Raw genomic sequence first — 112,250 nt, 5'->3', positions numbered from 1 at the left:
AACGTGGGCAGCCGCGAGACCGCCACCGAGAACTGCGACGAGATGCTGGCCAACGGCAACTACGTCGAGGGCGTCGGCTACGCGCTCGCCACCCTCGGTGACATCGAGAACGTCTACAACTACATCGACATCGGCCACCACGGCTGGATCGGCTGGGACGACAACTTCTCCGCCACCGCCGAGCTGCTGTACGAGGCCTCCAACACCGCGGGCGCCACGGTGGACGACGTCGCCGGCTTCGCCGCCAACACCGCCAACTACGGTGCCACCGTCGAGCCGTACTTCTCCATCGACGACACCGTGAACGGCACCCCGATCCGCGAGGAGTCCTCGTGGGTCGACTGGAACCGCTACGTGGACGAGCAGTCCTTCGCCCAGGCCTTCCGCGAGGAGGCCATCAGCGTCGGCTTCAACTCGGACGTCGGCGTGATCATCGACACCTCCCGCAACGGCTGGGGCGGCCCGGACCGGCCCACCGGCCCGGCCTCGAAGAACGGCACGGCCGACGAGTACGTCGACGGCAGCCGCATCGACCGCCGCATCCACCTGGGCAACTGGTGCAACCAGGCCGGTGCCGGCCTCGGTGAGCGGCCGACCGCCTCGCCCGCCACGGGGATCGACGCCTACGCGTGGATCAAGCCCCCGGGGGAGTCGGACGGTACCGGTGAGGACATCGCGAACGACGAGGGCAAGAAGCCCGACGGGATGTGCGACCCGGACTACCAGGGCAACCCGCGCAACCAGAACAACCCGTCCGGCGCCCTGCCGAACGCTCCCGTCTCGGGTCACTGGTTCCAGGCCCAGTTCGAGGAGCTGCTGGAGAACGCCTACCCGCCGGTCAACTGATCACCCGCTGAGGTGAGACAGGAAGAACGGTAGACGGAGCACACCGGGGGCCGGTCGGTACGCCGACCGGCCCCTTCGCCGTATGCTCGGCATATCGCGCGTCTCGTCCCCGCATCCCCCGGAGGGGGTCCGCCGTGAAGCGAACGCATCGAACACCGCGCACCCCGCGGACGGGACGGACCGACCGCACCGGCGAAGGTCCCGGCCGCACGGGGGCGCCGGGAGATTCCGTACCGGGGAATTCCACGCCGCGGGGGTCCGCACCGGGGGAGCCGGCACCCGAGGAGCCGGCGGAACCGGTGGAGAACACCCCGGCCCCCCGGCTACGAGGAGGTCCGGCGGACCAGCTCGGTCGGCAGCACCCGGCTCCGGCTCCCGCCCTGTCCCTCCTTGCGCCCCGCGAGCTGCTCCAGCAGCACCCGGACCATCGCCCGGCCCATCTCCTCGATCGGCTGCCGCACGCTCGTCAGCGGCGGATCCATGTGGCGGGCCACGGCCGAGTCGTCGAAGCCGACCAGCGCCACGTCCTCGGGCACCCGGCGGCCCGACTCGCGCAGCACGGCCCGGGCGCCGGCGGCCATCACGTCGGAGGCGCAGAAGACGGCGTCCAGGTCGGGACGCCTGGCCAGCAGCTCCCGGGCGGCGCGGCGGCCGCCCTCCTCGGTGAAGTCGCCTCCGCCGACCAGCCGCTCGTCCTCCTCCAGGCCGGCGGCCCGCAACGCGTCGCGGTATCCCTGCAGACGGCACTGGGCCACGTACATGTCCGGCGGACCGGTGATGGTGGCCACCGCCCGGCGGCCGCGGCCGATCAGGTGCTCCACGGCGGCCTGCGCACCACCGGTGTTGTCGCAGTCCACATAGGGCACCGGCTCCTCACCGCTGCGGCGGCCGCTGAGCACCGCGGGCATCTCGATCTGCTGCAGCAGATCGGGCAGGGGATCGTCGGCGTGCACGGACAGCAGCAGGACGCCGTCCACCCGGTGGGCACCCACGTAGTGGGCGAAACGGTCGCGCTCCTTGGGGGTGCGGAGGAGGGTGAGCAGGAGCTGCATGTCGGTGTCGGCGAGCTCCGTGCTGACCCCGCGGATGATACCCGAGAAGTACGGTTCGGCGAAAAGCCTGGTCTCCGCCTCGGGAATCACCAGTGCGATCGCGTCGGTACTGCCCGCCGCGAGCGCCCGTGCTGCCCGATTGGGCACATATCCCAGTTCGGCGATCGCCCGCTGGACGGCGGTGCGAGTCTGGTCGCTGACGTTGGCGGCGCCGTTGATGACCCGGGAGACGGTGCCGCGGCCGACCCCCGCGTAGGCGGCGACCTGTTCCAAAGTGGGCCGCTGCCCCCGCCGTCCGCTCACTGTCATGACCGCCTCCCCGGGTCGTACCAGCTCAAGTGCACAGGACCCGTCCGTCCCGCGCATAAGTATCGATCAGCCATTGAAGCTAACAGCCGGATAACTGCATCGGGTCAGTCTGTCCATTCCCTTGACACCCCCGCCAGAGAGCCGCAACCCTTCAACTCATCACACCTGGGAGCGCTCCCAAGGGACTTGACCCATACAGAACCCACACGTTCGCACCCCCCGAGCCGCAGCAACGAACACCGCGGTCCCCCCACTTTCCCGGCCGGGAGTGAGACGTCAGGGCGCTAGGAGGACGCAGTGCGCAACCCCCGCACAACCCGCCGAGCCGTGGCCGCCGTGGCCGCCGCGGTGCTCGGTACCAGCCTGCTCGCCGGGTGCGCGAGCGATGACGACTCGGGCAACGGGTCGAGCAGCGGTGACACCGACGGCAAGACCGTCATCACGGTCGGTCTCTTCGGCACCTTCGGCTTCCAGGAGGCCGGTCTTTACAAGGAGTACGAGAAGCTCAACCCGAAGGTCAAGATCCAGCAGACCGTCATCGAGCGCAACGAGAACTACTACCCGCAGCTCCTGACGCGGCTCGGCAGCAACAGCGGTCTGGCCGACATCCAGGCCGTCGAGGTGGCGAACATCGCCGAGGTGGTCCAGACCCAGTCCGAGAAGTTCGTGGACCTGGGCAAGGCGGAGGGCGTCTCCAAGGACGACTACTTCGACTGGAAGTGGCAGCAGGCCACCACCAAGGACGGCAAGACCATCGGTCTGGGCACCGACGTCGGCCCGATGGCCCTGTGCTACCGCAAGGACCACTTCGAGGCCGCCGGTCTGCCCACCGAGCGCGAAGAGGTCGCCAAGCTGTGGGAGGGCGACTGGGGCAAGTACATCGAGGCCGGCAAGAAGTTCAAGGCCGACGGGCCCGAGGGCGTGGCCTGGGTCGACTCCGCCGGCGGTGTCTACAACGCGGTCATCTCCTCCAGCGCCGAGCGGTACTACGACGAGCAGGGCGAGCTGATCTACAAGGACAACGACGCCGTCAAGGAGGCCTGGGACACCGCCGCCGAGGCCGCCACCGAAGGGCTGACCGACAAGAAGCAGCAGTTCACCCAGCCGTGGGACAAGGCGATGAACAACGGCACCTTCGCCACCATCTCCTGCCCGCCGTGGATGCTCGGCTACATCCAGGACAAGGGCGGTGACAAGGCCAAGGACAAGTGGGACGTCGCCCAGGCTCCCCGGCCCGGCAACTGGGGCGGCGCCTTCCTCGGCGTCCCCGAGGCCAGCAAGAACAAGGAAGAGGCGATCAAGTTCGCCGCCTGGCTGACCGCTCCCACCCAGCAGGCCAAGCTCTTCGCCGAGCGCGGCAGCTTCCCGAGCACCCCGGCGGCGTACGAGACCCCCGAGGTCGCCGACGCCAAGCACGAGTTCTTCTCCAATGCCCCGATCGGCCAGATCTTCTCCACCGCCGCCCAGGGCGTGCCCACCCAGGTCATCGGTCCGAAGGACCAGGTGATCCAGGAGAACATCGTCAACACCGGTCTGCTCCAGGTCGACCAGAAGGGTGTCTCCCCGGACAAGGCGTGGGAGTCGGCCGTCAAGACAGTCGACAACGCACTGGACGAGTGATCGACAAGTGACCACCACCGGTTCGCCGGTGTCCGCGCCCCCCACCGACAAGGGGGGCGCGGGCCCGCGCCACAAGAGCGCTCCGTCCTCCCGCGAGGAACGGCGGCGGGAACGCCGCAGCCGCTGGTACCAGCGGGACGTGAAATGGAGCCCCTACGCCTTCGTCGCCCCGTTCTTCATCTTCTTCGGGGCGTTCAGCCTGTTCCCGCTCCTCTACACGGGCTGGGCCTCCCTTCACAAGGTGTCGCTGACGGCCCCCACCGAGATGGAGTGGATCGGCCTGCGCAACTTCAGCAGGCTGCTCGACGACGACTTCTTCTGGAACGCCCTCCAGAACACCTTCACCATCGGGATCATCTCCACCGTCCCGCAGCTGCTGATGGCGCTCGGTCTGGCCCATCTGCTGAACTACAAGCTGCGCGGTGCCACCTTCTACCGCGTCGCGATGCTGGCCCCGTACGCCACCTCGGTGGCCGCGGCGACCCTGGTCTTCGTCATGATCTTCGGCCGTGACTACGGCATGATCAACTGGGCGCTGGGCACCGTCGGCATCGACCCGGTCGACTGGCAGAACGACAAGTGGTACTCGCAGCTCGCGATCTCCTCGATCGTGATCTGGCGCTGGACCGGCTACAACACCCTCATCTACCTGGCCGCCATGCAGGCGGTGCCCAAGGACCTGTACGAGTCGGCCGCGCTGGACGGTGCCACCCGCTGGCAGCAGTTCCTGCACGTCACCATCCCCTCGCTGCGCCCGACGATCCTGTTCACGATCGTCGTCTCGACCATCGGCGCGATGCAGCTGTTCGGTGAGCCCCTGCTGTTCAACCCCGGCGGCGGCGCGAACGGCGGCGCACAGCACCAGTACCAGACCCTGGGCCTGTACCTGTACGAGCAGGGCTGGACCAACCTGCACCTCGGGCGGGCCTCGGCCATCGCCTGGATGATGTTCCTGATCCTGGTGGTGATCGGCCTGCTCAACTGGGCGGTCTCGCGCTGGATGCAGAAGAACGAGCTGGGCCGCAAGTCCGCGAGGAGGCGCTCATGAGCGTGCTGAAGTCCGACCCCGCGCCCTCCGGCCGGACCGCGTCCGACCAGAAGGTCCCCCACCAGCCCGGCACGGGCCGCCGGGACGGCGGCAGGGGCGGCAGGCCGGGGCTGCTGCGCGGCCGCGCGGCCAGCGCCGGCGGCCAGCTGCACGGCGGGAAGCTGACGTACGGGGTGCTGATCCTCGTCACGGTGATCGCGCTCTTCCCGCTGTTCTGGACGGCCGTGGCCGCCTCCCGCAACAACACCCGGCTGGCCGAGTCGCCGCCGCCCTTCTGGTTCGGCGGCAACCTGTTCAAGAACCTCGAGATCGCCTGGACAGACGCCAACATGGGGCTGGCCCTGTTCAACACCACCCTCGTCGCCGGCTCCATCGCGGCGGGCACCGTGCTGTTCGGGACGATCGCCGGGTTCGCCTTCGCCAAGCTGCGCTTCAGGTTCAGCAGCCTACTGCTGCTCCTGACGGTCGGCACCATGATGGTGCCGCCGCAGCTCAGCGTGGTGCCGCTGTTCATGGCGATCGCCGAGCTGGAGTGGACCAACCAGCTCCAGGCCGTCATCCTGCCGACCTTCGTCAGCGCCTTCGGCGTGTTCTTCATGCGGCAGTACCTGCTGGAGGCCCTGCCCACGGAGCTGATCGAGGCCGCGCGGGTGGACGGCGCGAGCAGCATGCGCGTCCTGTGGCACGTGGTCTTCCCCGCCGCCCGGCCCGCCATGGCCGTGCTCGGCATGCTGACCTTCGTGATGGCCTGGAACGACTTCTTCTGGCCGATCATCGCCCTGACCCAGCAGAATCCGACCGTCCAGGTCGCTCTGACCGGTCTGGGCCGTGGCTACATCCCCGACCAGTCGGTCATCATGGCGGGTGCCCTGCTCGGCACCCTTCCGCTGCTGCTGATCCTCACCGTCTTCGGTAAGCAGATCGTCGGCGGCATCATGCAGGGGGCCGTCAAGGGCTGAGGCCCTGCCGGGCGGCCCCCCGCCTTCCCGTCCCCTCCCGCTCCGCGCAACCCCCTGTCAGTCCCTTCCGTACGACCTTCGATGGGAGCGCTCCCATATGAGTCAATCCTCATTCCCCGCCAATTTCCTCTTCGGTTCGGCCACCTCCGCGTACCAGATCGAGGGCGCCGCCGACGAGGACGGCCGCACACCGTCCATCTGGGACACCTTCTGCCGGACTCCGGGGAAGGTGCTCGGCGGCGACACCGGCGACGTGGCCGTGGACCACTACCACCGCTGGCGCGACGACGTCCAGCTCATGGCCGACCTCAACCTGAACGCCTACCGCTTCTCCATCTCCTGGTCCCGGGTGCAGCCGACCGGCCGCGGTCCCGCCGTCCAGCGCGGTCTGGACTTCTACCGCTCGCTCGTCGACGCGCTGCTGGAGAAGGGCATCACCCCCTGGATCACCCTCTACCACTGGGACCTCCCCCAGGAGCTGGAGGACACCGGCGGCTGGCCGGAGCGCGCCACCGCCGAGCGGTTCGCGGAGTACGCCTCGCTCGTCGCCGACGCCCTCGGCGACCGGGTGGAGCGCTGGACCACCCTCAACGAGCCCTGGTGCGCCGCCTACCTCGGCTACGGATCGGGCGTCCACGCCCCCGGCCGCACCGACCACACCGCCGTACTGCGCGCCGCACACCACCTCAACCTGGCCCACGGGCTGGGCACCCAGGCGCTGCGCGCCGCCCTGCCGGGCCGCGCCCAGATCGGCATCAGCCTCAACCCGGCCGCCGTGCGCTCCCTCACCGACAACCCCGAGGACCTCGACGCGGCACGCCGCATCGACGCGCTCGCCAACCGCATCTTCGACAGCCCCATGCTGCGCGGCGAGTACGACGAGGACCTGTTCCGGGACACCGCGCGGCTGACCGACTGGAGCTTCGTCAAGGACGGCGACCTGGCCGACATCCACCAGCCGCTGGACGCGCTGGGCATCAACTACTACACGCCCGCCCTGGTCTCGGCCTCCGCCGACCAGAAGCTGCCGCGCCGGGACGGCCACGGCGGCGGCGAGCAGTCCCCCTGGCCCGCCGCGGACGACATCGCCTTCCACCAGACCCCGGGCGAGACGACCGACATGGGCTGGACGATCGACCCGACCGGTCTGCACGACCTGCTGATGCGCTACCACCGGGAGACCGGCGGCCTGCCGCTCTACATCACCGAGAACGGCATGGCCTGCGACGACAAGCCGTCCCCCGACGGCACCGTCCACGACCCCGACCGCGTCGCCTACCTGCACAGCCACCTGGGCACCGTGCAGCGGGCCGTCGCCGACGGGGCCGACGTCCGCGGCTACTTCCTGTGGTCGCTGCTGGACAACTTCGAGTGGGCCTACGGCTACAGCAAGCGCTTCGGCGCGGTGTACGTGGACTTCGAGTCCCTGGCCCGCACCCCCAAGTCCAGTGCCCTGTGGTACGCCGAAGTCGCCAGGACGGGTGTGCTCCAGGAGCCCGACGCGGTACGGGAGCCGGTGACCGACTGAGGTCACCGGTGGGAACCGGGGGCCCGGGCCGGGGAGTCCCGGGAGGGGCCTGACCAGCCCTGGGCGGGGCGCAGCGGGTGTGGGGGTGGAAACGCTGCGCCCCGCCGTCGTGGGGGGTGGCCGACTTCCCCGGGACCTCTGGGGGAAGGTCCCGGGAAGCCCGCTGAGGAGCTAGCCGGCGGCCCGGGCGGCTGATCCCTCGGGGCCGCCCGGCCCACCGTCGTGGAGGTGTCCCGGGTGGGGGGTCGCGCCGACCGCGGTGTCGGGTGTGGGGCCCGGATCCGCCGTCGCCGCGCCGGCCAGGACGAGACCGCCGACCGCGATGAGCGCCGCCGCGACCGCGTCGGCGACGGCCCGCCGCCGCGCGTCCGGCCCGCACCACTGCCCGGCGATGTGCCTCATCTGCTCCTGCCTCGATCCGTGGGGAACGTGGACAGGGAGCACGCTAGCGAGCCCGGTTCCGGCGAAAACCCCATTGCGGACAGCCGTCCCGGAACTTATGGCTCCCTTAAGGCTGGGCTACGGAACGGCTGAGGAACCGCCACTATCGGCGTGCGCGCCGTCGCACCCGGTGGCCGCGGCGGCCGGCCGTGCGGCCGGCGGACCCGCCGGCCGCCCCGCCGTCCAGGGCCAGCCAGAGGCGGACCTCCGTGCCGCCGAGCACCGAGCGGCCGATCCGCAGGTCGCCGCCGGTGGCCTCCGCCACCCGCCGCACGATGTCCAGGCCCAGACCGGTGGAGCCGGGCCCGCCGTCGCCGTGGCCGCGGCGCAGTGCCGCGTCGGGGTCGTCGATGCCCGGCCCGGCGTCGGAGACCAGCACGATCACCGAGTCGCCGGCGGCCTCCCCGTGGTGCACGTCCACCGCGAAGGCGGTGCCCTCGGGGGTGTGCCGGAAGACGTTGCCGAGCAGCGCGTCGAGGGCCGCGACGAGGTCGGCGCGGGCGACGGGGACGTGGACGGGCCGGTCGACGCCGGCCAGCCGCACCTCGCGGCCCTCGTCCTCGGCCAGCGCGGACCAGAAGCCCATCCGCTCCCGGATCACCTCCGAGGCGTCGCAGACGGCGCCGCCGCCCGGCCCGCCCGGCGGCTGGGTGCGGTGCTCCCGGGCGGTGCGGATGATGTGGTCCACCTCGCGCTCCAGCTTGTCGACGGCCTCCCGGGTCTGCTCGGCGGCGTCGCCGTCACCGAGCGAGGCGGTGTTGAGCCGCAGCACGGTCAGCGGGGTGCGCAGCCGGTGGGAGAGGTCGGCGGCCAGTTCGCGCTCGTTGGCCAGCAGCTGGGCGACCTGGTCGGCCATGGAGTTGAACGCGGCCGCGGCCAGCCGCAGTTCGGCGGGTCCCTCCACCGGCACCCGCACCGCCAGCCGGCCCGCGCCCAGTTCCCGGGCGGCCCGGGCCAGCCGCTCGGCGGCGCCCACCATACGGGTGCCGAGCCGGTCGGCGATGACCACGGAGGCGACGATGAGCGCCGCCCCGGTCCCGGCGAGGACCAGCCAGGCGGTGGCGACGCCGTTGGTGACCTCCTGCTCGGGCACGAACACCTCGACGACGGCGGTGCCGGCGGTGGTGACGACCGGCTGGAGCAGCACGTGGCCGCCCTCGGCCGCCAGGACGGTGGCCCCCTCCAGGGGGGCGGCGGTCCGCAGTTCCTCCTCGGACACCCGCCGGGTGCCGACCTCGGCCACGTCCCCGGCCGCGTCGTCCGTCCGGTCCCCGGACTCCCCGCCGGCCCCGTCGCCGGGCTCCTCCCCCGCGCCGCCGTCCCGGCCGGGGGCCGCGTACACCGCGATCCGCCCGTCGAGCCCGGTCGGTGTGGTGGCCAGCGCGCGCTCGAGCTCGTCGCGGTCGCCGGTGATGGCCAGCGCCGGCATGACGGTGGCGGCCAGCCGCTCGGCGTTGGAGAAGGCCCGGTCCCGGGCCATCTCCTTGACCACCAGCGCGAGCGGCACGGCGAAGGCCACCACCACCATCGCGGTCACGGCGATGCACACCTTGACCAGCGCCCACCTCATCCGCCCAGCCCCCTCACGGCCTCACTCCCCCGGCGCGGCGCCCGCGGCGCGGCGCTCACGGCTCCGGGGCCCACCGGCGCGACGGCTCGGCCGCCGCGTCCCGCGGGGGCTCCAGTTTGACGCCCACGCCGCGCAGCGTGTGCAGATAGCGGGGACGGGCCGCCGTCTCCCCCAGCTTCCGCCGCAGCCAGGACAGATGGACGTCGATGGTCTGGTCGTCGCCGTAGCTCTGCTGCCAGACCTCGGAGAGCAGTTCGCGGCGCGGTACGACGACGCCCGGACGCCCGGCGAGGAAGGCCAGCAGGTCGAACTCACGGCGGGTCAGGTCCAGGGTCCGCCCGTCGAGCCGGGCCTGACGGCGCAGCGGGTCGACGGTCAGCCCGCCGACCCGGATCTCCCCGTCCCCGGGCCCGGCCGCGGCGGCGCGCGCGCCGCCGCGGGCGCGGCGGAGCACGGCGGCCATGCGGGCGGACAGGTGCTCCACGGAGAACGGTTTCACCAGGTAGTCGTCGGCGCCGTCGTTGAGCAGCCGGACGATCTCCGTCTCGTCGTCCCGCGCCGTGGCGACTATCACCGGCACCTGGGTTATCCCGCGCAGCATCTTCAGCGCCTCGGCCCCGTCCAGGTCGGGCAGACCGAGATCGAGGATCACCACGTCGAACCCGACCTGCGCCACCTCCCGCAGCGCCTCCAGGGCGGTCCCGACACTGCGTACGGTATGGGAGGCGTCCGTGAGGTGCCGGATCAGGGCGGAGCGTACGAACTGGTCGTCCTCGACGACGAGCACACGTGCCATGGGCGGCACGTTACGGCATGCGGCCGACCCGCGGGACAGCCGGGAAAGCACTCGGGGAACGCTCGGAGAACACTGCCGCGGGCAACAAAAAGACGAGCGGGCGGAAGGAAGCGGCTAGGGTGCGCGGGATGCGACGAGGACTGGTTCACGCGGGGGCGTGGGCGCTCGCCACCGGGGCGGCCGTGACGCTGTCCTGGTACGGGGTGCACACCGTGGTGTCGGGCACCTCGTACGACCGGCCGCACCCGCTGCGGGTGGCCGGGGCGCCGGAGGTCGAGCCGAGCACCGACTCCACCCGGCGGCCCAGGCCGTCCGCGTCCGGCGGGCCCGCCCGGTCCCCGGAACCCTCCCGGCGCCCCGTGTCCGCCTCCACCCCGGACCCGTCCTCCTCGCCCTCCCCGTCCTCCGGCGAGGAAGCCGGGGAGCGCGGGGACGCCGGGAAGCGCGCCGAGCGGCCCGCCACCCCGTCCGCCGAGGTCGAGAGCCACCGCGTCCGCGGCGGCCGGGTCGCCTTCGACCTGGGCCCGGACTCGGCGACGCTGGTGTCCGCCACGCCCAACGCGGGCTGGGAGATAGGAGTCTGGCAAGGGGACCGGTGGATACGGGTGACCTTCACCCGGGGTGACGAGGCGTCATCCGTCTTCTGCGTCTGGAACGGCACCCCGCCCCAGGTCACGGTCGACGAGCACGGGGGCTGAGGCGGCCTCCCCGGCCGCCGCCGTGTCCGCCGAGGTGGACGTGGCTCCGGAAGCGGGGCCCGGCCGGGGCTCAGCGGCGCCGGAAGACCGAGGCCGGCGGGGCGGGCGAGGGCAGGGCGGTGGCGTCCGTGACGGGGGCGGCGCCGCCGGTGAGGTCGGCGAGCGCCCGGCCGTGCTCGACCCGGCCGGGATGCGGGTCTCCGGCGGCGCGCCGGGTGAGTTCGGCGACCGGCAGCTCCCGGTCGCCCGCGGCCAGGACCGCGTTGCCGAACCGCCGCCCGCGCAGCACGGCGGGGTCGGCCACCAGGCACAGTTCGGGGAAGACGGCGGCGGCGGTGGCCACCTGGGCGCGGAGGTGGGCCAGCGGCGGGCCGTCGGCGATGTTGGCGGCGTAGCACCCGCCGGGACGCAGCGCCCGGCGGGCCTCGGCGAGGAACTCCGTGCTGGTCAGGTGGGCGGGGGTGCGGGCACCGCCGAAGACGTCCGCGATCACCAGGTCCGCCCAGCCCTCGGGGATCCGGGCCAGCCCGGCGCGGGCGTCCGCGGTGCGCACCCGTATCCGCCAGTTGCTCTCCAGCGGCAGCTCCCGGCGCACGAGGGCCGTCAGCGCGGCGTCGACCTCGACGACCTGCTGGGTGGAGCGCGGCCGGGTGACGGCCGTGTAGCGGGCGAGGGTGAGCGCGCCGCCGCCCAGGTGCACCACCCGCAGCGGCCGGCCGGGCGGGGCGGCCAGGTCGATGAGGTGGCCGAGCCTGCGCTGGTATCCGAAGTCCAGGTGGGCGGGGTCGTCGAGGTCCACATGGGACTGCGGGGCGTCGTCGAGCAGCAGGGTCCAGGCACGCGGCCGGTCCGGATCCGGCAGCAGCCGCGCCAGTCCGCCGCCGACCTCCTCGCTCACCGGTTCCGCGGCCCGCCTGCCGCCGCTCCCGTGCCGCCGTCCGTTCCTCGCCACGTCACCATTATCGGCGGCCGGGCGCACGGGCCGCGGGGCGGGCCCGGGAGCGGAGTCAGGAACCCGGCCGGTCACCGCCCTCGGCGGCGGCGATCGTACGGGCCGCCTCGCACAGCGCGGCACGCAGCCGCGCCGGCTCGGTGGTCCCGGCGTACGCGCTCTCCGGCGGCACCAGCCAGTCGGCACCCGCGACCGGCGGGTCGGCGGGCCGGCCCTCCCGGTGACGGGTGCGGACGCAGCCGCTGCCCGGCAGGTCCCAGCCGTCCGCGGTGCCGGGCGGCACCAGGAAGCCGAGGGTGTCGTCGGTGCGGTCGTGCAGCACCGGGCCGACGCTGCGGCGCAGCCGTAGGATGTCGACGGTCTCCAGACCCTGCCGCGCGGGCACGGTCACCAGGTCGCAGGGCGCTGCCGCCGGACCGGCGGCACCGTCCGGGGCGGGACGGCGCCGCGCGGCCGACGGACGGTTTCCGGTCTCGTAACCGGTGTCCAGCAAGGGGACCCCTCCTCCGCGGTCGTTGCACAAGGCTCAACGAGTGGCTGTGTCAACCGCTACGGCGCAATGCCGCCGCAAAGGATGGCAGTTCATGGCGGATCGCGGGTGGGATATCCCGTTTGTCAGGAAAAAACGATGTATCGGACAGCGGCGAGCCGATACCGTCCGGCCATGGCGTCGTCACCGTCACCCCCAGCGCCGAGAGGTCCGGAACGCCGGCCCAACCTCGCCTTCCGGGGACTGCGCGGCCGGCTCTCGCCGGGTGAGTTCGCGGCGGCCGTCCGCCGGGCGGCCCGGGAGATCGGCGAGAACGTCTCCTGTGACGCCCGGTACATCGGGCGGGTGGAGGCCGGTGAGATCCGGTGCCCCAACTATGCCTACGAGCGGGTGTTCCTGCACATGTTCCCGGGGCACTCGCTCACGGATCTGGGCTTCGAGCCCCGCCGGGTGGTCCGCGGGCGTACCGCGCGCGGACAGGGGGCGTACGGCGGCGAGGGCACCTCCCCCAGGGCGCGTACCCGCCCCTTCTTCCTCCGCGCGGAACCGCCTGCCCCGGGTGGCGGGCCCGCCGGCGGCTCCGTCGACAGCCCTGCCGACAGCCCCACCGACAGCCCTATCGACGAGGAGAGCGACGTGCTGCGTCGCGCGTTCATGACCGGCGGGCCCGCCGCCGTGGCGGCGGTGTCCCTCATCCCGTCCGCCCTGCTCCAGCCCGGCACCGCCCCGGCGGACCGGCCCGTCACCCGGCGGGCCGGGGCCGCCGAGGCGGCCGCCGTCGAGGCGACCGTGCGCCGCATCCGGCTGCTCGACGACCGGCACGGCGCCGACAGCCTCTACCGGTGGGCCGGAGAGGCGCTGCGGTCCGCCTACGACCTGCTGGACGCCGGCGCGCACCGGCAGCCCGTCGCCGACCGGCTGCACGCCGGAGCCGGGGAACTGGCCATCTCGGTGGGCTGGCTGGCCCACGACTCGGGCCGCTGCGCCGAGGCCCGCCCGTACTACGCCGAGGCCCTGGCCACCGCCCGGATCGCCGGGAGTCCCGCGCTGGAGGCACACGCCTTCTGCAACACCTCCTTCCTGGCACGGGACGCCGGACGGCCCCGGGAGGCGGTACGGGCCGCGCAGGCCGGCCGGCAGGCCGCCGCGCACCTGGGCTCGGCACGGCTGCTGTCACTGCTGGCGATGCGCGAGGCGGGCGGCTGGGCCCACCTCGCGGACCGCGCGGCCTGCGAGGAGTCCCTGGGCCGGGCGCGCACGCTGTTCGAGCGCGGCCCCCACGACGCCGACCCCGAGTGGATGACCTTCTACGGCGAGGCCGAACTGGAGGGCCTGGAGGCGCAGTGCCGGGCGGCACTGGGCGACCGGCGGCGCGCGGCGCGGCACGCCCGGCGCGCGGTGGAGCTGCTGGACCCCCACTTCGTGCGGAACATCGCGCTGTTCACGGCCGAGCTGGCGGACGACCTCGCCGCCCAGGGCGAGGCCGAGGAGGCCGCCGAGACCGCGGGCCGGACGCTGGAACTGCTCGGACAGGTGCGCTCCACCCGTATCCGCACGATGCTGGACGGCGCCGCCCGGCGGCTGTGGCCCCAGCGCCGCACACCGGCCGTGGCGGACTTCCTGGACCGGTACGCCGCGGCCCGCCCCGTCTGACCGCCGGCCCGGCGACCGGCCCGGGACCGCGGTCCCGGCACCGTCAGTCCAGATGGCCCTGGTCGTTCCAGCGCTCGAGCACGGGCTCCCCGTACGCCCACCCCAGCACCGCCAGGGCACCCGCCGACAGCCGCAGCCGCGCCGCGAAGGACGGCTCCAGCCCCAGCCAGCGCGCGCCCACCACCCGGAGCAGATGGCCGTGCGCGAACAGCAGCACGTCCCGGTCCGCCGACCGCACCCGGGCGACCACCTCGTCGGCGCGGGCGGTGACCTGCGCCAGGCTCTCGCCGCCCACCGTGCCGTCCCGCCAGACGGTCCACTCCGCTCCCGCCCGTTCCCGGATCTCGGCGGCGGTCAGCCCCTCGTACGCGCCGTAGTCCCACTCCAGCAGTGCGTCCCAGTCACGGGCCCGGTCGCCGAAGCCCGCCAGTTCGCAGGTCAGCCGGGCCCGGCCGAGCGGACTGGTGAACACCTCGGCGTCCGCCGGCCCGGGCCAGGGGGCACGGCGCAGCCGCTCGCCGAGGAGCCGCGCCGCCCGGCGCCCCTCCCCGAGCAGCGGGACGTCGGTGCGGCCGGTGTGCCGTCCCGCCCGCGACCACTCCGTCTGCCCGTGCCGGACCAGCAGTACGCGCGCTGCCATGCGTATCCCTCACACCTCTCCCGACGGATTCCCCACGGATTCCCGACGAACCGGAACCCCGTGTCCCGGGCATCGTCGCCCACCGCCCCCGGTGCCGTCACGCAACCCGGCTCCGTTCCCCCGCGTCTCTCTGCTCGCACCCGCACCGTACGGTTGTCCGACGGTGGAGTGGCCGACCGCGAGAGTTTGGAGAAAGTTCGGATGTCCCGGAACCGGCCTCTGTGGTGGACCGAACTGCCCCTGCTCGCCGCGGTGTACGCCGCCTACTCCGCCGGCCGGCTGCTCGCGCGCGGCGACGTGTCGACGGCCGTCGGGAACGGGCTGGCCATCCTGCGTTTCGAGGAGTGGCTGTGGCTGGACGTCGAGCGGCCCCTCAACCGGCTGTTCACCGACAACGCCTGGCTCGGCATACCCGCCGACTTCTTCTACGCCACCCTGCACTACCTGGTGACCCCGGCCCTGCTGGTGTGGATCTTCCGCCGCCGCTCCGCGCACTACCGGAGGATGCGGACCTGGCTGCTGGTCTCCACCCTCGTCGGCCTGGTCGGCTTCACGCTCCTGCCCACCTGCCCGCCGCGGCTGCTGGCCGCCGGGTACGGCTTCGTCGACACCATGGCGCAGTACGGCCACTACGGCTGGTGGGGCGGCGAGGCCAGCGCCCCGCGCGGCCTGGGCGGGCTGACCAACCAGTACGCCGCGATGCCGAGCCTGCACGTGGGCTGGTCGCTGTGGTGCGGGGTGGTGCTGTGGCAGCTGGCCGGACGGCGCGGGTGGGTGCGCGCGGCGGCCGTCGCGTACCCGCTGCTGACCACGGTGGTGGTGATGGGCACCGCCAACCACTACCTGCTGGACGCGGTGGCGGGCGCGGCGGTGATGGGTCTCGGCCTGCTGCTGACCCGTCCGGCGACGCGGTTCGCGGAGCGGCTGGCCGGGCGGCTGCGCCGGTACGCGCCGGCGGGGCCGGCGGGTGGTGCGGTGGCCGCGCCGGAGGGCCCGGCGAGCGCGCCGGTCCCCGCGGGCGCCGCCGGGGCGCGGTCCGTGTCCCGGCCGTCCGGCGGACCGTCCCGCCGCACCGCCGGCGCGGTACCCGTCTTCGGCGACCTCAACTCCCCGGCTGTCACAACCGGATGCCACACTTCCCCGGGTGAGCGACATCCCCGACAGCCAACCGACGACAGCCCTGCGCCGGCGGCTCGCTGAGCTGCGCGGCGCCGATGTGGCGCCCCGGCCGCTCGACGCGCGGGCGCTCGCCGCGCTGGCCGCCAATCCCGGCTGCCGCCGCCGCGCGCTGCTGGACGGCGCGGGGGTGGACAAGGGCGCGCTGGCGAAGGCGCTGGGCGCCCCCGCCCCCTTCGGCCAGTCGCAGTTCGCGTTCACCCGCGGCCACGCCTTCGAGGCGCGGGTGAAGGGCGACGGCGGGGCCGAGCTGATGCGGCTGGTCCACGCGCGCACCGGCGCGCCGGGCACGCCCCCGCCCGAAGCGGGCGAGGTGGCCGTCCCCGAGCTGTCGGCGCCCGGCCCGGCCGGGCGCGCCGAGCGCACCCGGCTCGCCCTGGAGCGGGCCGCGGCCGACGGCGGCTGGACGCTGCTGGACCATCCGATGGTGGAGCTGCCGGTGGCCGGGTCCTCCGTCTATCTGGAGCCCGACGCGGTGGCGGTCCACCCGGACGGGCGGCTGACGGTGGTGGAGATCAAGTCCTTCCCGATCCTGGACGGCTCCGCCGACCCCGCCAAGGTCGGCGCGGCGGCCCGGCAGGCGGCGGTCTACGTGCTGGCCCTGGCGGCGCTCTGTGCCGACCGGGCCGACCGGGTGGCGGAACAGGCGCTGCTGGTCTGCCCGAAGGACTTCTCCAACCTCCCCACCGCGGAGGCCGTCGACCTGCGCAGGCAGCTGGCCACCACCCGCCGGCAGCTCGCCCGGCTGACCCGGCTGGAGGAGATCGCCGCCATGCTGCCGGACGGGGCCTGCCTCGACCCCGCCCGGCCGCCCGCCGAGCTGGCCGAGACGGTCCACAGGCTGCCGGCCGCCTACGCGCCGCAGTGCCTGTCCACCTGCGAGCTGGCCTTCCACTGCCGGGCGCGGGCCCGGGCGGCGGGCGCCGTGGAGGTCCTGGGCCGCGAGGTGCGCGGGGAGCTGGGCGGGCTGACGACGGTGGCGGCGGTCCTGGCCGCGGCCCGCGGCGGGGACGGCGGCCCGGGCGACGGCCCGGGAGCGGACGCCGGAGGCGGGGGCGGTACGGACGCCGGCGCCGATCCGGCCGCCGCCGCCCTGCGCCGTGCGGCCCGGCTGCGGGCCGAGGTCCTGGCGGCCGTCCCGGCCGCGGGCCGGCCGGCGGGGAGGCCCTGATGTCGCTGCTCGCCACACTGGCCCGGGTGGAGGCCGCCGCCACCGGGCGCGCCCGCCCCCTGACGACGGTGTGCCACCGGCGGCTGGCCGAGCGGCCGATGGTGCTGGTGCCGCTGACCACCGCCGGTGAGGCCGGTGCGCCGCTGGGCGCGCTGGTGGGCACCGACCGGGACGCCCCGCGGCTGCTGGTCGTGCCGCAGCCGCGCGACCGGACCCTGCGGTTCGCCTTCCTCGCCGAGCTGGCCGACGCCGTACTGCCCCATCTGGAGTCCGCGCAGGACGAGGTGGAGCTCACCGAGCGCACCGAGGTCGATCCGGAGACGGGTAAGCGGGTGAAGGTCGAGGCCGAACTGTGCGCGGACGCCCCGCAGCTGATCGTGCCGAACACCGCGGGGATCGCCTACGTACGACTGCTGGGCCGCTCCATGCGCTTCCGCCGCACCGCCGAGGAGGACCCGGAGGCCGCCCATCCCGCCCCCGCCCGGCTGCCGCTGCTGGGCCGGTGGCTGACGCACTACGGGGAGCGGGCCCGGGTGCCCGGCTCCGCGCTGCTGCTCGCCATGACCGAGCTGCTGGGCCGCCACTGGGCCACCGGCCAGAGCCGGCTGGAGGACCAGCACCTGGGCGCGCTGCTGGCCTGGATCACCGCCGGGGACGGCGAGTCGGGCGCCGAGGCCGCGCTCCGCGCCGAGCTGGCGCGCGACGGCGACGGGCTGCTGCTCACCCCGCCCGCGGGCCCGGCCACCGACCCGGCCTTCGACAATCGGCGGCTGGCCCCGGCCATCGCCCGCCACGACGCGGGCGCGGCCGGCGCCGAGGAGGAGATCCGCGAGCTGGTCGCCTCCCAGCTGCGGCCGACCTGGGAGGCGGTGTGGCGGGGCCTGGACCTGCTGCGCGCCCTGCCGCCGGGCGCCCGGGTCTCGGACCGCTGGAAGCGCGACCGCTGGTCCTACACCGCGCACCGCGACCGGCTGCGGGCCGGCGAGCCGCCCCAGCCCAGACGGGACGACGCGGTGACGGCGGCGCGCAAGCTCGCCGCCCGGGAGACGGCACTGGCCGAACTGACCGCCCAGGAGGCGCTGGACGACCCGCTGGTGATGGCGGAGCGGCGGCTGGCCGGGGAGGCGTTCACGGGTGAGGTGACCGGGGTGGAGATGGCGTACTCGGAGGGGAGGCGTCCGATGCCGCGTCCGCTGGTCACGGTCCGCACCGGCGATCTGCCGCAGCTGGAGGAGGGCGGCCGGGTGTACCGGGCGCTGCCGAACGGGAAGTCGCAGTCCGGCGAGTACGTCGACTCCCCCGCCCCGGGGCTGCTGACCGTACGGCTGACGGGCGGCATGGGCCGGGGGAAGGTCCCGGAGGCCGGGTCGGTGCCCGGGGAGGGCGAGACGGTGTGCTGGACGCTGTTCGAGCACGCCCCGCGCGGCGGGCCGGAGCTGCCGGATCCGGAGGAGACACCGTGGACGCACGGCGGTCCGCCCGATCCGGACGCCCTGGACGCCCCCGATCCCGTGACCGCGGAGGATCTGCTGTGACCGGTACCACCGTGACCGACGCCTCGGCCGGCACCGCCGCCGGGCCCGCGCCCGGCCCCGCCGCGGCGGCGAGGGCGGCCACCGAGGCCATCCTGCGCGACACCCTCTCCGGCGCCCACCGGGGCGTGGTGGTGGACTCCCCGCCCGGCGCCGGGAAGACCACGCTGGTGGTGGACGCGGCCCGGCGGCTGGCCGCGACGGGACGGCCGCTGATGATCGTCGCCCAGACCAACGCGCAGGTGGACGACCTGGTGGACCGGCTGGCCACCGCCGACCCCGAGCTGCCGGTGGGGCGGCTGCACAGCAGCGAGGCGCAGCCGTACGACCCCGTCCTGGACCGGCACCCCTCGGTGGTGAAGTCGGCGAAGGCCGCGGAGCTGGCCGGGCTGGACGTGGTGGTCTCCACGGCCGCGAAGTGGGCGCATGTGAAGGGCGCCGGGCCGTGGGAGCAGGCCATCGTGGACGAGGCGTACCAGATGCGGTCCGACGCGCTGCTGGCCGTCGCCGGGCTGTTCGAGCGGGCGCTGTTCGTCGGGGATCCGGGCCAGCTCGACCCGTTCAGCCAGGTGGTCGCCGAGCAGTGGGCGGGGCTGGCGTACGACCCGTCGGCGAGCGCGGTGACGACGCTGCTGGCGCACAATCCGGAGCTGCCCGTGCACCGGCTGCCGGTGTCCTGGCGGCTGCCCGCCTCCGCCGCGCCGCTGGTGTCGCGGGCGTTCTACCCGTACACCCCCTTCCGCAGCGGCACCGGGCCGGGCGAGCGGCGGCTGGAGTTCACGGCGGCCCCGGACGGCTCGGCCGTGGACCGGGTGCTGGACGAGGCGGCCGCCGCCGGCTGGGGCCTGCTGGAACTGCCCGCCCGCCACACCCCGCGCACCGACCCGGAGGCGGTCGCGGCGGTGGCGGAGGTGGTGCGGCGGCTGCTGGAGCGCGGTGGGCGGGCCGTCAGCGAGCGCTCGCCCGACCCGGTCCCGGTGACCGCCGACCGGGTCGCGGTGGGCACCGCGCACCGCGACCAGGCGGCGGCCGTCCGCGCGGCGCTGGCCGGCCGGGGGGTGAGCGGGGTGACGGTGGACACCGCCAACCGGCTCCAGGGCCGGGAGTTCGACGTGACGGTGGTGCTCCATCCGCTGTCGGGCCGCCCGGACGCCACGGCCTTCCATCTGGAGACGGGCCGGCTGTGCGTCCTGGCCTCGCGCCACCGGCACGCCTGTGTGGTGGTCTGCCGGGCGGGCGTCGCCGAGCTGCTGGACGAGTACCCCTCGGCGGAACCGGTCCAGCTCGGGGTCGGGGTGAAGTTCCCGGACGGCTGGGAGGCCAACCACGCGGTGCTGGCACGGCTGGCGGAGCACACGGTCCCCTGGTGACCGCGTGCGGCGCACGGTGCCGGGGACGGGGTGCGGAACGGCGCCGCGCCCCTGGCGCGGCACCCGGTTCCCGGTGACCATGGGGACGGCCTCCCGGACGCTCCGGGGCCCGCTCGGCCGGGCACCGGGCGGGTACCCGGAGGAGACAGACACCCGCGGGGCGGCGCACGAGGACGTACGGAGGCGTACGGAGACGTACGGGGGGCGTACGAGGGACAATGAACGCTGCCCACGACCGACGGAGGTACCTCCATGCCAGAGCCGAAACCGGCTCCGGATCCGCGCGGCGGCGCGCCGCGCCGTCGGCGGCCCGCTCCGCTGCTCTTCGAGCCGCCGGAGGCCGTGTCCGACCCCGAGCACTTCTTCGACCTGGAGTCCATAGAGGATCCGCGCGAGCTGCTGGGCCGTGCCACCGAGCTGGCGCTGGCCTTCCGGGCGGCGGCGGACCGGGCCACGGAGTTCCAGGCCGTCGCGGCGGCGCAGCTCGCCGACCCCAGCCGTTTCGACCGCCTGCCGGCCGAGGTGATCGCGGAGCGGGCGGAGTGGACGGCCGACTACGCCCGCAAGATGATCGAGTTCGGCCGTGAGCTGATGGCGGACCGCACCCCGGAGTGACGGCCGTACCGATGGCGGTGCCGGGAACGACCGCGCGACACCGGACGGCACCGGGTCGCACCGGGTCGCGCCGAGCGAAGGCGCCACGGCCCCCGGCATATGCGGATGGCGGAAGATACCGGACACCGCAGTGCGCTGTCCCGGGTTCGGCGAAGTTCCAGGGCCGGTACACAGGCTGCGGTAGATGTAGACGGCATGAGCGATCCAGCCGCGTATGTCACCCCCGCCGGAGCCGACTGGCTCGCGTCCTCCAGCGTCTTCCCGCGCAGCGTCCACGCGCTGTGGGCGCTGCGTCCCGGGCTGCCCGGCGTCCTGCCCTGCGGCACCGCCTTCGACGTGGTCAGCGCGGGCCCGCTGTTCGGGCGCCGGATACTGGACCGGCTGTGGACCGCCGGTCCGGGCACCGGCCCGGTGGCCCTCCACGGGGGCCGGATGCTCCTGTTCGCCGTCCCCGGCACGGCCCAGCGGCTTCCCGCCCTGCTGAGCTGGCGGGAGTGGGGGCACACTGCCGGCCGGGACGGGGAAACGATCCCTCCGCTGCTGTGCTACGGCCTCGGCGACGCCGTGACCGTGCCCCCTCCGGTGCCCGGCGGGAACTGCCCGCCCACCACCCGCTGGCTGGTCGCCCCGGATGTCCGGCACCCCTGGCTGCCGGGGGCGGAGGCCCTGCTGTGGGCCTGCGTACGGGCGGTGCGCACGGGCCGCGCGGGCGGCGGGGCGGGGCACGACCAACCGATTTCCGCTCCCTCGGAGCAAGGTGCTAGGGTCTACCACGTCAACAGGCGCCGCTAGCTCAGTTGGTTAGAGCAGCTGACTCTTAATCAGCGGGTCCGGGGTTCGAGTCCCTGGCGGCGTACAGGCGGTCGAAGGCCCTCGCGGGAGCGGGGGCCTTCCGGCTGTCCGGCCCCGTCCGCACCCCGTCCCGGCGGCTCACAGCGCGCTCACCGGTGTGCCCGGTGCTCCGACCGCGCCCCGCACCGTGACCTCCACCTGCCAGCCGGCCGCCGTACGCGCCACGACCGACACCCGCACCGTGCCCGCGTCCGTCGGCACCTCGATGTCCTCACCCGGCCCCAGCGGCGCGTCGGCCAGCGGCGGGTAGACCGAGATCCGCGGGCAGGCGGCGCTGTCCGGGTGCGCGTCCACCACCCGGACGGGACCCTCGGCCGAGGCGACGTCGCCGCGCACCCGGTACAGCAGCACTCCTTCGGTGCAGACGGTGGTGTCGTTGCCACCGCGCTCCCGGGCCTCGATCGCCAGTACCTCGCCGTGCCCGGTGCGGACCGCGACCAGCCGGGTGCCGGAGGTCCCCGGCAGCGCCCCGTCCCGGCGGGGCTCGCCGACCGCGTGCAGGGTGTGCCGGGTGGTGCCGGGCTCGGCACGGCAGTCGACGTCGCCGCCGTCCAGCCAGCCCAGCTTCCACTTGTGCCAGCCGAAGGGGTCCGGGGCCAGGCCGAACTGGCTGCCCATCAGGTCCCAGTCGCCGACGTGGGTGTCCCAGTCCCCGTCGTCGTCCTCGGGCTGGTGGTAGAGGTCTGGCAGGTCGAACAGGTGCAGGGTCTCGTGGGCCAGGACGTTGCGGTCCGGCGGGCTCTCCTCGAAGACCGTCACCACCCGGTGCAGCTCGGCGCCGTCCACCGTGATCGGCCGGTCGAGGTTGACGACCTTGGTGGCGTCGGAGTTCACCCCGGGCGCCTCGGGGTCGGCGACGAGGTAGACGATGTCGTACTCGCCGAAGTCCACGTACGGGTCCACCGCGGCGACGGCGTCGGTCAGGTAGGCGGTGCGCAGGTCCGGCGCCCAGTCGCGCTGTATCCCGTACGCCCGCGAGTCCGCCGCCATCTCGAACCAGCGGTCCACCGGGTGCGGGCGCAGCGCGAAGGCCCCGTAGGAGGCGCGCTCGAAGAAGGCGGAGGTGTCGGGGAAGTAGTCGGCCACCAGCCGGTCGGGGCCGGTGACGGGCGGGGCCTCGGGGAAGGACAGGAAGACCATCAGCGCGTCGAGCGTCCCCTCGGGCCGGGGGTAGTCGGGGTGCCAGGTGTCCAGTCCCTCGGAGTGGTGGACGGCGGTGCGTTCCAGGGCACAGGAGTCGGCACCGGTCGCGACGGCGACCGGCCCGGTCACCAGGCTCGTACCGATCAGGGCGGAGAGCGCGGTGAACACCGCACCGGTCCGCCGGGACCGCGGGCCGAAAACGGGCCCGCCGAAGCCGCCGTCGTCCGGCGGGAGCGCGGGTATGCCACGCGTCCCGTCGGCCCGATCGGCTCGGCGCGTCCTGCGCACATCGTCCTCCCGCGGTGTCTCGGGGCACGGCACCCACTGTGGAGCCTCCGTTCCCCGGGTGCCCCGTTCCGCTAGGCCGTACGAGTGAGACCCCACAGGATCACCGTCAGTAACAATCGGTCATCATCGGTCGGTGGCGCGAAATTGCCGCGCAGGAACGATCAGCCTGTCGAAAGCGCGTCCACAGAGTCCGTCACACGGGTGCGGAACACCGTGCGCGACACTGGCTCGCCCACCCGACAAGCCTCTATGATCGCCACATTTCCAGGGCGGATTCCCCCCAATACGGCCGCCGGCCCACCGCCCGAAGCCACCCCCATGAGACGAGTCCCCCCGGGAGCGATCGGTGAATGGATCCTTCGACGGACCGGGCAGAAAACCGGTCGGCAGTCCCGGCACGACAGCGTCGGACATCACCCACAGTAGCCACTCCGGGGAGCCGCGGCCTTCCGCTTCCCCCGGCACACCTCCCGACACTCCTCCCGGCGCGCCCCCCGATCCGGCGGCCTTCCGCACCGCCTTCGAGGCCGCCCGGCTCGCCATGGCCCTGATCGACGGCGCCGGCCGGGTGGTGGTGGCCAACCAGGCGCTCGGCCGTCTGCTGGGCGCCCCCGCGGCGGAGCTCACCGGCACCCCCGTCACCGCCCTGGCCGGCATCGGCCTGGACGACCGGGCCCGCGCGGACTGCCAGGCCGTCCTGGAGGGGCGCAGCACCGGCATGAGCCTCACGCACCGCCTCAAGCACGAGGACGGCCGCTCCCTGTGGACCGAGGTCACCGTGGTGCCGGCCGACCGGACCGCCCCACGCCCCGGGGCCGGGGCCGGGGACCGGCCCGCACCGCGCCCCGGCACCGCGCTGCTGTCCGTCGCGGACGTCAGCGAGCGGCACGACCTGCGGCGGCGGCTGCGCAGGCTGCAGACGCACGACCCCGTCACCCGGCTGCCCAACCGGATCCTGTTCTTCGAGCGGCTGTCCGCCGCGCTCACCGGGTCCGCCACCGGCCGGGTCGGGCTGTGCTACCTGGACCTGGACGGTTTCAAGGCCGTCAACGACACCCTCGGCCACCGGATCGGCGACCGGCTCCTGGCCGCGGTCGCCCGGCGGCTGCGCCGGTGCGCCGAGCCGGGCGGGCATCTGGTTGCCCGGCTCGGCGGCGACGAGTTCGCCCTGCTAGCCGAGGCCTCGACCGGCACCCAGCCGCTGACCGAGCTGGCCCAGCGGATGCTGGCCGCGCTCCAGCAGCCGTTCGACCTGGCCGGACACCGGCTGGCCGTCTCCGCGAGCATCGGGGTGGTGGAGCGGCCCGTCGCCGGCACCACCGCCACGGAGCTGATGCAGGCCGCGGACACCACGCTCTACTGGGCCAAGGCGGACGGCAAGGCCCGCTGGACCCTCTTCGACCCCGAGCGCAACGCCCACCGGGTGGCCCGCCAGACCCTGTCCAGCACCCTGCGCCCGGCGCTGGAGAGCGGCGAGTTCGCGCTGGAGTACCAGCCGATCGTCTGTCTGCACGACGAGACGGTCGCCGGGGTGGAGGCGCTGGTGCGCTGGCGGCATCCGCAGTTCGGCACGCTCGGCCCGAACCAGTTCATCGGGCTGGCCGAGGAGAACGGCGCCATCGTGCCGCTCGGCCGCTGGATCCTCGCCGAATCGTGCCGCCAGGCCCGCCGCTGGCAGCTGGAGCGCCCCGATCTGCCGCTGTACGTCAGCGTGAACGTGGCCGTACGGCAGGTGTGGGACTCCGACCTGGTGGCCGATGTCGCCGCGATCCTGGAGGAGACGGGACTGCCCGCGGGGCTGCTGCAGCTGGAGCTGACCGAGTCGGCCGTGATGGGCTCGGCCGGCCGGCCGCTGAAGGCCCTCCAGGCCCTCTCGGACATGGGGGTGCGCATCGCGATCGACGACTTCGGCACCGGCTACTCCAACCTCGCCTATCTCAGCAGGCTCCCGGTGCGCGGTCTGAAGCTGGACGGAACGTTCGTGCGCGGGTTCCGCACCGCCCAGACCGTCAATCCCGCCGACGAGACGATCGTCACCTCACTGGTCCAGCTCGCCCACAACCTCGGTCTGACGGTCACCGCCGAGTGCGTCGAGGGCTCCGCACAGGCCGACCGGCTGCGGCGGATCGGCTGCGACACCGGCCAGGGCTGGCACTACTCCAAGCCCGTGCCGCCCGACCGCATCAGCCGGCTGCTGGTGGCCGGCGGACGGCCGTAGCCCGGCCGGGCCGGAGCCCGTCAGAGGCCGTAGGCGTCGGCGATCAGCTCGAAGCCGCGCACCCGGGCGGCGAGGCCGTGCACCGGCGAGGAGATCATCAGCTCGTCCGCGCCGGTGCGCCCGACCAGCTCGTCCAGACCCGCGCGGACCCGTTCCGCCGTGCCGTACACCAGGTCGGACAGCCAGCCGGCGACGAAGTCGCGCTCCGCCCCGCCCATGCCCCGCTCGTACTCCGCGGCCTCCTCCGGGCCGGGGACCAGTCCCGGACGGCCCCTGCGCAGCCACAGCACCGTCAGCGCGGCGGTCATCACCTCGCGGTACGCCTCCTCCTCCGTGTCCGCCGCCAGCGCCCCGACGCTGATCAGCGCGTACGGCTCGGCCAGCACCGCCGACGGCCGGAACGACGTGCGGTACAGCTCCAGGGCGGGCAGGGTGGCGGCGGCCGAGAAGTGATGGGCGAAGGCGAACGGCAGTCCGAGGCTCCCGGCGAGCTGTGCGCTGAAGCCGGAGGAGCCCAGCAGCCACACCGGCGGCCGGCTCACCGGCCGCACACCGCCGGGCACGCTTCCCTGGACCGGGCCGGGCACGGCGTGGATACGGGCGTGGGGGTGGCCGTCGGGGAAGTCGTCGTCGAGGAAGTGGACCAGCTCGTCGAGGAGCCGCGGGAACTCGTCGGCGAGCCGGTGCGGGTCGTCGGTGCGGCGCAGCGCGGCGGCCGTCGCCCCGTCGGTGCCGGGGGCGCGGCCCAGGCCGAGGTCGATCCGGCCGGGGGCGAGCGCCTCCAGGGTGCCGAACTGCTCGGCGATCACCAGCGGCGCGTGGTTGGGCAGCATCACTCCGCCCGAGCCGAGGCGGAGGGTGGTGGTGTGGGCGGCCAGATGGGCCAGGATGACGGCGGGCGCGGAGCTGGCCACCCCGGGCATGGAGTGGTGCTCGGCCACCCACAGGCGGTGGTAGCCGCGGCGCTCGGCCAGCCGCGCGATCTCCACGGAGGTGCGCAGGGCGTCGGAGGCGGTGTGCCCGGTCCCGACCATGGCCAGGTCGAGGACGGACAGCGGGACGGGCGCGGCGCCGCGGGCCGTGCCGCGGATGGCGGCACCGGCGGCACCACCGCCCGTGGCGTCGCCGTCCGCCGCACGGCCCTCCGTCCCACCGTTCCTGGTGCCGCCGTCGGTCGCGGGATCCATCGCGGGCTGCCTCCTCGTGGTACGTGCGCGCCGCGGTCGCGTACCGCGTGCGGTAAGGAGACAGCTCCCCCGGCCGGACCGTTATTCCCGCAGGTCCGCACGGTCCGAATGGCCCGAATGGTCCGGCCGCCCGCCGGGCGCCCGCCCGGCGAAGAGCGCGCCCAGGGCCGGGCAGTACGCCGTGCGGCCCAGCAGCCGCAGGCCCTCCCAGACGGTGACCTGGTTGGCGGTGAGCACCGGCTTGCCGAGCTCGGCCTCCAGCTCGGGCAGCCAGGCGGCGGTGTGCAGCGCGGTGTCGGGCAGCAGGACGGCCGCCGCGTCCGGATGGTCGCCCGCCCGGGCCAGGGCGAGCACCTCCGCCCGCCCCCAGGTGCCGACCTCGGCGGCGGTGATGATCCCGGCGCCGCGCACCGAGACGACCTCGGCGCCCGCCGCCTTCAGGAAGACCCGGAAGTGCTCGGCCACGTCCTCCGGATAGGTCGCGGCGATCGCGACCCGGTCGGCGCCCAGCGTCCGTACCGCGTGGGCGAAGGCGAAGGAGGTGCTGGACGCGGGCAGGCCGGCGACCTCGGACAGCTCGCGCGCCTGCCGGCGCGCGCCCTCCCAGCCGAAGACGAAGCTGGCGCTGGTGCAGGCCCACACCACAGCCCGCGCACCGCGCTCGCGCAGCTCCGCGACCCCGGCCGCCAGCCGGGCCGCCGACCCCATCTCCAGCAGCGCGTCCACCCGGTGCGCGTCCTCACCGATGTCGGTGTGCACCAGCGGCAGCCGCACCGCCGTGCCGGCCTCGCCGAGGATCGCCTCCAGCCGCGGGTAGTCGTCCTCGGCCGAGTGGCCGGGGTAGAGAAAACCGACCGTGTCTGCCATCCAGTCCTCCCGATCCGTATCCGTGGTGCATGCCGGTCTTGTCCTTCACGTGCGGACCCGTGTGCGGACCGGTCGCCGGGCCCGCCGGCTCAACCGGGCGGCAGGAGCCCCGGATCGTCCGGAAAGGGGGGCGGCTCCGGGCCGTCCGCCGCGTCCACCGCGTCCGGCGCCGGGCCGGCCGCCGGCCCGGCCAGGGCCGCCTCCGGCTCCGGGGGGCCGGGGACCGCGGGCCCCGGCACCCCCGGCAGCTCGGACAGCCCGGACAGCCGGGGGAGTTCGGGGAGTTCGGGGAGTTCGGGGAGTTCGGGGAGTTCGGGCATGCCGGACATCGAGGCCGGACCGCGCCGCGCCACCGGATCCAGCAGCGCCTGGTAGGGGCCGACCGCCCGCTTGCCGATGCGGCGCAGCGCCGACCAGAGGGTGACCTGGTTGGCCGACAGCACCGGCATCCGCAGCTCGGCCTCCAACTGGGGGATGGCGTCGTACGTGGGCAGGTTGGTGCAGCTGATGAAGAGGGCGTCGGGAGCGCCCACCGCGGCCTCGTGCGCCATGCCCACCACATCGCGGTACGGCACCCGCCAGATCTCCCGGGTCAGCCCCAGGTAGCTGCGGCCGGTGACCTCGATCCCGGCCTCGCCCAGGAACGCCTCCAGGGAGTCGGTCACCGACCCGGTGTAGGGGGTGACCACGGCGACGCGCCGCGCGCCGAGCTCCGTCAGCGCCTCCAGCAGGGCCCCCGAGGTGGTCAGCGCGGGGATCTCCCCCGCCTGCGCCATGGCGGCGCACATGGCGCGCTCCCCGCCGGTGCCCGCCACGAAGGAGCCGGAGGTGCAGGCGTACGCCACCACCTCCGGTGCCACGGCGCTCAGCGCCCGTACGGCCTCCCTGAGCGTCTCGTGCTCGCTGACGAGCCGGGCCAGGTCGAGGCTGACCTCGACGGGGACGAAGGGGGTACGGGTCAGGTGCAGCGAGACGTCGTCCGGGACCCAGCGCCACAGCTCCCGGTCGAGTGCGAAGTCGAAGGGCGCGACGACACCGATGCCGCGCTGCGGATGCGGACCGCCGGGACCGCCGAGAAACGAGACATCCATGAGCAACCCCTAAGAGGGTGTGGGGTGGCCAGGGGCCGATGACGGGGAAAAGCCGGCCGGAAGGGGCCGGGACGCCGGGGCAGATGCCTTCGTTGACGAAGGTAGTTACTTGTCCCTACCGTGGTCAATCCTCGCGTCTGTTTCCCCGTGACGCGTCCCCACTTCCAACGGACCGACTCGTATACTCACCCGCCCTCGTTGCGAAACGGTTTCCTCCTCATGTCCGTCTCCACTGTTCTCGTTCTCGGTGACGAGCCGCCGCCGAAACTCGACCGGCTGGCCGGTCGCGCCCGGGTGCGGTACGCCGACGAGAAGTCGCTGGCGGAGCTGCTGCCCGCCGCGGACGCGCTGCTGGTCTGGGACTTCACCTCCGACGCCGTACGCCGCTCCTGGCCCGGACCGGGCCGGCGGCCGGGCTGGGTGCACACCGCGAGCGCCGGGGTGGACCGGCTGCTGGGCTGCCCGGAACTGGTCGGCTCCCAAACGGTGATCACCAATGCGCGGGGGATCTTCGACCGGCCCATCGCCGAATACACGGCCGGTCTGGTACTGGCCATGGCCAAGGATTTTCCCGGAAGTTGGAAATTGCAGAACGAACGGCGCTGGCGGCACCGGGAGACAATTCGACTGGCCGGGACTCACGCGATCGTCGTAGGTTCCGGTCCCATCGGCCGGGAAATCGGCCGAACTCTTCTGGCACTGGGTGTCGAAGTGGAGCTGGTCGGCCGCCGGGGCCGCGACGGCGACCCGGATTTCGGGCGGGTTCACCCCTCCGCCGCGCTCGGCGGACTGCTTCCGTCCGCCGACTGGGTGGTGTGCGCGGCCCCGCTCACCACGGAGACCACCGGCATGTTCGACGCCGCCGCCTTCTCCCGCATGAAACCGGGGGCCCGCTTCGTCAACGTCGGACGCGGCGCCCATGTGGTGCAGGAGGATCTGGTGGCGGCGCTGGCCTCCGGCCGGCTCGCGGGCGCGGCGCTGGACGTCTTCGCCGAGGAGCCGCTGCCGCCCGACAGCCCGCTGTGGGACACCCCGGGTCTGCTGGTCTCCCCGCACATGAGCGGTGACACCCTCGGCTGGCGCGACGCCCTGGCCGAGCAGTTCTGCGACAACTTCGACCGCTGGGCGGCCGGCGAGCCGCTCTTCAACGTCGTGGACAAACAGCTGGGCTACGTACCGGACAGGAGCGCCCGATGAGCAACTCCACCACTGACGCACCCGGTGTCCCCGGCGCTCCCGGAGCCGCCGGCGACCTCACCCGGCTGACCGCCGCCCGGCTGGTCGAGGGCTACGCCGCGCGTGAGTTCAGCCCGGTGGAGGTGGTCCGCGCGGTGCTGGAGCGGTCCGAGAAGATCCAGCCGGCGGTGAACGCGTTCGTGCGGATCGACGCCGAGTCCGCGCTGCGGCAGGCCGGGGAGTCGGCCGAGCGGTGGCGGCGCGGCGAGCCGGCCGGGCTGCTGGACGGGGTGCCGGTGACGGTGAAGGACATCCTGCTGCTGCGCGGCGGCCCGACGCTGCGCGGCTCGTGGACCGTCTCCGCCGACGGCCCCTGGGACGAGGACGCCCCCTCGGTCGCCCGGCTGCGCGAGCACGGCGCGGTGTTCACCGCCAAGACGACGACCCCCGAGTTCGGCTGGAAGGGCGTCACCGACAGCCCCCGGCACGGCGCGACGGGCAACCCGTACGACCCGGCGCGCACCGCGGGCGGCTCCAGCGGCGGCAGCGCGGCGGCGGTGGCGCTGGGCGCCGGGCCGCTGAGCCTGGGCACCGACGGCGGCGGCTCGGTGCGCATCCCGGCGTCCTTCTGCGGGATCTTCGCCCTGAAGCCGACCTACGGACGGGTGCCGCTGTACCCGGCCAGCGCCTACGGGACGCTGGCGCACGTCGGCCCGATGACCCGGGACGCGCGGGACGCGGCGCTGCTGATGGACGTGATCACCGGGCCCGACCCCCGGGACTGGTCGCAGCTCGGGCCGGTGCCGGGCAGCTTCCGGGACGGGCTCGGCGGCGGGGTCGCCGGGCTGCGCATGGCGTACTCCCCCGACCTCGGCGGCCGGCCGGAGGACGCACCGGAGCCGTCGCCCGAGGTCGCCGGGGCGGTGCGGCGCGCGGTGGAGGTGCTGGCGGAGCTGGGGGCCGAGGTGGAGGAGGCCGATCCGGGCCTGCCCGACGCGGTGGAGTCCTTCCACACCCTGTGGTTCAGCGGCGCCGCCCGGGTGACGCAGCACCTGGACGCCGAGCGGCGCGCGCTGCTGGACCCGGGGCTGCGCGAGGCCTGCGAGCAGGGCGCGTCCCGCAGCGCGCTGGACTACCTGGCCGCGGTGGACGTGCGGATGGCGATGGGCAGGCTGATGGGCGTCTTCCACACCCGGTACGACCTGCTGGTCACCCCGACCCTGCCCATCACGGCCTTCGAGCTGGGGCACGAGGTCCCGCCGGGCGCCCCGTACCGCCGCTGGACGGGCTGGACGCCGTACACCCACCCCTTCAACATGACCCAGCAGCCCGCCGCCTCCGTGCCCTGCGGCACGGACGGCGCCGGGTTGCCTGTCGGGGTGCAGCTGGTGGGCGCGCGGCACGCGGACGCGCTGGTGCTGCGCGCGGCGCACGCGCTGTACGAGGCGGGGGTCGCCGACATCCCGCCGCCGCCGGTGCCGGCGGCGGCGGGTGCCGGTGCCGGCGGCGTCAGGCCCGCCGGAAGCTGAGGGTCTCGCCCAGCGCGCCGGACCGCCACAGGTCCTGGCAGGCGTCCGCCATCCGGTCCAGCCCGTCCACCACGCTCCCCCAGACGATTCCCGGCACCCAGCCGGCGTCACCGTTGATCAGCAGGTTGTTGCGCTCGTAGAACAGCGCCAGGTCCACCACCGTCCGCCGCCCCCGGTGCGCGGCACCGTTCTCGTAGCCGTACGAGGCGGTGCCGAGCTGGACGTCGGTGAAGGTGAAGTAGCACAGGTCCCCGGGGATGGGGGTGACGGTGGGGTTCTCCAGCGGCGGCTCGGCCGGGGCGAACACCGGCAGGAGTGTGTAGATCTCGTTGCGCGCGTACTTGGCGTGGTAGACGTCCCCGCCCAGCGGGAGGGCGTTCCACACCGCCTCGCAGGTGAGGGGCGCGCGGTCGTCGAGCAGTTTCGCGGTGCAGGTCACGCCCCGCTTTTCGAGCGACACTTCGATGAAACGGTCTGCCATTTCACTTCCTGTCCGTCGATTTCACTGCCAATACTGACGCAGCGCCCCACCCGGACAGTCAAGCCCGCAACGCCCGTATCAAGGGCTGGAAACGACAGGCATATCTTCCGCCCATCCGGGGTAGTGGCGCGCGCATGGCTCCACCACAGGGGAACGAGACAGGAAAAACGGACAACGACAGAGCACCTGACGGCCGGACGGGAGCCGGCCGGCGGATAAGCCGCCGCTCCCTGCTCGCGGGACTGACCGCGCTGGGAGCGGCGGGCGCGATGGGCACGGCGGCCGGCTGCAGCCGGGTGCCCGAGGCCGGCAAGGCCGGCGAGGGGAACCTGCTGGAGCGCCTGCGCGCGCAGGGCACCGTACGGCTGGGCATCGCGGGCGAGGTGCCCTACGGATACATCAACAAGCAGGGGGAACTGACCGGCGAGGCGCCGGAGATCGCGAAGGTCGTCTTCAAGCGGCTGGGGGTGGAGAACGTCGTTCCGGTGCCGACCGAGTTCGGGTCGCTCATTCCGGGACTGCGCTCGCAGCAGTTCGATGTGGTCTCCGCGGGCATGTACATCAACCCCGACCGGTGCGAGCAGGTCATCTTCTCCGATCCCGAGTACGTCATGCTCGACGCCTTCATCGTCCGCAAGGGCAACCCGAAGGACCTGCACAGCTACGAGGACATCGTGGAGAAGGGCGCCAAGATGGCGACCGGCACCGCGTACGCCGAGATCGACTACGCGGTGGCCGCCGGGGTCGACCGCGGCGACATCCTCATCCTGCCCGACCAGGTCGCCGGGCTGGCGGCCGTGGAGCAGGGCCGGGCGGACGTGTTCGCCGGAACCTCGCTGACCGTCCGGCAGGTGGTCGAGGGCAGCGACCGGGCCGAGGCCACCGAGCCCTTCCAGCCCATGGTGGACGGCGAGCCCGCGATCGGCGCGGGCGGCTTCGCGTTCCGGCCCACCGCCACCGTCCTGCGCGACGAGTTCAACAGGGAACTGCACAGGCTCAAGGAGAGCGGTGAGCTGCTGGAGATCATGCGGCCCTTCGGTTTCACCGAGGACGAGATGACCGACCTGACCGCGAAGGAGCTGTGCGCCTCATGACCTGGGCCCTGTGGGAGTCCTACATGCTCCCAGGCATCTGGATCACCATCCAGGTGACGGTGTACAGCGCGGCGCTGGCCGCGGTGGTCTCCTTCGCGATCGGCATGGCGCGCACCTCCCAGCTGTGGATCGTGCGCTTCCTGGCCGGCGCCTACTTCGAGATCTTCCGCGGCGCCTCGGCGCTGGTGTTCATGTTCTGGCTGTTCTTCGCCCTGCCGATCGCCTTCGGCTGGCAGCTCGTCCCCATGTGGGCGGGTGTGCTGGCGCTGGGCCTGACCTACGGGGCGTACGGCTCGGAGGTCGTGCGCGGCGCGCTGGCCGCGGTCGCCCCCGCCCAGCGCGAGGCGGGCATCGCGCTGAGCTTCACCCGCTTGCAGCGGCTGCGGCGCATCGAGCTGCCACAGGCGTGGCCGGAGATGGTCCCGCCGTTCAACAACCTCTCCATCGAGCTGCTGAAGGGCACCTCCCTGGTCTCGGTGATCAGCGTCGCCGACATGACCTTCGCGGCCAACCTCATCCGGTTCACCACCAACGAGAGCGCCCCGATCTACACGATCCTGCTGCTGATGTACTTCGTGCTCGCCTTCCTCATCACCCGGCTGATGCGCCTGGCCGAACGGAAGGCGAAGGCCGGGATCGGGCAGGAGCCGCCACCGCGGGAGAGCCTGCTGGGCGGTATGCGCCGCCGGTCGAGGACCGCCGACCCCGTCACCGGGGCCGTCATCACGGGGGGCAGGCAGTGAACTGGAACTGGGACGTCGTCGGCGACTTCATGCCGCGCTTCTGGGACGGGCTGCTCGTCACCCTCCAGGCGCTGGTGTTCGGCTCGCTGCTGGCCTTCACCCTCGGTCTGGTGTGGGCGATCGCGCAGCGCTCGAGACAGGCGTGGATCCGGATGCCGGTGACCGCCGTCACCGAGTTCATCCGCAACACCCCGCTGCTGGTGCAGCTGTTCTTCCTCTTCTACGTGGTGCCCGAGTGGGGTCCGGCCATGTCCCCGCTGGTGACGGGCGTGATCGGACTGGGCCTGCACTACTCGACGTACACCGCCGAGGTCTACCGGGCCGGCATCGACGGGGTGCCCGCCGGGCAGTGGGAGGCGGCCACGGCGCTCAGCCTGCCGCCGGTGCGGACCTGGACGGCCGTGATCCTGCCGCAGGCGATCCGCCGGGTGGTGCCCGCGCTGGGCAACTACGTCATCGCCATGCTGAAGGACTCGCCGCTCATCGCGATCATCGGCGCGCTGGAGATGCTCGGCGAGGCCCGTGCCTACGGCTCCGAGACCTTCCGCTTCCTGGAGCCGATCACCCTCGTCGGCATCGCCTTCATCGTCATCGCCTACCCGGCTTCCCTCCTCATCCGAGCTCTGGAGCGTCGTCTTGCCCGCTGAGACCACCCACACCAATCCCGCCTCGGACGGCCGCGAGCTGATCCTCTTCGACAAGGTGACCAAGCGGTTCGGCGACCATGTCGTCCTGGACCAGCTGGAGTTCAGCGTCTCCGCGGGGAAGCACGTCACCCTCATCGGCCCCTCCGGCTCGGGCAAGACCACGATCCTGCGGCTGCTGATGACCCTGCTGAGGCCCGACGAGGGCACCATCCTCGTCGACGGCGACCACCTCTTCCACGAGGAGAAGGGCGGCAGGCTCGTCCCGGCGGGCGAGAAGCACATACGCGAGGTGCGCAAGAAGATCGGCATGGTCTTCCAGCAGTTCAACCTCTTCCCCAACATGAAGGTGCTGCGGAACATCACCGAGGCGCCCGTCCACGTCCTGGGGCTGGGCAAGGACGAGGCCGAGCAGCGGGCCCGCGAACTGCTGGAGATGGTCGGGCTGACCGAGCACATCGACAAGTACCCCTCGCAGCTCTCCGGCGGACAGCAGCAGCGGGTGGCCATCGCCCGCGCGCTGGCCATGCGGCCGCAGGTGCTGCTGCTGGACGAGGTGACCTCGGCACTCGACCCCGAGCTGGTCGCCGGTGTGCTGGACGTGCTGCGGGACATCGCGCACAGCACCGACATCACCATGCTCGTCGTCACCCACGAGATGAACTTCGCCCGCGACATCTCGGACGAGGTGCTGATGTTCAACGAGGGGAAGGTCATCGAGTCCGGACCGCCGGAGAAGATCTTCAACGACCCGGACCACGAGCGCACCCGGGAGTTTCTCAGCGCGATCCTCTGATCCCGGCGCCCGACCGGAGTACGGTGGTCCGCGTTTCGGAAGCGGGCCGCCGGCCAATGCTTCTGGGCACGGGGCGGTGGCGGCCGCCCGCCGCCGCCCCGCGGGCGGCGGACGATCCGCGGACCCGACCGGCGCCGGCTCCCCGCCGGGGCGGTCCCGCCCCTGAGAGGGACACCGTGACACTGCTGGACTTCCCCGGGGACCTCCCCCCGGAGCACTCCCCGGACCGGACGCCGGGCCACGCGCCGGACCGGGTGCCGGAGCACGACACGGGGCCGGTGCCCCTGGGGTCGGTGCGGCACGCGCTGCGCGTCCTGGAGGCGGTCGCCGCGCACGGGGAGGGCATGACCGGGGAGCTGCTGGCCCGGGAGACCGGGCTGGCGCCCGCGCACCTCGCCGGCCTGCTGCGGATCCTGCACCGCGAGCGGTACCTGGAGCGCCTCGCCGACGGCACGTACGCCGTCGGCGAGGCGGCGGCGCTGCTCCGCGGCGGCGGGGACCGGGAACAGACGCTGCACGGACGGCTGTGGCGGACGCTCGCCCGGCTGCGGGACACCCTCGGCGCGGCGGTCTGCCTGGGCCGCTACCGGGACGGCGAGCTGGAGATCGTCCTGTCCGCCGAGAGCCCGGGCGCCCCGGCGCCCGACGGCTGGCCGGACATCCGGGCCACCGGGCACGCCACCGCGGTGGGCAAGTGCCTGCTCGGCCAGCTGGACCACGAGGCCCGCCGGGACCATCTCGCCCGGTACCGGCCGATCCGGCTGACCCCGTACACCGTCGCCGACGAGCGGGCGCTGCTGGGCGCCCTGGACCGGCAGCCGCCGACCGTACCGGTCCTCGACCTGCGGGAGTGCTCGCTCGGCACGGTCTGCGCGGCCGTGCCGGTCACGGCCGGGGCGACGGTCGGCTCCCTGGGGCTGGCGCTGCCCGTCGAGGACGCCCACCGGCTGCGGCGGACCGCCGAGGAGCTCAACACGCACGCCGCCCGGATGCTGCTGCCGCTCGCCCTGTGAGCGGGCACCGCCGGCGGGCGGGTATCATCGGTGCCGACGGCGCGCTCGGGCGCGCCGCGGGCGCCGCTAGCTCAGTTGGTTAGAGCAGCTGACTCTTAATCAGCGGGTCCGGGGTTCGAGTCCCTGGCGGCGCACCGGAGGCCGAGGGCCCCGCACACGGTGCGGGGCCCTCGCCGTGTCCGTGAGTCCGTGAAAGGCTCCGGCGGCGGTGCGCCGGTCAGGACCGGGTGTCGCGCGAGCCGTCCACCGCGGGGGTGTGCCCGAACTTGTCGACGGCCTGGTAGTAGATCCAGGCGGTGCTGTCGCAGGAGGTCCTCGTCGCTCCGCTGTAGCGGGCGCACACCCGCTTGAGGTCGGCGTGGAAGGCGTTGTCCAGCCGGGCCTTGTTGGCGTCGAAGGAGCCGGCCGCCTTGTAGTTGCGGTAGCCGAAGTCATGGCGGGCGCAGGCGGTCTGGAAGGGGAAGCCGAAGGGGTTGTCGGGAGAGCTGCTGCAGTAGTCGGTGGACCAGTCGAAACCGTAGGCGCTCCAGGCCCCCCGGTCGTTCCGGGCGGACAGCCAGGCGTCGTGGCTGCTCGCGCTCGTCTGGGTCCAGCCGCTGAGCACCCGGGGCTTGTCGGCGGGGGCCGCGGTGGCGGGCCCCGCCAGGCCGAGCAGGGCCGCCGTGGCGACGGTGGACAGGGACACGGTCAGGGACACGGCGGATCTGCGGCGCATCGGGGACCTCCGGAAGCGGGAGCGGTGGGGCGCCTCGGCGGAGTCCGGCGAGGCGGGGAGCCTTCGGAAGGGGTATCACCCGCACCCCGGCACTGTCATGTACAGATTCAGCCAGGAGTCCGATATCCGACCACCATTGACCGGATAACTGCCCCGGGCACGGCGGGCGTGCCTGCCCCGGAACGCCGCGGTGGGGACGGGCCCGGGGCCCGCCCCCACCCGGAACCGGCTTCCGGCGCGATCAGAACTCGACGTCGGAGCAGGAGTAGAACGCGTTGGCCGTGTCATGGACGGTCCAGACGGCCAGGATGAGGTGCCGGCCGGACTTCTGGGTCGGAAGGCTGCCCTGGTGCCGCTCGGTGGCGGCGGGCTGGCGGCCGCCCATGTGCACCGTCATGAACGGCTGCGGCTCCAGGTCGGCCCGGGTGAGCGGCTTGTTCGGGTCCCAGCCGTTCTTGGTGATGTAGTACTTGAAGTCGGTCGTGCTGTGCCGCGCGGTCATCTTCCAGGTGAAGGTGAAGCCCTGGCCGGGGGTGAGCTTCGTGGCGGGCCAGTTGCCGCCGCGCGGGTCGTCCAGCTGGGCGAAGCGGGAGTTGCCGCCCGCGCAGATCCGGCCGTCGGCGGGACCGGCGGCCGGGAAGCCCTTGGGGCCCTCGACGCTCTGGGGCTCCCACTGGATGCCGCCGCAGTCGCCCACTGTGCCGTTGGCGCAGTGCGCCTGCCGGCTCAGCGGCGAGTCGACGTAGCCGTGTGCCTGGGCGGTGCCGCCGGTGGCGAGCACCGTCGTCGCGGCCACACCGAAACCGATCAGGGCTGTGGTGATCCTCTTACGCATTGTCGCGCTCCTGAACGTGGGGGGGCTTCCGGTCCGCCGGGGCAGGCCGGAAGGGGAGTCAGGTCTAGACCAAGACTGACCGTAATCCTTCCTACTGGTCATGTCCAGACCAAACGAAGGAGAGAGCCACCCACGGAGCGTCCCGCGACGCCTCGACGATGCCGGCGTTGGGCATGTCGTTGGTCCGCACCCAGTCCCGGGCCGCCCGGTCCGTACGGCCGCCCGCGAGCTGGCGCTCGACCAGCCGCCGGCGGCGCTCCTCCGGGTCGGCGTCGACGTACCACAGCTCGTCCAGGCACTCGCGCGCCCCGGACCAGCCGGGGAGCTCACAGGCCAGGTAGTTGCCCTCGGTCACCACCAGCCGGGTCCCGGGACGGACCACGTGCCGGGCCGCGACCGGTTCGTCCAGCGCCCGGTCGAAGTCGGGCACGTAGACGTCGTGCTCCGGTTCGTCCACCAGCCGCCGCAGCAGGGCCGCGTAGCCGTGCACGTCGAAGGTCGGCGGCGAGCCCTTGCGGGCGGCCAGCCCCAGCCGGTCCAGCTGGGCGTTGGACAGATGGAAACCGTCGAGCGGCACGTACGCCGCCGCCCGCGGCCCGTACCGCTCCCGCAGCCGCGCCACCAGCGCCACGGCGAGCGTGGACTTGCCCGCGCCGGGCGGTCCGGCGAGCCCGAGCACGGCCCGTCCTCCGCTTCCGCGGGCCGCCAGCCCCCGGGCCATCGCCGCCAGCTCACCGGTACGCATCACTCGGGACATCATCACGAGGAGTATGCACGCGTGCCGCCGGGTGTCCCGGAGCCGGGGCCGGGAACGGACCGTGCCGGCTGCGGGAGCCGGCACACCGCGAGGTCGGGTATGCTGGTTCCCGCAGGTCGGCACGGTCCGGCGCCACACGGCGCGGGTCCGGTCCCTGCGGGCGCCGCTAGCTCAGTTGGTTAGAGCAGCTGACTCTTAATCAGCGGGTCCGGGGTTCGAGTCCCTGGCGGCGCACCCGTTCGCTCCGGGCCCCCACCGCCTCCGCGGTGGGGGCCCGGAGCGTTTCCCGTGCCGCGGGCCCGGCAGGCCCGGCGGTCCCGTCCGCGGCGTCGGCCCGCGCGTCAGTCGATGCCCCGGCAGATGTGCTGCTCGCCCTCGTCCTCGTCGCCGTCCCCGGCCAGCCGCAGAGGCGGCGGCGGAAGGCCCGGCTCGTCGAGCGCCCGCACCGGCGCGGGCAGTCCGTCGGCTTCCGGTTGCACTGTGTCATACATGGCGGAACGACAGCCTCCTGATCCGGGGATTCCGGCTCCGGGTACCTCGCGCCCGGCTCTTCAATCCCGGCCCGGTCCGACTCGCTCGGATGGCGGAAGGTTCCGCTCCCGCTCCGACACTTTCGATCACGCTCTGTTGCGGGCATGCGACTGCCTGCCATCATGAGTCCCGCCGTCCGGGGCGGGGCAGGGGTGGCCGGCCGGCCACCGCCTTCCGGCCGGCGGCCGAAGGACATCGCCTCCGGCGGGGAGACCGGGGGCGGGAGGTCCCGGGCCGCGGCGCGGAAGCCCCGCGGTCACGGGAACACGTACCGAAGTGCACCGCGCCACGGCAGGGGAGCCGGAGCGCGGGGCATCAGTCGAGGGCGCGCGGTCCGCCGCGCGCGGGGGGTTCGAAGTCATGACGCCGACGCCTGCTGGCGCCGGGCAGCCGCAACGGCCTGCCCCGGATCCGTCCCGGACGGTCACACTGCGAGTACCCCGCCGGCTCCGCCGCGGCCGGGAGACCGGCGACCGCGGCGGAGGGGCGCGGTGGCACGAGGCACCACCGCGCTACGACTACGAGCACTACAGCCGGCTCGCCGGCCCGCTCACCCGGCCGGATCCGGACCGGCCGTACCGGGTGCGCTACCGCGGCCTGCTCGCCCGGGAACCGCACCGGATCGGTGCCGCCCTGCTGCTGGGTGCCGCGCCGCTGGTCTCCCTCGGGCTGCTGGTCTGGCTGCTGCAGCCCGGCCACTGGACCAGGCGCGACGACGGCGCGGTCTCCGACCTGGTCCTCAAGCTCGACGTCGTGATGCTGGTCTCGATCGGGCTGATCGAACTGTTCCGCACCCTCAACGTCCTCTCCAACGCGCACGCCACCCTGGTGGCCCGCGACCCGGTGCCGGTGGTGCCCGAGTCCGGCACCCGGGTCGCCTTCCTGACCTCCTTCGTGCCCGGCAAGGAACCACTGGGGATGGTCACCAGGACCCTGGCGGCGGCCGTACGGGTCCGCCACCGGGGGACGGTGCACGTCTGGCTGCTCGACGAGGGCGACGACCCCGAGGTGAAGAAGGTCTGCGCGCGCCTGGGCGTGCGCCACTTCTCCCGCAAGGGCGTACCCGAGTGGAACCGGGCCAGGGGCCCGCACCGCGCGAAGACGAAGCACGGCAACTACAACGCCTGGCTGGCGGCGCACGGCGACGACTACGACTTCTTCGCCTCGGTGGACACCGACCACGTGCCGCTGCCCAACTACCTGGAGCGGATGCTCGGCTACTTCCGCGACCCGGACGTCGGCTTCGTCGTCGGCCCGCAGGTGTACGGCAACTACGACACCTTCGTCACCAAGGCCGCCGAGAGCCAGCAGTTCCTCTTCCACGCCCTGATCCAGCGGGCCGGCAACCGCTACGGCGCGCCGATGTTCGTGGGGACCAGCAACGCGGTGCGGATCAGCGCGCTGAAGCAGATCGGCGGCCTGTACGACTCCATCACCGAGGACATGGCCACCGGCTTCGAGATGCACCGGGCGCGCAACCCGCGCACCGGCCGCACCTGGCGCTCGGTCTACACCCCGGACGTACTGGCCGTCGGAGAGGGCCCGAACTCCTGGACGGACTTCTTCACCCAGCAGCTCCGCTGGAGCCGCGGCACCTACGAGGCGATCCTCGGGCAGTTCTGGAAGGCGCCCTTCACCCTGCCGCCCGGCAAACTGCTCAACTACACGCTGCTGGTCGTCTTCTACCCGATGTCCGCACTCAACTGGATCCTGGCCGCGCTGAGCTGCGCGCTCTTCCTGGGACTGGGCGCCTCCGGGGTGCGGATCGACCCGGTGGTCTGGATGATGCTCTACGGCAACGCCTCCGCTCTCCAGATCGGCCTGTACGTCTGGAACCGGCGGCACAACGTCTCCCCCCACGAGCCGGAGGGCTCCGGCGGTGTCGCGGGCATGGTGATGTCGGCGCTCTCCGCACCGGTCTACGCACGCTCGCTGCTGGACGCGGCGCTGCGCCGCAGGAGCGGTTTCGTGGTGACACCCAAGGGCGACTCGGCCAGCCCGGACACCCTGTTCGGCACCTTCCGAATACACCTGTTCTTCGCCGCCGTGTTCGGCGGTTCGCTGGCCGGCTCCTTCTGGCTGGGCCACGACCATCCGGCGATGATCACCTGGGCCGCGCTCGCCCTGCTGATCACCGCGGCGCCGATCGCCGTCTGGCGCTGGACCCTGTGGCGGGAACGCGGCAGCCGGAGAAGGCGGCCCGGTCCGGACGCCCCGGCGGGTGCGGCGGCCGTACCCGCCGGGGCGCCCGCCGTCTCCACCGCGCACACCGCGTCCGGCACACCCGGCGTGCCCGCCGCGGCGGACGAGGCCCTGCAGACCGTCCCCGGGGGAGAGCACCGATGACGTACCGCCCGAGCCGCCGCTTCCGCCGGATCGCCATCGCCTCGGCGGTCGTCGCCGCCCTCGCCGGAGCCAACGGCCCGGCCCTCTACCGCTTCGGCGGCGAGGCCTGGCACGACCACCGGATCAACCAGCCCGGGTACAAGGCGGCCAACGGCCACTGGAGGACCGTGGACGTCCCGGAGAGGTACCGCGTCAACACCATCCACGCGGCGCTGCTGCACACCGGCAAGGTGCTGCTGATCGCGGGGTCCGGCAACGACGCCGAGCAGTTCCGGGCCAAGACCTTCCGCACGGTGCTGTGGGACCCGGAGAGGAACACCTTCGCGAACATCCCCACGCCCAAGGACCTGTTCTGCGCCGGACACACCCAGTTGCCCGACGGGAGGCTGCTGGTGGCCGGCGGCACCCAGCGCTACGAGACCCTCGAGGGCGACGTGGAGAAGGCCGGCGGCCTGATGGTCGTCCACAACGAGGACCCGGACAAGCCGGTGACCCTCCCGGCCGGCACCCGCTTCACCGGCCGCGCCAACGGGAGGACCTTCGCCTCCCAGGCCCCGGTCGTGGTGCCGCGCGCCAGGAAGACCACCGCCCCCGGGACGGGGAAGGTGACGGTCACCGTCAGCACCGCCCGGATCTACGTGGAGGCCCTGAGGAAGGGCCGGAGGCACCAGACCGGCACCCAGGACCAGTACCGCGTCCACGGGCTGAGGGGTGCCGACCGGCGGAACGTCTACGGGATCGCCCAGAAGCTCTCCTTCGACAAGAAGGACTTCCAGGGCATCAGGGACTCCTACGAGTTCGACCCGGTGGCCGAGCGGTACGTCAGGGTCGACCCGATGAACGAGGCCCGCTGGTACCCGACCCTGACCACCCTGGCGGACGGCAGCGTCCTGTCGGTCTCCGGGCTGGACGAGATCGGCCAGGTCGTCCCCGGCAAGAACGAGATCTACGACCCGGAGACGAAGAAGTGGTCCTACCTGCCGGAGGAGCGCTTCTTCCCCACCTATCCCGCCCTCTTCCTCGCCACCGGCGGCAGGATCCTCTACACCGGCTCCAACGCCGGGTACGGCCCCGCCGACGAGGGCCGCACCCCCGGCCTGTGGGACCTGCGGACCAACGAGTTCCGGGAGGTGCCCGGCATCGGGGACCCGGACGTCCTGGAGACCTCCATGTCGGTGCTGCTGCCCCCCGCACAGGAACAGCGGTACATGGTGCTCGGCGGCGGCGGGGTCGGCGAGAGCCGCAGGGCCACGGCCCGGACCGGCATCGTGGACCTCACCGGGCCCGAGCCGCGGTTCACCCCCGGCCCGGACCTGTACGCGCCGGTCCGCTACCCCAGCAGCGTGATCCTGCCCGACGACACCGTGCTGACCACCAACGGCTCCGGCGGCTACCGCGGCCGCGGCGGCTCCGACGTGCTGCGGGCCGAGCTGTACGACGCGAAGGCGAACACCGTCCGCGCGGTCGCCGACCCGCTGGTGGGCCGCAACTACCACTCCGGCGCCCTGCTGCTGCCCGACGGCCGGGTGATGACCTTCGGCTCGGACTCGCTCTTCGCCGACAGGTCCGACACCCGGCCGGGCGAGTTCCAGCAGCAGATCGACCTCTACTCGCCGCCGTACCTCTTCCGGGGGAGACGGCCCGAGCTGCGCGGCACCGGTGAGCCGCGGACGGTGGAGCTCGGCGGGCGGGTGACGTTCGCCTCGGAGGACGCGGCGAGAGTGCGGACCGCCCGGCTGGTCCGGCCCGGCTCCTTCACCCATGTCACCAACGTCGAGCAGCGCTCCGTCGCCCTGGAGTTCGAGCGGGCGGCGGACGGGCTGACGTTCACCCTCCCGGACGACCCGTCGCTGGTGCCGCCGGGCTACTACATGCTGAACGTGCTGGACGGCGAGGGCGTCCCGTCCGAGTCGGTGTGGGTCCGGGTCCCGGTCTCGCCGGACGCGGAGCCGGTCACCGTCGCCCCCGACTGAGCCACCGGGCCGGGGGCCGGGGAGCCGGACGCGCGCCGGGCGCGCGTCCGGCACGGTGCCCTACCCCCCCCCGCGTTGCGGGCCAGTTCGAGCGCGTACTCCTCCCACCACGCGCCCGCCTTCGGACCGCCCTTGCAGGTGCCGTCCGACTCCCCGGGGCGCTTGATCCACAGATAGGCGTCCACCAGTTCCTCACCGGTGTCCGTCGTCGGCGCCTCGCCCAGCGCCCGGCCCGGCGGGTTGCACCAGCTCTCGGCGTCCCCCGCGCCGCCGGCCCCGTCGGCCGGCCCGTTGCCGTTGCGGCTGGTGTCGATCACGAAGTGCTTGCCGCCGAGCAGCGCCGACAGCCGCCTGCCGTAGGCGACGTTCTCCTCCGTGGTCCGGTAGTTGGAGACGTTGAGCGCGAAGCCGTCCGCGCGGTCGGCACCCGCCCGCCGCAGCGCCCCGGCCATCGCGCCGGGGTCCCGGATCCAGCGCGGATTGCCCGCGTCCAGGTAGACCGTCGTCCCCGGAAGGTCCTTGAGCCGCCGCACGGTCTCGCCCAGCAGCGCGTACCGCTCCTCGTGGAACTCCCGGGGAGTGCAGCCGTCCAGGACGTGCGGCAGCGCGTCGGGCTCGACGATCACCGTGGCGGACCGGTCCCCGATGCCCTCGGCCACGCCGTCGAGCCAGGCCCGGTAGGCGTCGCCGTCCGCCGCGCCCCCCTGCGAGTACTGACCGCAGTCGCGGTGCGGGATGTTGTAGAGGACCAGCAGGGCGGTGCGGTCCGCCCGCTCCGCGGCCTCGGTGAGCTCTCTGGTCTGCCCCTCGGGATCGTCGGTGCCGATCCACTCGGCGACGGGCTGGGCGGCGATCCGCTCGATCAGCCCGGCCTCCTCCTCCCGCCCGGCACGGCGCAGCTCGGCCAGCCGCCGGACGGCCGTCCCCTCGGGGTTGACCCAGTACGGGACCTGTCCGGCGGGCCGCTGCCCCACCGGGGCCGTCCCCTCGCCGGACCCGTCCGGCCGCTCGGAGGAACTCCCCCCGAAGAGCCCGGAACAGCCCGTAACCAGCACCAGGACCCCCACCACGGCCCCCCGGGCCGCTCGCCGGAACCGCGCGGCGCCGGGCCGCCGGCCGGTATGGCAGCCGTACATCCACTCCCCCTTGGATCGGCACAAACCGGTCGGACCATCCTGGCACATTGACAGCCTCCGGATGGGCTGGGAACCTCCGACCGAGCACATCTTCATATCGAGGCGACGGTGCGCAGGAACCCGGTGCGAGTCCGGGACGGTCCCGCCACTGTGACCCGCGGCCCCACGGGCCCGGGGAGTCAGGAACTGGCCCGTCGCTTCTCCCGTCAATGGGGCGTGGAAACCCCAGGAGGAGGAATCGCGGATGTCCCCGCACACCGCCGGCACCACGGCAGGCATCCCGGCCGACGGCACCGCCGTCGCCGACGCCACGGGCCGGGCCCGGGACTGGACGATCGCCGCGGCCGCGGTCGTCGTCGCGCTCATCGCGCTCTACGCCGTCTTCGTGGACAACGGCCAGCTCGTCTCCGCCACCGGCTCGTACCTGCACGAGTTCGCACACGACGGGCGGCACCTGTTCGGTGCCCCCTGCCACTGAGCGGAACCGCACCATGACCGCGGTGACCTCTCAGGATCCCGTCCGGAGCCCCGCGGCCCGCACCGCCGACCGTCCCGTGCTGCCCCTGCTCAGGCGGGGGCTGGCCGCGGGCGGTCCGGCCGGGCTGGCCGCCGGGCTGTTCTCCCTGCTGCTGGCCGAACCGCTGATGGACCGGGCCATCGCGCAGGAGGCGGAACGGCACACCCACGGCGCCACGGGCGTGACGGCCCACCACGAGGAACTGTTCTCGCGCGGCACCCAGCACTTCGGGCTGGTGGTGACCGCGGTGGTCGTCGGGCTGGCGCTGGGTGTGTTCTTCGCCGTCGCCTACGCCCTGCTCCACCGCTCCGACGCCCTGACCGAGCGGCCCTGGAGCAGGTCCCTGCTGCTGGCGGGAGCGGGCTTCACGGCCCTGTCCCTGCTGCCCGGACTGCGCTATCCGGCCAACCCGCCGGGGGTCGGCGACGGCGGCACCGTCCAGGAGCGCCAGGTGCTGTGGCTGGCCGCGCTGGCGGTCGGCGTACTGGGCATGCTGCTCGCCCGGCAGCTCCACCGGCGGCTGGCCGACCGGGAGGCGCCGGTGCGCCAGCTCGCCGTGGCCGGCGCGGTGGTGGCCACGGGCGCGGCGCTGTTCCTGCTGCCGGGCAACCCCGATCCGGTGGCGGTGGACGCCCGGCTGCTGTGGGACTTCCGGATGCTCTCGCTGGCCTCCCACGCCGTGCTGTGGGCGGCCCTGGGGATCGCCTTCGGCCTGCTCGGCCTGCGTGCCGCACGGGCGGCGGGGGCCGGCGGCACGGCGGGGACGGGCGGCGGCACGGCCGCCTGAGCCGCCCCCGTCAGTCCCGTCATCAGCCCTGCCACTCCAGCGCACCGGTGTCCGGCTCCCGCGCGGGCCGGACACCGGTGAGGTAGGCGGAGACCACCAGGTTGGCGGTGTAGGAGCGGCTGTCCCGGTCGAAGTCCCCGGTGCAGGTGATCAGCCGCAGCTCGGCACGGCCGGCGCGGCGGGCGCCGTAGACCCTCGCCGGGTCGAAGTCGGCGCGTTCGGCGACCGAGACGTCCTCGGCCGTGAACTCGGCGACCGTGCCGTCCGCGCGGGTCACCCGCACCCGGTCGCCCGGCCGCACCGACGCCAGCCGGTGGAAGACCGCCGGGCCGCGGTCGGTGTCCACATGGCCCACGAGCAGCGCCGCGCCCTCGGTCCCCGGCTCCGGGCCGTCCCGGTACCAGCCGACCACCCCGGGGGTGTCCATCGGCGGCGGCCGGACCGCGCCCTCGCTGTCCAGGCCCCGTTCGACGATCCGGGCGTGGACGCCGGCGGCCTCGATGTCGACGCGCCACGGTTCGGCCGCCGGCAGCGGGGCGTGGGCGGCGGGCAGCGTACGGCCGGAGGCGCCGTCCGTACCGCCGGCCGGGTCGTGCCGGGCGCCGCTGCCCGGGCGCGGGTCCGGCGGCGCCACCGCGGCGGGATCGGACAGTTCCCGTCCCCACAGCCACACGGCGGTCAGCAGCACGGCCCACACCACCGCCGCCGCCAGCCGGCCGGCGGAGGAGGCGCGCGGCTCGCCGTCCGCGGGCCGGCCGTATCCTCCGTACACGGCCGGCCCGGTCAGCCGTCGGTGCCGTGGGAGCGGGCCCGGCGCCGCGACAGGACCGCCCGCCAGGCCACCACCAGACCGACCGCGCCCGCCAGGGCGGCGCCCAGGGCGGTGTGGAGGGCGCCGGGCCCACTGTCCCCGGCGGTGCCGCCGCCACCGGCCGGCACGGGGGCGACCGGACTCCCGGCGGTGTCCCCGGCGGGGCTCTCGGCGGTGTTCTCGGCAGGGCTCTCGGCGGGGCCCTCCGGCAGATCCGCGGAGGGATCGGCGGAGGGCGCCGCCGACGGGCGGGCGGAGGGCTCGCCCGCGGTCCCGTCCCCGTCACCGCCGCCACCGCTGGGGTCCACCGTCACCAGACCGGTCAGTGCGGCCCCGGCGCCCTTCCCGGCGCCCTCGCACTCGACCGTGACCCGGTGCTTCCCCGGCTCGGTGTCCGAACGGACGGCCGCCTCCCCGCGCAGTCCGCCGCCGGGCGCGGGAGCCAGCAGCGCGTCGGTGACGAACGCCGCGGAGCGGGCGGTCCCCGCCGTGCCCTCGCAGGCGGCGGCCAGCAGTTCCACCTCGGTGCCGGGACGGACGTTCCGGGGCACGACCCGTACCTCCGCCCCGTCCGCGGAGGCCCGGGGGCTCCCGGTGCCCGGACTCTCGGCGGCCGGGCTCCCGGCGGCCGCGGCGGCGGGAGCGCCCAGCGCCACCGCGGCGCAGACGGTGAGCGCCACGGCCAGGGCGCGCGGCGCGGAGCGTACGGTGCCGGACCGTGCGGTGCGGACGGTGACCGTGCAGGTGCCCATGTCGAACCTCCGGATCGGTACTCCGAAGATCCGTCGCGCGGTCCCCGGCCGCATCCCGGCACCGGCGAAAGCTGCTCCGTTCGGGTCTGACCGGGGCCCGGCCCGTCCGGCCCCGGTCAGACCCGCTCAGACCCGCTCGACGAGGTCCGCGATCGAGTCCACGACCGTGGAGGGCCGGAAGGGGTAGCGGTCGATGTCGGCCGTCCCGGTCAGCCCGGTGAGGACGAGGAAGGTCTCCATTCCGGCCTCCAGCCCGGCCAGCACGTCGGTGTCCATCCGGTCGCCGATCATCGCGCTGGACTCGGAGTGCGCGCCTATCACGTTCAGCCCGGCCCGCATCATCAGCGGGTTGGGCTTGCCGACGAAGTACGGCTCGCGCCCGGTCGCCTTGGTGATCAGTGCCGCGACCGATCCGGTGGCCGGCAGCGCGCCCTCGGCGGACGGCCCGGTCTCGTCGGGGTTGGTGGCGATGAACCGCGCCCCGTCGTTGATCAGCCGGATCGCCTTGGTGAGCGCCTCGAAGCTGTAGGTGCGGGTCTCGCCCAGGACGACGTAGTCGGGCTCGGTGTCGGTGAGGATGTACCCGATGTCGTGCAGGGCGGTGGTCAGCCCGGCCTCGCCGATGACGTACGCGGTGCCGCCCGGCCGCTGGTCCTCCAGGAACTTGGCGGTGGCCAGGGCGGAGGTCCAGATGTTCTCCACCGGCACCTCCAGACCACCGCGCTTGAGCCGGGCGTGCAGGTCGCGGGGCGTGTAGATCGAGTTGTTGGTCAGCACCAGGAACGGCCTGCCGGTCTCCCGCAGCCGTTTGATGAAGGCGTCGGCCCCGGGGATCGGCACCCCCTCGTGGACGAGGACGCCGTCCATGTCGGTGAGCCACGACTCGATCGGTTTGCGCTCCGCCATCAGTCACTCCTGCCTGTCGTACGCCTCGGTGGGTGCGGCTGCCGCACACCGCTTCGTGCTGCGCCGACCGCCCCAGGGTAGCCACCGCGTACCCGGCCCGGACCGGCCGCCCACCCGTGCCGGGGGCGGTGTGCCGCCGTCCGCGCCGGATGCGAGGGTGACCCCATGGACACCACTTCCCGCCCCCTGCGCGTCGGTCTGATCGGCTACGGCCTGGCCGGCGCCGTCTTCCACGCACCGCTGATCGCCGCCACCGACGGACTCGTCCTGGACACCGTCGTCACCTCCGACCCCGAACGGCAGCGGCAGGCCCGCGCCGAGCACGGCGAGAACCTGCGCACCGCCGCGGACTCCCGCGAGCTGTTCGACCGGGCCGGCGAGCTGGACCTCGTCGTCGTCGCCTCCCCCAACCGCACCCACGTCGAACTGGCCACCCGGGCACTGGAGGCGGACCTGGCGGTCGTCGTCGACAAGCCGCTGGCGGCCACCGCCGCCGAGGCCGAGGCACTGGCCGGGCTGGCCGAGCGCCGCGGACTGCTGCTGTCGGTCTTCCAGAACCGCCGCTGGGACGCCGACTTCCGCACCCTGCGCCGGCTGCTGGAACAGGGCGAACTGGGCGAGGTGTGGCGCTTCGAGTCCCGCTTCGAGCGGTGGCGGCCCGCCCTGAAGGGCGGCTGGCGCGAGTCCGGCGACCCGGCCGAGGCCGGCGGTCTGCTGTACGACCTGGGCAGCCACCTGGTGGACCAGGCGATCGTCCTGTTCGGCCCGGTGGAGTCCGTCTACGCCGAGTCCGACGCCCGCCGCCCCGGCTCCGAGACCGACGACGACACCTTCCTCGCCCTGCGCCACGCCGGCGGGGTCCGCTCCCACCTGTGGGTGAGCGCCACCGCCGCCCGGCTCGGCCCCCGCCTGCGGGTGCTGGGCAGCCGGGCCGCCTACGTCAAGCACGGCCTCGACCCGCAGGAGGACGCGCTGCGCGCGGGCGCCCGGCCGGTGGCCGGGGCCCGGTGGGGCGTGGAGCCGGAGGCGGCGTGGGGTGTGCTGGGCGCGGGGGACGAGACGCGTCCGGTGCCGTCCCTCGACGGCGACTACCCCGCGTACTACGCGGCCGTCGCCGCGGCTCTCCGGGACGGCACCGCGCCCCCGGTCACGGCCCGCGAGGCGGCCGACGCCCTGCGGGTGCTGGAGGCGGCCCGTGTGTCGGCCGCCGAGGGCCGGACCGTCCGGCTCACGGCCGCGGACCGGGACCCGGCCTCCGGCCGGTCCTGAGCACCGCCCGGAGCCCTGACCGGAACCACCGCGCGGGAACCGGCCCCCGGCCGCCGCGAGAGCGGCCGGGGGCCGGTTCCGGTCGCCACCGGGTGGGACGTCCCCGGGAGCGGGCCGGTGCGCGGCGGCGGGTCCATGGACCGCGGCCGCGTCCCGGCCGTACGCCGCCGGCCGTGTGGGCGACCCCGGCGTACACCCTGGAGGACGGGGACGGCGGCCGGCGGGTTCACCGGCGGCCCGGGGGTTTCTCCGGCCGGAAACCGGCCAGCCAGGTCAGGTCCGCTCCCCGGAGCGGTTCACGCCGCGGGAGCCGGTCCGTCCGCGCCGAGCAGTTCGGCCTCGTCGAGGCTCTCGCCCCGGGAGGGGACCCCCTCCGGCACCGGCCGGCCGTAGTCGCGCAGTTCGTACGTCTCGGTGCCGCCGCCGCCCTCCCGCGTCAGCCGCACCGGGCGGGGCTCGCCGTCGAGCGCGACGAACAGCGTGGTCGCGCCGCCCTCGGAGGTGCCCGTCACCGGCACGGCCCGTACGCCGCCGACCTCGGTGGGCGACCCCTTGGCGAGCGTGTCGGACTCCAGGACGGCGGCGATGAGCTCACCGGTGATCAGGATCAGGTCGCACAGCAGCGCGACCTGGCCGTACACCGCCTTCTCCGGGTCCGCCGGACCCCTGATGTAGCGGCCGTCCAGCAGTTCCCGCTTGGCCCGGGCACTGTCACCGGCCTCGCCGAGGAACTCCCAGTAGGCGTCGTTCGGCCGCACCCAGACCGTGCCGCCGCGCCGTACCAGCCGTGCCGCGCCGTCCCCGCCGTCCCCGCCGCCGAACATCGTCCCGGCGCAGTTGCCCCGGTCGTCCGCGGCGAGGTCGGCCGTCCCGACGTCCGGGGTCCGTACGACCGCCCGCAGCGACGGGGCGTCCGCCAGCACCGCCCCGGCCCGCTCGGCGATACGGCGCGGGCCGAGCTCCGCCACTCCGTTCGTCCCGGCCGCCTTCGACGCCCGGGGCGCGCCGCCGCCCTCCTGGCCACCGCACCCGGTGGCACCCGCCAGGAGAAGGCAGGCCGTCACGGCGATCGGCAGGTGTCCGCGCATCCAGTGCTCTCTTTTGCGGGGGCGGGCCGCCGGTCAGCCGGAGGGCACCGCCGGTACGGACAGGGCGGCGCCCGGCCCCGGTGCGGGGCCGGCCGGAGCGCAGCGTTGTCCATGCCCTGGCCACCGTGCTCCGGCCGGCGTGCGCGCCTCGGGCCGTGTGGGCGGCCACCGGCGTGCAACCGGGATGACGCGGGCGTCCCCCGGCGGGTTCACCGCGCGCCGCGGGGCTGCCCGCCCGTACCGCGGGGGCTGCCCTCCCGGGCACCGCGAGCCGCGGTACGGGCGCGGTACGGCCGCGTCAGCCGCCCAGCACATGGGTCGCGGTGTGGATCGCCAGACCCGCCAGGGCGCCCACCACCGTGCCGTTGATCCGGATGAACTGCAGGTCCCGGCCGATGTTCGCCTCGATCTTGCGGGAGGTGTGCTCGGCGTCCCAGCTCTCCACCGTCTCGGTGATCAGCGAGGTGATCTCGTGGCGGTAGGTGGTGACGACGTACGCCGCCGCCCCCTCGATCCAGCCGTCGACCTTGCCCCGCAGCCCGCCGTCCGCCGACAGCCGCTTGCCCAGCGACAGCACCGAGGCGCGCACCCGCAGCCGCAGCGCGCTGCGCTCGTCCTCGGCCGCCGCGACGACCATGGCCCGTACCGAGGCCCAGGCGGAGCCGATCAGCTCCTGCACCTCGTCCCGGGAGATCAGCTCCGACTTGAGCCGCTCCACCCGGGCCCGGGTCTCGGGGTCGTTCTGCAGGTCGCCGGCGAAGTCCCGCAGGAAGCGGTCCAGCGCCCCGCGCGCCGGATGGTCGGGCATGTCCCGCATCTCGCCGGCGAAGCGCAGCAGCTCCCGGTAGACGCGCTCACCGACCTTGCGGTCCACGAAGCGCGGCGTCCAGCCCGGGGCGCCGCCGGCGACCGCCTCCATCACCGAGTCCTGGTGCCGGACCAGCCAGTCGTAGGCCCGCGCGCACACCAGGTCCACGATCCGGCGGTGGCCGCCGTCGGTGACGATCCGCTCCAGCATCCGGCCCAGACCGGGCGCGATCTCCCGGGCGTGGGCGCGGCGGGTGATCGCCTCGCCCACCACGGCCTGCACGTCGTTGTCCCGCAGCACGGTCAGCGCCCCGCGCAGCGCGGTCGCCAGCTCGGCCGTGACCCGGTCGGCGTGGTCGGGCCGGCCGAGCCAGGCGCCCAGCCTGCCGCCGATGCCCACCGAGCGCAGCCGCCGCCGTACGATCTCCTCGGCCAGGAAGTTGTCGCCGACGAAGTCCCCGAGGCTGCGGCCGAGCTGGTCCTTCTTCGTCGGGATGATCGCGGTGTGCGGGATCGGCAGCCCCAGCGGGCGTTTGAACAGCGCGGTCACCGCGAACCAGTCCGCCAGCGCGCCCACCATGCCCGCCTCGGCGGCGGCCGCCACATAGCCCGCCCAGGCGCCCGCCCCGCGGTTCTCCGCCCAGGTGGCCAGCGCGAACACCAGGGCCGCCACCAGCAGCGCGCCGGTGGCGATGGCCTTCATCCGGCGCACCCCGCGCTGCTTCTCCTCGTCGGCCGCCGTGAAGGCGGCCGGATCGAACACCGGCCGGCCGGGCGGGCCACCCGGGGGCCTTCCCGGTGTGCCGCCCGCCGTGCCGTCCGCCGTCCGTGCCTCCAGCGCGGTGTGCGCGGGGCCGCCGTCCGTCCTCGTCCGTTCCATGCTCCACCCGTTCCCCGTCCCCGGCGCAATTGTCACAGGGAACCGCTCCCGGGGCGCGAAGGCAACGTTCGGGGCGCCCCGGGCGTCTGTGGAGGCAGGCGGGGTTCCACGGCGCGACGGGCACACGGCGCACGGGCGGGCGCCGCCACCGGCTCATGGCTCGACGGGCCCGGCAGGGGCCCGGAGGGGGGACCGCACCGTGTACGACCGAGGGCACCCGGGGACACCGCCGGGGGCCGGGCGCGCCATGGCCCGGCGTACGGGCTACCCGCTGCTGGCCGGGCTCGCGGCCGTCGCGGTCCTGGTCTCCGCGGCGATCTTCGTCGGGGCCGGCGGCGGTACGCCGCGCGCCGGCACCACGGTGGCGCCGGTGGCCTCCGGCACCTGGGTCGGCGCCTGGTCCGCCGCCCCGGTGTCCGCCGAGCCGGGCGCTCCCGAGGGCCACCCGGACGCCTCCCTGCGGAACGTGGTGCACCTCTCGGCCGGCGGAAGCGCCGCCCGGGTGCGCCTCTCCAACCTGTTCGGCACCCGTCCGCTGGTCGTCGCCCACGCCACCGTCGCCCTGGCCGCGACGCCCGGCGGACCGGCCGCCGTACCCGGCACCATGCGCCGCCTGACCTTCGGCACCCACCCGGAGGTGACCGTACCGGCCGGGGCGGAGCTCACCAGCGACGCGGTACGGCTGGACGTACCCGCCGACTCCGGCCTGCTCGTCACCCTCCACACCCCCGCCGCCTCCGGTCCCGTCACCCACCACCGCTTCGCCCGGCAAACCGGCTACCTGGCCCGCGGCGACCGGGCCGCCGACGTCTCCGGCGCCGCCTACACCGGGCGGACCACCCACTGGCGCTACGTGACCGCCGTGGACGTGTGGACGGACCGGGCCGAGGGCGCCGTGGTGGTGCTCGGCGACTCCATCACTGACGGCATCACCGCGACCTTCGGCGCCGACCACCGCTGGACCGACTTCCTCGCCGACCGGCTGCGCACCGAGCCCGGCGCGCCCCGCTACACCGTCCTCAACCAGGGCGTCAGCGGCAACCGGATCCTGCGCGACGCCCCGCGCCGCTCCCCCGCCAACGGACCCGCCGCCCTGACCCGCCTGGAGCGGGACGTGCTCTCCCACACCGGCGCCGAGGTCCTGGTCGTCCAGCTCGGCATCAACGACATTCTCAAGGCACCGCACCAGACCGATCCGGCCCGGATCACCGCCGGCCTGGCGGAGCTGGCCCGGCGCGCCCAGCGGCACGGACTGCGGGTGGTCGGGACGACACTGCTGCCGTTCGGCGGGCACCCGAAGCACTCCGCGCGGCTGGAGGCCGTACGGCGGGAGGTCAACGAGCGCGTGCTCCGCGGCGACACCGGCTTCGACGCGGTCGTCGACCTCGACGCCGCCCTGCGCGACCCCGGCCGTCCGGAGCGGCTGCGCCCCGCATACGACTCGGGCGACCACGTCCACCCCAACGACGCCGGCTTCCGCGCGATGGCCGAGGCGGTGGACCCGGCACTGCTCGGCGCGGCCCCGCCGCGCGGCGGGGCACGGGCCGGGGTGCGGGCGGCCGCGGAGCAGGCGGGGCACTGAGGGCGGGACCCGGGCCCGGGACGGCGGCCCGGCGGGGCGCCCCGGCGGGGGCGCCCCGGCGGGAGCCGTCAGCGCAGCGGGTCGAAGGGGGCCAGCTCGGCGGGCTCCCGGCCGGTGGCCACCCGCTCCGCGAGCAGCCGGCCCGTCACCGGCCCCAGGGTGACGCCCCACATGCCGTGCCCGCCCGCGGCGAAGACCCGCGGCGAGCGGGTGACGCCGATCAGCGGCAGACCGTCGGCGGTGCACGGCCGGGAGCCGACCCACTCGTCCCGGCGCGCGTCCAGGTCGACGCCCCGCAGCAGCGGCCGCGCGGCCTCGGTGACGGCCTTGATCCGGCGGCCGTCCAGCGGTGCGCCGGGGCGGCGGAACTCCATCATCCCCGCGACCCGCAGCCGGTCGCCCAGCGGTGTGCAGGCGACCCGCTGGGCGGGGAAGTAGACCGGCCCGGCCGGCTCCCGCTCCACCGGGACGCTGAAGCTGTAGCCGCGCCCGGCCTGCACGACGCGGCGGATGCCGAACCGCGCGCCCAGCTCGCCCAGCCACACTCCGCCGGCCAGGACGACCGCGTCGAAGCGCGCGGAGGTCCCGTCGGACAGCTCGACCGCCACCCCGCCGGACCGGTGGTGCACCCCGGTCACCGCCGCGCCCGCCCGGATCCCGCCGCCGCGGGCGCGGACGGAAGCGGCCAGCGCGTGGGCGAACGCGCCCGGGTCGATGTAACGCTGCCCGTGCAGCCGGACCGCCGCGCCGATCTCCGGCGACAGGGCCGGCTCCGCCTCGCGGGCCGCCTCGCCGTCGAGGACGTCGTGGTCGACGTCCTGGCCCGCGGCGCGCAGCTGCGCGAGTTCCTCCAGCAGGGCGGCGCGCTCGCGCGCGGTGCGGTACGCCGCGACGAAGGACTTGGCCTCGACCGTCGGCGCCGCCACCCCGCCCGCGGCCAGCAGGTCGAAGCTCTCCAGTGCCATGCGGTTGACGGGGACGAGCGCGGCCATCGCCCGCCGCCACCGGGCGGCGGTGCTGTGCAGGGCGAAACCGGCCAGGAACCTCAGCAACCGGGGGCTGGCGCTGGGCGGGACGTAGACCGGCGAGGCCGGGCTGAGCACCGCGCGCAGCCCGTACCGCAGGACGGCGGGCTCGGGCAGCGGGGCGACCAGCCCCGGGGTGAGCCACCCGGCGTTGCCCCACGAGGCCCCGGCGGCCACCCCCTCCCGGTCGTAGACCGTGACCTCCACCCCGTGCTCCCGCAGGAACCAGGCGGTGGACAGTCCGACCATGCCGGCGCCGACGACGGCGACCCGGCCCGGGCGCGCACCGGAAGCAGCGGACGTCATGACGGATGCCTCTCTCTCGGTCCCCTCGGCCCCTCGGGCCCGCTCGGCCCTCCCGGCCGGAGTCCCTCCGATGGTGCGGGCGGCGCTGCCGGACGTCTTTGTGCCGTGAGCACTGCCCGGGCGGACGATCTGGTTCCCGGCGCACAGAACGGCGGGGCAGGATGGGGGCATGCGCGTCCTCTCCGCGGCCCCGCCGGCGGGCCGCCGTACCGCCACCGCCACCGTCACCGCCACCGTCTTCGCCGCCGACCGGAGCCGGCCGTGATCACCGCCGCCGACCTGGCGGAGTCCCTGGGCCCCGGGCTGCTCCGGGTGGTCGTCCCGGGCCGGGGGACGGAGGTCCACGACATCGTCCTGGCCGAACCGGACGACAGCGCGGGCCGGCCCGGCGAACTCGTCCTCGGCACCGGCCTGACCGGTCCCGAGGCGGCCGTCGGCCTGCTGCGGCGGGTGGCGGCGGCCGGAGCGGCGGGCGTGGTGCTGCGCGACCCCCCGGCCGGTGACCCCCGCGTCGTCCGCACCGCCCGCGACCTGGACACGGCCCTGATCGAGCTCGGCCGGCACGCCTCCTGGACCCATCTGGTGTGGCTGCTGCGGGGCGTGGTCGACCGCGCACCGGCCCCGGACACGGCGGTCCCGGAGGTGAGGGGAACGCACCACGACCTGTTCGCGCTGGCCGACACCGCGGCGAAGATCGCCGACGCCCCGGTGACGATCGAGGACGCCCGCTCCCGGGTCCTGGCCCACTCCGCCCACCAGGACACCGCCGACGCGGCACGGATGTCGACCATCGTGGGACGGCGGGTGCCCCCGCACCTCCTCGCCCACTACCGCGCGGCCGGGGTCTTCCGCAGACTGGCCCGCTCCGACGACCCCGTCATGGCCCCCGCCGGGCCGGACGGCACCCTGCCCCGGCTGGTCGTCCCGGTACGGGCCGGCGACGAGTGGCTCGGCTCCGTCTGGGTGGTGGCCCGGCGGCCCGTACCGGCCGACCGGGTGCGCGAGCTCACCGGCCTCGCCTCCGTCCTCGCCCTCCAGCTGCTCCGGCTGCGCGCGGAGGCCGACATCGCGCGGCGGCTGACGGCCGGCGCCCTGCGCACGGCGCTGCGCGGCGGCACCCCGGAGACCGGCGGCCCGCCCGGGGGCGTGCCCGCGCTTCCCGCCGGGCCGTGGCGGGTGGTGCGGCTGACCGACCCCGGCGAGGCACCGGACCCGCGGCTGCGGCTGGAGGTGTGGGAGTCGGTCGTGCGCCGGTTCGGCTGGCACCAGCCGCTGCTCACCGACCTCGGCGGCCTCCTGTTCGCCGTGGTCACCGACTCCCCGCGGGGCGGGCCGCCGGGCGGTGAGCCCGGCTCGCTGGACTGGCTGCGGCAGCTGCTCGCCCGGACCCGCCCGCCCGGCTCCGGCCCGCACGCGGCGGCGGGCGGACTCGCGCACTCACCGGCCGAGCTGCCGCGCTCCCGGGCCGAGGCGGCCGAACTCGGCCGGCTGCTCACCGCGGGACGGCCGGCCCGCGACCGCGGGGACCACGAGGACCGCGAGACCCCGGCGGACGCACTGGTCACCCTGGAGGACGCCTGGGACGCCGTCGTACTCGAACGGGCCCGCGCCGCGGTCGCGGCCGGTCCCGGCCTGCCCGGCAACCCGCTCACGGCCCTGCGGGACCACGACCGGGAGCACGGCACCTCCCATCTGCCCACCCTGGCGGCCTGGCTGGACCACTACGGCGATCCGCGGCAGGCCGCCCGTGTCCTGCGGATCCACCCCAACACCCTGCGCTACCGGCTGCGCGGAATCGGCGAGGTGATGCCCGTGGACCTCTCCTCGCCCCGGCTGCGCCTCGCGCTGCGGCTGCAGCTCGCCGCCTGGGACTGACGGGCCCCGGGCCGGGGCGGGGGCCGGTCCGCCTCCCTCAGCCCGCCGGGACCTCCCCGGCCGCCTCTCCCGCACGTTCCTCCGCAGGTCCCTCCGCCGCCCCCCGGACCGCCGTACCCCGCTCGTACATCCGCGCGATGACGTCCTCGATGTCCGGCTCCCGCACCGACAGGTCCACCAGCGAGTACTCCGCCGCGATCCGCGCCACCAGCAGCGCCGCGCTCGCGTCCGCCGGGAAGGCCAGCCACTGGCGCGGCCCCGCGACCCGCACCGTCCGCGCCCCCTCGATCCGGATCGGCGGCGCCTCCCGCGCCAGGTCCACCACCAGCGTGCGCTCGCCGCCGCCCACCCGGTGCAGACCCGCCAGGGAGCCGTCGTACACCAGACGGCCGTGGTCGATGACCATCACCCGGTCGCACAGCTGCTCGATGTCGGTCAGGTCATGGGTGGTCAGCAGCACCGTCACCCCGCGCTCGGCGTTGACCTGCCGCAGGAAGGACCGCACCCGCGCCTTGCTGACCACGTCCAGCCCGATCGTCGGCTCGTCCAGGTAGAGCACCTCCGGGTCGTGCAGCAGGGCCGCGGCGATGTCACCGCGCATCCGCTGCCCCAGCGACAGCTGCCGCACCGGGACGTCCAGCAGACCGTCCAGCTCCAGCAGCTCCACACACCGCGCCAGGTTCTCCCGCCAGCGCGCCCCGGGCACCCGGTACAGCCGCCGCGCCAGGGCGTACGAGTCACGCAGCGGCAGATCCCACCACAGGGTGGTGCGCTGCCCGAACACCACTCCCATGCGCCGCGCCAGCCGGGTGCGCTCCCGGGACGGATCGACGCCCGCCACCCGGATCCGGCCGCCGCTGGGCGTCAGCACCCCCGTCAGCATCTTGATCGTGGTGGACTTCCCCGCCCCGTTCGGCCCGATGTAACCCACCATCGCGCCGCGCGGCACCCGGAAGGAGATCCCGTCCACGGCCCGCACCTCACGTACCTCACGGCGCCGGCCGCGGCCGGTGCGCCGCCGCACCCGGAAGACCTTCTCCACACCCGCCAGCTCGATGAAGCCGTCCCCGGCACCGCCCGCCCCGTCCATCCTGTCCACCCCTCGTCAGCTCCCCGTGCTCCGATAACCGCGCAACGCCGCCCGCCACACCAGCCCGACCGGCACCCAGCACAGCAGCGCCACCGCCGGCGAGGCGAAGTCCACCCACCCCGGCAGCCCCAGCGGATCGTCCCGGCCCAGCATCCGCAGCGCCGGCAGCCAGTTCACGAAGGCCAGCGGCACCACGAACGTCACCCCGCGCACCAGCTCCTGGGCGAAGACCGTCGGCGGGTACTGCAGCAGGACGTTGCCGCCGTAGGTGAAGGCGTTCTGCACCTCCGAGGCGTCCTGCGCCCAGAACTGGAACGCCGCCCCCGCCACCATCACCGCCCCGAAGATCGCCGCACCGCTCACCACCGTCACCACCAGCAGCGCCGCCCGGCCGGGCGTCCAGTCCGCCTCCACCCGCGTCAGCGACCAGCCCAGCACCCCCAGCCCCTGGGAGACCCGCCCCAGCCGGCGCAGCGCGAAACGGTCCGCCGCCAGCTGGGCCAGCACCGGCGCCGGACGGACCAGCAGCGTGTCCACCGTCCCGTCCCGCACCCGGGAACCGATCCGCTGCAGCGAGCCCAGCAGCAGATCGGCGATCCCGAACGCGACTCCGGCCGTCCCGTACAGGAACGCCACCTCCGCGAAGGAGAACCCGGCGAGCACGTCGACGTGCGAGAACATGATCATCACGCTGACGAACTCCAGGCCGGTCACCAGCAGGTTCCCGACCGCCATCAGCGCGAAGGACGCCCGGTAGGCCATCGTCGAGCGCACCCACATCGCCACGATCAGGCCGTACGCCCGCACCCCCGGCCACAGCGGGGCCGGCCGCCCCCACCGGCCGGACCGCACGCCCTCAGCCACCCTGCACCACCACCTTGCGGGTGGCGGCCGACTGCACCACCCGGCCCAGCGCCAGCAGCACCGCAGCCCAGCAGCCCTGGAACACCAGCGCCGCCACCAGGGACGCCCCCCGGTGCTCCCCCAGCAGGACGTCGGCCGGCACCTGGAGCATCGCCGCCCACGGCAGCACCCGCACCACCTCGCCGAATCCGCCCGGGAACACCGTCAGCGGCAGCAACTGCCCCGACAGGAACACACACAGCAGCGCACTGATCAGATTCACCCCCGAACCGTCCAGCAGCCAGAACGCGGCCAGCGCCACCAGATAGCGCACCGCGAAGCCCACCAGCGAGCCCAGCAGCACCGACAGCCCGAACGCCGCCCACACCAGCGGATCGGCCGGCAGCGCCAGCGGGAAGACCAGCGCCCCGCAGGTCATCGGCACCACCCCCCGCCCCAGCAGCTGGAACGCCGCCCGCCCCAGATCCGTCGCCAGCCACCACAGCTGGAGATCCACCGGGCGGTACAGGTCCACCACCACATCCCCCGAACGGATGCGCTCCTGGAGCTCCTCCTGGAACCCCCCGCCCATCAGCGCCAGCGCCGCCAGCAGCGCCTGCCCCGTCCACACGAACGTCAGCGCCTGCGCCTGGTCGTAACCGCCCAGCGCGGGCCGCTCGTTCCACAGCGCGACGAAGGTGGCGGAGAGGATGAAACCGAAGACGGTGTTGGTGAACACCCCGGCGGCGGTCGCCACCCGGTAGGTGGCATGACGGCGGAAACCACCGCTCGCGACCGCGAGACAGAGACGTGCGGCACGCACTGAACGGCTCCCCGGGTGTCGGCGGCGGTCCCCGGGCCTCTTCGCCCTCCCGGGTGGTGGCGGAGCGTGAGAGCTTAGCCACCCGCAGGCACGGCGGCCAGTCATTTAGAGGCGCCACCGGGCACCGGCCGCACCCCCTCCGCCCCGTTCCGCACCGCCACAGGTGTGACCTGCCCTCGCTGACCGCGACATATGGTGCAAAAGTGTCCTACGGCTACTTAACCGACAAACTCACCCGAATCACCACGGTGACAGGAACCGACAAGGAGCCCGCGGCCATGAGTGAGAGCGAGGAGCCACCCGGCGAGGAGCCGACCGGCGACGAGCAACCGCAGCGCGGCGGCCTGGAACGGCTGCTGCCCACCGGAAGGAAGGGACGGATCGCCTTCGGCGCCGCCGCACTGACCGCCCTGCTGGCATCCGGCGGACTGCTCACGGGCTACCTGCTCGTGGACATCCCCGACCCCAACGCCGTGGCGGCCGCCCAGAACAACGTCTACCTCTACTCCGACGGCACCCAGTTCGCCCGCGACGGCGAGGTCAACCGGCAGAAGGTCGAACTCGACGACATCCCCGAGAGCACCCGCCAGGCCGTACTCGCCGCCGAGGACCGCAACTTCTACCACCAGTCGGCCATCGACATCACCGCCATGATCCGGGCCGGCTGGAACATGCTCCAGGGCGAGGGCAAACAGTCCGGCTCCACCATCACCCAGCAGTACGTCAAGAACTACTACCTGGGCCAGGAGCAGACCCTCACCCGCAAGACCAAGGAACTCTTCATCGCCCTCAAGCTCGACCACCGGGTCAGCAAGGACGAGATCCTGACCGGCTACCTCAACACCAGCTACTTCGGCCGCAACTCCTACGGCATCCAGGCCGCCGCCCAGGCCTACTACGACAAACACGCCTCCGAACTCACCACCGCCGAGGGCGCCTACCTCGCCGCCCTCCTCAACTCCCCCAACCTCTACGACGTCGCCGCCCACCCCGACAACCGGGACCGCGCCGTCGCCCGCTGGCGGTACGTCCTGAACGGCATGGTCCAGGAGGGCTGGCTCAAGGCCGCCGAACGCGACGCCATGAAATTCCCCGAACCCCGCCCCGCCAAGCGCCCCACCGCCCTGTCCGGCCAGCGCGGCTACCTCGTCGAAGCCGTCAACACCAACCTCGTCGAGCGCGGCATCCTCGACAAACGGCAACTGGCCCGGGGCGGCCTGCGCATCACCACCACCATCGACCGCGCCCGGCAGGACGCCCTGGTCGAAGCCGTCGAGAAGGAACTGCTCTCCCAACTCGACGACGAACGCGAGGTCGACCACTACGTCCGCGCCGGCGCCACCTCCATCGAACCCGGCACCGGCGAGGTCGTCGCCATGTACGGCGGCATCGGCTACACCGAGCAGTACGTCAACAACGCCACCCGCCGCGACTACCAGGCCGGCTCCACCTTCAAGCCCATCGTCTACGCCGCCGCCGTCCACCACCGGGCCAGGACCCGCGGCGGCGAACTCATCGGCCCCGACACCACCTACGACGGCACCAGCGGACGCACGGTCATCGGCGCCGACGGCCCCACCGACTGGGCACCCCACAACCAGGACCACGCCAACTTCGGCAGCATCACGGTCACCAGGGGCATGCAGAAGTCCGTCAACGCCGTCTTCGCCCAGATGGGCGCCGACGTCGGCCCCGAGAAGGTCAAGAAGACCGCCGTCGCCCTCGGCCTCTCCCCGAACACCCCCAACATGGCCGAGTCCCACACCTCCATCTCCCTGGGCACCGCCACCCCCAGCACCCTCGACATGGCCCAGGCCTACGCGACCCTCGCCAACCACGGCAAACGCGTCGACCACACCTTCGTCACGAAGATCACCCGCAACGGCGAGAACATCCCCGTCCCCGAACCCGACACCCGGCAGGCCGTCTCCCGCCAGGCCGCCGACTCCACCACCGCCGTACTGCGCGAGGTCGTCGAGGCCGGCACCGGCAGCCGCGCCCGCGCCCTGGGCCGCCCCGCCGCCGGCAAGACCGGCACCGGTGAGGAGAACGAGGCCGCCTGGTTCGCCGGCTACACCCCCGACCTGGCCACCGTCGTCGTCATCATGGGCCAGGACCCCGAGACCGGCGTCCACAAGTCCCTGTACGGCGCCGCCGGGATGCCCCGCATCAACGGCTCCGACTTCCCCACCCTGACCTGGACCCGGTACACCGCCCAGGCCCTGCGGGGCACCCCGGTGAGGAAGTTCGACCTCAAGCCCGGCAAGCACCACAGGATGCCCGGCGCCTCGCCCAGCGCCTCCCCCGACGAGGACACCGCACCGGAGGAGGAGTCCACCCAGGCCGCCGACTCCGCGACCCCGGCGGCCGCCCCGGGGGACGACGAGGAGCAGGGCCGCGAGCAGGACCGCGAACAGGACGAGAAGAACAGGGAGAAGAAGAAGGAGCAGGACCGGGACGACGCCGACCGGCGGAAGCAGGACGGCGACGCCGGCCGGAAGCACCCGGCCGAGGAGGAGAAGCCGGACGAGGCCGAGGAAGCAGACAAGGCCGAGGAAACGGACAGGAAGAAGAAGGAGAAGGAAGCGGCAGAGGAGGAGAAGCGGAGGGAGAGGGAGGCATCCCGGGACGACGAGGCGGACAGCGGCCCCGCCCGGAGGTCCCCCGACCCCACGCCCGGCCCCACCACCCCGTAACGGCACAGCCGAACAGCACGGACCGGCCGCGGACGCACCCCCGTCCGCGGCCGGTCCGCGCCCGTCCGGAAGCCGTGCGCGCGGCCGTGCGCGCGGCCCCGGCCGACCGCTACAGGTACAGCCCGGTGGAGTCCTCCGACCCCTGCAACCGCTCGGCCGCCACCGCGTGCAGATCACGCTCGCGCATCAGCACGTACGCGACCCCCCGCACCTCGACCTCGGCACGGTCCGCGGGATCGAACAGCACCCGGTCACCGGGCTCCACCGTCCGTACGTTCTGCCCGACGGCGACCACCTCGGCCCAGTTGAGCCTGCGGCCGACCGCCGCCGTGGCGGGAATGACGATGCCACCGGAGGAACGGCGCTCGCCCTCCGGAATGTCGGTACGCACCAGCACCCGGTCGTGCAGCATCCGGATGGGCAGCTTGTCGTGGTGGGGCATCTGGGAACTCACACCATGACCGTATCCCAGCCCGCACTCCGGCCTCTCACCGGCGCCGACGCCGGACCGAGACCACCACCAGCCCGGCCACCCCGACCGCCAGCAGCGCCACCGGCACCACCCGCCCCGGCCGCAGCCGCCCCTCCTCGTCCGTGAACCTCGCCCGCACATCGGACACCGTGCGGTTCACCGCGACATACGCCCGGCCCGCCGTACGGTCCACCGTCGCGGCCGCACGCGCCTTCACATCACCGGCGATCGTCTTCGGGTGCACCCGCACCGCCAGCTCGTCCAGCGTCTCGGCGAGCTCCTGCCGCCTGCGGACGATGTCCGCCTCGATCTCCGCGGGAGTTCTGGCTTCCGACACCGCGCGCCTCCGTTGTCTCGTCCCGTCTCGTCAGCCCCAACCGGGCTGCCCCGTACCGCAAAACGGCTACCCGACAGTCTGACAGCTACTTATCACCCGATGCCCCACGCCACCCCCGCCAGACATCCTGACTAGGCTGCGGAACGACATCGGCCTGTACCCCCGCGCACCCCGCACCGAGGAGCCACGGATGAGCGAGCGACTCCAGCCCGGCGACACCGCCCCCGCCTTCACCCTCCCCGACGCCGACGGGAAACCCGTCTCGCTCGCCGACCACGCCGGCCGCAAGGTCGTCGTCTACTTCTACCCGGCCGCCCTCACCCCGGGCTGCACCAAGCAGGCCTGCGACTTCACCGACAACCTCAACCTCCTCGCGGACTCGGGCTACGACGTGATCGGCGTCTCCCCCGACAAGCCCGAGAAGCTGGCGAGGTTCCGCGAGAAGGAGGGTCTGAGGATCACCCTCGTGAGCGACCCGGAGAAGAAGGTCCTGGAGGCGTACGGCGCCTTCGGCGAGAAGAAGCTGTACGGCAAGACCGTCACGGGCGTCATCCGGTCCACGGTGATCGTGGACGAGGAGGGGAAGGTCGAGCGGGCCCTCTACAACGTCCGGGCCACCGGCCACGTCGCCAAGCTCATCAAGGACCTCGCGCTCTGACCCGCTCCCCCTCCCCCTGCCTCACCCGGCCGGCGTAACCGTCCGTCGCCGGACTCGTTGACCAGTACGAGTCCGCGACGAACGACCGAGCGACCACCGGACGACCCCCGACCGCCCGCGGACCGGTCGCCGGGGGACAGGGGGAAGGGCATGGCCACCACCGGCTACACCCGGGAACAACTCACCGACGCCGTTGCCCGCTCCTCCACATGGGTCGAGCTCATGCGCACGCTGGGCCTCAAGGCCAGTGGAGGAAGACGCCGCGCCCTCCAGAGGCTCGTGGCCGAATACGCCATCGACACCGGTCACTTCAAACGGCAGAGCTCCGGACAGAAGTACACCGACGCGGTGCTCGCCGAAGCCGTCGCCAGTTCGACCACGCTCCGCGAAGTCGTGACCAAACTCGGCGTGGCCCCCGCGACGGGGACGCTCTCCCACATCCGGCGCCGTATCGCCGCCGCCGGTATCGACACCAGTCACCTCCCCGCACTCAACCGTTCACGGGTGGAATTGCCTCTGACGCCCGGGGAAGTGAGGGAGGCCGCCGGCTCGGCAACCAGCATCCGATCGCTGGCGCGTTCTCTGGGTGTCCCCGACGACGGCAGATCGCGTGCCGCGCTGCGCCGCATGCTCGCCGAACTGGATGTCGATGTATCGCACTTCTCTCACGCGCGCGTCACCATTGCCGAGGCACCGCTCCGCGCGGCTGTCTCGAACAGTACGAGTTATGCCGATGTCATGCGCTCCCTGGGGCTTCCGGTCAACGATGCGAGCCACCGGCGGGTACACCGGCAGGTACTCCGGCTCGAATTGGACACCTCGCATTTCAAGCGGCGTACTCGGCGTGAAATCCGCCCGAGGCGACCGAATCGGGTCGCCGGCGAAGTCCTGCGCGTACATCCCGCAGACGCCCCCCGTATGAACCACGCCCGGCTGCGCCGGGCCCTGGAGGAAAGCGGTGTACCGTACCGATGCGCCGGCTGCGGCAACCCCGGCAAGTGGCGCGAGACGGTCATGACTCTCCACATCGATCACGTCAACGGAGACTGGCACGACAACCGTCTCGAGAACCTGCGCTATCTGTGCCCGAACTGCCATGCGGTCACCGACACATGGTGCCGGGGACAGAGAGGGCTTGCAGCCCGCTGAAGCCGAACCGTCCGTCGGGGCCTCGGGATCCCAGTAGAATGAGTGCGGTCCGGCGGCCGTGATGGAACTGGCAGTCATGCTGGGTTTAGGTCCCAGTGGGGGTTACCCCGTGTGGGTTCGAATCCCACCGGCCGCACCAGCCTTTGTTTCGAAGGCCCGGCTCATCGAGCCGGGCCTTCGGCGTTCTTCGCGGGAACATCGGGCGGATGGGCGGGCCGTCGACAGAACCCGGCCCCGGAGGGGCCCGCCCTCAGCCCAGCAGCTCCCTGATCACCGGCGCCAGCGCGCGGAACGCCTGCCCCCGGTGGCTGATGGCGTTCTTCTCCTCCGGGCTGAGCTCCGCACAGGTGCGCCGCTCGCCGTCGGGCTGGAGGATCGGGTCGTAGCCGAAGCCGCCGCTGCCGGCGGGGCTGCGGCGGAGGGTGCCCGGGAGGCGGCCCTCGACGACGCGTTCGGTGCCGTCGGGGAGGGCCATGGCCGCGGCGCAGGCGAAGTGGGCGGTGCGGTGCGGGTCGTCGATGTCGGCGAGCTGGGCGAGGAGCAGGTCGAGGTTGGCCCGGTCGTCGCCGTGCCGTCCGCACCAGCGGGCGGAGAAGATGCCGGGTGCTCCACCGAGGACGTCGACGCACAGACCGGAGTCGTCGGCGACGGCGGGGACGCCGGTGGCCTGGGCGAGGGTGCGGGCCTTGAGGAGGGCGTTCTCGGCGAAGGTGGTGCCGGTCTCCTTCACGTCCGGGACCTCGGGGTAGGCGTCGGCGCCGACCAGGGCGAGGTCCAGTCCGGCGGCGGAGAGGATGGCCTCCAGTTCGCGGACCTTGTGGGTGTTGCGGGTGGCGAGGATCAGACGCTGGCTCATGGGGAACGATTATCCCGGCCCGTCCGGCTCATCCCTCCGGCCGCCCCGTGCTTCTGACGGCGCGGCGGACCGGGCGCATCAGCCCGGCGAGCAGACCCGGGTGAGTTCGTCGGCGGCGTCGGCGATGGGGGCGACGTCGGGCACCTTGCCCTGGTCGACCGACGTCCGGGCGTTGTCCACGGCCTGCTGGAGGTCCTCGGCGACCTTGCCGATGTCGGGGTTGTCCGTGCTGTCGAGGATCTTGTCGAGGTTCTCGTCGATACGGTTCAGGGAGCGGTCGACCTCGGCCGGGTTCTCGACGCCGTCGTTGACGGCCTGCTGGAGCGCGTCGGCGCTGTCGACGACGACCACGGCGGTGTTGGCGCAGTCCAGCGCGTTCTCGACGGCGCTGCAGCCCAGCAGGGGGAGGACGAGGGCCACGGGGGTGAGGGCGGCGAGTGCTGTCCGGCGGTGCATGGGCTCCCTTTCGGTTTCCTGGGCCGGTCCGGATGGACCTGCCGGGGGCCTGGACGGGCCGTACGGCTCGACCCGTACGGCCCGTGCCTGCTATGACGCGTAAAGGGCTCGCAAAGTTCCGGGCCGCCGTCTCACGCCGTCTCGATCGCGCCCAGTGCCTGGCGCTGTACGCCGTCGAGCTGGGCGCAGCCGGCGACGGCGAGGTCGAGGAGGCTGTCGAGTTCGGCGCGGGTGAAGGGGGCGCCCTCGGCGGTGCCCTGGACCTCGACGAAGCGGCCGCCTCCGGTGCAGACGACGTTCATGTCGGTCTCGGCGCGGACGTCCTCCTCGTAGCAGAGGTCGAGGAGGGGGACGCCGTCGACGATGCCGACGCTGACGGCGGAGACGGTGCCGTCGAGGGGTTTGGCCTTGGGCTTGACGAGTTTGCGGTCGACGGCCCAGGCGATGGCGTCGGCGAGGGCGACGTAGGCGCCGGTGATGGCGGCGGTGCGGGTGCCGCCGTCGGCCTGGAGGACGTCGCAGTCGAGGACGACGGTGTTCTCGCCGAGTGCCTTGAGGTTGACCACGGCGCGCAGTGAGCGGCCGATGAGGCGGGAGATCTCGTGGGTGCGTCCGCCGATGCGGCCGCGGACGGCCTCGCGGTCGCCGCGGGTGTTGGTGGAGCGGGGCAGCATGGCGTACTCGGCGGTGATCCAGCCCTCGCCGCTGCCCTTGCGCCAGCGCGGCACTCCTTCGGTGACGCTGGCGGTGCAGAGGACCTTGGTGTCGCCGAAGGAGACGAGGACGGAGCCCTCGGCGTGTTTGCTCCAGCCGCGTTCGATGGTGACGGGGCGGAGCTGTTCGGGTGTGCGGCCGTCGATGCGAGACATGCCGTCGAGCCTAGTCGCACAAGCGGAGGCGCCGTTCCGGAACGGCGCGGCCGGGTACGGCGGGGGCCGGGTGACGGTGCGTCGGCCGGCTGCGTCCGGCTACATCATGTCCTCGATCTCGGCGGCGATGGGGTCGGCGTCGGTGCCGATGACGACCTGGACGGCGGTGCCCATCCTGACGACGCCGTGGGCGCCGGCGGCCTTGAGGGCGGTCTCGTCGATGAGGGAGGGGTCCTCGACCTCGGTGCGGAGGCGGGTGACGCAGCCCTCGATCTCGACAATGTTGTCGAGGCCGCCGAGTCCGGCGACGATGTTCTCCGCCTTGCTGGCCATGTTCTCTCGCCCTCCTCGTGGTCACTGCCGGCCGGTGGTCGTGGTGCCGGGTGCCCTTGTCGACCGGATTGGCACATTAACCCACGGTATGCCGCTTCACACGAGGGCGCTCGCGTGCTTCCGCGCGCCGGGTACTGCATTCCGGGGTTCTCCCCGGCCGGTGTCGCGCCCGGCGTCCATCGTGCCCACCCGCAGAAGAATGCCCGTGTTAATACTGTTGTGCACTTTTCGCCCAGTCGTCGGTGTGCCGGTGGTGCGGCGCTCACGGGAGGATCGGATGTCCACAGCCAGTGCTCCGGCGGACGCCGGGGATGCCGGGAGCGCCGGCCGGAGGAGCCGCGGTTCCGGGGCGATGGCGGTGGCCCAGCGCATCGGCCGCAGTCTGATGCTGCCGATCGCGACGCTGCCCGCGGCGGCCCTGATGGTCCGTCTGGGGTACGGGGACATGCTGGGCCGGGAGGGTCTCCCGGCTGCCGTCAACCGGGTCGCGGAGTTCCTGGCGGCGGGCGGCGGCGCGCTGCTGGACAATCTGCCGCTGCTGTTCGCCGTGGGCATCGCGGTGGGTTTCGCCAAGCGGTCGGACGGCTCCACGGGGCTGGCGGCCGTGGTGGGCTATCTGGTCTTCCAGCAGGTGATGGCGGCTTTCAGTGATCCCAGTCTGCCGCCGCAGGACGGTGTCGCGCGGCCCGCGGACGCGGGGGTGCTGGGGGGTGTGGTGATGGGGCTGGTCACCGCGCTGCTCTACCAGCGGTACCACCGCACGAAGCTGCCGGACTGGCTGGGTTTCTTCGGCGGCCGGCGGCTGGTGCCGATCCTGGCGTCCTTCGCGGGGCTCGGTCTGGGGATCGTCTTCGGTTACGCGTGGCCGGTGCTGGGGGCCGTCATCCACGGTTTCGGGGAGTGGCTGGTGGGGTCGGGGGCGCTGGGGGCGGGGGTGTTCGGGGTGGCCAACCGGGCGCTGATCCCGGTCGGCATGCACCACCTGCTGAACTCCTTCCCGTGGTTCCAGGCCGGTTCCTACGAGGCGGACGGGGTCCGCCACGAGGGGGACATCGCGCGTTTCCTGCACGGGGATCCGACGGCGGGACAGTTCATGACGGGCTTCTTCCCGATCATGATGTTCGCGCTGCCGGCGGCCTGTCTGGCGATCTACCACTGCGCCCGGCCGGAGCGGCGCAAGGTGGTGGGCGGGATGATGTTCTCGGTGGCGCTGACGGCCTTCGTCACCGGGGTGACGGAGCCGATCGAGTTCGCGTTCATGTTCGTCGCGCCGCTGCTGTACGTGTTCCACGCGCTGCTGACGGGTGTCTCGATGGCGTTGAGCTGGGCGCTGGGGGCGCGGGACGGTTTCGGTTTCTCGGCGGGCGCGATCGACTTCGTGCTGAACCTGGGCATCGCGTCCAGGCCGTGGCTGCTGGTAGTGCTGGGGCTGGGCTTCGCGGTGGTGTACTACGCCGTCTTCCGCTTCACGATCGTCAGGTTCGATCTGCCGACGCCGGGGCGGGAGCCGGAGGAGCCGGAGGAGCCGGAAGAGGGGGCCGCCGAGCAGGAGAAGGCCCAGTACCGGGCCTGAGGGACCCGGCGGGTCCGGGGAGGCGGTCCGTCCGGGGGCCCGGCCGGGGATGCCCGGGGGCGCGGTGGCGCCCCGGGCCGGGCGGTCCGTGGTGCACGGTGTCCGCGGCCGGGGCGCCCCGGTTCACAGCTCGTAGACGGCTCCCGGGCGGGCCAGTTCCACCGGTCCGGTGAAGGCGGCCCGGGCATCGCGCAGGTTGTGCCGGGGGTCGGTCCACGGCGGGATGTGGGTGAGCACCAGCCTGCCCGCGCCGGCCTCCTCGGCGCACTCGCCGGCCTCGCGGCCGGTGAGGTGCAGCTCGGGGAGGTCCTCCTTGCCGTGGGTGAAGGAGGCCTCGCACAGGAAGAGGTCGGCGTCCGCGGCCAGGCCGCACAGCGCATCGCACGGTCCGGTGTCGCCGGAGTAGACGACGCTCTTCCCGCCGTGCTCGACGCGGAAGCCGTAGGTCTCCACCGGGTGCCGCATCAGGTCGGTGCGGACGGTCAGCGGTCCGAGCCGGAAGGTGGTGGCGGGGGCGAGGTCGTGGAAGTCGAAGACCTCGCTCATCGACTTCTCGGACGGGGTGTCGGCGTAGGCGGTGGTGAGCCGCTGCTCGGTGCCCTCGGGCCCGTACACCGGTATGGGCTCGCAGCGTCCGCCCTCGTGCCGGTAGTAGCGCGCCACGAAGTACGCGCACATGTCGATGCAGTGGTCGGCGTGGAGGTGGCTGAGCGCGATGGCGTCGAGGTCGTAGAGGCCGCAGTGGCGCTGCAGTTCACCGAGGGCACCGTTGCCCATGTCCAGCAGGAGCCGGTAGCCGTCGGCCTCGACGAGGTAGCTGGAGCAGGCCGAGTCCGCGGACGGGAACGATCCCGAGCAGCCGACGACGGTGAGCTTCATGGGGAAGGAACCTCCGTGGCCCGGGAAGGGGATTCCCCGAGCGTAAGGCGCAAAGGGGCTGGTGGCTCCTTCATGGGCCCCGTTGTGGGCGGAATCACCAGTGCGGGGTACGGCCGCGCCGCCGCTCCCGGCCGCCCGTGCGGCGGGAGGGCGGCGGGTGCCGGCGGGGTCCGGTCAGCCGGCCGGGCCGGTCAGGCCCAGAGCTGGCCCTGGAGCGCCTCGACGGCGGCCTCGGTGCTGGGCGCGGTGTAGATGCCGGTGGACAGGTACTTCCAGCCGGCGTCGGCGACGACGAAGACGATGTCGGCCCTCTCCCCCGCCTTGACGGCCTTGCGGCCGACGCCGATGGCGGCGTGCAGGGCGGCGCCGGTGGAGACGCCGGCGAAGATGCCCTCCTGGGCGAGGAGTTCGCGGGTGCGGGTGACGGCGTCCTCGGAGCCCACGGAGTAGCGGGTGGTGAGGACGGTCTCGTCGTAGAGCTCGGGCACGAAGCCCTCGTCGAGGTTGCGCAGGCCGTACACGAGGTCGTCGTAGCGGGGTTCGGCGGCGACGATCTGGATGCCGGGAACCTTCTCGCGCAGGTAGCGGCCGGCGCCCATCAGGGTGCCGGTGGTGCCCAGTCCGGCGACGAAGTGGGTGACGGAGGGCAGGTCGGCGTAGATCTCCGGGCCGGTGCCGGTGTAGTGGGCGCCGGCGTTGTCGGGGTTGCCGTACTGGTAGAGCATGACCCAGTCGGGGTGCTCGGCGGCGATCTCCTTGGCGACGCGTACGGCGGTGTTGGAGCCGCCCGCGGCCGGGGAGGGGATGATCTCGGCGCCCCACATGGCGAGCAGTTCGCGGCGTTCGGAGCTGGTGTTCTCCGGCATGACGCAGACCATGCGGTAGCCCTTGAGCTTGGCCGCCATGGCCAGGGAGATGCCGGTGTTGCCGGAGGTGGGCTCCAGGATGGTGCAGCCGGGGGTGAGCCGGCCGTCCTTCTCGGCCTGCTCGACCATGTAGAGGGCCGGGCGGTCCTTGATGGAGCCGGTGGGGTTGCGGTCCTCCAGCTTGGCCCAGATGCGGACGTTCTCGGACGGCGAGAGCCGCGGCAGGCGCACCAGGGGGGTGTTGCCCACCGCGGCGGTCGGCGAGTCGTAGCGCATCAGCGCATGCCTCCGGCCACCGCGGGGAGGATGGTGACGCTGTCGCCGTCGCTGACCTTGGTGGAGATCCCGTCCAGGAAGCGGACGTCCTCGTCGTTGAGGTAGACGTTGACGAAGCGGCGCAGCTCACCGCCGTCGACCAGGCGCTCCCGGATGCCGCTGTGGCGGGTCTCCAGGTCGTCGATGAGCTCGGCGAGGGTGCCGCCGTTGCCCTCGACGGCCTTCTGACCGCCGGTGTGGGTGCGGAGGATGGTCGGGATGCGGACCTCGATGGCCATGGGTGGGCTCCTGTGGGAGAGGCGGGAAGCGGGCGTGCGTGCGGGCCGTGCGTGGGGGCGCGGGTGCGGCCGGCGGGCCGCGGGTGGGTGCCCGGGATCAGCCGCGGGCAGTGGCGCAGCGCGTACAGGCGGCGCTGGCGAGGCGGCACAGGTCGACGTGCAGGCGTGCCACGAGCAGCGTGCCCGGGGGCGTGCCCGGGTGGGTGTCGCTCACGTCGTGGTTAACCATGGGCTCATCGTAACGATTCCCCGCCGCTGTTCCCGATGGTCGTGTCACGATACGGACCGCACTGTCTCACCTTTCGGGAGACTGACTGCTTCCGGGCGTTCCCCGGCCATTGCTCATCCCTGGTGGGCGGGGACGATCCGGACCTCCTCCTCGGTGACCTCGCCGTCGGTGATGCGGAAGGAGCGGAAGGAGACGGGGCCCTCCTCGTTGCCGCACTCGGCGGTGGAGACCAGCACGTAGTGGGCGCCGGGCTCGTTGGCGTAGGCGATGTCGGTGCGTGAGGGGTAGGCCTCGGTGGCGGTGTGCGAGTGGTAGATGACGACGGGCTCCTCGTCGCGGTCGTCCATCTCGCGGTAGAGCCTGAGCAGGTCCCCGGAGTCGAACTCGTAGAACGTCGGGGAGCGGGCGGCGTTCAGCATGGGGATGAAGCGCTCGGGGCGGTCGCTGCCGGCCGGGCCCGCGATGACCCCGCACGCCTCGTCGGGGTGGTCCCGGCGGGCGTGGGCGACGATCTGGTCGTGCAGCTCCTGGGTGATGGTCAGCATGGGCCACAGCATAGGCAGGGCCGGTGGCCGGGCCGGCAGGGGGCGCACGACGCCCGAGGACCCCGTCCGTGCCGGTGTGCGGCGCGGACGGGGCCCTCGGCGGTACGCCCGGTGGGGCGTGCCGGACGGCGGTGCCGTCAGACGGTGACGGGGGTCACTTGGCGAGCGAGGTGGTCTCCTCGGTGCCGCCGGCCTCGCCGGCCTCGATCTGCTCCTCGGTCTCGCCGGCCTCGCGGCGCCGGACGTAGTCCAGGACCCGGTCGAGTTCCTTCTTGACGACGGGCGCCAGGAAGTACAGGCCGATGATGTTGAACACCGCGGCGATGAAGAGGAAGGAGTCCGCCAGGGAGACCAGGGAGGACAGGGACATCAGCGCGCCGGTGATGACGATGAGGCTGAAGAGCACCTTGTAGGTGTTCTCGCTGGCCTTGCTGCGGCCGAAGATGTACGCCCAGGCCTTCAGGCCGTAGTAGCTCCAGGTGATGACCGTGGAGAAGGCGAAGAGGATGACCGCGACGGCCAGGACGTAGGGGAACCAGGAGATGACGCTCTCGAAGGCGTCGGAGGTGAGCGAGACGCCGGAGGCGATCGGCTCGCCGTCGGCGCTGGCCTCGCGGGCGGCCTCCCAGCTGGGGGTCCTGGCGATGACGATGGTCAGCGCGGTCATGGTGCAGATGACGACGGTGTCGATGAACGGCTCGATCATCGCGACCAGGCCCTCGGTGGCGGGGCGCTTGGTCTTGACCGCGGAGTGGGCGATCGGCGCGGAGCCGATGCCGGCCTCGTTGGAGAAGGCGGCCCGCTGGAAGCCGACGATCAGCGCGCCGATGAGACCACCGGCCACGCCCTCGGGGGCGAAGGCCTCGCCGACGATGTCACCGATGGCCGCGGGCACCTGGCTGATGTTGCCCAGGATGACGAAGAGGCAGGCGGTGACGTAGATGATCGCCATGGCGGGGACCAGCCGGCTGGTGACGGCGCCGATGGAGCGCATGCCGCCGAGGAGGACCAGGGCGACCAGGGCGGCGAGGAAGATGCCGAAGAAGAGGGCGCCGCCGGAGGTCGAGAAGATGCTGTCGTCCTTGCCGGTGACGGACTGGAGCTGCTCCAGGCTCTGGTTGACCTGGAAGAGGTTGCCGCCGAAGAAGGTGAAGAACAGGATCGCGACGGCGGATCCGGCGGCGAGCACCTTGCCCACCCCGCCCAGTCCGCGCTCGGTCATGCCCCTGCGCAGGTAGTGCATGGGACCGCCGGAGACGGTGCCGTCCTCGTGGACCTCGCGGTACTTCACGCCGAGGGTGCACTCGACGAACTTGGTGGCCATGCCGAGCAGGCCGCAGATGATCATCCAGAAGGTGGCGCCGGGGCCGCCGATGGTGACCGCGATGGCCACACCGGCGATGTTGCCGAGGCCGACGGTGCCGGAGACGGCGGAGGTGAGCGCCTGGAAGTGGGTCACCTCGCCGGGGGCGTTCTTCTGGTCGTACCTGCCGCGGACCAGCTTGAAGGCTGTGCCGATGTGACGGACCTGGGCGAAGCCGAAGTAGCCCGTGAAGACCAGGCCGGCCACGACGAGCCAGCCGACGATCCACGGGAACTCGGTGTCACCGAGCGGGATGGTGTAGAAGACGATCTCGCCGATCTCTCTGGCCACCGGGTCGACGAAGTCGCTGATCGCTTCGTCGACCCGGGTCGTCCAGGATTCGTTCTCTGCCATGGGGTACCTCTGGCTGGTGCGGCTGCGGGGACGTGAGGCAACGGTGGTTGCCGGATGACGCGTCGGACAGCGCGAACTCCGTTGTCCGAATAAGGCCGAGCGCAGTCTTCATCCGGGACCACCGGAGAGGTTCGGGCCCCGGCGGTTTCGGATTGGGAGTTCCTACCACGCTGCGCTATCAGTAAAGTGTGACCCAGCTCACATGTCCATATTACGGTCGCATCACGCAGCGTCATTTACCGGCAGAACGGACATGGGGTGTGCGCAAAAGATCTCCCTGTCCGACTAACGGACATCAATAATGACTCAGCGTGTTTACCGATCAGCCTCCCCGGGCATACAAAGATGCCCTTCCTGCTGCCCGCCGGACCCACCGGATCCGGCCACCGGAGCACCCGCGTGCGCTTCAGCGCATGAGAGTCTCCACGAGCGACTCCTGGAGGGCGCCCAGCCACAGGTAGGCCATCGCCATCGGCTTGCGCGGATCGTCGTCCGCCAGGGCGTACAGCCGGTCGCCGTCCTTGTCGTCGGCGATCTCCAGCCGCACCCCGAGCGCCAGCCGCAGGTCGTTGAGCGCGCCCAGCCACTGCCGCGACTGCTCGGGGGCGAGGGTGAGCACCGCCCCGCCGTCGCCGCCGGGAGTGAGGGCGTCCAGGGCGCGCACGACGGCGAGGCCGTCCTCGCGTTTGCGCGCGCGCAGGTCGTTCTCGGTGTAGCGGCGGAACTCCGCGGCGGCGGCCCGGGCCCGCTCGTCCGGCTCGGCGCCGGGGCCGCCGTAGGCGTCCGGGAAGAGCCGGGCCAGGGCCGGGTCGGCGGGGGGCTCGGTGGGGCCGTCGGCCAGCAGCGCGGCCAGCGGGTCCGCCTCTCCGTCGTCACCGGCCGGCTCGCCGCCGGGGCCGATCAGCTCCAGGAGCTGGACGGTGAGACTGCGCAGGATGGAGATCTCGATCTCGTCGAGCGCGACGGCGGCGCCGCCGGGCACGGCGGGCGCGGGTTCGAACAGCCCGGGCATCAGCGGTCCTGCTGGAGGGTCGCCCACAGGCCGTAGCCGTGCATGGCCTGCACGTCGCGCTCCATCTCCTCGCGGCTGCCGCTGGAGACGACCGCGCGGCCCTTGTGGTGGACGTCCATCATCAGCTTTCTGGCCTTCTCCTTCGGATAACCGAAGTAGGTCTGGAACACGTAGGTCACGTAACTCATCAGGTTGACCGGGTCGTTGTGGACGACGGTGACCCACGGGACGTCGGGCTCGGACACCGCGTCGGGCGCCTCGCTCCCGGCGGGGCGGGTGACCTCCGTGGGGGCGACGGACACCGACACCGCCGCCGCGCGGACGGCCCGGGGGGCGGGCGAGGGGGCGACGGCGGAGCCGGGGGCGCTCCCGCGGCCCGGTCCCGCGGCCCGGCCCCCGGCACGGTGCCGTGCGGGCGCGACATGGGAGGTCGTCATCCGGCGCGTGTCGTCGCTCACGCCTCCCATGCTGCCACCCGTACCGGGTGGTCGCGCAAACGGCCCGGCGCAGGAGGTACGACAGCCCCGGTCGTACCGCCGCCACCCGGCGGCACCCCGCGGCGAGGTTCCCGTCACCAGATATCGTCAAACTGACGACATTGGAGGTAGCATCCATGCCATGAACACAGCAGACCTGGGACTGCCGGTCACCGTGCCGTCGACCGCCCTCTTCACCGACCACTACGAGCTGACCATGGTGCAGGCCGCGCTGCGCGACGGGACCGCCGGCCGGCGGTCCGTCTTCGAGGTCTTCACCCGCCGGCTGCCCGAGGGCCGCCGCTACGGAGTGGTCGCGGGTACCGGACGGGTGCTGGACGCCGTGGCGAACTTCCGCTTCGAGCCGGAGATCCTGGACTTCCTGCGCGAGCGGGAGGTCGTCGACGGACCGACCCTGGAGTGGCTCGCCGGCTACCGCTTCCGCGGGGACGTCCAGGGGTACCCCGAGGGCGAGGTCTACTTCCCCGGCTCGCCGGTCATGCGGGTCAGCGGCACCTTCGCCGAGTGCGTGCTGCTGGAGACCGTCATCCTGTCGATCCTCAACCACGACTCGGCCGTCGCCGCCGCGGCCTCCCGGATGGCCGTCGCCGCGCGGGGGCGCCCGCTGATCGAGATGGGTGCCCGGCGCACCCACGAGCTGTCGGCGGTGGCCGCGGCGCGGGCGGCGTACGTCGGCGGCTTCTCCTCCACCTCCGACCTGGCCGCCGGCTACCGCTACAACATCCCCACCGTCGGCACCAGCGCCCACGCCTTCACCCTGCTGCACGACACCGAGCGGGGCGCCTTCACCGCGCAGGTGGAGTCCCTGGGCCGCGGCACCACGCTCCTGGTGGACACCTACGACGTGACCGAGGCCGTCCGCACCGCCGTGGAGGTCGCCGGGCCGGAGCTGGGCGCCGTCCGCATCGACTCGGGCGACCTGCTGCTGCTCGCCCACCGGGTGCGGCAGCAGCTCGACGAACTGGGCGCGCGCGACACGCGGATCGTCGTGACCAGCGACTTGGACGAGTACGCCATCGCCTCGCTCGCCGCCGCCCCGGTGGACGCCTACGGGGTGGGCACCCAGCTGGTCACCGGCAGCGGCCATCCGACCGCCTCGATGGTCTACAAGCTGGTGGCCCGCGCCGACTCCGGCGACCCGGACGCGCCGCTGCGGCCGGTGGCCAAGAAGTCGATGGGCGGAAAGCTGTCGGTCGGCGGCGTGAAGTGGGCGGCCCGGCGGCCGGACGCGGACGGGGTGGCGGAGGCCGAGGTCGTCGGCACCGGGGAGGTGCCCGCACCGCTGGCGGACCGGCTGCTGCCGGTGGAGCTGATCCGCGGCGGCGAGATCGTGGCGCGCGAGCCGCTGGACGCGGCCCGCGAGCGGCACGTGCGGGCGCGGGACGGGCTGCCGCTGTCGGCGACCCAGCTCTCGCGCGGTGAGCCGGTCCTGCCCACCGAGTACGTCTGAGCGCCACCGCCACACGCCACACGCCCCGCGGCACTCCCGCCGCGGACGCCGAGTGTCTAAGGTCGGACACGTCCGCCCGCACCATCCGCACCGACCGCTCCACGGACCCCGATCGAACCCCCAGCCGAACCGCCGGCCGGAATCCCGGCCCAGACCCCAGCCGAAAGGTGTGCACCATGCACCGGGCACTGATCGTCGTAGACGTCCAGAACGACTTCTGTGAGGGCGGCAGCCTCGCGGTCGCGGGAGGCGCCGACGTGGCCGCGGCCATCACCGACCTGATCGGGCAGACGACCGCCGGATACCGGCACGTCGTGGCGACCCGCGACCACCACGTCGACCCGGACGGCCACTTCTCGGCCGCCCCCGACTTCGAGCACTCCTGGCCGGCGCACTGCGTGGCCGGCACCGAGGGCGTGGGCTTCCACCCGAACTTCGCCCCGGCCGTCGCCTCCGGCTCGATCGACGCGGTCTTCGACAAGGGCGCGTACGCCGCGGCCTACAGCGGCTTCGAGGGCGCGGACGAGAACGGTGTGCCGCTCGCCGAGTGGCTGCGCTCCCGCGAGGTCACCGAGGTGGACGTGGTCGGCATCGCCACCGACCACTGTGTACGGGCGACCGCCCTGGACGCGGCCCGCGAGGGCTTCCGCACCCGGGTGCTGCTGGGGCTGACGGCCGGGGTGGCGGCGGGATCGACCGGGCGGGCGCTGGAGGAGCTGCGGGCGGCGGGCGTGGAGCTCACCGGCGAGCCGGTGGTCCGGGGAGCCTGAGACCGGGAGCCGGGCCCGCGGCCGTGCCGGTGCCGGGGGTTCGGCGGCCCCGCGGCGCTCCGACGCCGCCGCGGAGCGGCGGACCGGCCGTCCTGCCCGGCCTCCGCCACGGCGGGGGCGCGGCGGTCGGCCCGGTCGCCGCCGTGCGGGACGCGCCCGCCCGCGGCCCGCTATCCGGCGGCGGCCCGGCGCAGGGCGGCCACCGGCCGCCAGAAGTCCGTCTCGGTGTGCGGTGCCGGGCGCCAGACCAGACCGTCTGGATGGTGCAGCACGGCGCTGATCTCGTCCGGGGTGGGCGGTTCGGTGTTGCCCCGCAGGTAGACCGCGCGCAGCCCCAGGTTCCGCAGCCTGGTCAGGGCGCGGGCGCGGTTGGCGGCATGGACCAGGAAGCGGACCCGCTGCCCCGGCCCCCCGGGGCGCGGCACCGAGAGCGCCACCACCACGCTGCCGTCCGGCAGCCGGACCCAGCCTCCCGCCATTCTCACCACTCCCCCGCCGTACCTAGCGTCACCAGGATGCCCGTGCGCACGGAACGCGCGGCACGCGCAGTGCGCACCCTACGCGCATTCTCGGCACGGCCGGCCGCCGCCCGCCAGGGGGCGGCGGCCGGCCGTGCCGCGCGCCTCCGCGGTGGCCCGCGGAGACGGGGCTCTCCTCAGGTGCCGTCCGGCGGTGTCAGCGCCTGCTGGAGGGGCCGACCCGGACGGTGATCGCCTTGCCGTGCGGCGGCTGGCCGACGATCGAGATGCGGGTGTTGGTGTCGGGCACCTTCACGCTGCCGGTCGGGTTGTCCGCGTCCCAGTACTCGCCCCGGCGGTCGTCGAAGACCGGAACGCCCGCCTTCGTCTTGATCCTCTTGGCCTCGCCCTCCTTGTGGAGGGTCATCCCGCGCGCCGGGTACCAGCTGAAGGTGGAGTCGTAGGACTGGATGCGGTTGCGCATCAGCGTCCCGTCCGACCACTTCTCCGCCTTCGGGTGGGCGTCGACGGGCAGGATCAGGCCCTCACCCGGGTGGGCGCTGGTGTTGTTGTCCAGCTGCGAGGTGTCCCACAGCCAGATCAGCAGGCCGTTCTGGTACGAGAAGCGCTCCACCCAGTCGGGGCGGTCCGTCAGCCAGCCGAAGTTGTACGGGCCGGTCTTCAGGGTCTTGTCGTACGAGACGTACTGCCGGTTCTCGGCGATGTAGTACTGCGGGTAGGACTCGGTGAACGAGGCCCCGATACGGGAGAAGCCGTCCGCCGTCCAGCCGTCCTCGCCGCTCTCGGCGCCGTCGGTGAAGAGCGTCTCGCCGTCGGCGGTGACGGTGATCTCGTCGGCCGCGAAGCCCATCTCCGCCACACCGCCGTCGGTGCGGTAGTGGAAGCGGAGCTGGATCTCCTGGCCCGCGTAGGCGTCCAGCGGGAAGGAGAGGTCCACCCAGCCGCCGGACTCGGCGTCCAGCGCGGGGGTGCCGGACGCGTCACGCCCGATCGGCTCGCCGTTCGCGGTGCCGTCCAGGGCGGTCCAGGTGGCGCCGTCGTCGGTGGAGACCTGGGTGTAGAGGTAGTCGTACCCCTTCTCGATCTCCCACCAGCCCTTGAGGCCGAGCGAGGCGGTGGACGCCCCGGTCAGGTCGACGGTGCGGGTCAGGGAGTTGCGCAGGTCGTCGCCGCTGCCGCTCCACCACTGCATGCTGCCCGCGGCCGGCTCCACCACCTCGGTGGTGACCTCCTTCTCGGGCAGCTCGACCAGCAGCGCCTGCGGGTTCTTCCCCTGCTTGGTGGAGACACCCAGCTTGTGCAGGGACTTCGTGGCGGCCTTGGCCTCCTCGTAGTCCAGCCAGCCCAGCGACAGCTTGTCCCAGGCGGTCATCTCGCCCGCCCAGTCGCCGATGGCTTCCTTGCCCTTGTTCAGCCAGGAGCCGGACGACATCAGCGTCCAGAAACCGGTGGAGTTCTCGCCGCCGGCGGTGTCGTACAGGTCCGGCAGACCGAGGTCGTGGCCGTACTCGTGGGCGAAGACGCCCAGGCCGCCGTTCTCGGGCTGGACGGTGTAGTCGCCGACCCAGATGCCGGTGTCGCCGATCTCGGTGCCGCCCGCCCGGTTGAACTCCGGGCCGGTGTTGCCGTAGTCGGTGCCGTAGGCGTACCAGCGGTGGGCCCAGATGGCGTCCTCGCCCTGCGCGCCGCCGCCGGCGGACTCGTCCTCGCCCGCGTGGACGAACTGGAAGTGGTCGATGTAGCCGTCGGACTCGTTGAAGTCGCCGTCGCCGTCGAAGTCGTAGCGGTCCCACACGTCGTACTCGGCGAGCTGCCCGGCGATCTCGTCGTCGGTGCGGCCGGCGGCCCGCTGGTCGGCGACCCACTGGTTCACGCCGTCGCGGACCGCGTCCCAGACGGTGTTGCAGACGTTGTCGCCGCAGGCGTTGTTGCCGTACCGGGCCTCGTTGTAGTCGACCTTGACCCAGTCGGAGACCATGCCGTCCACGGAGTACTTACCGGAGGACTGGGCCTCGTAGTAGGTCTTGAGCGAGCCCTCGCCGTCCCCGAAGTAGATCTCCTCGAAGTGCTCCCTGTCGAAGTCCTCCTTCCACAGGGTGGTGTTGTCCTTCTTCCGGTCGGGCTCGGCTATCTGGTTGTGGAGCGGGCCCGGGGTGCCGCCGTACTCCGGGTCGACCTTGTCACCGAACTCGATCAGGATGGTGAAGATCTTGTCGGTCTTCGTCTGCTCCATCTCGACGTACTTCTCGGCGCCGAGCTTCATGACCTTGGTGCCGTTCCTGGTCACGGGCTTCTGACCGGAAGCCAGGCGCTCCAGGGCCGCGAGGCGCTGGGCGCGCTGCTTCTTGGTGAGCGGGCCGGGCAGATCGTGGGCCACGTGCCTGCCGTTGTCGCCCTTGCCGTGTTCGTGACCGTCGTCCTCGGCGTGGTCACTGGCGCCCGCCGCGGCCGGTTCACGGCCGTCCGACGGGGCGCCCTCGCTGGCGTGGGCGGTGCCGGCGGTCAGAAAGGTCGCTCCGATGACAGCGACCGTCGTGGCCAGTGCGGCGGATCTGATGGTCCTCCGTTGGCTCTTCACTAGGTATTGCCCTCCCCATGCATGGCCATGGACACGTGCGGGTGCACACGTGTGGAGGCATTCGACATGAGCGGCGGCCGAAAAAACAGACCTTGTTTTGAACACGCCACACAAGTACGGTGTCCGACCGCCCAGTTACGGATTCCGGACACCTGGAGCCGATCTCGGGTCAGGTCCGGGGCCACCGTGCGACCCCGTGCGCCCCTTGTGCACCGCTCTGGCGGCGACAGTGGGTCAGGTCACGCTTACGGGGCATCACATAAGGGCATCCGGCATCGTAGAGTCGTTCGACGGACCGCGACACCGTCGTTCCACGCCCTCCCCCGACCCCCGAGGACGGATTCCGCCATGCCGCGTCCGAATCCCGCCCAGCTGGCCTGTGGTTCGGCCACCGTCATCCTGTCGGCACTCGTGATGCTGCTGGTGACGCAGACACGTTCGGGTACCGGGGTCACGGTCGTCGCGACCGCGGCGCTCGCACTCGGGCTGCTCGTCGCGGTCACCGTTCCCGTCCGGCGGCCGGCGGACCGTTCCCGCCCGGCGGCGGGAAGCGTCCCCGCCCAGCGCGGCCCCGCCCGCACCGGAACCGGCGACGCCGGGAGCGGGCAGCGGGTGCCGCAGCCCTCGCTGCGCCGCTGAGCGCCGTACGGGAGCCGGGCCGCCCCCGGCGTGGCCGGTGTGGGAGAACCGCGAACCACCGGGGCCGCCCGGTGTCCCGCCGGCCGCGCCCACCGTTCCGCCCGCCGTTCCGCCTCCGCCCCGGCCGCCGGGGCCGGCGAGGCACGGCTGTCGTCTGCTCATGGCCCGAGTCGACCGCGCCCCCGCGCGTCGCGCATCCGGCACGCGCCGTTCGGGCGACGTCCCGCCGAGGACGGCGCACCCGGAACGGCCGGGCCGCCGGTCACCCGGCCGGTGCCGTCCCCTCCGGACCGCGCGCCACGAAGGTGCGCGCCGCCTTGTCGTGCCAGCACTGCCGCCACGGCCGGTCGAACAGGCACCAGGCGGCGTTCACCACACCGATCCCCAGCAGTGCCAGTGGCCCGAACACCAGCCAGCGGCGCAGCGCGGCACCGAACGACGGGGGGTCCTGCTCCTCGATGTCGAGCACCCTGACGCCGAACAGCTTCTTGCCCGGGGTGCGGCCCCAGCGGGCGGTGGGCAGCACCTCGTAGAGCAGACCGAAGAGGAGGAAGGCACCGAGCACGATCGCCAGGTACACCCCGGTCGTGCCGTCGACCAGCCACACCTCGCGGGTCACCCCGGCCTGTTCGGCGGCCCGTACCTGCTCCCGGATGTGGTCGGCGCTGCGCCCGGCGAACGGGTAGGCCACCGCGCCGGTCACGGCCGCGAGGACCAGGCCGTCCACCAGCCGGGCGGCCAGCCGCCGGCCGAGCCCGGCGGGACGGGCCTGGCGCAGGGCGGCCTGGAAGGGGTCTGCCACCGGGGGCCGCCAGGGCACGACCCGGTCGGGACCGCCGTCACCCGGCGATTGCTGTGCCGGTACGGCGGGCGTGCCGGCGACGGGAGCCCGCTGGGCCAGTTCCTGCACCTGGCGCGTCCACGAGGGCCGCTCGGCCGGGGCGGCCGGCTGTGCGGCGGGTGCCTGTGCGGCGGCCGGCTGCGCCGGGGCGGGGACGGCCGGCGCGGCGGGAGCCGCGGGGCCGGGGGACGGCGGACCGGCGGGCCCGGTCCTGCGCAGCCCGACGGTGTCCCCCCGCCCGGCGGAGCCGCCCCGTACCGCGGGGGTGCCCGGGGCGGCGGGTGCGGGGGAGGCGGCCGGGCCGGATTCCCCCGGACGTACGGGCCGCATCCGCACGGTGCCGTCCGCGGGGACCGGCGGGGCGTCCTCACCGCTGTCCGGGGACGGGGACTGCGGGGACGAAGGAAGCGACGGAAGCGGCGGAGACGACAGGGATGGCGGGGACGAAGGAGACGACGGGGAGCCGCCCGCCGGCCCGGCGTCCGCCCGTACCCAGGCACCGCGCGGATCGGGCCCCGGCTCCTGGGCGCGCGGGCCGCCGTCCGCCTCCTCCCCCGGGCTCCGCGGGACGCGGTCCTCCCGCTCCCCGCCGGATCCGCCCCGCCGGGCGGCACCGGCCCGCCAGTCGGACGCGGACCCGGGCCGGTCGCCGTGCAGCCGGGACGGGTCGTCCCAGGTGATCACCCGGTCGCCGGGCCGGACGCCGGTCTCACCGCGTCCGCGCACCTCCGGCAGCGCAGCGTCCCCGGGCGCGTCCTCGTCCAGGAAGACCGGGCCGGTCTCCGCCTGCTCCGGCTCCCCGGCGGGGGGCGCGGCCGGCGGTGCGGACCGTGCGGGTTCCGGTGGCAGCGGGGACCGGCGGGCGGGCGGCGACACGGGCGGCGGAACCGCCGCGCCGGACGGGGCCGCGGGCGGCCGCTCGCCCTCGCCGGGCGCGGGCCTGCTGGTGCCGGGTACCCAGGCGGTGCCGTTCCAGTAGCGGATGTACCCCGGGATGGACGGGTCCGGATAGTAGCCCGGGCCCGGGGTGCCGCTGGCGGATGCTGACGGAGGGGCGCTCATGTGCGGGGTCCCGTATCTGCTCGGCCGTTGCTGTGGCGTCTACCAGTCCCCGGCCGCCTGTGCCACCGGGGAGCGCTGGGTCCACATCTACCAGAGACGGCGGCCCCTCCGCCCGGTCACCGGACACCCGCCCCCCTTCCGGCGACAACGGGCCCGGCGGAAGGGTGATCCCGGCGCTCCGCCGCGGCGTCAGCCGCCGCCCCCGGCCGCCTGGCGCACCAGCGGGACGATCCGCAGCGGCACCGGGTTCTCCATCACGATCGCCGTGGAGGCCCGCACGATGCCCTCGAACCCCACCACCTTGTCGATCACCCGCTGGAGGTCCGCGTTGGAGCGGGCGACCAGCCGGCACAGCATGTCCCCGCGGCCGGTGATGGTGTGCAGTTCCAGCACCTCGGGGACGGCCGCCAGATGCGCCCGTACGTCGCCGCCCTGCCCCTGCCTGATCTCCAGGGTGGCGAAGGCGGTGACCGGGTAGCCGAGGGCCGCCGGGTCGACGTCCGGGCCGAAGCCGCGGATCACCCCGCTGCGGCGCAGCCGGTCCAGCCGGGCCTGTACGGTGCCGCGGGCCACCCCGAGCCGGCGGGAGGCCTCCAGCACCCCGATGCGGGGCTCGGCGGCGAGGAGTTCCAGCAGCCGGCCGTCCAGCGCGTCGATGCCCATGCCCGTGCTCCCTGCCCTCCGGTGGTCATCCTGTACAGGAACACCGCTCCCGCGGCGCCCCGGCTGGTCATATTGCTCAGCGGATACGCGAACTATTGCGCACCTTGCGGTTCGGCGGGAGCCTGCCGACATGACCGAGACCATGCACCAGACCCCTGGCACCGCCCGGCAGGCCGACCCCTTCCCGGTGAAGGGGATGGACGCGGTCGTCTTCGCCGTGGGCAACGCCAAACAGGCCGCGCACTACTACTCCACGGCCTTCGGCATGCGGCTCGTGGCCTACTCCGGTCCCGAGAACGGCAGCCGGGAGACCGCGAGTTACGTCCTGGAGTCGGGCTCGGCCCGCTTCGTCCTCACCTCCGTCATCAAGCCGTCCACCGAGTACGGCCGGTGGCTCGCCGACCATGTCGCCGCGCACGGCGACGGGGTGATCGACCTGGCCGTCGAGGTGCCGGACGCCCGGGCCGCGTACGCGTACGCCGTCGAGCACGGCGCCACCGGTCTGGCGGAGCCGTACGAGCTGAAGGACGAGCACGGCACGGTGGTGCTCGCCGCGATCGCCACGTACGGGCAGACCCGCCACACCCTGGTGGAGCGCTCCGGCTACGACGGCCCCTACCTGCCCGGCTACACCGCCGCCGACCCGATCGTCGCGCCGCCGGGGAACCGCTTCTTCCAGGCGATCGACCACTGCGTGGGCAACGTCGAACTCGGCCGGATGGACGAGTGGGTGGCCTTCTACAACAACGTCATGGGCTTCACCAACATGAAGGAGTTCGTGGGCGACGACATCGCCACCGAGTACTCCGCGCTGATGTCGAAGGTGGTCGCCGACGGGAAGCGGAAGGTGAAGTTCCCGCTCAACGAGCCGGCCGCCGGGAAGAAGAAGTCGCAGATCGACGAGTATCTGGAGTTCTACGGCGGCCCGGGTGTCCAGCACATCGCGCTCGCCACCAACGACATCGTCGCCACCGTGCGGGCCATGCGCGCCGCCGGGGTGCGGTTCCTGGACACCCCCGACTCCTACTACGACACCCTCGGCGAGTGGGTCGGCGAGACCCGGGTGCCCCTGGAGGAGCTGCGGGAGCTGAAGATCCTCGCCGACCGGGACGAGGACGGCTATCTGCTGCAGATCTTCACCAAGCCCGTGCAGGACCGTCCGACGGTGTTCTTCGAGCTGATCGAGCGCCACGGCTCCATGGGCTTCGGCAAGGGCAACTTCAAGGCCCTGTTCGAAGCGATCGAGCGCGAGCAGGCCAGGCGCGGCAACCTCTGAGCCTTCTTCCCGCCCCCCACCCCCGCGGCCCCGCCCCAACCTGACGGCGGGGCCGCGGCGGCGCATCGGCCCGGTGTCCGTGGCGGACCGTCCGGCGGCGGGCGTCAGCAGCTCGGTACGTGCCCGTCGTCCCGCAGCGCCCGCAGCGACCTGAGCGCGTTCCCCAGGGTGGTGACGGGTACCAGCCGCAGTTCGTCGGGGAGTCCGACCCGCGCCGCCTCGCACTCGGCCTCCGGCACCAGGAAGACGGTGGCGCCGTCCCGCGCCGCCGCCTGGGTCTTGAGCGGGACGCCGCCGACCGGGCCGACCTCCCCGCGTCCGTCGATGGTGCCGGTGCCCGCGATCGTCAGACCGCCGGTGAGGTCGCCGTCGTCGATCTCGTCGATGACGCCGAGGGCGAACACCAGCCCGGCGCTGGGACCGCCGACGTCCTCCAGCCGCAGGTCCACCTCCACCTCGTCCTCGGACATCTCCAGCTCGCGCAGCGCGGCGGTCACCGCCACCTCCTGCGACTCCACCATCTGCTCGGTGGTGTACTCCTCGATCTCGTCGGCGTCGTCGCCGACCGGGTAGACCGCGTCGCGCGGCATCACCGCGCGGTCGGTGTCGAGCCAGCCCCCCACCACGTCGGCCAGCCGTACGTCGGCGCCCGGCGCGGTCGCCGCGATGGTGGTGGCCAGCAGCTTCCCCTCCGGCCCGCCGTCCGCCCTGGGGTCCTCGTCCCCGACGCCGGAGACGGTGATGACGGGTTCTCCCTCGTACTCGCCCAGGACGTTCGCGGTGATCCCGGGCTGTGCGACCGAGAACGGCAGGGGGGCGAGGGCGGCGACCGCGAGCAGCGCGGCGACCGCCGCCCCGCAGGCCGACAGGGCCCGGGCGCGGGGGGAGAGGGCACGAGGGGTCGGTGCTGGCATGGGAGTGAATCTAGTTCACCCGCACCGGGCCCGCCTGCACCCCTTCCCCCTCCCCCGGCCCTTCCCGGGCCCGGCGGTCCCGGCCGTCCGGTTCAGCGCAGGAAGTCGGCGACCTCCTCGGCCGCCTGCACCACCCGGGGGCCCACCTTCTGCGGCACCGACTCCGAGAGCATCACGACCCCGACGCTGCCCTCTATCCCGTTCACGCCGCGCAGCGGTGCGGCGGCACCGCAGGCGCCCGCCTCCAGCTCGCCGTGGGTGAGGACGTAGCCGTCGGTCAGCTCCTGCTCGGGGTCGCGCCCGGCGAGGATCGCCCGGCCCGCGGCGCCCCGGTCCAGCGGGTGGCGGAAGCCGGTGCGGTAGGCGACGTGGTAGTCGGTCCAGCTCGGTTCGACGACGGCGACGGCCAGCGCCTCGTTGCCGTCCACCAGCGTCAGATGGGCGGTGGCGCCCACGTCCTCGGCGAGCGCCCGCAGCGCGGGCAGGGCCGCCTCCCGCACCAGTGGGTGCACCTGTCTGCCCAGCCGCAGCACGCCGAGGCCGACCCGGGCCCGGCCGCCCAGGTCCCGGCGCACCAGGCAGTGCTGCTCCAGGGTGGCGAGCAGTCGGTAGACGACCGTGCGATTGACCCCGAGCTTGTGGGACAGCTCGGTGACGGTCAGGCCGTGGTCGGTGTCGGCGAGCAGTTTGAGGACACGCAGTCCCCGGTCGAGCGTCTGAGAGGTCTCCGCGGTCACGACGCCCCCCTCCTCGGGTATGGGCCGGCGACTCCGCCGGGAGGGGGCGGTACCGCCGGTCCCGTCGGCGGTACGAGGCTGTTCCCGGAAAGTCGCCGGTTGCTTCGGCGGGCCGCACCGGCTGCGCTCCGGGGCGGATCTGCCACGGGGCGTGTGCGTAGCGGGAAATTTAGCGAGCCGTAACGTCACCCGGAAGGGTCTGTCCAGAATCCGGGCGTTGGCGCACTGGTTTATCCGCATTGCGTACACCGGCAGGTCACAATAGTCCGGTCCAATCAACCGGGCATCGGCCCGCACACGAGTTCGCACCGGGATCGGCACGGAAAGCGCGCACGCCCTTCACAAGCGGGCGTGCGGCGGGGCGGCGGTACGGCGACGCGGAAGCCGGTCCCCCGGCTTTCCCGCGCCGCCCGCCACCGGCCCCGGACTCACCGCATCCGCGTCGCCCACTCGCGGACCTTGGCGATCCGCTGCTGGAGCTGCCCGGCCGTCGCCTCCGCGGTGGGCGGGCCGCCGCAGACCCGGCGCAGCTCGGTGTGGATCACGCCGTGCGGTTTGCCGCTCTGGTGGGAGTACGCCCCGACCAGCGAGTTGAGCTGCCGGCGCAGCTCCAGCAGCTCCTTGTGGGTGACCACCGGACGCTTCTCGGCGGGCGTCTCCAGCAGGTCGGCCTCGGCGTCCGGCCGGCGGCGGCTGTGCGCGATCTGCCGGGCCTGCCGCTTCTGGAGCAGCAGCTGCACCTGGTCGGGCTCCAGCAGGCCGGGGATGCCCAGATAGTCCTGCTCCTCCTCGCTGCCGGGGTGGGCCTGCATGCCGAACTCGGCGCCGTCGTACATCACCCGGTCGAAGACCGCGTCGGACTGGAGCGCCTCGAAGGGCAGCTGGTCCTGGTCGCCGGTGTCCTCGTCCTGCTGCCTCTCCGCCTCCTTGAGGAGGTCGGCCTCCTCCGCGTACGGGTCCTCGGAGTCTCCGCCTTTCTTGGGCTTGTCCAGGACGTGGTCGCGCTCGACCTCCATCTCGTGCGCGAAGCCGAGCAGCATGGGGATGGTGGGCAGGAAGACCGACGCGGTCTCGCCGCGCCGCCGGGAGCGCACGAAGCGGCCGACGGCCTGGGCGAAGAACAGCGGCGTGGAGATCGTCGTGGCGTACACCCCGACCGCCAGGCGCGGCACGTCCACGCCCTCGGAGACCATCCGCACCGCCACCATCCAGCGGTCCTCGCCCTGGCTGAACTCCTCGATCCGCTTCGACGCGCCGGTGTCGTCGGAGAGCACGACGGTCGCGGCGGTGCCGGTGATCTCCCGGATGAGCTTCGCGTACGCCCGTGCCGAGTCCTGGTCGCTGGCGATCACCAGGCCGCCCGCGTCCGGGATCGCCCTGCGGACCTCCGTCAGCCGGGTGTCGGCCGCGCGCAGCACGCTGGGCATCCAGTCGCCGCGCGGGTCCAGCGCGGTGCGCCAGGCCTGGGAGACGGCATCCCTGGTCATCGGCTCGCCGAGCTTCGCCTCCAGTTCGTCGCCCGCCTTGCTGCGCCAGCGCATGTTGCCGCTGTAGGAGAGGAAGATCACCGGACGGACGACACCGTCGGCCAGCGCCTTGCCGTAGCCGTAGGTGTAGTCGGCCACCGAGCGGCGGACGCCCTCGCCGTCCTCGGCGTAGCTGACGAACGGGATGGGGTTGGTGTCCGAGCGGAACGGGGTGCCGGTCAGGGCCAGGCGCCGGGCGGCCGGTTCGAACGCCTCGAAGCACGCCTCGCCCCAGGAGCGGGTGTCGCCGGCGTGGTGGATCTCGTCCAGGATCACCAGTGTCTTGCGCTGCTCGCAGCGGTTGCGGTGCAGCATCGGCCGTACGCCCACGCCCGCGTACGTCACCGCGACGCCGTGGTACTCCCGGCCCAGCGGGCCGGCGCTGTACTCGGGGTCCAGCCTGATGCCCACCCGGGCCGCCGCCTCGGCCCACTGCTTCTTCAGGTGCTCGGTCGGCGCGACGACGGTCACCTGCTGCACGACGTGGTGGTGCAGCAGCCAGGAGGCCAGGGTGAGCGCGAAGGTCGTCTTTCCGGCGCCCGGGGTCGCCACGGCGAGGAAGTCCCGGGGCTGCTTCCCCAGGTAGAGGTCCATCGCCGCCTGCTGCCAGGCGCGCAGCTTGTTGGCGGTGCCCCAGGGGGCGCGGCCGGGAAAGGCGGGCGAGAGGTGGTGGGACGTGGAGGTAGTCACGGTCTCCGTCGAACTGGGTCGGCGATCGGCAACCGCGTCAGAGTACCGGGACGGCCCGGCCGTCCTCGGGGGGACGCCCGGCGGGCGGGCCGGGTGCGAGCCACGTCACATGCCGGAGGACTCCCGCAGGAGCCGCAGCCGATCGCCGATCAGCTTGACGTCCTCCAGCTCTCCGGTCGCCACCGCGACGACCAGTTCCTCCGCGGCGTCGATGTCGGGGCGCAGCCGCTCCCCGCTCAGCGACAGGAAGGTGACGCAGGACAACCATGCCGTGCGCTTGTTGCCGTCGACGAACGGATGGTTGATCGCCAGGCTCTGTAGCAGCGCCGCCGCCTTGTCGAACAGGTCCGGATACGCCTCGGTCCCGAACATCGCGGCTGCGGGGCGGTGCACCGCCGATTCGAGCAGGCCGACGTCGCGTACCGCCACCCGCATGTCGTCGCAGGCGTACTCGGCGACGGCCAGGACCTCCTCGGCCGTGAGGTAGAAGAAAGTCACTTGAGCCGTTCCATGAGCTCGTGCCACCTGGCCGCTTCCTTCTTCGCCGTCTCGCGGACCATGGCCTCACGCGCGTTCCGCGCCAGGTAGTCGTCCACTGCCCGGAGCACTATGGCGTGCATGCTGCGCCCCTCCAGCTCGGCCTGCTTCTTGAGGGCTTCAGTGCGGTCGTCATCAAGACGGAGGTTCATGGCCATACCAGAACGGTACCACTCGGCGACACCAATCTGGTACCAGATCATCCTTCCGCGCGCAGCCGCCCCGCCACCAGCGCGCCCGCTAGGGCGACCGCGGCCGCCGGGAGGTAGACGGCGGCGAACGCGAGCGGGTGGGAGATCCCGGCGGCGCCCACCGCCTCCGCCGCCGCGTGGCCGGTGCGCACCGCGCCGCCGCCCAGCGCAGCGAACACCGCGCCGCAGGCGGTGAGCAGCACGACGTTGGACAGGCCGTCGCTGAGCTGGAGGGCGGCGGAGTTGGTGCCCGCCTCGTGGGGCCTCGACAGCTTCAGCAGCAGCACGCTGGTGGAGGAGATCACCGTCCCCATGCCGAAGCAGGCCACGGCCTGCGCGACGATCGCGACCCACACCGGGACGGCCGCCACCAGCACCAGTGGGGTGACCGCGATCCCGGCGGTCACCAGCACCATCCCGGCGCGCACCAGCCGCTCCCGGTGCGGTTCCATGCGCGGCCGGGCCTGGACGTAGGAGCCCAGCGCCCAGGTGGCGCCGCCCGCCGCGAGCGAGAGGCCGGCCTGGGTCACCGACAGCCCGCGCTGGGTGACGAGCATCAGCGGCACGAAGCTCTCGGCGACGATGAACGACCCGGAGGCGACGCCGCGCATCAGCACCACCGTCGGCAGCCCGCGCGCGGCGCGGAAGGTGCCGCGCGGCAGCAGGCCGAGCGCGGCGGGCACCAGCAGGGCGGCGCCGAGGGCGGCGGGCACCAGCGAGAGCCAGCGCAGGTCCTGCCCGGCGTACTGCAGCAGCCCGGCACCCGCGGCCACCGTGACCGCCAGCCGGGTGCGCCGCCGGTCCACCGGGCGCGCCCCGCCGGGCGGCGGTCCGGCGGCGGCGCGGCGCAGGGCCGGGAGCATGACCGCGACCGGCAGGGCGACCAGGGCCGGGATGCCCAGGAACACCCAGCGCCAGCCGAACTGCTCGGTGACCGTCCCGGCGATCAGCGGTCCCACCACGGAGGGGACCACCCAGCAGGCGGCGAAGGCGGCCATCACGGTGGGCTGCAGATGCCCGGGGTAGGCGCGGCTGACGGTGACGTACAGCGCGACGATCACCAGCCCGCCGCCGATGCCCTGCACCGCGCGGCCCAGGACGAAGACCCACATGGCCGCCGCCGTGCCCGACAGCAGCAGTCCGGCCGCGAAGGAGCCGATCCCGGCGGCAAGCGGCGGCAGGGGGCCGGCGCGGTCGCACCACTGACCGGAGACGACCATCGCCACCAGGCTGGTCGTGAAATAGGCGGAGAAGGCGAACGCGTACAACGCGATCCCGTCGAGCCGGTCGGCGGCCACCGGCATGGCCGTGCCGACGGCGGTCGCCTCGAAGGCGATGAGCAGGACGACGGTGACGATGCCCAGGGTCAGCGCCCGGTGGGTGCGGCCGAGCACCCCGCCCGCCCCCTCCGGCGCGGCGGCCGGGGCCGGGACCGGGTCCGCGGCGGGGGCCGGGTCCGCGACGGGGACGGTGGCGGGGGCGGGGGTGGTGGCGGCCGGGGCGGCCTTGCCGAGCACGGCGCCCTCGAAGGCGGCGCCGGGATCGTCGTCGGGTGTGCTCATGCGGGTCAGCGTAAGACCCGTTCCTGACACTGACACCTGTCGGGGGACGGAGACCGGATCGGTCGTCGGTCCTGGTCCCCCGCCGTTTCCCGGGATCCGCCGGGCCGTTTCCGCGACCGGTTTCCGCGTCCTGCGAATACGGGGGAGAAATCTTGTGTTTTTAATATCGAAACTATACTTTCGGCAGGTATCGACACCGTCGGCTCCCGCTCCGCGGAAGCACCTCCGGCGGCCCGCGCAGACGTCCCGTGAGGACGGTGATCCACCATGGCCCACAGGGAGTGGGACGACCTGGACAGGGCCGCCTCCCGCGCCCGTGCCCGGTTCCTCACCGGTGAGCTGGTCACCGGGGGTGCCCGGCGCTCCATCCTCAGTTCCTGGCAGCGCTCCCGCGCCCTGGGGATCGACCCGGGGCGGATCGAGCCGGCCTACGATCCCGACCTCGACCCGGACAGCCGGCTCGTCCACGCCGCCGGGCCGGTGCTCGACTGGCTGGAGTCGCGGATCGCCGGCACCCGGGCGAGCGTGTTCCTCGCCGACGACCGGGGCAAGAAGCTCCAGCGCCGGGTCGGCGAGCCGGACATGAACCGCCGGCTCGACGCCTCCCACGAGGCACCCGGATTCTGCTTCCCCGAGCATCTGGTCGGCACCGGCGGGCTGGGGCTGGCGCTGGTGGAGCGGCGCCCCGTACGGGTCCTGGGCGCCGAGCACTTCGGTGAGCGCTCCCAGTCGCACGTGTGCGTGGCCGTGCCCATCCGCAATCCGCTCAGCGGGCGCATGGAGGGCGTCATCGACTTCATCGGGGAGCTCGCCGAGACCGACCCCGATGTGGAGATCCTGATGATCCGGGCCGGGCACGCGGTCGAGCAGCGGTTGCTGGAGCAGGCCGGACAGCGGGAGCGCGCCCTGCTCCAGGCATATCTGCGGGCCTCGGAGCGGGGGCGGTCGGGCGTCGGACTCCGGGGGCCGCTGGACGGACCCGGCTCGCTGTCCGACCGGGTGCTGGGGCGCGAGGCGCGGCTCCTGCTGCGGGAGCGGGCCGCCGAGCTCATCGCGTCGTCGCACCGGGCCGCCGTCGACGTCGCCCTTCCCGACGGCCGGACGGTCACCCTGCTGACCCGGCCGGTGGAGGCCCCCTTCGGGGGCTCCGATGTCGACGGGCTCGCCGTCGAGGTGCTGCTGCCCGACGGCTCGCCCCGGTCGCCCCGGTCCCCGGGCCGGCTCCTCACCCCGCCGTTCACCGGCCGTCCGACGGTTCCGGCGGTTCCGGTTCCGCCTGCGGAGCCGTCCGGTACGCCGGACACGGCCGGTACGCCGGACACGGCGGGTACGGCCGGCCCGGCGGGTACGGGCGGGCGGCCGGGCGACGCCTGGCTGCTCGCCGTGGGAGAGCCGGGCGTGGGCCGTCTGGCGGTCGCGGCGCGCCGGCGGCTGGCGCTGCTGTCCAAGGCCGCCGCGCACATCGGCACCACTCTCGACGTCACCCGTACCGCCGAGGAGCTGGCCCGTACCGCGGTGCCCGACCTCGCGGACTTCGCCACGGTGGACCTGCTGGAGCCCGTGCTGCGCGGCGAGGAACCGGGCGGCGCGGCGGGGACCCCGGCGGGAGGAAGCCTGCACCGGGCGGCCCTCCACGGCGTCCGCGCGGACTTCCCCCTGTACCCGGCGGGCGGTCCGGTCGACTTCATACCGGCCGCACCGCAGGCCCGCTGCCTGGCGGGCGAACGGGCGGTGCTGGAGGAGGACCTGCACACCGCCCCCGGCTGGCAGGCCCAGGACCCGGTGCGCGTCAAGCAGCTCCTCGCCCAGGGCGCCCACTCGCTGGTCGCCGTCCCGCTGCTCGCCCGCGGCACCACTCTGGGCGTGGCCACCTTCTACCGCTGCGACCAGCCCGAGCCCTTCGGGGACGACGACCTGGCCCTCGCCGAGGAGCTGGCCACCCGCGCGGCCCTGAGCCTGGACAACGCCCGGCGCTACACCCGCGAGCACACCGTGGCGCTCACCCTCCAGCGCAGTCTGCTGCCGCGCGCCCTGCCCGAGCTGACTGCCGTGGAGACCGCCCACCGCTATCTGCCCGCCCAGGCCGAGACCGGCGGGGTGGGCGGTGACTGGTTCGACGTCATCCCGCTGTCCGGGGCGCGGGTCGCCCTGGTCCTCGGCGACGTCGTCGGCCACGGGCTGCACGCCGCCGTCACCATGGGGCGGCTGCGCACCGCGGTGCAGAACCTCGCCGCCCTCGACCTGGCCCCGGACGAACTCCTCGCCCGGCTCGACGATCTGGTGATCAGCCTCGACCAGCCCCTGGACCAGGGCGGCACGGCGGCTCCGGGCGAGACCGAGGCCACCGGGGCCACCTGCCTGTACGCCGTCTACGACCCGGTCTCCCGGGTGTGCACCATGGCCCGCGCCGGCCATCCGCTGCCCGCCGTGGTCGAGCCCGACGGCCGGGTGTACTTCGCCGACGTGCCCGCCTGCCCGCCGCTCGGTCTGGGCGGTCTGCCCTTCGAGACCTGCGAGCTGCACCTGCCGGAGGACAGCCGGCTCGTCCTCTACAGCGACGGGCTCGTCGAGGACCGCAACCGGGACATCGACCTCTCCCTGGAACAGCTGCGCGCCGCCCTCTCCCGCGCCGGCCGGTCCGCCGAGGATACCTGCGGGACGGTGCTGGGCACCCTGCCCACCCCGGGCGCCGGCGACGACGTCACCCTGCTGGTGGCCCGCACCCGCGCGCTGCCCGCCGGGTCCGTGGCGAGCTGGGAGGTGCCCCCCGAGACGTCCGCCGTTCCGGCCCTGCGCGCCGCCGCCGGGCGGCAGCTGGCCGAGTGGGGCCTGTCCGACGCGGCCTTCACCACCGAGCTGGTGGTCAGCGAGCTGCTCTCCAACGCCCTCCGGCACGCCGACGGCCCCATCCGGCTGCGGCTGATCCGTGACCGCTCGCTGATCTGCGAGGTGTCCGACGGCAGCAGCACCTCGCCCCACATGCGCCGCGCCGCCCTCCACGACGAGGGGGGCCGCGGGCTGTTCCTGGTCGCCCAGCTCACCGCGCGCTGGGGCACCCGGTACACCGACCGCGGCAAGGTCATCTGGGCCGAGCAACCCCTCGGGCGGCCTCCGGGCGGGGCCCCGCGGGAGGCTCCGGAGGCGCGGGAGGGGCTCACCGTCGACAGCCTGCTGGCGGCCTTCGACGACCCTGCCTTCGAGGAGCTCTAGGAACACACCGGCCGGGGCCCGCCCGGTGGCGGGGCGCTCCTGTGCCCTTGCCTCCCCAGACCCTCGGGCCGAGGGAAGGCGACCGGCGGCCGCACGCGGCGCTCCCGCCCGGGATTCCGGCCGACGGGGCGGGGGCCGGCGTCTCCCGCGACGGCCGGGGTGGCGGGAGGCGGAACCCCGCCCTCGGGGCGGCTCCGGGACCGGCGGCTGGTTTTGGCCCGCTACAACGGGTTACGAGCGAACTGTTGGCACGTTCGGTTCGGCACGGTCGTGGGTCCCCTCCCGGGAGCCCCGCCCGCCGGGGGTGAGGAGGCGGCTCATGGACCACTCGCGAGTGTCCGTGCCCGGGGCGCCACCGAAGTCCCGGGCACGGCGGGAGACGGCGTACGGACCTCCCCTCCGTGACCGTCCCGTCCGCCACCGGTCACCCGGCGTGACCGGCGGGCCGGACGGACCCGGCCGCCGCGGCGGCCGGGCGGCCGTACCGCCCCCGTCGTATCCGGACCCCGGGTAGCGCCCTCCCCGGCCGGAGACGGAACCGCCACCCCGGTGCCCCGCCCCGGCACCGGCCCCCCACCCGTGGCGAGCGGCGAAGCGAGCAGCCGGGGCGTACGGACCTGTACGGAGCCGGCCGGCGACGCGCGGCGGGCAAGAACGTGTCTCCTGGTGAGGGAGTTGGTGATGGCGGTCGAGTACGACACCGAGAGGCGTACGCACACCGGGATCCTGGCGGCGGCCGAGACGGCCGCGCCGGTGGAGTCGGTGGACGTGGTGGCCCAGGAGCTCAGACGGCGCTTCGGCGCCACCTCGGTGTCCTTCCTGATCACCGATCTGGCGGGCCAGTCGGTGGTGCGGCTGAGCACGGCGGGCGAGGTGGGCACCGGGGAGAGCGTGGAACGCGTCCCGCTGTACGGCAGCGTCTACGGCGACGTGCTCCGCACCCAGCGGCTGCGGCTGGCGGACTCCGTCGACGGGGACGGCGGGCAGCGGGTGATCGCCCCGGTCACCAACCGGGGGGACTCCATAGGGCTGCTGGAGGTGCGGATTCCGGCCGGCCCCTCGCCCAGGACGCTGCGGGAGATCAGCCGGGCCGCCCACACCCTGGCCTACATCGTCATCGCCAACCAGCGCTTCACCGACCTGTACCAGTGGGGGCGGCGCACCACCCCCCTCAGTCTGGCCGCCGAGATCCAGCACAACCTGCTGCCCTCCTCGCTGGCCTGCGAGGCCGACCAGTTCGCGGTGGCCGGGGCCCTGGAGCCGGCGGGCAACGTCGGCGGCGACACCTTCGACTACGCCCTGGACCGCGGCACCCTGCACCTGTCCGTCACCGACGCGATGGGCCACGACGTACAGGCCGCCCTGCTGGCCTCCCTGCTGCTCGGGGCGCTGCGCGGCGCCCGCCGGGCGGGCCGCGACCTGGCCGAGCAGGCCGAGAGCGCCCACCGGGCCATGGTCGAGCACAGCGGCGGCGCGCTGGCGACCGGGCTGCTGCTCCGCGTGGAGCTGAACGACGGCCGGGTCCGGCTCGTCAACGCCGGGCACCCCTGGCCGCTGCGGCTGCGGGACGGCCGGGTGGAGGAGCTGGGGCTGGGCATCGACCTCCCGTTCGGGGTGCGCGTCCCGCACACCTACCGGGTCCAGGAGCTGTCCCTGCGGCCGGGCGACCGGCTCGTCATCCTCACCGACGGCATGCAGGACCGGGGCTCCGGTGCGGCCGACCTGCCCGCCCTGCTGGCGGACACCGGACACCTCCACCCCCGGGAGACGGTCCAGGTGCTGACCATGGCCGTCCTGGACGCCAACCGCGGCGAGCTCCGGGACGACGCGACGGTGATGTGCCTGGACTGGTACGGCCCCGACGCCACGCGCCTGGACGCCCACACCGGCGCCGACCTCGCCAAGACCTCCCCGGCGGCCGCCCCGTTCCCGCAGACGCGGCCCTGGTCACGTCCGGACGGCTCCGCGCCGGGCGAGGCGGACGGCGGTGACCGATAGGGCGAGCGGGGCGCAGGCGAGGGCGACGGGCGACACGGCGTCCGTCCCGAGCTGCCGGAAGGCCGTCACCGTGTACGCGGCACCGCACAGGAGCCACCCCGCCGGCACCGCGACTCCGAACGGCCGGGACCCGGCCGCCCCGGCCCGCCACCCGGGCCCCGACGACCGCTGCCACGGACGACAGCAGCTCCGGCCGGGCCGGTACGACCAGCAGGCCGCCCAGCGCCGGCGCGGTGCCCGACCTGGCGCCCGGCGGTGGTTCCCCCTCCGCCGGGACCACCTCGGCGACATCGAGCGCCGGCAGCTCGCGACGGAGCCCGTGGGCGAGTTCGACGGTCCGTTCCCGGCCGGGCCCTGTTCCGCGACCCGCAGCCACAGCCGGACACCGGTGTTTCCCGAGGTCGCTATCCCCTCACGCTGAGCCCCGAAGCGCGCCGCGTACCACGAGCCCGGCGGACGGCGCGTGGCGTTTTGCGCGCGGAGCGGGACACACCTCGCATCCCGGCGGACCGCCGCTGTGCGGACACCGGTCGACGGATTACGGGAGCGCTCCCATCAAGGCCGAAACACAGCACGCAGCTTGTCTTGTCAGATGCTGCTCACGCCCCTACATTCCGCTCAGCGATGCATGGGAGCGCTCCCACTCTCCACCATCGGCATCGTTCTCCCGCCGGAGGAAGCCATGAGACCCGACTTGTGCCCCACCACGAGTCCGCGTTCCGTCACCGAACCGGACCGGCCCCCGAACCGGTTGAACAGACAACGATGTCACCCCCACCGGCCCGCCGCCCCCCGCCGGACACCCCGCCCGGGAGGGCGGTCGTGAGGCGGAAGCGGGGCGTCGCCGTCCCCGCGGAGCCCCCGGTGCCCGCTCCCCCGGCCGGCGCGAAGGTGCTGACGGGGACGGTGGTGAGCGGCCTCACCTTCCGGGAGCCCCGGCCCCGGCGCGGGCCGCGCGCCCTGCCCGCGTTCTGCCGGCGGCACAGCTTCACCGTGCTGCGGGTGTCGGTCGGGCTGCTGTTCGTCTGGTTCGGCGCCCTGAAGCTCCTGCCCGGGTTCAGTCCCGCCGAGGACCTGGCCACCCGGGTCATGAGCGCCCTGACCGCCGACCGCGTCCCGGCCGACCTGTCCCGGCCGCTGCTGGCCATGATGGAGATGCTGATCGGCGCCGGGCTGGTCACCGGGCTGCTGCTGCGGCTGACCCTGTTCGTCTTCTTCGTCCACATGGCCGGTACGCTCTCGGCCCTGGTCGTACTGCCCGGCGAGATGTGGGACGGCAGCGTCGCCTTTCCCACGATGGCGGGCCAGTACGTCCTCAAGAACGTCGTCCTGCTGGCGGCCGGCCTCGCCGTCGCCGCCCATCTGCGGTCGGAAACCCGGGGGCCCGACGACGACTGGTGACGCCGTCCCGCCGCCGCCCGCCGTCCTACGGAGTCATCACCGCGGCCTGCGGCCGGATCGGCAGCCGGTTGACCGGCCGCCCGGTGGCCGCGCGCACCGCCGCGGCCACCGCCGCCGGGGAGACCACCACCGGGACCGCGCTCACCGACTTCGCCCCGAAGGGGGCCACCACGTCGCGCTCCTCGACCAGTTCGGCGATCCGCACCTCCGGGGCGTCCAGCGCGGTCGGCAGCGGATAGGCCGTCAGGTCCGGGTGGCGTACGACCCCCTTGGACACCCGCAGGTGCTCGGTGAGCGCCGCGCCCACCCCCTGGGTGACGCCGGCCTCGATCCGGGCGCGCACCTGCTGCGGGTTCAGGACCCGGCCCACGTCCTGGGCGACGGTCATCTCCACCACCCGGATCGCGCCGAGTTCCACGTCCACGTCCACCACGGCCCGGATCGCGGCGAAGGCCAGGCTCACGAAGGCGTCGCCCTGGCCGGTGTCGTCCAGCGGCTCGGTGGGGTGCGGACGGCACTGGGCGGTGGCCCACAGCTCCTTGCCCTCCAGCGCCTCGGCGACGGTGGTGCTGAGCACCCCGTCGTACGAGGTGATCTTGCCGTCGGCGACGGTCAGCAGCTCGGTGGACATCCCGAACTTCGCGGCCAGCGGCTGGAGGAGCTGGGTGCGGACCATCCGGGCGGCACGCTCCACCGCGCCGCCCGAGACCCAGGTGTGCCGGCCGCGCGCGCCGGGCCCGGCCGGGGGCTGGTCGGTGTCCACCGCGACGACGTGCACCTCCTCGACGCCGAGGACCTCCTGCACGATCTGCCGGGCCAGGGTGGTGAAGCCCTGGCCGGTCTCCACGGCGGCGCACATCACCGTCGCCACGGGCCCGTCCACCTTCACCGTGGCCGTGGACACCTCGTCGGTGCCCTCCGCCCCCAGCATGTGGACCATGCCCAGCGCGAAGCCGACCCCGCGGCGCACCGCGCCCGGCTCGCCCGCGCCCTCCGGGCCGCCCGGCAGCAGCCAGTCCTCCTCCGGGCTGTCCTTGGGCAGCGGCGGCAGCGGCGCCTCGCGCACCGCGCGCAGCAGCTCGGCGACGGGCGCCGGGCAGGTGACGCTCTGCCCGGTGGGCAGCAGGTCGCCGGTGGCCATGACGTTGCGCATCCGCAGTTCGACCGGGTCCATGCCCAGCCGGGCGGCGAGCTTGTCCATCTGGCCCTCGTAGGCGGCGCACACCTGCATCGCGCCCTCGCCGCGCACATGGCCCGAGGGCGGGTTGTTCGTGCGGACCGCCCAGCCGTCGATCACCGCGTGCGGCACCACGTACGGACCCGCGGCGAAGGCGACGGCGGCGGCCAGCGCGTCGGCGGAGTCGTCGGCGTAGGCGCCCCCGTCCAGCAGGATCTGCGCCTCGACCTTGACCAGCCGGCCCTCGGTGTCGGCGTGGTGGCGGTAGCGCAGCAGCGTGGGGTGGCGGTGGGCGTGGCCGAGGAAGGACTCCTCGCGGTTGGCGGCGAGCTTGACCGGGCAGCCGGTGCGCATCGCCAGCAGCCCCAGGGGGAGCTGCACGCTCAGGTCCTCGCGGTCGGCCGTGGCACCGGGGACGCCGGTGACCACGATCTTGACCTGCTCGGGGTGGAGACCGAAGCAGGCGGCGGCCAGTTCGCGGTCGGTGTGCGGGTCGGTGGAGGCGGTGTAGATCTCCACACCGCCGTCGGTGCGGGGCACGGCGAGCCCGGCCTCGGCGCCGATGGGGGCGGGATCCTGGCGGCCGATGCGGTACAGGCCCTCGACGACCACCTCGCCGGTGGCGGTCTCGTCGCCGAAGCGCAGCGGGATGTGCCGGATCAGGTTGCCGTCGGGGTGGACGGGGTCGGCCTCGAAGGCCTTCTCCGGGTCGGTGACCGGCTCCAGCACCTCGTACTCGACCGTGATCGCGGCGGCGGCCAGCCGGGCGGTGTCGGGGTGGTCGGCGGCGACGGCGGCGATGGGCTCGCCGTGGTGGCGCACCACGTCACGGGCGAAGGCGGGCCGGTCGGCGACCCGGCGGCCGTGGGTGGCCTCGCCGGGCACGTCCTCGTGGGTGATGACGGCCCGCACCCCGGGCATCTCGGCGGCCGGCGAGGTGTCGACGGAGACGATGCGGGCGTGCGGGTGGGGGGAGCGCAGCACGGCCGCCCACAGCAGTCCCTCGGCCCACAGGTCGGCGGCGTACGGGAAGGTGCCCTGGACCTTGGCGAACGCGTCGGCGGGCGGGAGCGAGGCGCCGAGTCCGTGCTGCGGCCCGGCCTCCGGCCCAGTCCCCCGGGCGGCGCCGGTGAGGTGCGTCCCTCCGGCCGGGGTGGCGGTCACCGCGTCGCTGCTCACTGCGCGCCTCCGTCCTGCGGCAGATGGGAGTCGTGGGGCGGACGGTGCCGGGGCGGCGGTCCGTCCGGAAGCGGTCCGGCCTGGTGCGGGATCCGGACACGGGAGCCGTTGCCGGCCGTTCCGCCGACCACCTCCCCGGTCACCGTGCCGGTCCCGTCCGCGGCGGCGGACCCGGGTCTGTCCCCGCCGGGGTCCGCGGGATGCCCGTCCTCCCGGGCCGACCGGGCCTCCTCCGAGCGGGCCTCCCGCTCGGCGACGACCGTGCGGACGGCGTCGAGCACGCCCCGGTAGCCGGAGCAGCGGCAGAGGTTGCCGCTGAGCGCCCGGCGCGCCTCCAGCTCGGTCGGGTCGTGGTTGCCCTCCAGCAGGTCGTGCAGGGTCATCGCCATGCCCGGCACGCAGAAACCGCACTGCACGGCACCGTGGGCGGCGAGCGCCCGCTGCACGTCGCAGGGCATGCCGTTCTCGGCCAGCCCCTCGACGGTGCGGACCTCGGAGCCGGCGGCGGTCGCGGCGGGCACCAGGCAGGAGGCGACCAGCCGGCCGTCCACCTGGACGGAGCAGGCGCCGCACTCCCCCTGCGAGCAGCCGTCCTTGGCCCCGGCCAGACCGAGGCGCTCGCGCAGCACGTAGAGCAGGGACTCGCCGATCCAGGCGTCGGCCACCGGCCGGTCGGCCCCGTTGACCCGCAGGACGTACGAGACGTGCGGGTGCTCGCTGTCGACGGCGGAGGGCTCCGGGACGTCCGGGATGCCCGGCTCCGCGGCGGCTTCCGGCCCGGGCTCCGGGCCGGCTTCCGGGGCCTCCGGTCCGGCGGGGTGGTCGGCGGGCCGCGGCTCCTCCGGGGCGGTGCGGGTGTGCTCGGCCTCCCGGCCCTCCGGCTCCTCCCGGTGGGGCTCCCGGGCGGACCCCGGCCCGTCGGCGGGCTGCCCCGCCACCGTGGAGGCCAGGTACTCGCCCGAGTCGTCCGGGCTGCCGGCCGCCGCGAACGGGATCGACCACTGGCCGGTCGCGCCGGGCGCGGGCGCCGTGCTCCAGTCCGTGCCGCCGGGGGTGCCGCCGGAGGCGACGTCCCCGGTGTCCGGCGCCCCGTGCTCCCGCGCGGGGCCCTCGCCCAGTGGCCGGCGCTGCTGGGTGCGGGCCTCGTGCGAGCCCGCCAGCGCCGCGGCGGCGCCCTGCCCCATGGCGGCGGCCGCCCCCGGCTCCGGCGGGTACTGCTGCTGCCGGGACCGCGGGGGCTCCCCGCCCGCCTCGGTCCCGTACGCCGCCTGGCCGCCGGCGAACGGCATCGTCCACTGCCCGGGCACCGCCGGGTCGGCACCGGCCGCCGGAACCTCGGCCGGCCGGTCGCCGGGGGTCTGCCGGGGGTCGATGACGGGCGGGGTCCAGCCCTGTCCGGTGCCCGGCGCGGCGAGCGGCTCGGGAGTGCCGCCGGGCCCGGCGTACCCGGGTCCGTACTGCCCGGTCACGTTCCCGGGAAGCTGGATGAACGCGGTGGCGTCCCCGTCGTACTCGCCGCCCCAGCCGCCCTCGGGCGCCGACGGCGGCACGGGACGGTCCGGCCGGTCCGCCTGGTCCGGCCGGTGCGGCCGCTGCTGGTCGTCGCTCATGCGAGTGCCCTCCCGAGTCCCCGGCGGGCCAGTGTGGCAACCGTACGCCGCACGTGCAGCGCCGCGGGCGGAAGTACGGCGGGTTCCCCCCCGTCCTCGGGTACCGGGGGATCGGGGATGCAGGCCATGGCGACATAGTCGCCGAAGGCGGTGAGCACCTCGGGGGCCAGGGCCCGCTGGCCGTCCCAGTCGACGAGCGAGGCGACCCACTCCTCGGCCTCCACCGGCCGCAGCGGCATCGGCGCGACGGCGCCGACCGCGCAGCGCACCCCGCGCCGGACCGGGTCGAGCACGACGGCGACCGAGGCCAGCGCCCGCCCGGGGCCGGTCCGCCCGGTGGCCTTGAGGAAGATCTGCCGGGCGTGCAGCAGCGGCACCCGGACGTAGCCGACGACCTCGCCGGGCGCCAGCATCTCCATCCCCGTCAGCAGATGGCTCACCGGGATCTCCCGGCGCTCCCCGCCCGGTCCGGCGACCAGCAGCGTCGCCTCCAGGGCGGCCAGCACGGGCAGGGAGTCGCCGGTGGGCGAGGCGGTGACGATGTTGCCGCCTAGCGTCCCGGCGTTGCGGATCTGCGGCGGCCCCGCCGCGCGGGCGGCGGCGGCCAGGGCGGGGATGAGCGCGGCGAAGTCGGGGCGGCCCATCCGGGCGTGGGTGAGGCCCGCGCCGAGCAGGGCGTGGCCGTCCTGGTACTCCCAGCCGCGGATCTCGCTGATCCGGCCCAGGCCGACGAGCGCGGCGGGCCTCAGCAGACCGGAGTTGACCTCCGCCATCAGATCGGTGCCGCCCGCCACCGGCACGGCGGCGGGTGTGGCCTCCAGAGCGGCCACGGCCTCGTCGAGCGTGGCCGGCAGCATGACCGGCCGCGCCGCCCGTGGTGCGTGCGGTGCGTGCGTGCTCAATCCAGCGCCCCTTCCCCGGGTCGTCCCGGCTGCCAGCCGTACGGTACGTGCTGGGAACCCGGACGTGGCAACTCTGGCACATTCTGCGGGGCCGCCGGTGCGGGGGTCCGGGAAGGGGGTTTCCGTCCCTGACCTGGCCGATGGCCCGGTTTCGGCGGATGTCGCCGACAGGGGCCTCCTGCCACCCCTGGGAGGCTTTTGGCTATTTTATGCGGCCTGTTTCACGCGACCCACTTTATGCGGCTCTCCGCCGGGCGGCCCTTCCGGGTGTCCGGGCGGGAGCCCCGCTCAGCGGACCGGCGGCGGCCCCTGGACCGGGCGCCCGGGGACGCCGGGGCGGCGCTGCCAGGGATACGGCCCCGACGGCGGCCGGTAGGCCACCCCGAGCGCGTCCAGGCGGGCGTAGTGGGTGCGGTCCATACGGCCCTCGAAGTCCGCCCAGTCCCGTGCCCCGGGCGGCGTCCACACCGCCTCGGCGAAGGCGGCCAGCCGGGGGAAGGCCTGGTAGTCGGCGCGCCGCTGGTCCTCCACGACCTCGGTCCACAGGTTGGCCTGGGCGCCCAGTACATGCCGTTCCGCCGCGGTGCCGGCCAGTTCGGGCGGCACCGGCTCGAAGGCGTACACGTCGCGCGGGGTCCGCACGTAGCCGATGGGCACCGGCTCGTCCGGGCCGCCGTCCTGCCGGTGGTCGAGGTAGACCTGCTGCTCGGGGCACATCACCACGTCGTGGCCGGCCCGGGCGGCGGCGATCCCGCCGCCGTAGCCCCGCCAGGAGGTGATCACCGCGCCGGGCCCCGGGCCCGCGCCGTCCTCCGAGATCCCGTCCAGGATCTCGTCCCAGCCCACCAGTCGGCGGCCGCGCTCGGCCAGCCAGCGGCCGAAGTGCCGGGTGAACCACCCCTGGAGCCCGTCCACCCCCGCCAGGCCCAGCTCCGCCGCCCTCTCCCGCGCGGTCCGCGAGGCGCGCCACTGGTCCCGGGGGCACTCGTCGCCGCCGATGTGCACGAACTCGCCGGGGAAGAGGTCCAGCACCTCGGTCAGGACCCCCTCGTAGAAGCGCAGCACCTCCTCGGTCGGGGCCAGCACGTCCGGGCTGATCCCCCAGTCCGTCCACACCTCGGGGGCGGTGTAGCCCGGCACGTCGGTGTTGCCCAGCTCCGGGTGGGCGGCGATGGCCGCCCGGGAGTGGCCGGGTATGTCGATCTCGGGGACGACGGTGATGTGCCGCTCGGCGGCGTAGGCCACGATCTCGCGGATGTCGTCGTGGGTGTAGAACCCGCCGTGCGGGCGCTCGTCCCACAGCGTGGAGGCGCCGTGCCCGATCCGGGTCCGCCGCCGCCAGGCACCGACCTCGGTGAGCCGCGGGAAGCGCTCGATCTCCAGCCGCCAGCCCTGGTCGTCGGTCAGGTGCAGGTGCAGCACGTTCAGCTGGTGCGCGGCGAGCAGGTCCAGCCAGCGCAGCACCCCGTCCTTGGGCGTGAAGTGCCGTGCCACGTCGAGCAGGAGACCGCGCCAGGCGAAGCGGGGCGCGTCCTCGATCCGCACCGGCGGCAGCGACCGGGCGCCGCGGCCGGGCAGCGGCGCGCGGCGGTACGCGTCGGGCCCCAGGAACTGCCGCAGCGTCTGGGTGCCCCGGAAGACCCCGGCGGGCCCGCCGCCGCGGAGTTCGGCGCCGTCGGCGGTCACCTCCAGCCGGTAGCCCTCCGGGCCGAGCGCGGCGGCGACCGTCCCGTCCACCCGCAGCCGGATCACGCCCCCGTCCCCGGCGGCGCCGGGCGGCGGCAGCGGCAGGCCGGTGGCCGCGCCGAGCGCGGCGCGCAGCAGGCGGGCGGTGTCCTCGGTGCCGGGACCGGCGTCGAGCGCGGTTCCGGGGCCGAGCGTGAGGCCCGCGCCGCCGGTGGCGGTCACGGAACGCGGCCGGGGGACCAGATCGGGCATGCCCATGCTTCCGTCGCTCTCCTGTCGCACGCGGGCGCGGCACCGCGCGCGACGGCGTCCGCTGCGCCCCGCACGGCTGGGCAGGAGCGTAGGGACCACCGGCCCCGCCCGGCAAGGTCCGTACCTGTCGCCGGACGAGGGCGCGAACGGCCCCCGCGGCGCACCGGGTGTGCCGCGGGGGCCGCCGGAAGGCACCGGGGGCGCGGGACGGCCGGACGGCCGGGCGGCGCTACTTCTTCCCGCCGCCGTCCTTGCCCTTGCCGCCCTTGCCGTCTCCGCCGGCACCCATGGACTCGTAGATCTCCTTGCACATGGGGCAGACGGGGTACTTCTTGGGGTCGCGCCCCGGGACCCAGACCTTGCCGCACAGCGCCACGACGGGAGTCCCGTCGAGCGCGCTGGCCATGATCTTGTCCTTCTGGACGTAGTGGGCGAAGCGCTCGTGGTCGCCATCGCCGTGGGACACCTGCGGGGTGGGCTCGACGAGGGTGCCGGTGCCCGTCCCGCGCTCGGGCTCAGGAGTGCTCATGGGGCCCAAGCGTACTGCGATCGCCCCCGCCGCACCCCCCTCCGCGCCCCTCCGCGCACCCCCGGCCGTCCCCGTCCCGGCCGCGGCCTCCGGCCGCTGGGACGACCGGTTCAGGGAGGGCCGGCTAGTTCAGGGAGGGGTCGTCCGGATAGGTGGCCACCATCGCCAGCTCACTGCGCTGGCGGCGCAGCACCGACCGCCACAGCCGCTGGGGGTCGGGCGCGTAGACGTCGCCGGGCTCGGACTCCACCACGTACCACGCCCCCTCCTCCAGCTCGCTCTCCAGCTGGCCCGGGCCCCAGCCGGCGTACCCGGCGAAGATCCGCAGCGAGCCCAGTTCGGCGGCGAGCAGTTCGGGGGGTGCCTCCAGGTCCACCAGACCGATGGCCCCGTGGACCCGTCTCCAGCCCAGCGGGCCCTCGGCGCCCGGGATGACGGCGACGCCGAGCGCCGCGTCCAGCGAGACGGGCCCGCCCTGGAAAACCACACCCGGCTCCCCCGCGAGGGCGGCCCAGGGCTCCAGCACGTCGCCGACGTCGACGGGGGTCGGCCGGTTGAGGACGATGCCCAGCGAGCCCTCCTCGTCGTGGTCGAGGAGCAGCACCACCGCACGGTCGAAGTTCGGGTCGGTCAGCGCCGGGGTGGCCACAAGCAGCCGCCCGGTGAGCGAGGTCACCTCGGTCATGCCCCAATGATCCCGCATTCCTCCCCCCGCGGGGGAGCCGAACCCCGCACAACGTCCGGAACACCGTGAAACGCCGGGGAACGCCGGAGGAACAGCGCGTACGCGCGGGGCCCGCGCACCGGCGCAGGGAACGGACCGCGGCCCGTCCGCGTCCCGATGTGCAGGCACCGGGTGCCGCCGCGGCCACTACCATTCCCAGTGCCCCCCGGCTTGTTTCCCCCGAACTTCTCTTCTCATCTGGAACGCGAGGACCATGACCGGCACTGACGACGTACTCCTTGTCCACGGCGGCACCCCGCTGGAGGGCGAGATCAGAGTCCGCGGCGCGAAGAACCTCGTGCCCAAGGCCATGGTCGCCGCACTGCTCGGCAGCGAACCGAGCCGGCTGCGCAACGTCCCCGAGATCCGCGACGTACGGGTCGTCCGCGGCCTGCTGGAACTGCACGGCGTCACCGTGCGCGGCGGCGAGGAACCGGGCGAGCTGGTGCTCGACCCCTCGCACGTGGAGAGCGCCAACGTCGCCGACATCGACGCCCACGCGGGCTCGTCCCGCATCCCGATCCTGTTCTGCGGGCCGCTGCTGCACCGGCTGGGCCACGCCTTCATACCGGGTCTGGGCGGCTGCGACATCGGCGGACGGCCGGTGAACTTCCACTTCGACGTGCTGCGCGAGTTCGGCGCGACGATCGAGAAGCGCGCCGACGGCCAGTACCTGGAGGCCCCGCAGCGGCTGCGCGGCTGCAAGATCAGGCTGCCGTACCCGTCGGTCGGCTCCACCGAGCAGGTGCTGCTGACGGCCGTGCTGGCCGAGGGGGTGACCGAGCTCTCCAACGCCGCCGTGGAGCCGGAGATCGAGGACCTCATCTGCGTCCTGCAGAAGATGGGCGCGATCATCTCCATGGACACCGACCGGACGATCCGCGTCACCGGTGTGGAGAAGCTGGGCGGCTACAACCACCGCGCCCTGCCGGACCGCCTGGAGGCGGCCTCCTGGGCGAGCGCGGCGCTGGCGACCGAGGGCAGCGTGTACGTCCGCGGGGCCAGCCAGCGCGAGATGGTGACCTTCCTGAACACCTACCGCAAGGTCGGCGGCGCCTTCGAGGTGGACGACGACGGCATCCGCTTCTGGCACCCGGGCGGCGCGCTCAACGCCATCGCGCTGGAGACCGACGTCCACCCCGGCTTCCAGACCGACTGGCAGCAGCCGCTGGTCGTGGCACTGACCCAGGCGTCGGGCCTGTCGATCGTGCACGAGACGGTGTACGAGTCGCGGCTGGGCTTCACCGAGGCGCTCAACCAGATGGGCGCGCACATCCAGCTCTACCGCGAGTGCCTGGGCGGCATGCCGTGCCGCTTCGGCCAGCGCAACTTCCTCCACTCGGCGGTCGTGTCCGGCCCGACGAAGCTCCAGGGCTCCGATCTGGTGATCCCCGACCTGCGCGGCGGCTTCTCGTACCTCATCGCCGCCCTGGCGGCCCAGGGCACCTCCCGGGTGCACGGGATCGACCTGATCAACCGGGGTTACGAGAACTTCATGGAGAAGCTGCCGGCGCTGGGGGCCCGGGTCGACACCCCCTGACCGCGCCCGCCCCCGCGGGGCGGGCGCGGAGACGGGCGAGGGCGGTCACCCCCACCGGGGTGACCGCCCTCGCCCGTGTCTGTCGCGGTCTGTCGCGCGCCGTGGGCTCACTGGCCCTTGGCGGCCTCCTTGAGCTTGGAGCCGGCGGACACCTTGACGCTGTACCCGGCCGGGATCTCGATGGGCTCACCGGTCTGCGGGTTGCGAGCGGTGCGAGCGGCACGGTGGGTGCGCTCGAAGGTCAGGAAGCCGGGGATGGTGACCTTCTCGTCGCCCTTGGCGACGACCTCGCCGACGGTCTCGGCGAACGCGGCCAGTACGGCGTCGGCGTCCTTGCGGGTCACCTGGGCGCGCTCGGACAGCGCGGCCACCAGCTCACTGCGGTTCATATTCGTACTCCCGTGTCTTTCTTGCCTGTGAGGCGTGAGATCGAAGCCGATGCTGCCAGGGCCCTCGGACAGTCCCCGGACCCGGGTCTGCTTCCAGACCCTCCGCGCCCGTGGCGGGGGCTGCCCCGGAACGCGGTCCTCGGGAGAGCATCCTGCCTCCACCCGCGGCCGGAAAGCCAATCCGGCACCCTGTGAGGTCGCACGAAGAGCGCCCGTGACGCGCCGGTATCACCCTTCGTAGTCACTCCTGATGCGGTTTTCGCAACACTAAGGGGCCATCCGGGTGCCATGTCCCCGACTCGCCGGAGGGGCGTTACGGGGTTGCCGTGGCGGTCGTCACAACCTCGCCCTCGGCCCGGGCCGCGTCCCGCACGGCTCCGGCGACCGCGCCCGCGACCTTGTCGTTGAAGACGCTGGGGATGACGTAGTTCGCGTTGAGCTCGTCCTCCAGCACCACATCGGCGAGCGCCCGCGCCGCGGCCAGCATCATGCCCTCGTTGACCGTACGCGCCTGGGCGTCGAGCAGGCCACGGAACACACCGGGGAAGACCAGCACATTGTTGATCTGGTTGGGGAAGTCCGAGCGGCCGGTGGCCACGACCGCCGCGGTCTGGCGGGCGATCGCCGGGTCCACCTCCGGCTCCGGGTTGGCGAGCGCGAAGACGATCGCGCCCTCGGCCATCGCGGCCACGTCCTCGGCACCGAGCACGTCGGGGGCGGAGACGCCGACGAAGACGTCGGCGCCGACGACCGCCTGCTTCAGGGTGCCGGTCAGGCCCTCCGGGTTGGTGTGGTGGGCGATCCAGCACAGGGGCGAGTCGGGGTCGGCGTCCACCAGGTCGGCGCGCTCGGCGTGCACCACGCCGTGGATGTCGGCGACCACCGCGTGCTTGACCCCGGCGGCCAGCAGCAGTTTGAGGATGGCGGTGCCGGCCGCGCCCGCGCCGGACATCACCACCCGCACGTCCCCGATGTCCTTGCCGACCACGCGCAGCGCGTTGGTCAGGGCGGCCAGCACGACGATGGCCGTGCCGTGCTGGTCGTCGTGGAAGACGGGGATGTCCAGGGCCTCGCGCAGCCGCGCCTCGATCTCGAAGCAGCGGGGGGCGGAGATGTCCTCCAGGTTGATGCCCGCGAAGCCGGGGGCGACGGCCTTGACGATCTCGACGATGGCATCGGTGTCCTGGGTGTCCAGGCACAGCGGCCAGGCGTCGATGCCCGCGAAGCGCTTGAACAGGGCCGCCTTGCCCTCCATGACCGGCAGCGCGGCCTTCGGCCCGATGTTGCCCAGGCCCAGCACGGCCGAGCCGTCGGTGACGACGGCGACGGAGTTGCGCTTGATGGTCAGCCGGCGGGCGTCCTCGGGGTTGGCAGCGATCTGGGTGCAGACCCGGGCCACGCCGGGCGTGTAGATCATGGACAGGTCGTCACGGTTGCGAATGGGGTGCTTCGATGCCATCTCGATCTTGCCGCCGAGGTGCATCAGGAACGTACGGTCGGAGACCTTGCCGATGGCGATGCCCTCGATGTCCCGCAGCTTGGCGACGATCTCCTCCCCGTGGGTGACGGAGGAGGCCGCGATCGTGACGTCGATGCGCAGCCGTTCGTGGCCGGAGGCGGTGACGTCCAGGCCGATGACCGAACCGCCGGAGGACTCCACGGCCGTGGTGAGCTGGCTCACCGCCGATCCGCCGGCGGGCACCTCCAGGCGGATGGTCATCGAGTTCGAGACGCTTGGCGCCGTTGCCATGGCGGTTTTCCCCTGATTCTGCTTTTCCGGTGCGACGGCGCGGCCCCGGGGCCGCGCCGGGCCATTGTCACCCGATCGTCGCACTTACCGACGGGTAGACGGTAACCGGTTCCCCGGAGCGGAATCCGCCCCTTCGCCGGCGGGCCGCCCGGATAGGCACCGGATGCGGAAAAGGGCGGAGGGCGGGGTCCGTACCGCCGGTACGGACCCCGCCCTCCAACACGCTGTGGTGACACCGACCCGCCATGCTCGCCTCGCGGCAAGTGGTCGCTCGAAGCGACTAAGGTTGGGCCCGGGGGCTTGGATCGGGCCGGTGCCACAGTCAGGCTAACAAACGATCGGCGGCTCCGGATTCCCGCAAGGGGAAGACCATGGAATCCGTGTCCCCCGCGTCCCGGTGAACGTCCCGGTGAGCCGCCCGCCCGCGCGGTCCCGCCCGGCCCCGGCGCTCACTCCCGCAGCAGGTCCGGGACGCCGTCCGCGTCCGGCAGGTCCTTCGCCCCCGACAGCACCGTCAGCCGCTGGGTGGCCCGGGTCAGGGCCACGTACAGCACCCGCAGTCCGGCCGGGGACTCGTCCGCGATCTCCGCGGGCGAGACCACGAGTGTGGCGTCGTACTCCAGCCCCTTGGCCTCCAGGCTGCCCAGCGCCACCACCCGGTCGCCCAGTCCGGCCAGCCAGGCGCGGGCCTGCTCGCGGCGGCCCATCGCCACCACCGCGCCGACCGTGCCCTCCACCTCGGCCAGCAGCCGCTCGGCCTCCGCGCGCACCGCCCCGCCCAGGTCACGGGCGGCGTCACGGCCCGTGCCGCGGCCGGCCCCGCCCTCCGCGCCACCGCCCGGCAGCACCGCGAAACGCGGCACCAGACCGGTGGAGCGCACCGCCGTGGGCGGCCGCGTCCCCGGCATGGCCAGGGCGAGCACCCGGGCGGACAGCTCGGCGATCTCGGCCGGGTTGCGGTAGTTGACCGTCAGCTCGAAGCGGCGGCGCGGACGGGCGCCCAGCGCCTCGTCCCGGGCGGCGGCCGCCTCCTCCGGGTCGGACCAGGAGCTCTGCGCCGGATCCCCGACGACCGTCCAGGTCGCCTGCCGGCCGCGGCGGCCGACCATCCGCCACTGCATCGGGGTGAGGTCCTGCGCCTCGTCCACGATGACGTGCGCGTAGTCGGTGCGCTCCTCCGCCGGCCGCTCGGACCGGGCCGTACGGCCGGCGGTGCGCTCGGCATGGGTCCGCAGCTCCTCCAGACCGCTGAGCTGGTCCAGGCCCCAGGAGTCGGCGGCGGTCTCCGCCGCCCGGGGCCGGGCCGGGGCGCCGAGCAGGACCCGCAGCTCGTCCAGGAGCGCGACGTCGTGGACGGACAGCGGACCGGCGCCGTCGGCGTCCAGCCGGGCCAGCGAGCGCGCCAGCCGGCGCACCTCGCGCGGCTGGAGGATCCGGCGCGACCAGCGGCCGAGCCGCTTCTCGTCCCGCATCGCGGCGAGCACCCGGCGCGGGGTCAGCTCGGGCCACCAGGCGTCGAGGAAACCGGTGAAGGCGGGCTCGGTGGAGACGTCCTCGTCGAACCCCTGGCGGGCCTCGGCGGCCAGCTCGGGGTCGGGGTACCGGCGCGGCGCCCCGGACCGCTCCCACAGCGCGTCCAGCAGCAGCCGCCGGGCGCGCGGGCGCAGCAGGTTGACGGGCGCGGTGCCGCCCAGCGCCCGCTCCCGGATGTCGCGCAGTTCCTCGGGGCCCAGTTCGGTCCGCGCGCCGAAGGCCACCACCCGCAGCCGCTCCGGCGGACCGCCCGCCCCGGGAGGGCCCAGCTCCAGCACACCGCGCGCCGCCCGGCGCAGCACCCGCACCATGCGCGCGGAGCCCTTGACCCGGGCGACGGGCTGCTCGTCGTAGGTGTCGGCCTCGGCCCCCTCCACCAGGGAGCCCAGCGCGCGGACGGCGACCTGGCCCTCCTCGCCCAGGGAGGGCAGGACGCCCTCGGTGTAGGACACCAGCAGCGGGGTGGGGCTGACGACCAGGATGCCGCCCGCGTACCGCCGCCGGTCCTGGTAGAGCAGGTACGCGGCGCGGTGCAGCGCGACGGCCGTCTTGCCCGTGCCGGGGCCGCCCTCGACCTCGGTGACGGAGACGGCGGGGGCCCGGATCACCTCGTCCTGCTCGGCCTGGATGGAGGCGACGATGTCGCGCATGGCGTGGCCGCGGGCCCGGCCCAGCGCCGCCATCAGGGCGCCGTCGCCGACCACGGCCAGTTCCTCGCCGTCCAGGTACGCGGTCAGCTCCGGGCGCAGCAGGTCGTCCTCCACGCCCAGCACCCGCCGGCCCCGGCTGCGGATCACCCGGCGGCGCACCACCCGGCCCGGCGCGACCGGGGTGGCCCGGTAGAAGGGCGCGGCGGCCGGCGCGCGCCAGTCGATGACCAGCGGGGTGTAGTCGGCGTCCAGTACGCCGAGCCGCCCGATGTGCAGGGTCTCGGCGATGTCCGCGACGGCGGTTCCGGCGCCGTCGGTGCCGTCGGTGCGCACGGCGTCGTCGGCGGGCTCGACGGAGGTGTACGCGCCGTCCGGGCCGCGCTCGCCGTCCTTGCCGGGCAGCAGGTCGATCCGGCCGAAGAGGAAGTCCTCGAACTCGCTGTTGAGCCGGTTGAGGTGCACCCCGGCGCGGAAGACCTGGGCGTCCCGCTCGGCGAGCGCGCCCGGCGTGCCGACCTGGGCGCGCTTGGCGGCGTCCGCCATGAGGAACTCCGCCTCGTGGATCTTCTCCGCCAGACGCCGGTAGACCGCGTCGAGGTGCCGCTGCTCCGCGCGGATCTCCCGCTCCCGCGCACCGTCGTCCCGGCTGTCCTCCCGGCCGCGCTCCCGGTCGTCCTCCCGGCCGCCGTGGCGCTGGTGGCCGCCGCCGTCGCCGCCCTCGCCGGCGGCCCGCGGCGCCGGCCGCACTGTGTCCTGCGCTCCCAACGCACGGCCCCCTTCTGGTGTACTCAGGGCAGCCGTCCACCGTACGCGAGATGGGGCCCGGCGCGCACGTCCCCTGCCGGGACGGAACGCGCCGGGTGGC

98 protein-coding genes, 4 tRNA genes, 1 pseudogene and 1 riboswitch (1 of these 104 only partly in view) are annotated in these 112,250 nt (G+C 74.0%); of the genes and pseudogenes, 44 read left to right on the top strand and 59 right to left on the bottom strand.

The window, feature by feature from the left end:
• A protein-coding gene (locus tag V1L54_RS00735) for a glycoside hydrolase family 6 protein (RefSeq protein ID WP_330115818.1) crosses the window boundary here: on the top strand, positions 1–846 show its 3' end. Its footprint begins 903 nt before the window's first position; 846 of the gene's 1,749 nt are visible here — the last part of the coding sequence; its start codon lies off the left edge, out of view; it ends in the stop codon at positions 844–846.
• Positions 847–1,169: 323 nt separating this feature from the next.
• Here the strand turns inward: V1L54_RS00735 and V1L54_RS00730 are convergent, their stop codons facing one another.
• Complete coding sequence (locus V1L54_RS00730) at positions 1,170–2,207, bottom strand: LacI family DNA-binding transcriptional regulator (protein ID WP_330115817.1); 1,038 nt, start codon at positions 2,205–2,207, stop codon at positions 1,170–1,172.
• 297 nt (positions 2,208–2,504) lie between these two features.
• On the opposite strand from V1L54_RS00730, the gene V1L54_RS00725 reads away from it, so the two are divergent.
• The 4 genes from V1L54_RS00725 (at position 2,505) to V1L54_RS00710 (ending at position 7,362) form a co-directional block, all read left to right on the top strand.
• Positions 2,505–3,827, top strand: a complete 1,323-nt coding sequence (locus tag V1L54_RS00725; protein ID WP_330115816.1) for an ABC transporter substrate-binding protein — start codon at positions 2,505–2,507, stop codon at positions 3,825–3,827.
• A 7-nt stretch (positions 3,828–3,834) separates the two neighbouring features.
• A complete protein-coding gene (locus tag V1L54_RS00720; RefSeq protein ID WP_330115815.1) occupies positions 3,835–4,875 on the top strand; it encodes a carbohydrate ABC transporter permease in 1,041 nt (346 codons plus the stop codon).
• Positions 4,872–5,834 carry a carbohydrate ABC transporter permease gene (locus V1L54_RS00715; protein ID WP_330115814.1) on the top strand — a complete coding sequence of 321 codons (963 nt, stop codon included), beginning with the start codon at positions 4,872–4,874 and terminating at the stop codon, positions 5,832–5,834. The genes V1L54_RS00720 and V1L54_RS00715 overlap by 4 nt, the downstream gene beginning before the upstream one ends.
• Positions 5,835–5,931: 97 nt before the next feature.
• A complete protein-coding gene (locus V1L54_RS00710) occupies positions 5,932–7,362 on the top strand; it encodes a GH1 family beta-glucosidase (RefSeq protein ID WP_330115813.1) in 1,431 nt (476 codons plus the stop codon).
• 171 nt (positions 7,363–7,533) lie between these two features.
• Here V1L54_RS00710 and V1L54_RS00705 read toward each other — a convergent pair whose 3' ends face one another.
• From V1L54_RS00705 to V1L54_RS00695, 3 genes are all read right to left on the bottom strand, one after another.
• Positions 7,534–7,764, bottom strand: a complete 231-nt coding sequence (locus V1L54_RS00705) for a hypothetical protein (protein ID WP_330115812.1) — start codon at positions 7,762–7,764, stop codon at positions 7,534–7,536.
• A 142-nt stretch (positions 7,765–7,906) separates the two neighbouring features.
• Complete coding sequence (locus tag V1L54_RS00700) at positions 7,907–9,373, bottom strand: sensor histidine kinase (protein ID WP_330115811.1); 1,467 nt, start codon at positions 9,371–9,373, stop codon at positions 7,907–7,909.
• A 55-nt stretch (positions 9,374–9,428) separates the two neighbouring features.
• The gene (locus V1L54_RS00695; RefSeq protein ID WP_330115810.1) at positions 9,429–10,169 is read right to left on the bottom strand and encodes a response regulator transcription factor; all 741 of its coding nucleotides are present in this window, start codon (positions 10,167–10,169) and stop codon (positions 9,429–9,431) included.
• A gap of 128 nt (positions 10,170–10,297) precedes the next feature.
• Between V1L54_RS00695 and V1L54_RS00690 the strand changes: the two genes are divergently transcribed.
• Positions 10,298–10,867: a hypothetical protein gene (locus V1L54_RS00690; protein ID WP_330115809.1), complete on the top strand. Its 570-nt coding sequence runs from the start codon at positions 10,298–10,300 to the stop codon at positions 10,865–10,867.
• Positions 10,868–10,937: 70 nt separating this feature from the next.
• On the opposite strand, the gene V1L54_RS00685 is transcribed toward V1L54_RS00690, so the two are convergent.
• Positions 10,938–11,819, bottom strand: coding sequence for a spermidine synthase (locus V1L54_RS00685; RefSeq protein WP_330115808.1), 882 nt, complete (start codon positions 11,817–11,819; stop codon positions 10,938–10,940).
• Positions 11,820–11,874: 55 nt separating this feature from the next.
• Complete coding sequence (locus tag V1L54_RS00680) at positions 11,875–12,312, bottom strand: hypothetical protein (RefSeq protein ID WP_330115807.1); 438 nt, start codon at positions 12,310–12,312, stop codon at positions 11,875–11,877.
• Positions 12,313–12,483: 171 nt separating this feature from the next.
• Between V1L54_RS00680 and V1L54_RS00675 the strand changes: the two genes are divergently transcribed.
• Entirely contained in the window at positions 12,484–13,962 is a 1,479-nt protein-coding gene (locus V1L54_RS00675; protein WP_330115806.1) for an NsdA family TPR-like regulatory protein, read from the top strand.
• Between the two features lie 43 nt (positions 13,963–14,005).
• Here the strand turns inward: V1L54_RS00675 and V1L54_RS00670 are convergent, their stop codons facing one another.
• A complete protein-coding gene (locus V1L54_RS00670; protein ID WP_330115805.1) occupies positions 14,006–14,602 on the bottom strand; it encodes a histidine phosphatase family protein in 597 nt (198 codons plus the stop codon).
• A gap of 201 nt (positions 14,603–14,803) precedes the next feature.
• Here V1L54_RS00670 and V1L54_RS00665 point away from each other — a divergent pair, with 201 nt between their 5' ends.
• From V1L54_RS00665 to V1L54_RS00635, 7 genes are all read left to right on the top strand, one after another.
• Complete coding sequence (locus V1L54_RS00665; RefSeq protein WP_330115804.1) at positions 14,804–15,802, top strand: phosphatase PAP2 family protein; 999 nt, start codon at positions 14,804–14,806, stop codon at positions 15,800–15,802.
• Positions 15,747–16,949, top strand: a complete 1,203-nt coding sequence (locus V1L54_RS00660; RefSeq protein WP_443076412.1) for a hypothetical protein — start codon at positions 15,747–15,749, stop codon at positions 16,947–16,949. The genes V1L54_RS00665 and V1L54_RS00660 overlap by 56 nt, the downstream gene beginning before the upstream one ends.
• Positions 16,949–18,484, top strand: coding sequence for a hypothetical protein (locus V1L54_RS00655; protein ID WP_330115803.1), 1,536 nt, complete (start codon positions 16,949–16,951; stop codon positions 18,482–18,484). The genes V1L54_RS00660 and V1L54_RS00655 overlap by 1 nt, the downstream gene beginning before the upstream one ends.
• Positions 18,481–19,851 (top strand): AAA domain-containing protein, encoded by a 1,371-nt coding sequence (locus V1L54_RS00650; RefSeq protein ID WP_330115802.1) that lies wholly within the window; start codon positions 18,481–18,483, stop codon positions 19,849–19,851. Before V1L54_RS00655 ends, V1L54_RS00650 begins: the two co-directional genes overlap by 4 nt.
• Positions 19,852–20,103: 252 nt before the next feature.
• Complete coding sequence (locus V1L54_RS00645) at positions 20,104–20,466, top strand: DUF8844 domain-containing protein (protein WP_330115801.1); 363 nt, start codon at positions 20,104–20,106, stop codon at positions 20,464–20,466.
• A 195-nt stretch (positions 20,467–20,661) separates the two neighbouring features.
• Positions 20,662–21,258 carry a hypothetical protein gene (locus V1L54_RS00640; protein WP_330115800.1) on the top strand — a complete coding sequence of 199 codons (597 nt, stop codon included), beginning with the start codon at positions 20,662–20,664 and terminating at the stop codon, positions 21,256–21,258.
• Positions 21,249–21,322 (top strand) — tRNA-Lys (locus V1L54_RS00635). The genes V1L54_RS00640 and V1L54_RS00635 overlap by 10 nt, the downstream gene beginning before the upstream one ends.
• 74 nt (positions 21,323–21,396) lie before the next feature.
• On the opposite strand, the gene V1L54_RS00630 is transcribed toward V1L54_RS00635, so the two are convergent.
• Positions 21,397–22,629 carry a M6 family metalloprotease domain-containing protein gene (locus V1L54_RS00630; RefSeq protein ID WP_330115799.1) on the bottom strand — a complete coding sequence of 411 codons (1,233 nt, stop codon included), beginning with the start codon at positions 22,627–22,629 and terminating at the stop codon, positions 21,397–21,399.
• Positions 22,630–23,161: 532 nt separating this feature from the next.
• Between V1L54_RS00630 and V1L54_RS00625 the strand changes: the two genes are divergently transcribed.
• Complete coding sequence (locus tag V1L54_RS00625; RefSeq protein WP_443076443.1) at positions 23,162–24,967, top strand: putative bifunctional diguanylate cyclase/phosphodiesterase; 1,806 nt, start codon at positions 23,162–23,164, stop codon at positions 24,965–24,967.
• A gap of 20 nt (positions 24,968–24,987) precedes the next feature.
• Here V1L54_RS00625 and V1L54_RS00620 read toward each other — a convergent pair whose 3' ends face one another.
• The 3 genes from V1L54_RS00620 to V1L54_RS00610 form a co-directional block, all read right to left on the bottom strand.
• On the bottom strand, positions 24,988–26,154 hold the full coding sequence (locus V1L54_RS00620) for an LLM class flavin-dependent oxidoreductase (RefSeq protein ID WP_330115797.1): 1,167 nt from the start codon (positions 26,152–26,154) through the stop codon (positions 24,988–24,990).
• A gap of 81 nt (positions 26,155–26,235) precedes the next feature.
• On the bottom strand, positions 26,236–27,021 hold the full coding sequence (locus V1L54_RS00615; RefSeq protein ID WP_330115796.1) for a maleate cis-trans isomerase family protein: 786 nt from the start codon (positions 27,019–27,021) through the stop codon (positions 26,236–26,238).
• Between the two features lie 89 nt (positions 27,022–27,110).
• Positions 27,111–28,112, bottom strand: a complete 1,002-nt coding sequence (locus V1L54_RS00610; RefSeq protein ID WP_330115795.1) for a maleate cis-trans isomerase family protein — start codon at positions 28,110–28,112, stop codon at positions 27,111–27,113.
• Between the two features lie 219 nt (positions 28,113–28,331).
• On the opposite strand from V1L54_RS00610, the gene V1L54_RS00605 reads away from it, so the two are divergent.
• Together V1L54_RS00605 and V1L54_RS00600 are read left to right on the top strand one after the other, a co-directional pair.
• Positions 28,332–29,309 (top strand): D-2-hydroxyacid dehydrogenase, encoded by a 978-nt coding sequence (locus tag V1L54_RS00605; protein ID WP_330115794.1) that lies wholly within the window; start codon positions 28,332–28,334, stop codon positions 29,307–29,309.
• Entirely contained in the window at positions 29,306–30,817 is a 1,512-nt protein-coding gene (locus V1L54_RS00600) for an amidase (protein ID WP_330115793.1), read from the top strand. Before V1L54_RS00605 ends, V1L54_RS00600 begins: the two co-directional genes overlap by 4 nt.
• Here the strand turns inward: V1L54_RS00600 and V1L54_RS00595 are convergent.
• Positions 30,798–31,298, bottom strand: coding sequence for a DUF3830 family protein (locus V1L54_RS00595; RefSeq protein WP_330115792.1), 501 nt, complete (start codon positions 31,296–31,298; stop codon positions 30,798–30,800). The two genes, V1L54_RS00600 and V1L54_RS00595, sit on opposite strands and share 20 nt — an antisense overlap.
• A gap of 134 nt (positions 31,299–31,432) precedes the next feature.
• On the opposite strand from V1L54_RS00595, the gene ehuB reads away from it, so the two are divergent.
• From ehuB to V1L54_RS00565, 6 genes are all read left to right on the top strand, one after another.
• Entirely contained in the window at positions 31,433–32,392 is a 960-nt protein-coding gene (gene ehuB / locus V1L54_RS00590; protein WP_443076411.1) for an ectoine/hydroxyectoine ABC transporter substrate-binding protein EhuB, read from the top strand.
• The gene (gene ehuC / locus V1L54_RS00585) at positions 32,389–33,135 is read left to right on the top strand and encodes an ectoine/hydroxyectoine ABC transporter permease subunit EhuC (protein ID WP_330115791.1); all 747 of its coding nucleotides are present in this window, start codon (positions 32,389–32,391) and stop codon (positions 33,133–33,135) included. The genes ehuB and ehuC overlap by 4 nt, the downstream gene beginning before the upstream one ends.
• Positions 33,132–33,782 (top strand): ectoine/hydroxyectoine ABC transporter permease subunit EhuD, encoded by a 651-nt coding sequence (gene ehuD, locus V1L54_RS00580; RefSeq protein WP_330115790.1) that lies wholly within the window; start codon positions 33,132–33,134, stop codon positions 33,780–33,782. Before ehuC ends, ehuD begins: the two co-directional genes overlap by 4 nt.
• Complete coding sequence (ehuA, locus tag V1L54_RS00575; RefSeq protein WP_330115789.1) at positions 33,772–34,575, top strand: ectoine/hydroxyectoine ABC transporter ATP-binding protein EhuA; 804 nt, start codon at positions 33,772–33,774, stop codon at positions 34,573–34,575. Before ehuD ends, ehuA begins: the two co-directional genes overlap by 11 nt.
• Before the next feature lie 254 nt (positions 34,576–34,829).
• Positions 34,830–35,588 (top strand): IclR family transcriptional regulator domain-containing protein, encoded by a 759-nt coding sequence (locus V1L54_RS00570; protein WP_330116107.1) that lies wholly within the window; start codon positions 34,830–34,832, stop codon positions 35,586–35,588.
• Positions 35,589–35,648: 60 nt separating this feature from the next.
• Positions 35,649–35,722 (top strand) — tRNA-Lys (locus V1L54_RS00565).
• Positions 35,723–35,805: 83 nt separating this feature from the next.
• Here V1L54_RS00565 and V1L54_RS00560 read toward each other — a convergent pair.
• The 3 genes from V1L54_RS00560 to V1L54_RS00550 all read right to left on the bottom strand — a co-directional run bounded on the left by V1L54_RS00560 (position 35,806) and on the right by V1L54_RS00550 (position 37,898).
• A complete protein-coding gene (locus V1L54_RS00560) occupies positions 35,806–36,303 on the bottom strand; it encodes a phospholipase (RefSeq protein WP_330115788.1) in 498 nt (165 codons plus the stop codon).
• 241 nt (positions 36,304–36,544) lie between these two features.
• Positions 36,545–37,138, bottom strand: coding sequence for a lytic polysaccharide monooxygenase auxiliary activity family 9 protein (locus V1L54_RS00555; RefSeq protein WP_330115787.1), 594 nt, complete (start codon positions 37,136–37,138; stop codon positions 36,545–36,547).
• A gap of 91 nt (positions 37,139–37,229) precedes the next feature.
• Positions 37,230–37,898, bottom strand: a complete 669-nt coding sequence (locus V1L54_RS00550; RefSeq protein ID WP_330115786.1) for a nucleoside/nucleotide kinase family protein — start codon at positions 37,896–37,898, stop codon at positions 37,230–37,232.
• Between the two features lie 157 nt (positions 37,899–38,055).
• Between V1L54_RS00550 and V1L54_RS00545 the strand changes: the two genes are divergently transcribed.
• Positions 38,056–38,129 (top strand) — tRNA-Lys (locus V1L54_RS00545).
• 107 nt (positions 38,130–38,236) lie between these two features.
• Here V1L54_RS00545 and V1L54_RS00540 read toward each other — a convergent pair.
• The gene (locus V1L54_RS00540) at positions 38,237–38,386 is read right to left on the bottom strand and encodes a hypothetical protein (protein ID WP_330115785.1); all 150 of its coding nucleotides are present in this window, start codon (positions 38,384–38,386) and stop codon (positions 38,237–38,239) included.
• Positions 38,387–38,786: 400 nt separating this feature from the next.
• On the opposite strand from V1L54_RS00540, the gene V1L54_RS00535 reads away from it, so the two are divergent.
• Together V1L54_RS00535 and glxA are read left to right on the top strand one after the other, a co-directional pair.
• Positions 38,787–40,772, top strand: a complete 1,986-nt coding sequence (locus V1L54_RS00535; protein WP_330115784.1) for a glycosyltransferase family 2 protein — start codon at positions 38,787–38,789, stop codon at positions 40,770–40,772.
• Positions 40,769–42,745: a radical copper oxidase GlxA gene (gene glxA / locus V1L54_RS00530; RefSeq protein ID WP_330115783.1), complete on the top strand. Its 1,977-nt coding sequence runs from the start codon at positions 40,769–40,771 to the stop codon at positions 42,743–42,745. Before V1L54_RS00535 ends, glxA begins: the two co-directional genes overlap by 4 nt.
• A gap of 71 nt (positions 42,746–42,816) precedes the next feature.
• Here the strand turns inward: glxA and V1L54_RS00525 are convergent.
• Positions 42,817–43,881, bottom strand: a pseudogene (locus V1L54_RS00525) (glycoside hydrolase family 6 protein); the annotation flags it as partial.
• Between the two features lie 89 nt (positions 43,882–43,970).
• Positions 43,971–44,091, top strand: a riboswitch (cobalamin riboswitch).
• 34 nt (positions 44,092–44,125) lie between these two features.
• On the opposite strand from V1L54_RS00525, the gene V1L54_RS00520 reads away from it, so the two are divergent.
• Together V1L54_RS00520 and V1L54_RS00515 are read left to right on the top strand one after the other, a co-directional pair.
• Positions 44,126–44,359 carry a CbtB domain-containing protein gene (locus V1L54_RS00520; protein ID WP_330115782.1) on the top strand — a complete coding sequence of 78 codons (234 nt, stop codon included), beginning with the start codon at positions 44,126–44,128 and terminating at the stop codon, positions 44,357–44,359.
• Positions 44,360–44,372: 13 nt separating this feature from the next.
• The gene (locus tag V1L54_RS00515) at positions 44,373–45,185 is read left to right on the top strand and encodes a CbtA family protein (protein WP_443076410.1); all 813 of its coding nucleotides are present in this window, start codon (positions 44,373–44,375) and stop codon (positions 45,183–45,185) included.
• A gap of 22 nt (positions 45,186–45,207) precedes the next feature.
• Here V1L54_RS00515 and V1L54_RS00510 read toward each other — a convergent pair whose 3' ends face one another.
• From V1L54_RS00510 to V1L54_RS00500, 3 genes are all read right to left on the bottom strand, one after another.
• The gene (locus V1L54_RS00510) at positions 45,208–45,957 is read right to left on the bottom strand and encodes a class F sortase (RefSeq protein ID WP_330115780.1); all 750 of its coding nucleotides are present in this window, start codon (positions 45,955–45,957) and stop codon (positions 45,208–45,210) included.
• Between the two features lie 11 nt (positions 45,958–45,968).
• Positions 45,969–46,748 (bottom strand): hypothetical protein, encoded by a 780-nt coding sequence (locus V1L54_RS00505; RefSeq protein ID WP_330115779.1) that lies wholly within the window; start codon positions 46,746–46,748, stop codon positions 45,969–45,971.
• Between the two features lie 126 nt (positions 46,749–46,874).
• A complete protein-coding gene (locus tag V1L54_RS00500) occupies positions 46,875–47,654 on the bottom strand; it encodes an HAD-IIA family hydrolase (RefSeq protein WP_330115778.1) in 780 nt (259 codons plus the stop codon).
• Positions 47,655–47,819: 165 nt separating this feature from the next.
• Here V1L54_RS00500 and V1L54_RS00495 point away from each other — a divergent pair, with 165 nt between their 5' ends.
• The gene (locus V1L54_RS00495) at positions 47,820–48,923 is read left to right on the top strand and encodes a Gfo/Idh/MocA family oxidoreductase (protein WP_330115777.1); all 1,104 of its coding nucleotides are present in this window, start codon (positions 47,820–47,822) and stop codon (positions 48,921–48,923) included.
• Between the two features lie 296 nt (positions 48,924–49,219).
• On the opposite strand, the gene V1L54_RS00490 is transcribed toward V1L54_RS00495, so the two are convergent.
• Positions 49,220–50,011 (bottom strand): hypothetical protein, encoded by a 792-nt coding sequence (locus tag V1L54_RS00490; protein WP_330115776.1) that lies wholly within the window; start codon positions 50,009–50,011, stop codon positions 49,220–49,222.
• A 298-nt stretch (positions 50,012–50,309) separates the two neighbouring features.
• Positions 50,310–51,698, bottom strand: a complete 1,389-nt coding sequence (locus tag V1L54_RS00485; RefSeq protein WP_330115775.1) for a DUF445 domain-containing protein — start codon at positions 51,696–51,698, stop codon at positions 50,310–50,312.
• Positions 51,699–51,945: 247 nt separating this feature from the next.
• Here V1L54_RS00485 and V1L54_RS00480 point away from each other — a divergent pair, with 247 nt between their 5' ends.
• Positions 51,946–53,280, top strand: a complete 1,335-nt coding sequence (locus tag V1L54_RS00480) for an SGNH/GDSL hydrolase family protein (protein ID WP_330115774.1) — start codon at positions 51,946–51,948, stop codon at positions 53,278–53,280.
• Between the two features lie 68 nt (positions 53,281–53,348).
• On the opposite strand, the gene V1L54_RS00475 is transcribed toward V1L54_RS00480, so the two are convergent.
• Complete coding sequence (locus V1L54_RS00475) at positions 53,349–54,611, bottom strand: NAD(P)/FAD-dependent oxidoreductase (protein ID WP_330115773.1); 1,263 nt, start codon at positions 54,609–54,611, stop codon at positions 53,349–53,351.
• 261 nt (positions 54,612–54,872) lie between these two features.
• Between V1L54_RS00475 and V1L54_RS00470 the strand changes: the two genes are divergently transcribed.
• A complete protein-coding gene (locus tag V1L54_RS00470) occupies positions 54,873–56,486 on the top strand; it encodes a PucR family transcriptional regulator (protein ID WP_330115772.1) in 1,614 nt (537 codons plus the stop codon).
• Positions 56,487–56,523: 37 nt separating this feature from the next.
• Here V1L54_RS00470 and V1L54_RS00465 read toward each other — a convergent pair whose 3' ends face one another.
• The 3 genes from V1L54_RS00465 to V1L54_RS00455 form a co-directional block, all read right to left on the bottom strand.
• The gene (locus tag V1L54_RS00465) at positions 56,524–57,576 is read right to left on the bottom strand and encodes an ABC transporter ATP-binding protein (protein WP_330116106.1); all 1,053 of its coding nucleotides are present in this window, start codon (positions 57,574–57,576) and stop codon (positions 56,524–56,526) included.
• A gap of 15 nt (positions 57,577–57,591) precedes the next feature.
• Positions 57,592–58,356 (bottom strand): ABC transporter permease, encoded by a 765-nt coding sequence (locus V1L54_RS00460; protein WP_330116105.1) that lies wholly within the window; start codon positions 58,354–58,356, stop codon positions 57,592–57,594.
• 76 nt (positions 58,357–58,432) lie between these two features.
• A complete protein-coding gene (locus tag V1L54_RS00455) occupies positions 58,433–59,242 on the bottom strand; it encodes an ABC transporter permease (protein ID WP_330115771.1) in 810 nt (269 codons plus the stop codon).
• 278 nt (positions 59,243–59,520) lie between these two features.
• Between V1L54_RS00455 and V1L54_RS00450 the strand changes: the two genes are divergently transcribed.
• Positions 59,521–61,938, top strand: coding sequence for a transglycosylase domain-containing protein (locus V1L54_RS00450; RefSeq protein ID WP_330115770.1), 2,418 nt, complete (start codon positions 59,521–59,523; stop codon positions 61,936–61,938).
• A 109-nt stretch (positions 61,939–62,047) separates the two neighbouring features.
• On the opposite strand, the gene V1L54_RS00445 is transcribed toward V1L54_RS00450, so the two are convergent.
• The gene (locus V1L54_RS00445) at positions 62,048–62,380 is read right to left on the bottom strand and encodes a GroES family chaperonin (RefSeq protein ID WP_330116104.1); all 333 of its coding nucleotides are present in this window, start codon (positions 62,378–62,380) and stop codon (positions 62,048–62,050) included.
• A gap of 46 nt (positions 62,381–62,426) precedes the next feature.
• Positions 62,427–62,747, bottom strand: a complete 321-nt coding sequence (locus tag V1L54_RS00440) for a DUF3618 domain-containing protein (protein WP_330115769.1) — start codon at positions 62,745–62,747, stop codon at positions 62,427–62,429.
• 190 nt (positions 62,748–62,937) lie between these two features.
• Between V1L54_RS00440 and bcp the strand changes: the two genes are divergently transcribed.
• The 3 genes from bcp (at position 62,938) to V1L54_RS00425 (ending at position 64,693) form a co-directional block, all read left to right on the top strand.
• Complete coding sequence (bcp, locus tag V1L54_RS00435; protein WP_330115768.1) at positions 62,938–63,405, top strand: thioredoxin-dependent thiol peroxidase; 468 nt, start codon at positions 62,938–62,940, stop codon at positions 63,403–63,405.
• A gap of 150 nt (positions 63,406–63,555) precedes the next feature.
• Complete coding sequence (locus V1L54_RS00430) at positions 63,556–64,554, top strand: HNH endonuclease signature motif containing protein (RefSeq protein WP_330115767.1); 999 nt, start codon at positions 63,556–63,558, stop codon at positions 64,552–64,554.
• 52 nt (positions 64,555–64,606) lie between these two features.
• A tRNA-Leu gene (locus V1L54_RS00425) sits at positions 64,607–64,693 on the top strand.
• 111 nt (positions 64,694–64,804) lie between these two features.
• Here V1L54_RS00425 and rdgB read toward each other — a convergent pair.
• The 4 genes from rdgB to V1L54_RS00405 all read right to left on the bottom strand — a co-directional run bounded on the left by rdgB (position 64,805) and on the right by V1L54_RS00405 (position 67,068).
• Positions 64,805–65,410, bottom strand: coding sequence for an RdgB/HAM1 family non-canonical purine NTP pyrophosphatase (rdgB, locus tag V1L54_RS00420; protein WP_330115766.1), 606 nt, complete (start codon positions 65,408–65,410; stop codon positions 64,805–64,807).
• 78 nt (positions 65,411–65,488) lie between these two features.
• Positions 65,489–65,866 carry a hypothetical protein gene (locus V1L54_RS00415; RefSeq protein WP_330115765.1) on the bottom strand — a complete coding sequence of 126 codons (378 nt, stop codon included), beginning with the start codon at positions 65,864–65,866 and terminating at the stop codon, positions 65,489–65,491.
• A gap of 131 nt (positions 65,867–65,997) precedes the next feature.
• Positions 65,998–66,735 carry a ribonuclease PH gene (rph, locus tag V1L54_RS00410; protein ID WP_330115764.1) on the bottom strand — a complete coding sequence of 246 codons (738 nt, stop codon included), beginning with the start codon at positions 66,733–66,735 and terminating at the stop codon, positions 65,998–66,000.
• Between the two features lie 99 nt (positions 66,736–66,834).
• Positions 66,835–67,068 carry a PTS sugar transporter subunit IIB gene (locus tag V1L54_RS00405; protein ID WP_330115763.1) on the bottom strand — a complete coding sequence of 78 codons (234 nt, stop codon included), beginning with the start codon at positions 67,066–67,068 and terminating at the stop codon, positions 66,835–66,837.
• A 277-nt stretch (positions 67,069–67,345) separates the two neighbouring features.
• Here V1L54_RS00405 and V1L54_RS00400 point away from each other — a divergent pair, with 277 nt between their 5' ends.
• Entirely contained in the window at positions 67,346–68,641 is a 1,296-nt protein-coding gene (locus V1L54_RS00400) for a PTS transporter subunit EIIC (RefSeq protein ID WP_330115762.1), read from the top strand.
• A gap of 123 nt (positions 68,642–68,764) precedes the next feature.
• On the opposite strand, the gene V1L54_RS00395 is transcribed toward V1L54_RS00400, so the two are convergent.
• The 8 genes from V1L54_RS00395 to clpS form a co-directional block, all read right to left on the bottom strand.
• Positions 68,765–69,520 (bottom strand): MBL fold metallo-hydrolase, encoded by a 756-nt coding sequence (locus V1L54_RS00395; RefSeq protein ID WP_330115761.1) that lies wholly within the window; start codon positions 69,518–69,520, stop codon positions 68,765–68,767.
• Between the two features lie 191 nt (positions 69,521–69,711).
• Entirely contained in the window at positions 69,712–70,662 is a 951-nt protein-coding gene (locus V1L54_RS00390) for a PLP-dependent cysteine synthase family protein (RefSeq protein ID WP_330115760.1), read from the bottom strand.
• Positions 70,662–70,940 carry a MoaD/ThiS family protein gene (locus V1L54_RS00385; RefSeq protein ID WP_330115759.1) on the bottom strand — a complete coding sequence of 93 codons (279 nt, stop codon included), beginning with the start codon at positions 70,938–70,940 and terminating at the stop codon, positions 70,662–70,664. Before V1L54_RS00385 ends, V1L54_RS00390 begins: the two co-directional genes overlap by 1 nt.
• A gap of 97 nt (positions 70,941–71,037) precedes the next feature.
• Positions 71,038–71,169 (bottom strand): putative leader peptide, encoded by a 132-nt coding sequence (locus tag V1L54_RS00380; protein ID WP_330115758.1) that lies wholly within the window; start codon positions 71,167–71,169, stop codon positions 71,038–71,040.
• A gap of 113 nt (positions 71,170–71,282) precedes the next feature.
• On the bottom strand, positions 71,283–71,714 hold the full coding sequence (locus tag V1L54_RS00375) for a M67 family metallopeptidase (protein WP_330115757.1): 432 nt from the start codon (positions 71,712–71,714) through the stop codon (positions 71,283–71,285).
• Positions 71,715–71,868: 154 nt separating this feature from the next.
• On the bottom strand, positions 71,869–73,431 hold the full coding sequence (locus V1L54_RS00370; protein WP_330115756.1) for an alanine/glycine:cation symporter family protein: 1,563 nt from the start codon (positions 73,429–73,431) through the stop codon (positions 71,869–71,871).
• A gap of 406 nt (positions 73,432–73,837) precedes the next feature.
• Positions 73,838–74,443: a DUF2017 domain-containing protein gene (locus V1L54_RS00365; RefSeq protein ID WP_330115755.1), complete on the bottom strand. Its 606-nt coding sequence runs from the start codon at positions 74,441–74,443 to the stop codon at positions 73,838–73,840.
• Complete coding sequence (gene clpS, locus V1L54_RS00360) at positions 74,443–74,745, bottom strand: ATP-dependent Clp protease adapter ClpS (RefSeq protein ID WP_330116103.1); 303 nt, start codon at positions 74,743–74,745, stop codon at positions 74,443–74,445. The genes V1L54_RS00365 and clpS overlap by 1 nt, the downstream gene beginning before the upstream one ends.
• Positions 74,746–75,061: 316 nt before the next feature.
• Here clpS and V1L54_RS00355 point away from each other — a divergent pair, with 316 nt between their 5' ends.
• Together V1L54_RS00355 and V1L54_RS00350 are read left to right on the top strand one after the other, a co-directional pair.
• Positions 75,062–76,390: a nicotinate phosphoribosyltransferase gene (locus V1L54_RS00355; protein WP_330115754.1), complete on the top strand. Its 1,329-nt coding sequence runs from the start codon at positions 75,062–75,064 to the stop codon at positions 76,388–76,390.
• Positions 76,391–76,566: 176 nt separating this feature from the next.
• The gene (locus tag V1L54_RS00350; protein ID WP_330115753.1) at positions 76,567–77,160 is read left to right on the top strand and encodes an isochorismatase family protein; all 594 of its coding nucleotides are present in this window, start codon (positions 76,567–76,569) and stop codon (positions 77,158–77,160) included.
• 170 nt (positions 77,161–77,330) lie between these two features.
• Here V1L54_RS00350 and V1L54_RS00345 read toward each other — a convergent pair whose 3' ends face one another.
• Both V1L54_RS00345 and V1L54_RS00340 read right to left on the bottom strand, forming a co-directional pair.
• On the bottom strand, positions 77,331–77,639 hold the full coding sequence (locus tag V1L54_RS00345) for a hypothetical protein (protein WP_330115752.1): 309 nt from the start codon (positions 77,637–77,639) through the stop codon (positions 77,331–77,333).
• Between the two features lie 196 nt (positions 77,640–77,835).
• Positions 77,836–80,217, bottom strand: coding sequence for an immune inhibitor A domain-containing protein (locus V1L54_RS00340; RefSeq protein ID WP_330115751.1), 2,382 nt, complete (start codon positions 80,215–80,217; stop codon positions 77,836–77,838).
• A 348-nt stretch (positions 80,218–80,565) separates the two neighbouring features.
• Here V1L54_RS00340 and V1L54_RS00335 point away from each other — a divergent pair, with 348 nt between their 5' ends.
• The gene (locus tag V1L54_RS00335; protein WP_330115750.1) at positions 80,566–80,856 is read left to right on the top strand and encodes a hypothetical protein; all 291 of its coding nucleotides are present in this window, start codon (positions 80,566–80,568) and stop codon (positions 80,854–80,856) included.
• A gap of 262 nt (positions 80,857–81,118) precedes the next feature.
• Here V1L54_RS00335 and V1L54_RS00330 read toward each other — a convergent pair whose 3' ends face one another.
• A complete protein-coding gene (locus tag V1L54_RS00330; protein ID WP_330115749.1) occupies positions 81,119–82,759 on the bottom strand; it encodes an RDD family protein in 1,641 nt (546 codons plus the stop codon).
• Positions 82,760–82,948: 189 nt separating this feature from the next.
• Positions 82,949–83,422 carry an Lrp/AsnC family transcriptional regulator gene (locus V1L54_RS00325; protein WP_330115748.1) on the bottom strand — a complete coding sequence of 158 codons (474 nt, stop codon included), beginning with the start codon at positions 83,420–83,422 and terminating at the stop codon, positions 82,949–82,951.
• A 130-nt stretch (positions 83,423–83,552) separates the two neighbouring features.
• Between V1L54_RS00325 and hppD the strand changes: the two genes are divergently transcribed.
• Positions 83,553–84,698, top strand: a complete 1,146-nt coding sequence (hppD, locus tag V1L54_RS00320; protein WP_330115747.1) for a 4-hydroxyphenylpyruvate dioxygenase — start codon at positions 83,553–83,555, stop codon at positions 84,696–84,698.
• A 104-nt stretch (positions 84,699–84,802) separates the two neighbouring features.
• Here the strand turns inward: hppD and V1L54_RS00315 are convergent, their stop codons facing one another.
• From V1L54_RS00315 to V1L54_RS00290, 6 genes are all read right to left on the bottom strand, one after another.
• Entirely contained in the window at positions 84,803–85,612 is an 810-nt protein-coding gene (locus V1L54_RS00315; protein WP_330115746.1) for a S16 family serine protease, read from the bottom strand.
• A gap of 92 nt (positions 85,613–85,704) precedes the next feature.
• The gene (locus V1L54_RS00310; protein ID WP_100204663.1) at positions 85,705–86,349 is read right to left on the bottom strand and encodes an IclR family transcriptional regulator; all 645 of its coding nucleotides are present in this window, start codon (positions 86,347–86,349) and stop codon (positions 85,705–85,707) included.
• Positions 86,350–86,777: 428 nt separating this feature from the next.
• The gene (locus V1L54_RS00305; protein WP_330115745.1) at positions 86,778–88,565 is read right to left on the bottom strand and encodes a DEAD/DEAH box helicase; all 1,788 of its coding nucleotides are present in this window, start codon (positions 88,563–88,565) and stop codon (positions 86,778–86,780) included.
• A 105-nt stretch (positions 88,566–88,670) separates the two neighbouring features.
• A complete protein-coding gene (locus V1L54_RS00300; protein WP_330115744.1) occupies positions 88,671–89,063 on the bottom strand; it encodes a type II toxin-antitoxin system death-on-curing family toxin in 393 nt (130 codons plus the stop codon).
• Positions 89,060–89,260 carry a ribbon-helix-helix protein, CopG family gene (locus V1L54_RS00295; RefSeq protein WP_330115743.1) on the bottom strand — a complete coding sequence of 67 codons (201 nt, stop codon included), beginning with the start codon at positions 89,258–89,260 and terminating at the stop codon, positions 89,060–89,062. The genes V1L54_RS00300 and V1L54_RS00295 overlap by 4 nt, the downstream gene beginning before the upstream one ends.
• A gap of 41 nt (positions 89,261–89,301) precedes the next feature.
• Complete coding sequence (locus tag V1L54_RS00290) at positions 89,302–90,855, bottom strand: MFS transporter (RefSeq protein ID WP_330115742.1); 1,554 nt, start codon at positions 90,853–90,855, stop codon at positions 89,302–89,304.
• Between the two features lie 267 nt (positions 90,856–91,122).
• Here V1L54_RS00290 and V1L54_RS00285 point away from each other — a divergent pair, with 267 nt between their 5' ends.
• The 3 genes from V1L54_RS00285 to V1L54_RS00275 all read left to right on the top strand — a co-directional run bounded on the left by V1L54_RS00285 (position 91,123) and on the right by V1L54_RS00275 (position 97,464).
• Complete coding sequence (locus V1L54_RS00285; protein WP_330115741.1) at positions 91,123–94,065, top strand: SpoIIE family protein phosphatase; 2,943 nt, start codon at positions 91,123–91,125, stop codon at positions 94,063–94,065.
• Between the two features lie 681 nt (positions 94,066–94,746).
• Positions 94,747–96,063, top strand: a complete 1,317-nt coding sequence (locus V1L54_RS00280) for a PP2C family protein-serine/threonine phosphatase (protein WP_330116102.1) — start codon at positions 94,747–94,749, stop codon at positions 96,061–96,063.
• An 822-nt stretch (positions 96,064–96,885) separates the two neighbouring features.
• A complete protein-coding gene (locus tag V1L54_RS00275) occupies positions 96,886–97,464 on the top strand; it encodes a DoxX family protein (RefSeq protein ID WP_330115740.1) in 579 nt (192 codons plus the stop codon).
• A 25-nt stretch (positions 97,465–97,489) separates the two neighbouring features.
• On the opposite strand, the gene V1L54_RS00270 is transcribed toward V1L54_RS00275, so the two are convergent.
• The 6 genes from V1L54_RS00270 to V1L54_RS00245 all read right to left on the bottom strand — a co-directional run bounded on the left by V1L54_RS00270 (position 97,490) and on the right by V1L54_RS00245 (position 105,484).
• Complete coding sequence (locus V1L54_RS00270) at positions 97,490–99,820, bottom strand: xanthine dehydrogenase family protein molybdopterin-binding subunit (protein WP_330115739.1); 2,331 nt, start codon at positions 99,818–99,820, stop codon at positions 97,490–97,492.
• Positions 99,817–101,430, bottom strand: a complete 1,614-nt coding sequence (locus V1L54_RS00265; protein WP_330115738.1) for a 2Fe-2S iron-sulfur cluster-binding protein — start codon at positions 101,428–101,430, stop codon at positions 99,817–99,819. Before V1L54_RS00265 ends, V1L54_RS00270 begins: the two co-directional genes overlap by 4 nt.
• The gene (locus V1L54_RS00260; RefSeq protein ID WP_330116101.1) at positions 101,427–102,287 is read right to left on the bottom strand and encodes an FAD binding domain-containing protein; all 861 of its coding nucleotides are present in this window, start codon (positions 102,285–102,287) and stop codon (positions 101,427–101,429) included. Before V1L54_RS00260 ends, V1L54_RS00265 begins: the two co-directional genes overlap by 4 nt.
• Positions 102,288–102,620: 333 nt before the next feature.
• Positions 102,621–104,270 carry a beta-N-acetylhexosaminidase gene (locus V1L54_RS00255; RefSeq protein WP_330116100.1) on the bottom strand — a complete coding sequence of 550 codons (1,650 nt, stop codon included), beginning with the start codon at positions 104,268–104,270 and terminating at the stop codon, positions 102,621–102,623.
• 229 nt (positions 104,271–104,499) lie between these two features.
• On the bottom strand, positions 104,500–104,799 hold the full coding sequence (locus V1L54_RS00250; RefSeq protein ID WP_330115737.1) for a DUF3039 domain-containing protein: 300 nt from the start codon (positions 104,797–104,799) through the stop codon (positions 104,500–104,502).
• A 124-nt stretch (positions 104,800–104,923) separates the two neighbouring features.
• The gene (locus V1L54_RS00245; protein WP_330115736.1) at positions 104,924–105,484 is read right to left on the bottom strand and encodes a YqgE/AlgH family protein; all 561 of its coding nucleotides are present in this window, start codon (positions 105,482–105,484) and stop codon (positions 104,924–104,926) included.
• Between the two features lie 253 nt (positions 105,485–105,737).
• Between V1L54_RS00245 and murA the strand changes: the two genes are divergently transcribed.
• Positions 105,738–107,063, top strand: coding sequence for a UDP-N-acetylglucosamine 1-carboxyvinyltransferase (gene murA, locus V1L54_RS00240; RefSeq protein WP_330115735.1), 1,326 nt, complete (start codon positions 105,738–105,740; stop codon positions 107,061–107,063).
• Positions 107,064–107,170: 107 nt separating this feature from the next.
• Here murA and V1L54_RS00235 read toward each other — a convergent pair whose 3' ends face one another.
• From V1L54_RS00235 to V1L54_RS00225, 3 genes are all read right to left on the bottom strand, one after another.
• On the bottom strand, positions 107,171–107,452 hold the full coding sequence (locus V1L54_RS00235) for an HU family DNA-binding protein (RefSeq protein ID WP_100205219.1): 282 nt from the start codon (positions 107,450–107,452) through the stop codon (positions 107,171–107,173).
• Positions 107,453–107,765: 313 nt separating this feature from the next.
• Complete coding sequence (locus tag V1L54_RS00230) at positions 107,766–109,202, bottom strand: NAD-dependent malic enzyme (protein WP_330115734.1); 1,437 nt, start codon at positions 109,200–109,202, stop codon at positions 107,766–107,768.
• A 449-nt stretch (positions 109,203–109,651) separates the two neighbouring features.
• Complete coding sequence (locus V1L54_RS00225) at positions 109,652–112,003, bottom strand: HelD family protein (RefSeq protein WP_330116099.1); 2,352 nt, start codon at positions 112,001–112,003, stop codon at positions 109,652–109,654.
• Positions 112,004–112,250: the final 247 nt, after the last annotated feature.

The organism is Streptomyces rubellus (assembly GCF_036323805.1).
GTDB lineage: Bacteria > Actinomycetota > Actinomycetes > Streptomycetales > Streptomycetaceae > Streptomyces.
This window is presented reverse-complemented; position numbering and strand designations above follow the sequence as displayed.

What these genes read in the sequence shown, in the direction of transcription:
- V1L54_RS00730 (WP_330115817.1), bottom strand. Translation starts at nt 2,207, where the DNA reads ATGACAGTGAGCGGACGGCGGGGGCAGCGGCCCACTTTGGAACAGGTC.
- V1L54_RS00715 (WP_330115814.1), top strand. Translation starts at nt 4,872, where the DNA reads ATGAGCGTGCTGAAGTCCGACCCCGCGCCCTCCGGCCGGACCGCGTCC.
- V1L54_RS00710 (WP_330115813.1), top strand. Translation starts at nt 5,932, where the DNA reads ATGAGTCAATCCTCATTCCCCGCCAATTTCCTCTTCGGTTCGGCCACC.
- V1L54_RS00705 (WP_330115812.1), bottom strand. Translation starts at nt 7,764, where the DNA reads ATGAGGCACATCGCCGGGCAGTGGTGCGGGCCGGACGCGCGGCGGCGG.
- V1L54_RS00700 (WP_330115811.1), bottom strand. Translation starts at nt 9,373, where the DNA reads ATGAGGTGGGCGCTGGTCAAGGTGTGCATCGCCGTGACCGCGATGGTG.
- V1L54_RS00695 (WP_330115810.1), bottom strand. Translation starts at nt 10,169, where the DNA reads ATGGCACGTGTGCTCGTCGTCGAGGACGACCAGTTCGTACGCTCCGCC.
- V1L54_RS00690 (WP_330115809.1), top strand. Translation starts at nt 10,298, where the DNA reads ATGCGACGAGGACTGGTTCACGCGGGGGCGTGGGCGCTCGCCACCGGG.
- V1L54_RS00675 (WP_330115806.1), top strand. Translation starts at nt 12,484, where the DNA reads ATGGCGTCGTCACCGTCACCCCCAGCGCCGAGAGGTCCGGAACGCCGG.
- V1L54_RS00670 (WP_330115805.1), bottom strand. Translation starts at nt 14,602, where the DNA reads ATGGCAGCGCGCGTACTGCTGGTCCGGCACGGGCAGACGGAGTGGTCG.
- V1L54_RS00665 (WP_330115804.1), top strand. Translation starts at nt 14,804, where the DNA reads ATGTCCCGGAACCGGCCTCTGTGGTGGACCGAACTGCCCCTGCTCGCC.
- V1L54_RS00655 (WP_330115803.1), top strand. Translation starts at nt 16,949, where the DNA reads ATGTCGCTGCTCGCCACACTGGCCCGGGTGGAGGCCGCCGCCACCGGG.
- V1L54_RS00645 (WP_330115801.1), top strand. Translation starts at nt 20,104, where the DNA reads ATGCCAGAGCCGAAACCGGCTCCGGATCCGCGCGGCGGCGCGCCGCGC.
- V1L54_RS00640 (WP_330115800.1), top strand. Translation starts at nt 20,662, where the DNA reads ATGAGCGATCCAGCCGCGTATGTCACCCCCGCCGGAGCCGACTGGCTC.
- V1L54_RS00620 (WP_330115797.1), bottom strand. Translation starts at nt 26,154, where the DNA reads ATGGATCCCGCGACCGACGGCGGCACCAGGAACGGTGGGACGGAGGGC.
- V1L54_RS00615 (WP_330115796.1), bottom strand. Translation starts at nt 27,021, where the DNA reads ATGGCAGACACGGTCGGTTTTCTCTACCCCGGCCACTCGGCCGAGGAC.
- V1L54_RS00610 (WP_330115795.1), bottom strand. Translation starts at nt 28,112, where the DNA reads ATGGATGTCTCGTTTCTCGGCGGTCCCGGCGGTCCGCATCCGCAGCGC.
- V1L54_RS00605 (WP_330115794.1), top strand. Translation starts at nt 28,332, where the DNA reads ATGTCCGTCTCCACTGTTCTCGTTCTCGGTGACGAGCCGCCGCCGAAA.
- V1L54_RS00600 (WP_330115793.1), top strand. Translation starts at nt 29,306, where the DNA reads ATGAGCAACTCCACCACTGACGCACCCGGTGTCCCCGGCGCTCCCGGA.
- V1L54_RS00595 (WP_330115792.1), bottom strand. Translation starts at nt 31,298, where the DNA reads ATGGCAGACCGTTTCATCGAAGTGTCGCTCGAAAAGCGGGGCGTGACC.
- ehuB (WP_443076411.1), top strand. Translation starts at nt 31,433, where the DNA reads ATGGCTCCACCACAGGGGAACGAGACAGGAAAAACGGACAACGACAGA.
- ehuC (WP_330115791.1), top strand. Translation starts at nt 32,389, where the DNA reads ATGACCTGGGCCCTGTGGGAGTCCTACATGCTCCCAGGCATCTGGATC.
- V1L54_RS00560 (WP_330115788.1), bottom strand. Translation starts at nt 36,303, where the DNA reads ATGCGCCGCAGATCCGCCGTGTCCCTGACCGTGTCCCTGTCCACCGTC.
- V1L54_RS00555 (WP_330115787.1), bottom strand. Translation starts at nt 37,138, where the DNA reads ATGCGTAAGAGGATCACCACAGCCCTGATCGGTTTCGGTGTGGCCGCG.
- V1L54_RS00550 (WP_330115786.1), bottom strand. Translation starts at nt 37,898, where the DNA reads ATGATGTCCCGAGTGATGCGTACCGGTGAGCTGGCGGCGATGGCCCGG.
- V1L54_RS00540 (WP_330115785.1), bottom strand. Translation starts at nt 38,386, where the DNA reads ATGTATGACACAGTGCAACCGGAAGCCGACGGACTGCCCGCGCCGGTG.
- V1L54_RS00535 (WP_330115784.1), top strand. Translation starts at nt 38,787, where the DNA reads ATGACGCCGACGCCTGCTGGCGCCGGGCAGCCGCAACGGCCTGCCCCG.
- glxA (WP_330115783.1), top strand. Translation starts at nt 40,769, where the DNA reads ATGACGTACCGCCCGAGCCGCCGCTTCCGCCGGATCGCCATCGCCTCG.
- V1L54_RS00520 (WP_330115782.1), top strand. Translation starts at nt 44,126, where the DNA reads ATGTCCCCGCACACCGCCGGCACCACGGCAGGCATCCCGGCCGACGGC.
- V1L54_RS00515 (WP_443076410.1), top strand. Translation starts at nt 44,373, where the DNA reads ATGACCGCGGTGACCTCTCAGGATCCCGTCCGGAGCCCCGCGGCCCGC.
- V1L54_RS00505 (WP_330115779.1), bottom strand. Translation starts at nt 46,748, where the DNA reads ATGGGCACCTGCACGGTCACCGTCCGCACCGCACGGTCCGGCACCGTA.
- V1L54_RS00500 (WP_330115778.1), bottom strand. Translation starts at nt 47,654, where the DNA reads ATGGCGGAGCGCAAACCGATCGAGTCGTGGCTCACCGACATGGACGGC.
- V1L54_RS00495 (WP_330115777.1), top strand. Translation starts at nt 47,820, where the DNA reads ATGGACACCACTTCCCGCCCCCTGCGCGTCGGTCTGATCGGCTACGGC.
- V1L54_RS00490 (WP_330115776.1), bottom strand. Translation starts at nt 50,011, where the DNA reads ATGCGCGGACACCTGCCGATCGCCGTGACGGCCTGCCTTCTCCTGGCG.
- V1L54_RS00485 (WP_330115775.1), bottom strand. Translation starts at nt 51,698, where the DNA reads ATGGAACGGACGAGGACGGACGGCGGCCCCGCGCACACCGCGCTGGAG.
- V1L54_RS00480 (WP_330115774.1), top strand. Translation starts at nt 51,946, where the DNA reads ATGGCCCGGCGTACGGGCTACCCGCTGCTGGCCGGGCTCGCGGCCGTC.
- V1L54_RS00475 (WP_330115773.1), bottom strand. Translation starts at nt 54,611, where the DNA reads ATGACGTCCGCTGCTTCCGGTGCGCGCCCGGGCCGGGTCGCCGTCGTC.
- V1L54_RS00465 (WP_330116106.1), bottom strand. Translation starts at nt 57,576, where the DNA reads ATGGACGGGGCGGGCGGTGCCGGGGACGGCTTCATCGAGCTGGCGGGT.
- V1L54_RS00460 (WP_330116105.1), bottom strand. Translation starts at nt 58,356, where the DNA reads ATGTGGGTGCGCTCGACGATGGCCTACCGGGCGTCCTTCGCGCTGATG.
- V1L54_RS00450 (WP_330115770.1), top strand. Translation starts at nt 59,521, where the DNA reads ATGAGTGAGAGCGAGGAGCCACCCGGCGAGGAGCCGACCGGCGACGAG.
- V1L54_RS00445 (WP_330116104.1), bottom strand. Translation starts at nt 62,380, where the DNA reads ATGCCCCACCACGACAAGCTGCCCATCCGGATGCTGCACGACCGGGTG.
- bcp (WP_330115768.1), top strand. Translation starts at nt 62,938, where the DNA reads ATGAGCGAGCGACTCCAGCCCGGCGACACCGCCCCCGCCTTCACCCTC.
- V1L54_RS00430 (WP_330115767.1), top strand. Translation starts at nt 63,556, where the DNA reads ATGGCCACCACCGGCTACACCCGGGAACAACTCACCGACGCCGTTGCC.
- rdgB (WP_330115766.1), bottom strand. Translation starts at nt 65,410, where the DNA reads ATGAGCCAGCGTCTGATCCTCGCCACCCGCAACACCCACAAGGTCCGC.
- V1L54_RS00415 (WP_330115765.1), bottom strand. Translation starts at nt 65,866, where the DNA reads ATGCACCGCCGGACAGCACTCGCCGCCCTCACCCCCGTGGCCCTCGTC.
- rph (WP_330115764.1), bottom strand. Translation starts at nt 66,735, where the DNA reads ATGTCTCGCATCGACGGCCGCACACCCGAACAGCTCCGCCCCGTCACC.
- V1L54_RS00405 (WP_330115763.1), bottom strand. Translation starts at nt 67,068, where the DNA reads ATGGCCAGCAAGGCGGAGAACATCGTCGCCGGACTCGGCGGCCTCGAC.
- V1L54_RS00400 (WP_330115762.1), top strand. Translation starts at nt 67,346, where the DNA reads ATGTCCACAGCCAGTGCTCCGGCGGACGCCGGGGATGCCGGGAGCGCC.
- V1L54_RS00395 (WP_330115761.1), bottom strand. Translation starts at nt 69,520, where the DNA reads ATGAAGCTCACCGTCGTCGGCTGCTCGGGATCGTTCCCGTCCGCGGAC.
- V1L54_RS00390 (WP_330115760.1), bottom strand. Translation starts at nt 70,662, where the DNA reads ATGCGCTACGACTCGCCGACCGCCGCGGTGGGCAACACCCCCCTGGTG.
- V1L54_RS00385 (WP_330115759.1), bottom strand. Translation starts at nt 70,940, where the DNA reads ATGGCCATCGAGGTCCGCATCCCGACCATCCTCCGCACCCACACCGGC.
- V1L54_RS00380 (WP_330115758.1), bottom strand. Translation starts at nt 71,169, where the DNA reads ATGGTTAACCACGACGTGAGCGACACCCACCCGGGCACGCCCCCGGGC.
- V1L54_RS00375 (WP_330115757.1), bottom strand. Translation starts at nt 71,714, where the DNA reads ATGCTGACCATCACCCAGGAGCTGCACGACCAGATCGTCGCCCACGCC.
- V1L54_RS00370 (WP_330115756.1), bottom strand. Translation starts at nt 73,431, where the DNA reads ATGGCAGAGAACGAATCCTGGACGACCCGGGTCGACGAAGCGATCAGC.
- V1L54_RS00365 (WP_330115755.1), bottom strand. Translation starts at nt 74,443, where the DNA reads ATGCCCGGGCTGTTCGAACCCGCGCCCGCCGTGCCCGGCGGCGCCGCC.
- V1L54_RS00355 (WP_330115754.1), top strand. Translation starts at nt 75,062, where the DNA reads ATGAACACAGCAGACCTGGGACTGCCGGTCACCGTGCCGTCGACCGCC.
- V1L54_RS00350 (WP_330115753.1), top strand. Translation starts at nt 76,567, where the DNA reads ATGCACCGGGCACTGATCGTCGTAGACGTCCAGAACGACTTCTGTGAG.
- V1L54_RS00345 (WP_330115752.1), bottom strand. Translation starts at nt 77,639, where the DNA reads ATGGCGGGAGGCTGGGTCCGGCTGCCGGACGGCAGCGTGGTGGTGGCG.
- V1L54_RS00335 (WP_330115750.1), top strand. Translation starts at nt 80,566, where the DNA reads ATGCCGCGTCCGAATCCCGCCCAGCTGGCCTGTGGTTCGGCCACCGTC.
- V1L54_RS00330 (WP_330115749.1), bottom strand. Translation starts at nt 82,759, where the DNA reads ATGAGCGCCCCTCCGTCAGCATCCGCCAGCGGCACCCCGGGCCCGGGC.
- V1L54_RS00325 (WP_330115748.1), bottom strand. Translation starts at nt 83,422, where the DNA reads ATGGGCATCGACGCGCTGGACGGCCGGCTGCTGGAACTCCTCGCCGCC.
- hppD (WP_330115747.1), top strand. Translation starts at nt 83,553, where the DNA reads ATGACCGAGACCATGCACCAGACCCCTGGCACCGCCCGGCAGGCCGAC.
- V1L54_RS00315 (WP_330115746.1), bottom strand. Translation starts at nt 85,612, where the DNA reads ATGCCAGCACCGACCCCTCGTGCCCTCTCCCCCCGCGCCCGGGCCCTG.
- V1L54_RS00295 (WP_330115743.1), bottom strand. Translation starts at nt 89,260, where the DNA reads ATGGCCATGAACCTCCGTCTTGATGACGACCGCACTGAAGCCCTCAAG.
- V1L54_RS00290 (WP_330115742.1), bottom strand. Translation starts at nt 90,855, where the DNA reads ATGAGCACACCCGACGACGATCCCGGCGCCGCCTTCGAGGGCGCCGTG.
- V1L54_RS00285 (WP_330115741.1), top strand. Translation starts at nt 91,123, where the DNA reads ATGGCCCACAGGGAGTGGGACGACCTGGACAGGGCCGCCTCCCGCGCC.
- V1L54_RS00280 (WP_330116102.1), top strand. Translation starts at nt 94,747, where the DNA reads ATGGCGGTCGAGTACGACACCGAGAGGCGTACGCACACCGGGATCCTG.
- V1L54_RS00265 (WP_330115738.1), bottom strand. Translation starts at nt 101,430, where the DNA reads ATGAGCGACGACCAGCAGCGGCCGCACCGGCCGGACCAGGCGGACCGG.
- V1L54_RS00260 (WP_330116101.1), bottom strand. Translation starts at nt 102,287, where the DNA reads ATGCTGCCGGCCACGCTCGACGAGGCCGTGGCCGCTCTGGAGGCCACA.
- V1L54_RS00255 (WP_330116100.1), bottom strand. Translation starts at nt 104,270, where the DNA reads ATGCCCGATCTGGTCCCCCGGCCGCGTTCCGTGACCGCCACCGGCGGC.
- V1L54_RS00250 (WP_330115737.1), bottom strand. Translation starts at nt 104,799, where the DNA reads ATGAGCACTCCTGAGCCCGAGCGCGGGACGGGCACCGGCACCCTCGTC.
- V1L54_RS00245 (WP_330115736.1), bottom strand. Translation starts at nt 105,484, where the DNA reads ATGACCGAGGTGACCTCGCTCACCGGGCGGCTGCTTGTGGCCACCCCG.
- murA (WP_330115735.1), top strand. Translation starts at nt 105,738, where the DNA reads ATGACCGGCACTGACGACGTACTCCTTGTCCACGGCGGCACCCCGCTG.
- V1L54_RS00235 (WP_100205219.1), bottom strand. Translation starts at nt 107,452, where the DNA reads ATGAACCGCAGTGAGCTGGTGGCCGCGCTGTCCGAGCGCGCCCAGGTG.
- V1L54_RS00230 (WP_330115734.1), bottom strand. Translation starts at nt 109,202, where the DNA reads ATGGCAACGGCGCCAAGCGTCTCGAACTCGATGACCATCCGCCTGGAG.